The sequence below is a fragment of the Alteromonas sp. KUL106 genome, from assembly GCF_009811415.1.
Taxonomy (GTDB): domain Bacteria; phylum Pseudomonadota; class Gammaproteobacteria; order Enterobacterales; family Alteromonadaceae; genus Alteromonas.
In genome coordinates this window covers 1-102,628 of the sequence record NZ_BLIG01000009.1, presented here as the reverse complement: position 1 = coordinate 102,628, position 102,628 = coordinate 1, and the positions used below count along the sequence as shown (strand labels likewise).

Annotated in this window: 83 protein-coding genes; 48 read left to right on the top strand and 35 right to left on the bottom strand. The window is 46.0% G+C overall.

Translation table 11 applies throughout. From position 1 onward, the window contains the following. Nucleotides 1–38: 38 nt before the first annotated feature. Nucleotides 39–362 carry a hypothetical protein gene (locus GVO63_RS04415; protein WP_159578248.1) on the bottom strand — a complete coding sequence of 108 codons (324 nt, stop codon included), beginning with the start codon at nt 360–362 and terminating at the stop codon, nt 39–41. A 241-nt stretch (nt 363–603) separates the two neighbouring features. Here GVO63_RS04415 and GVO63_RS04410 point away from each other — a divergent pair, with 241 nt between their 5' ends. Beyond that, nucleotides 604–1,572 (top strand): integron integrase, encoded by a 969-nt coding sequence (locus tag GVO63_RS04410; protein WP_061094137.1) that lies wholly within the window; start codon nt 604–606, stop codon nt 1,570–1,572. Between the two features lie 81 nt (nt 1,573–1,653). On the opposite strand, the gene fadA is transcribed toward GVO63_RS04410, so the two are convergent. Continuing rightward, a complete protein-coding gene (fadA, locus tag GVO63_RS04405) occupies nt 1,654–2,817 on the bottom strand; it encodes an acetyl-CoA C-acyltransferase FadA (protein ID WP_159490138.1) in 1,164 nt (387 codons plus the stop codon). Nucleotides 2,818–2,835: 18 nt separating this feature from the next. Further along, on the bottom strand, nt 2,836–4,986 hold the full coding sequence (fadB, locus tag GVO63_RS04400) for a fatty acid oxidation complex subunit alpha FadB (protein WP_159578247.1): 2,151 nt from the start codon (nt 4,984–4,986) through the stop codon (nt 2,836–2,838). A 496-nt stretch (nt 4,987–5,482) separates the two neighbouring features. Between fadB and GVO63_RS04395 the strand changes: the two genes are divergently transcribed. From GVO63_RS04395 to GVO63_RS04385, 3 genes are all read left to right on the top strand, one after another. Further along, entirely contained in the window at nt 5,483–7,546 is a 2,064-nt protein-coding gene (locus tag GVO63_RS04395; protein WP_159578246.1) for a transglycosylase SLT domain-containing protein, read from the top strand. A 128-nt stretch (nt 7,547–7,674) separates the two neighbouring features. Beyond that, a complete protein-coding gene (gene pepQ, locus GVO63_RS04390) occupies nt 7,675–9,006 on the top strand; it encodes a Xaa-Pro dipeptidase (RefSeq protein WP_159490144.1) in 1,332 nt (443 codons plus the stop codon). A 298-nt stretch (nt 9,007–9,304) separates the two neighbouring features. Then, the gene (locus tag GVO63_RS04385) at nt 9,305–10,021 is read left to right on the top strand and encodes a ZIP family metal transporter (protein WP_159578245.1); all 717 of its coding nucleotides are present in this window, start codon (nt 9,305–9,307) and stop codon (nt 10,019–10,021) included. Between the two features lie 234 nt (nt 10,022–10,255). Here GVO63_RS04385 and ispB read toward each other — a convergent pair whose 3' ends face one another. Then, complete coding sequence (gene ispB, locus GVO63_RS04380; protein ID WP_159490148.1) at nt 10,256–11,230, bottom strand: octaprenyl diphosphate synthase; 975 nt, start codon at nt 11,228–11,230, stop codon at nt 10,256–10,258. A gap of 845 nt (nt 11,231–12,075) precedes the next feature. Here ispB and rplU point away from each other — a divergent pair. From rplU to folA, 4 genes are all read left to right on the top strand, one after another. Beyond that, the gene (gene rplU / locus GVO63_RS04375; RefSeq protein WP_131095114.1) at nt 12,076–12,387 is read left to right on the top strand and encodes a 50S ribosomal protein L21; all 312 of its coding nucleotides are present in this window, start codon (nt 12,076–12,078) and stop codon (nt 12,385–12,387) included. 15 nt (nt 12,388–12,402) lie between these two features. After that, nucleotides 12,403–12,660 carry a 50S ribosomal protein L27 gene (gene rpmA, locus GVO63_RS04370; protein ID WP_012517170.1) on the top strand — a complete coding sequence of 86 codons (258 nt, stop codon included), beginning with the start codon at nt 12,403–12,405 and terminating at the stop codon, nt 12,658–12,660. Nucleotides 12,661–12,909: 249 nt separating this feature from the next. After that, the gene (gene cgtA / locus GVO63_RS04365) at nt 12,910–14,076 is read left to right on the top strand and encodes an Obg family GTPase CgtA (protein ID WP_159490151.1); all 1,167 of its coding nucleotides are present in this window, start codon (nt 12,910–12,912) and stop codon (nt 14,074–14,076) included. Nucleotides 14,077–14,397: 321 nt separating this feature from the next. Further along, nucleotides 14,398–14,895 (top strand): type 3 dihydrofolate reductase, encoded by a 498-nt coding sequence (gene folA / locus GVO63_RS04360; RefSeq protein WP_159578253.1) that lies wholly within the window; start codon nt 14,398–14,400, stop codon nt 14,893–14,895. 118 nt (nt 14,896–15,013) lie between these two features. Here the strand turns inward: folA and rpoS are convergent, their stop codons facing one another. From rpoS to GVO63_RS04310, 10 genes are all read right to left on the bottom strand, one after another. After that, nucleotides 15,014–16,006 (bottom strand): RNA polymerase sigma factor RpoS, encoded by a 993-nt coding sequence (gene rpoS, locus GVO63_RS04355; protein ID WP_159490153.1) that lies wholly within the window; start codon nt 16,004–16,006, stop codon nt 15,014–15,016. A 72-nt stretch (nt 16,007–16,078) separates the two neighbouring features. Further along, entirely contained in the window at nt 16,079–16,948 is an 870-nt protein-coding gene (locus GVO63_RS04350) for a peptidoglycan DD-metalloendopeptidase family protein (protein ID WP_159578244.1), read from the bottom strand. 1 nt (nt 16,949) lies between these two features. Beyond that, nucleotides 16,950–17,528, bottom strand: a complete 579-nt coding sequence (locus GVO63_RS04345) for a YqaA family protein (RefSeq protein WP_159578243.1) — start codon at nt 17,526–17,528, stop codon at nt 16,950–16,952. Further along, entirely contained in the window at nt 17,525–18,160 is a 636-nt protein-coding gene (locus tag GVO63_RS04340) for a protein-L-isoaspartate(D-aspartate) O-methyltransferase (RefSeq protein WP_159490159.1), read from the bottom strand. The genes GVO63_RS04345 and GVO63_RS04340 overlap by 4 nt, the downstream gene beginning before the upstream one ends. Before the next feature lie 77 nt (nt 18,161–18,237). Further along, a complete protein-coding gene (gene truD, locus GVO63_RS04335; RefSeq protein WP_159578242.1) occupies nt 18,238–19,323 on the bottom strand; it encodes a tRNA pseudouridine(13) synthase TruD in 1,086 nt (361 codons plus the stop codon). Then, nucleotides 19,320–19,793, bottom strand: coding sequence for a 2-C-methyl-D-erythritol 2,4-cyclodiphosphate synthase (gene ispF / locus GVO63_RS04330; protein WP_159490163.1), 474 nt, complete (start codon nt 19,791–19,793; stop codon nt 19,320–19,322). Before ispF ends, truD begins: the two co-directional genes overlap by 4 nt. Beyond that, the gene (gene ispD / locus GVO63_RS04325; RefSeq protein WP_159578241.1) at nt 19,793–20,539 is read right to left on the bottom strand and encodes a 2-C-methyl-D-erythritol 4-phosphate cytidylyltransferase; all 747 of its coding nucleotides are present in this window, start codon (nt 20,537–20,539) and stop codon (nt 19,793–19,795) included. The genes ispF and ispD overlap by 1 nt, the downstream gene beginning before the upstream one ends. Nucleotides 20,540–20,544: 5 nt before the next feature. Continuing rightward, the gene (ftsB, locus tag GVO63_RS04320) at nt 20,545–20,835 is read right to left on the bottom strand and encodes a cell division protein FtsB (RefSeq protein WP_159490167.1); all 291 of its coding nucleotides are present in this window, start codon (nt 20,833–20,835) and stop codon (nt 20,545–20,547) included. Between the two features lie 97 nt (nt 20,836–20,932). Continuing rightward, nucleotides 20,933–22,648, bottom strand: coding sequence for a TIGR03545 family protein (locus GVO63_RS04315; RefSeq protein WP_159578240.1), 1,716 nt, complete (start codon nt 22,646–22,648; stop codon nt 20,933–20,935). A 508-nt stretch (nt 22,649–23,156) separates the two neighbouring features. Then, nucleotides 23,157–24,779 carry a methyl-accepting chemotaxis protein gene (locus tag GVO63_RS04310; protein ID WP_159490171.1) on the bottom strand — a complete coding sequence of 541 codons (1,623 nt, stop codon included), beginning with the start codon at nt 24,777–24,779 and terminating at the stop codon, nt 23,157–23,159. A gap of 445 nt (nt 24,780–25,224) precedes the next feature. Between GVO63_RS04310 and putA the strand changes: the two genes are divergently transcribed. Then, the gene (gene putA, locus GVO63_RS04305) at nt 25,225–29,022 is read left to right on the top strand and encodes a bifunctional proline dehydrogenase/L-glutamate gamma-semialdehyde dehydrogenase PutA (protein WP_159578239.1); all 3,798 of its coding nucleotides are present in this window, start codon (nt 25,225–25,227) and stop codon (nt 29,020–29,022) included. 79 nt (nt 29,023–29,101) lie between these two features. Here putA and GVO63_RS04300 read toward each other — a convergent pair whose 3' ends face one another. Further along, complete coding sequence (locus GVO63_RS04300) at nt 29,102–29,704, bottom strand: TIGR04211 family SH3 domain-containing protein (RefSeq protein ID WP_201284666.1); 603 nt, start codon at nt 29,702–29,704, stop codon at nt 29,102–29,104. Between the two features lie 173 nt (nt 29,705–29,877). On the opposite strand from GVO63_RS04300, the gene GVO63_RS04295 reads away from it, so the two are divergent. Together GVO63_RS04295 and GVO63_RS04290 are read left to right on the top strand one after the other, a co-directional pair. After that, the gene (locus tag GVO63_RS04295) at nt 29,878–31,383 is read left to right on the top strand and encodes an inorganic triphosphatase (protein WP_159490237.1); all 1,506 of its coding nucleotides are present in this window, start codon (nt 29,878–29,880) and stop codon (nt 31,381–31,383) included. Nucleotides 31,384–31,442: 59 nt separating this feature from the next. Beyond that, on the top strand, nt 31,443–32,522 hold the full coding sequence (locus tag GVO63_RS04290) for a DNA mismatch repair protein (protein ID WP_159490175.1): 1,080 nt from the start codon (nt 31,443–31,445) through the stop codon (nt 32,520–32,522). Nucleotides 32,523–32,543: 21 nt separating this feature from the next. Here GVO63_RS04290 and mutH read toward each other — a convergent pair whose 3' ends face one another. Then, on the bottom strand, nt 32,544–33,221 hold the full coding sequence (gene mutH / locus GVO63_RS04285; protein ID WP_159578238.1) for a DNA mismatch repair endonuclease MutH: 678 nt from the start codon (nt 33,219–33,221) through the stop codon (nt 32,544–32,546). Between the two features lie 113 nt (nt 33,222–33,334). Between mutH and rppH the strand changes: the two genes are divergently transcribed. From rppH to GVO63_RS04250, 7 genes are all read left to right on the top strand, one after another. After that, nucleotides 33,335–33,877, top strand: a complete 543-nt coding sequence (rppH, locus tag GVO63_RS04280; protein WP_159490239.1) for an RNA pyrophosphohydrolase — start codon at nt 33,335–33,337, stop codon at nt 33,875–33,877. A gap of 83 nt (nt 33,878–33,960) precedes the next feature. Beyond that, the gene (gene ptsP, locus GVO63_RS04275; RefSeq protein ID WP_159578252.1) at nt 33,961–36,252 is read left to right on the top strand and encodes a phosphoenolpyruvate--protein phosphotransferase; all 2,292 of its coding nucleotides are present in this window, start codon (nt 33,961–33,963) and stop codon (nt 36,250–36,252) included. A gap of 3 nt (nt 36,253–36,255) precedes the next feature. Then, a complete protein-coding gene (locus GVO63_RS04270) occupies nt 36,256–37,062 on the top strand; it encodes a sulfite exporter TauE/SafE family protein (RefSeq protein ID WP_159490179.1) in 807 nt (268 codons plus the stop codon). A 4-nt stretch (nt 37,063–37,066) separates the two neighbouring features. Beyond that, entirely contained in the window at nt 37,067–37,879 is an 813-nt protein-coding gene (gene lgt, locus GVO63_RS04265) for a prolipoprotein diacylglyceryl transferase (RefSeq protein ID WP_159490181.1), read from the top strand. 8 nt (nt 37,880–37,887) lie between these two features. Then, complete coding sequence (locus tag GVO63_RS04260; protein ID WP_159490183.1) at nt 37,888–38,721, top strand: thymidylate synthase; 834 nt, start codon at nt 37,888–37,890, stop codon at nt 38,719–38,721. A gap of 9 nt (nt 38,722–38,730) precedes the next feature. After that, the gene (locus GVO63_RS04255) at nt 38,731–39,798 is read left to right on the top strand and encodes a response regulator (RefSeq protein WP_159490185.1); all 1,068 of its coding nucleotides are present in this window, start codon (nt 38,731–38,733) and stop codon (nt 39,796–39,798) included. Next, on the top strand, nt 39,795–40,769 hold the full coding sequence (locus tag GVO63_RS04250) for a diguanylate cyclase (RefSeq protein WP_159490187.1): 975 nt from the start codon (nt 39,795–39,797) through the stop codon (nt 40,767–40,769). The genes GVO63_RS04255 and GVO63_RS04250 overlap by 4 nt, the downstream gene beginning before the upstream one ends. Nucleotides 40,770–40,824: 55 nt before the next feature. Here GVO63_RS04250 and GVO63_RS04245 read toward each other — a convergent pair whose 3' ends face one another. The 6 genes from GVO63_RS04245 to rapA form a co-directional block, all read right to left on the bottom strand. Further along, nucleotides 40,825–43,011, bottom strand: a complete 2,187-nt coding sequence (locus GVO63_RS04245; RefSeq protein WP_159578237.1) for a response regulator — start codon at nt 43,009–43,011, stop codon at nt 40,825–40,827. Nucleotides 43,012–43,098: 87 nt separating this feature from the next. Further along, nucleotides 43,099–44,445: an MFS transporter gene (locus tag GVO63_RS04240; RefSeq protein ID WP_159578236.1), complete on the bottom strand. Its 1,347-nt coding sequence runs from the start codon at nt 44,443–44,445 to the stop codon at nt 43,099–43,101. A 96-nt stretch (nt 44,446–44,541) separates the two neighbouring features. Then, nucleotides 44,542–44,865 (bottom strand): hypothetical protein, encoded by a 324-nt coding sequence (locus GVO63_RS04235; protein ID WP_159490193.1) that lies wholly within the window; start codon nt 44,863–44,865, stop codon nt 44,542–44,544. A 142-nt stretch (nt 44,866–45,007) separates the two neighbouring features. Then, complete coding sequence (locus tag GVO63_RS04230) at nt 45,008–45,886, bottom strand: DUF3530 family protein (RefSeq protein ID WP_159578235.1); 879 nt, start codon at nt 45,884–45,886, stop codon at nt 45,008–45,010. A gap of 151 nt (nt 45,887–46,037) precedes the next feature. Continuing rightward, nucleotides 46,038–46,763 (bottom strand): bifunctional tRNA pseudouridine(32) synthase/23S rRNA pseudouridine(746) synthase RluA, encoded by a 726-nt coding sequence (gene rluA, locus GVO63_RS04225; RefSeq protein ID WP_159578234.1) that lies wholly within the window; start codon nt 46,761–46,763, stop codon nt 46,038–46,040. 61 nt (nt 46,764–46,824) lie between these two features. Next, nucleotides 46,825–49,668 (bottom strand): RNA polymerase-associated protein RapA, encoded by a 2,844-nt coding sequence (rapA, locus tag GVO63_RS04220; protein ID WP_159578233.1) that lies wholly within the window; start codon nt 49,666–49,668, stop codon nt 46,825–46,827. 590 nt (nt 49,669–50,258) lie between these two features. Between rapA and GVO63_RS04215 the strand changes: the two genes are divergently transcribed. Beyond that, nucleotides 50,259–51,656 carry a PhoH family protein gene (locus GVO63_RS04215; protein WP_159490201.1) on the top strand — a complete coding sequence of 466 codons (1,398 nt, stop codon included), beginning with the start codon at nt 50,259–50,261 and terminating at the stop codon, nt 51,654–51,656. A 119-nt stretch (nt 51,657–51,775) separates the two neighbouring features. Here GVO63_RS04215 and GVO63_RS04210 read toward each other — a convergent pair whose 3' ends face one another. The 3 genes from GVO63_RS04210 to GVO63_RS04200 form a co-directional block, all read right to left on the bottom strand. Next, complete coding sequence (locus tag GVO63_RS04210) at nt 51,776–52,729, bottom strand: hypothetical protein (protein ID WP_236552055.1); 954 nt, start codon at nt 52,727–52,729, stop codon at nt 51,776–51,778. Between the two features lie 138 nt (nt 52,730–52,867). Beyond that, the gene (cysG, locus tag GVO63_RS04205; RefSeq protein ID WP_159578232.1) at nt 52,868–54,253 is read right to left on the bottom strand and encodes a siroheme synthase CysG; all 1,386 of its coding nucleotides are present in this window, start codon (nt 54,251–54,253) and stop codon (nt 52,868–52,870) included. Nucleotides 54,254–54,382: 129 nt separating this feature from the next. Beyond that, on the bottom strand, nt 54,383–56,218 hold the full coding sequence (locus tag GVO63_RS04200; protein WP_159578231.1) for a DEAD/DEAH box helicase: 1,836 nt from the start codon (nt 56,216–56,218) through the stop codon (nt 54,383–54,385). Nucleotides 56,219–56,522: 304 nt separating this feature from the next. Between GVO63_RS04200 and prsT the strand changes: the two genes are divergently transcribed. Next, complete coding sequence (gene prsT / locus GVO63_RS04195; protein WP_159578230.1) at nt 56,523–59,297, top strand: XrtA/PEP-CTERM system TPR-repeat protein PrsT; 2,775 nt, start codon at nt 56,523–56,525, stop codon at nt 59,295–59,297. A gap of 142 nt (nt 59,298–59,439) precedes the next feature. Here the strand turns inward: prsT and GVO63_RS04190 are convergent, their stop codons facing one another. Further along, the gene (locus tag GVO63_RS04190) at nt 59,440–60,297 is read right to left on the bottom strand and encodes an ion transporter (protein ID WP_159490209.1); all 858 of its coding nucleotides are present in this window, start codon (nt 60,295–60,297) and stop codon (nt 59,440–59,442) included. A gap of 206 nt (nt 60,298–60,503) precedes the next feature. Here GVO63_RS04190 and GVO63_RS19495 point away from each other — a divergent pair, with 206 nt between their 5' ends. Beyond that, on the top strand, nt 60,504–60,656 hold the full coding sequence (locus GVO63_RS19495; protein WP_201281875.1) for a hypothetical protein: 153 nt from the start codon (nt 60,504–60,506) through the stop codon (nt 60,654–60,656). A 104-nt stretch (nt 60,657–60,760) separates the two neighbouring features. Here GVO63_RS19495 and tolC read toward each other — a convergent pair whose 3' ends face one another. Next, on the bottom strand, nt 60,761–62,137 hold the full coding sequence (tolC, locus tag GVO63_RS04185; protein WP_159578229.1) for an outer membrane channel protein TolC: 1,377 nt from the start codon (nt 62,135–62,137) through the stop codon (nt 60,761–60,763). Nucleotides 62,138–62,434: 297 nt separating this feature from the next. Here tolC and nudF point away from each other — a divergent pair, with 297 nt between their 5' ends. The 5 genes from nudF (at nt 62,435) to parE (ending at nt 66,927) form a co-directional block, all read left to right on the top strand. Continuing rightward, nucleotides 62,435–63,061, top strand: a complete 627-nt coding sequence (gene nudF / locus GVO63_RS04180) for an ADP-ribose diphosphatase (RefSeq protein ID WP_159490213.1) — start codon at nt 62,435–62,437, stop codon at nt 63,059–63,061. 41 nt (nt 63,062–63,102) lie between these two features. Then, nucleotides 63,103–63,498: a DUF1249 domain-containing protein gene (locus GVO63_RS04175; protein ID WP_201281876.1), complete on the top strand. Its 396-nt coding sequence runs from the start codon at nt 63,103–63,105 to the stop codon at nt 63,496–63,498. Then, a complete protein-coding gene (locus GVO63_RS04170) occupies nt 63,495–64,322 on the top strand; it encodes a metallophosphoesterase (protein WP_159578228.1) in 828 nt (275 codons plus the stop codon). The genes GVO63_RS04175 and GVO63_RS04170 overlap by 4 nt, the downstream gene beginning before the upstream one ends. A gap of 9 nt (nt 64,323–64,331) precedes the next feature. Then, nucleotides 64,332–64,913: a YqiA/YcfP family alpha/beta fold hydrolase gene (locus GVO63_RS04165; RefSeq protein ID WP_159578227.1), complete on the top strand. Its 582-nt coding sequence runs from the start codon at nt 64,332–64,334 to the stop codon at nt 64,911–64,913. Between the two features lie 118 nt (nt 64,914–65,031). Continuing rightward, the gene (gene parE, locus GVO63_RS04160; RefSeq protein WP_159578226.1) at nt 65,032–66,927 is read left to right on the top strand and encodes a DNA topoisomerase IV subunit B; all 1,896 of its coding nucleotides are present in this window, start codon (nt 65,032–65,034) and stop codon (nt 66,925–66,927) included. 92 nt (nt 66,928–67,019) lie between these two features. Here the strand turns inward: parE and GVO63_RS04155 are convergent, their stop codons facing one another. After that, nucleotides 67,020–67,685, bottom strand: a complete 666-nt coding sequence (locus GVO63_RS04155; RefSeq protein ID WP_159578225.1) for a hypothetical protein — start codon at nt 67,683–67,685, stop codon at nt 67,020–67,022. 179 nt (nt 67,686–67,864) lie between these two features. On the opposite strand from GVO63_RS04155, the gene GVO63_RS04150 reads away from it, so the two are divergent. Next, nucleotides 67,865–68,566: an HAD family phosphatase gene (locus GVO63_RS04150; protein WP_159578224.1), complete on the top strand. Its 702-nt coding sequence runs from the start codon at nt 67,865–67,867 to the stop codon at nt 68,564–68,566. 137 nt (nt 68,567–68,703) lie between these two features. Next, nucleotides 68,704–69,999 carry a hypothetical protein gene (locus GVO63_RS04145; RefSeq protein WP_159578223.1) on the top strand — a complete coding sequence of 432 codons (1,296 nt, stop codon included), beginning with the start codon at nt 68,704–68,706 and terminating at the stop codon, nt 69,997–69,999. A 108-nt stretch (nt 70,000–70,107) separates the two neighbouring features. On the opposite strand, the gene GVO63_RS04140 is transcribed toward GVO63_RS04145, so the two are convergent. Then, complete coding sequence (locus GVO63_RS04140; RefSeq protein WP_159490247.1) at nt 70,108–70,440, bottom strand: hypothetical protein; 333 nt, start codon at nt 70,438–70,440, stop codon at nt 70,108–70,110. Between the two features lie 296 nt (nt 70,441–70,736). Here GVO63_RS04140 and GVO63_RS04135 point away from each other — a divergent pair, with 296 nt between their 5' ends. Next, complete coding sequence (locus GVO63_RS04135; protein WP_159490227.1) at nt 70,737–70,928, top strand: hypothetical protein; 192 nt, start codon at nt 70,737–70,739, stop codon at nt 70,926–70,928. A gap of 1 nt (nt 70,929) precedes the next feature. Here GVO63_RS04135 and epmB read toward each other — a convergent pair whose 3' ends face one another. Then, nucleotides 70,930–71,955: an EF-P beta-lysylation protein EpmB gene (gene epmB, locus GVO63_RS04130; protein WP_159578222.1), complete on the bottom strand. Its 1,026-nt coding sequence runs from the start codon at nt 71,953–71,955 to the stop codon at nt 70,930–70,932. A 36-nt stretch (nt 71,956–71,991) separates the two neighbouring features. On the opposite strand from epmB, the gene efp reads away from it, so the two are divergent. From efp to GVO63_RS04105, 5 genes are all read left to right on the top strand, one after another. Further along, nucleotides 71,992–72,561 carry an elongation factor P gene (efp, locus tag GVO63_RS04125; protein WP_159119582.1) on the top strand — a complete coding sequence of 190 codons (570 nt, stop codon included), beginning with the start codon at nt 71,992–71,994 and terminating at the stop codon, nt 72,559–72,561. Between the two features lie 107 nt (nt 72,562–72,668). Then, the gene (gene epmA, locus GVO63_RS04120; RefSeq protein WP_159490231.1) at nt 72,669–73,637 is read left to right on the top strand and encodes an elongation factor P--(R)-beta-lysine ligase; all 969 of its coding nucleotides are present in this window, start codon (nt 72,669–72,671) and stop codon (nt 73,635–73,637) included. Nucleotides 73,638–73,817: 180 nt separating this feature from the next. After that, the gene (locus GVO63_RS04115) at nt 73,818–76,310 is read left to right on the top strand and encodes a TonB-dependent receptor (protein ID WP_159578221.1); all 2,493 of its coding nucleotides are present in this window, start codon (nt 73,818–73,820) and stop codon (nt 76,308–76,310) included. A 186-nt stretch (nt 76,311–76,496) separates the two neighbouring features. Continuing rightward, on the top strand, nt 76,497–77,117 hold the full coding sequence (locus GVO63_RS04110) for a gamma-glutamylcyclotransferase (protein WP_159578220.1): 621 nt from the start codon (nt 76,497–76,499) through the stop codon (nt 77,115–77,117). 82 nt (nt 77,118–77,199) lie between these two features. Continuing rightward, nucleotides 77,200–77,718, top strand: coding sequence for a GNAT family N-acetyltransferase (locus tag GVO63_RS04105; protein WP_159578219.1), 519 nt, complete (start codon nt 77,200–77,202; stop codon nt 77,716–77,718). A 64-nt stretch (nt 77,719–77,782) separates the two neighbouring features. Here GVO63_RS04105 and GVO63_RS04100 read toward each other — a convergent pair whose 3' ends face one another. Together GVO63_RS04100 and GVO63_RS04095 are read right to left on the bottom strand one after the other, a co-directional pair. After that, a complete protein-coding gene (locus tag GVO63_RS04100) occupies nt 77,783–78,391 on the bottom strand; it encodes a peptidylprolyl isomerase (protein ID WP_159490253.1) in 609 nt (202 codons plus the stop codon). Nucleotides 78,392–78,439: 48 nt separating this feature from the next. Continuing rightward, entirely contained in the window at nt 78,440–79,672 is a 1,233-nt protein-coding gene (locus GVO63_RS04095; RefSeq protein WP_159578218.1) for a methyltransferase, read from the bottom strand. A 322-nt stretch (nt 79,673–79,994) separates the two neighbouring features. On the opposite strand from GVO63_RS04095, the gene GVO63_RS04090 reads away from it, so the two are divergent. From GVO63_RS04090 to GVO63_RS04070, 5 genes are all read left to right on the top strand, one after another. Continuing rightward, the gene (locus GVO63_RS04090; protein ID WP_159578217.1) at nt 79,995–80,636 is read left to right on the top strand and encodes an alpha-ketoglutarate-dependent dioxygenase AlkB; all 642 of its coding nucleotides are present in this window, start codon (nt 79,995–79,997) and stop codon (nt 80,634–80,636) included. A gap of 4 nt (nt 80,637–80,640) precedes the next feature. Beyond that, nucleotides 80,641–80,961, top strand: coding sequence for a BolA family transcriptional regulator (locus GVO63_RS04085; protein ID WP_159490259.1), 321 nt, complete (start codon nt 80,641–80,643; stop codon nt 80,959–80,961). 32 nt (nt 80,962–80,993) lie between these two features. Next, the gene (locus GVO63_RS04080) at nt 80,994–81,686 is read left to right on the top strand and encodes a phosphatase PAP2 family protein (protein WP_159578216.1); all 693 of its coding nucleotides are present in this window, start codon (nt 80,994–80,996) and stop codon (nt 81,684–81,686) included. Nucleotides 81,687–81,753: 67 nt separating this feature from the next. Then, nucleotides 81,754–82,419 (top strand): nucleotidyltransferase family protein, encoded by a 666-nt coding sequence (locus GVO63_RS04075; RefSeq protein WP_236552054.1) that lies wholly within the window; start codon nt 81,754–81,756, stop codon nt 82,417–82,419. A 173-nt stretch (nt 82,420–82,592) separates the two neighbouring features. After that, complete coding sequence (locus GVO63_RS04070; RefSeq protein WP_159490261.1) at nt 82,593–83,492, top strand: LysR family transcriptional regulator; 900 nt, start codon at nt 82,593–82,595, stop codon at nt 83,490–83,492. Nucleotides 83,493–83,514: 22 nt separating this feature from the next. Here the strand turns inward: GVO63_RS04070 and GVO63_RS04065 are convergent, their stop codons facing one another. Further along, nucleotides 83,515–84,486, bottom strand: coding sequence for an L-threonylcarbamoyladenylate synthase (locus GVO63_RS04065; RefSeq protein WP_159578215.1), 972 nt, complete (start codon nt 84,484–84,486; stop codon nt 83,515–83,517). Between the two features lie 256 nt (nt 84,487–84,742). Here GVO63_RS04065 and GVO63_RS04060 point away from each other — a divergent pair, with 256 nt between their 5' ends. Both GVO63_RS04060 and GVO63_RS04055 read left to right on the top strand, forming a co-directional pair. Then, nucleotides 84,743–86,359: an NADH-quinone oxidoreductase subunit L gene (locus GVO63_RS04060; protein ID WP_159578214.1), complete on the top strand. Its 1,617-nt coding sequence runs from the start codon at nt 84,743–84,745 to the stop codon at nt 86,357–86,359. Next, a complete protein-coding gene (locus tag GVO63_RS04055) occupies nt 86,359–88,770 on the top strand; it encodes a DUF2309 domain-containing protein (protein ID WP_159578213.1) in 2,412 nt (803 codons plus the stop codon). Before GVO63_RS04060 ends, GVO63_RS04055 begins: the two co-directional genes overlap by 1 nt. Before the next feature lie 50 nt (nt 88,771–88,820). On the opposite strand, the gene GVO63_RS04050 is transcribed toward GVO63_RS04055, so the two are convergent. Together GVO63_RS04050 and GVO63_RS04045 are read right to left on the bottom strand one after the other, a co-directional pair. Next, nucleotides 88,821–90,185 carry a nitrate regulatory protein gene (locus tag GVO63_RS04050; protein WP_159578249.1) on the bottom strand — a complete coding sequence of 455 codons (1,365 nt, stop codon included), beginning with the start codon at nt 90,183–90,185 and terminating at the stop codon, nt 88,821–88,823. A gap of 307 nt (nt 90,186–90,492) precedes the next feature. After that, nucleotides 90,493–90,780 carry a hypothetical protein gene (locus tag GVO63_RS04045; RefSeq protein WP_159490269.1) on the bottom strand — a complete coding sequence of 96 codons (288 nt, stop codon included), beginning with the start codon at nt 90,778–90,780 and terminating at the stop codon, nt 90,493–90,495. A gap of 437 nt (nt 90,781–91,217) precedes the next feature. On the opposite strand from GVO63_RS04045, the gene GVO63_RS04040 reads away from it, so the two are divergent. The 7 genes from GVO63_RS04040 (at nt 91,218) to GVO63_RS04010 (ending at nt 102,478) form a co-directional block, all read left to right on the top strand. Beyond that, entirely contained in the window at nt 91,218–92,783 is a 1,566-nt protein-coding gene (locus GVO63_RS04040; RefSeq protein ID WP_159490271.1) for a SulP family inorganic anion transporter, read from the top strand. A gap of 335 nt (nt 92,784–93,118) precedes the next feature. Next, nucleotides 93,119–95,668 carry a nitrite reductase large subunit NirB gene (gene nirB / locus GVO63_RS04035; RefSeq protein WP_159578212.1) on the top strand — a complete coding sequence of 850 codons (2,550 nt, stop codon included), beginning with the start codon at nt 93,119–93,121 and terminating at the stop codon, nt 95,666–95,668. A 37-nt stretch (nt 95,669–95,705) separates the two neighbouring features. After that, nucleotides 95,706–96,074 carry a nitrite reductase small subunit NirD gene (nirD, locus tag GVO63_RS04030; protein ID WP_159578211.1) on the top strand — a complete coding sequence of 123 codons (369 nt, stop codon included), beginning with the start codon at nt 95,706–95,708 and terminating at the stop codon, nt 96,072–96,074. 94 nt (nt 96,075–96,168) lie between these two features. Continuing rightward, nucleotides 96,169–99,036, top strand: coding sequence for a nitrate reductase (locus GVO63_RS04025; protein ID WP_236552052.1), 2,868 nt, complete (start codon nt 96,169–96,171; stop codon nt 99,034–99,036). 12 nt (nt 99,037–99,048) lie between these two features. Further along, nucleotides 99,049–100,020: a uroporphyrinogen-III C-methyltransferase gene (gene cobA, locus GVO63_RS04020; protein WP_159578209.1), complete on the top strand. Its 972-nt coding sequence runs from the start codon at nt 99,049–99,051 to the stop codon at nt 100,018–100,020. Further along, a complete protein-coding gene (locus GVO63_RS04015) occupies nt 100,004–100,993 on the top strand; it encodes a glycosyl transferase family protein (RefSeq protein ID WP_159578208.1) in 990 nt (329 codons plus the stop codon). The genes cobA and GVO63_RS04015 overlap by 17 nt, the downstream gene beginning before the upstream one ends. A gap of 168 nt (nt 100,994–101,161) precedes the next feature. Further along, complete coding sequence (locus GVO63_RS04010) at nt 101,162–102,478, top strand: methyl-accepting chemotaxis protein (protein ID WP_159578207.1); 1,317 nt, start codon at nt 101,162–101,164, stop codon at nt 102,476–102,478. Nucleotides 102,479–102,628 lie beyond the last annotated feature (150 nt).

The window sequence follows — 102,628 nt, the reverse complement described above, 5'->3', positions numbered from 1 at the left end:
TAGTGAGCGTGTTGATTGGCTTGTTAGCCACGCTTTGCTTACGAAGCACTTTTTTGAAACTTAAGCATAGCTTTAACGACATTAACAATTGGCAATATCGAGAAGAGAACAAAAATAGCTATGTACAGCATAAGGTTTAAATAAGCTAAATAAGCCAACACCCCAACTAAGATCTGTACAGCACCAGATAATAAAAAGCTATTGCCTACGTATTTGCAGAAAGCAGGTAAGTCGGCAATTTTAGAAAAGTCGATGCCGTTAAGTACATCCGCTTTTTGCTTAAAGGTAAGTAAACAGCCAATGATTAAATATATAAAGCCGCTAAAGCAGGATATTAAAAGAATTAGAAAACCGGTATCCATGGAAAATCCTTTTTAGTGGCTAACAATTTAGTGTAAGGAAAAAATCCTTTATGCAAGGTGGATAATTTCCATATATCACATTTATAGTTTTATCACTTTCGCACGTAAATACAATTTCATCAATAACCTACACTTAGTATGTGAAAATACTGTACTTAAGTACGGAATCTTTCCTTTTTATTTTACGGGCGAGTCAAAAACCGCAATTCTGTATTTATTTACAGTAACTAAAATCAAAAAAATGAAATCAATGTTCATGCAAATGGTGATAGAGCATATGCACAACCGTCGCTATGCGAAGCGTTCGATAGAACTCTATAGCAAATGGATCATTAGCTTTATCCGCTTCAACAATAATAGGCATCCATCTGAAATGGGAGACAAAGAAGTTGAGGTGTTTCTATCTCACTTAGTTAACGCTAAAAACGTGGCTCCGGCCACTCAGGCTAGCGCACTAAATGCACTGGCGTTCTTGTATCGCGATATATTGGAAAGGCCACTGTCATGCGAACTCAATTTTGTTGCCAGCCGAAGGCAAGCTAAGCTTCCAGTTGTATTAACGCAGGAAGAGGTCGTTTCTCTTTTTGAGCAAATTCCTGCCAACCTAAAGTTACCAATATCTTTATTGTACGGAAGTGGTTTGCGGCTAATGGAAGCGGTAAGGCTACGAGTTAAAGACATCGATTTTGACTACAACGCTATTCGCATTTGGGATGGGAAAGGCGGTAAGCATCGCATTGTAACGTTGGCTGCAGAATTAAAACCGGGTCTTACACGACAAATCGCTATGGTAGAAAACTTCTTGGCGGCTGATTTAGAAAATCCAAAATACGCAGGCGTTTATCTACCTCACCGATTACGTTTGAAATACAAAAACGCGCCCAGAGAGTTAGGCTGGCATTATTTATTTCCCTCTTCTCGATTATCTGTCGACCCTGAAAGCAAAAAAGTGCGACGGCATCATATTGATGAATCGAGTATACAAAAAGCAATACGAAACACGGCAAAAACTTGTGATATTAAAAAGAAAGTTACGCCTCACACGCTTCGCCACTCTTTTGCAACCCATTTACTGCAATCGGGCGCTGATATTAGAACGGTGCAAACACAGTTAGGTCATTCAGACGTAAAGACCACACAAATTTATACTCACGTGCTTCAGCAGGGTGCGCAGGGTGTGGTAAGTCCTTTATCTCGTGTTTTGAAGTAATCTGAAAAGTAATTAAAGCCAACAAAAAAGGGCCCGAAGGCCCTTTTCAAAATTTAGCTTTAAAAGCGCTTATTTAAACGCTTATACACGTTCAAATACAGTAGCAATACCTTGGCCTAAACCAATACACATTGTCGCTAAGCCTAGGCTTACGTCTTGTGATTCCATTAGGTTGATAAGCGTACCCGAGATACGTGAACCAGAACAACCTAGCGGGTGACCAAGTGCAATAGCGCCACCGTTAAGATTAATCTTAGTATCTAGGTGGTCCATCCAACCTAGTTGTTTAATGCATGATAGTGCCTGTGCCGCGAACGCTTCGTTAAACTCAGCAAGTTCAATATCGTCCATAGTAAGGCCAGCGCGCTTAAGGGCTTTCTGTGTTGCTGGCACTGGGCCATAACCCATAATTGCCGCATCACAACCAGCCACTGCCATTGAGCGAATTTTCGCGCGCGGTGTTAGGCCTAGCTCTTTCGCACGGTCTGCTGACATCAGTAGCATCGCTGACGCACCGTCAGACAGCGCAGAAGACGTACCCGCAGTCACCGTACCGTTTACTGGATCAAACACAGGGCGAAGGGCCGCCATGCTCTCTACGGTGCTTTCTGGGCGAACTACTTCATCGTAGTCAATTAGCTTTAATACGCCGTTTGCATCGTGACCTTCAACAGGCACAATCTCGTTAGCCCAGCGGCCTTCAAGGTGTGCTTTGTGCGCTAGCTGGTGCGAACGTGCGCCAAATGCGTCTTGTTGCTCACGAGTAATGCCATTTTGACGGCCAAGTAGCTCGGCAGTCATCCCCATCATACCCGACGCTTTCGCCGTGTACTTAGCAAGTCCAGGGTGGAAGTCGATGTTGTAGTTCATCGGTACGTGACCCATGTGCTCAACACCACCAATCATGTAAATGTCACCGCGGCCGCTCATGATGCCGCTTGTTGCATCGTGAAGGGCTTGCATTGATGAACCACATAAACGGTTTACCGTTACCGCGCCAGTTGTGCGTGGAATTTGTGTGAGTAGTTGCGCGTTACGTGCAACGTTGAAGCCTTGTTCTTTAGTTTGCTGAACACAGCCCCAAATGATGTCTTCAATTTCCGCTGGATTTACGCCAGGGTTACGCTCTAGTAGCGCGGTCATTAGTGCTGCAGATAGGTCTTCTGCACGCACATTTCTGAAAACACCGTTTTTTGAACGACCCATAGGGGTACGTACGCAATCGATTACGACCACTTCTTTCATTAGTTTTTCCTCCGGGTCTTATGCGAAATAGGATTTACCAGAAGCGGCCATTTCACGAACGCCGTCTGAGATCTGATAAATTGGACCAAGTTCAGCGTACTTGTCTGCCATAGCAACAAAGTTCGCCAAGCCAATGGTTTCAATCCAACGGAAAATACCACCGCGGAATGGAGGGAAACCTAAGCCGTAAAGTAGCGCCATATCTGCTTCAGCTGCGCTATCTACAATACCTTCTTCTAGGCAGCGAATTGCTTCGTTTGCCATAGGGATCATAAGGCGTGCAATAATGTCGTCAGCTTCAAAGTCTGTCTTCTCAGCTACGTGTGGCGCCATTAGTGCGTATGCTTCTTCTGCAGGTGTCTTAGACGGCTTACCGCGCTTATCAACACCGTAGTTGTAGAAACCTTTACCGTTCTTCTGACCTAAACGCTGCTCTTTGTAGAACAGTGTTACAGGGTCGTTGTCTAGGCGAGCCATACGCTCTGGAATACCCGCTGCCATTACGTCTGCTGCGTGATCGCCCGTGTCGATACCCACAACGTCCATCAGGTACGCAGGGCCCATTGGCCAGCCGAAGATTTTTTCCATTACTTTATCAACGGCAACAAAGTCTGCGCCGTCGATAAGTAGCTTACTGAAGCCCGCAAAGTATGGGAACAATACGCGGTTTACCAAGAACCCCGGGCAGTCGTTAACCACAATGGGGGTTTTGCCCATTTTAAGGGTAGCGGCTACTACTGCATTAATGGTTTCTTCTGACGTTTTTTCGCCACGAATAATTTCAACTAGCGGCATGCGGTGCACTGGGTTAAAGAAGTGCATACCACAGAAGCGCTCAGGCTTGTCTAGGCTTTCAGCTAGTTGGTTGATAGAAATCGTAGAAGTGTTTGACGTGATGATAGCGTCGTCAGCTACATTGTCTTCTACTTCTTTAAGCACAATACCTTTTACTTTCGGGTTTTCTACCACCGCTTCAATCACAAGGTCTGCATCTTTAAGTGTGCTGTACTCAAGAGTAGGCGTGATAGCGTTAAGTGTTTGCGCCATTTTAGTCGCATCAACTTTACCGCGCTGCATGCCTTTACCAAGAATTTTTGCTGCTTCTGAAAGGCCAAGGTCTAGTGCACCTTGGTTAATGTCTTTCATGATTACCGGTGTACCTTTCACAGCGCTTTGGTATGCAATACCGCCACCCATGATGCCTGCACCTAGTACAGCGTTCAGCTTAGATTGCTTAGTGGCAGCTTTCGCTTGCTTTTTACCTTTGCTCTTAACTAGCTGGTCGGCAAGGAAAATACCAATTTGTGCTTTCGCAGCGTCGGTTTTCGCAAGCGCTACAAAGCCTTCGTTTTCAAGCTTAAGTGCGCCGTCACGGTCAAGGCCCGCTGCTTTTTGAACAGTCTCAACCATTTTGTGTGGTGCTGGATAATGTTTGCCAGCTTGTGCAAATACCATCGCTTGGGCAGTTGAGAAGCTCATCATGGCTTCGTTTTTGTTTAGCTGTAGTGGGGCTTTTTTAACCGCACGACGTGCTTGCCAATCAAACTTGCCTTCTGCTGCGTCTTTCACCATTGAAAGTGCACCTTCAACTAGCGCTTCTGGTGCTACAACAGCATCTACTGCGCCTTCAGCAAGGGCTTTTGCGCCTTTTCTGTCGCGGCCAGTGGTCATCCACTCAAGGGCATTATCTGCACCAATTAGACGTGGCAGACGAACCGTACCACCAAAACCAGGCATAAGACCTAGTTTAACTTCTGGCAAACCAATTGAAGCCGTGGTGTCTGCAATACGCATGTCACACGCCAATGCCATTTCACAGCCGCCGCCTAGCGCAAAGCCGTTTACTGCAGCAATAGTCGGGAAAGGTAGGTCTTCAAAGCGGTCGAATACTTGTGACGTATTGGCAACCCAGTTTAGTACTTCTGCGTCGTCCATGGCGAATAGGCCAGTGAACTCTGTGATATCAGCGCCTACAATAAAAGCAGGTTTCGCGCTACGAACTACTAAGCCTTTTACGTCGCCTTTGGCAAGTAGGGCTTGGGTTGCTTCGTCAAGTTCGCTCACGGTTTGGCGGTCGAACTTGTTTACTGAACCTTCGGCGTCGAATACCAGCTCAGCAAAGCCGTCATCTAACAGGCTGACGGAAAGACTTTTGCCTGTGTATATCATTATCATCTCCTTCGGCATTGGCCAGGATGTTAGTGAACTAATCCAACTAATTTGTAGGGTCGTATGCATTCACTAACGCGTTAGGGTGGCTAGATTCTTTACAAAGCCACACAAAATTTCAACAAAAAATCAAACAAGCGTTTCAATTTGTCTAAGGTAGTGGTCCGATGACTTAAATTCAAGTGTAAATATCGAATTCAAGCTTCATTTCGGCATTGGTGGTTGTATAATGAGCGTTATTGGCACAAAGCGCCAATCCAGCAAAAGAATAATCTACAATCACGTCAACTATGTGTGTAAAGCATAGCTAACGACAGCTGGCACAACATCTTCTTTGGCAAGGAGCCAGACTGAACGTTTTCTCTTCGTTTATCAAAAAAACGTAGTGGGTCAGTCGCAATGCTGCTTTTTCAGCAACATTTTACAATCCGCTCGATTCGGCAAAGTTGCCAGCGCTTATAAGCGTTCGAGTGTAGAACAGGGTAGGAGTTCTATTGTGTCTGGTTTTTATTTTAGTTCGTTGTTAACTCTGCGCTCGCTGGCGAAAAACAAGAAGTTGTTTGCCACTGCTGTGGGGGCATTGTTTTTTTCGTTCTCTTCATTTATTTCTTTAAGCGCATGGGCGGGTCAGCCGCTAACGTTACCCAATGATATTTTCGAACAAGATCGCGCTCGTTACCTTGAAGTTGAAAATAAGCTCTTAACGTATTCAAAACGCAGCGTTCAGCATCTCGATAATGACATTTATGAACTAGCGCATTACCCGCTTTATCCTTACTTACTTAGGCTTAAGCTAGAACGCACGATGTCAATAAGAACAAAGCGCGAAGTAAGGCAGTTTTTAGAAGACTTTGACGGCCAGCCAGTAAGCTATGGTGTCCGTTACAAATGGCTTAACTATCTGGCTAAAAATCATTACCGCAGCACGTTTTTAGATAATTATCGGCCCGGTATGGGCGCAAGGCTGACCTGTATTGCCCTGAATTACCGTTTAAAAGAGGGTGAAAGCGAGAAAGACGTATTGCGTGAAGTCGACGCCCTATGGCTTCACGGGCAGTCCCAACCCGATGAATGCGACCCACTTTTTGCCAAATGGAAAAAGGCGGGCATGATGACACCAGAAATGGTGATAAAACGCATTGAAATTGCTGCGAAAGAAGATAATCGAAGCATTATTTCTTATCTAAAACGACAACTCCCCAACGATAAGCAATACCTTGCAGATGCGTGGCTTTCAGTAACCCGAGACGCCGCACGAGTGAATAAAACAGCGCTCTTCCCGTTTAAAAATGTATCGCATGAGGCTGAAGTCATTGTATGGGCGGTAGAAAAACTTGCGTGGCGAAACCCCGACCTAGCGGGCACAGTGTTCAACCGCTATAACGAGAAGAAATTATTTTCTAACGCGCAGCAGCATGAAATGCGACGAGCAATAGCGCTTAGCTATACGCTAGATCGCCTGCCACAAGCGCATCATTGGCTTGAACTTGCTGATGTAGAAGGGGCCAATGAAGATGTAAAGCTTTGGCATATCTCTCATCTGCTGCGTACGAAAAAATGGCAAGAAGTGGTTAATGTCATTGATAGTGCGCCAGCGAGTCTGCAGCAAGAGGAAAATTACCGCTATTGGAAAGCCCGTGCTCTGGAGGCTCTAGGGCAAACCATGCAGGCTACTGTACTTTATAAAGAGCTCGCTCAAGAACGTCATTACTATGGTTTTATGGCAAGTGCGCATATCGGTGAAATTCCGTCCCTTGCTCATACGCCAGCGCCAAGAGATACGGCGGCTATCGCCAGCGTGGCTAAAACGCCCGCTACTATGCGCGCCGTTGAGTTTTTCAGGTTAGACAGAACCACAGAAGCCCGCCGAGAGTGGTTTTATCTACTGTCTCATCTACCAGAGTCTAAAGTCACGGATGCGGGGGTTTTGGCTTATGAATGGGGCTTGTATGATCAGGCTATTACCAGTTTTGCGCGAAGCGGCTATTGGGATGATGTAGAGCGTCGATTCCCGCTGGCTTTTAACGATGTATTCAGTGAAAAATCGCAGGCCTACAGCATTTCGAAGTCGCTGGCGATGGCTATAGCACGCCGTGAAAGCTCGTTTAGAAGTGATGCTGTTTCTTCCGTAGGCGCAGCAGGACTGATGCAGCTAATGCCGGGAACAGCGCGATACGTTGCGAAGGAAAAAGTCAGTCGCAGTACGCTTTTTCAGGTCGACGAAAACGTAGAGTACGGCGTGCAATATCTTCGTTATTTGATGGACAAACTTAATAATAATCCTGTACTGGTTTCTGCTTCATATAATGCAGGCTGGCGCAAAGTGTTAGAGTGGCTACCGGCGAACGAATCATTGCCCGTGGATATTTGGATTGAGAATATTCCCTACAAAGAAACCCGCGCTTATGTAAAGGCAGTAATGGCATATCAGCATATTTACGACCAGCAGTTAGGTGGAAACGAGAATATCTTCCCTCAACTTACCCGCGATATGATCCCATCGGCAGACGCGGTAAGTACACATCCGGTAACAGGTACACTGCAGTTAGCGCCACGTTAGTGAATTCCGTTGGCGTGTGTAGACGCGCCTTAGCGTAAATGAGAGCGTATCGGTCTGAGGCAGCATGCATGTCATGCTGGCCTCGTGTTACACTCGCGGACCTAACGACTAAAAAGAAAAGAGGGGCTATGTCACAACATCAAGCAACCTACCAACAGCATATTGAAGAGCTTCAAGCTCGCACTCGCGAGGCATTACAGCGAGAAGGACTAGACGGATTAGTTATTCATTCAGGGCAGGGAAAACGCCTTTTTTTAGACGATAATCACTATCCATTTAAGGTGAACCCGCAATTCAAGGCATGGGTGCCCGTTATTGATAACCCTAACTGTTGGCTAGTGGTTAACGGTGTCGACAAACCTACGCTTATTTTCTACCGCCCAGAAGATTTCTGGCATAAAGTGCCGCCAGAACCCAATGACTTCTGGACTGACAGCTTCGAAATAAAGCTACTTCAGCAGGCCGATGCGGTTGAGAAGTTTCTACCTTATGACAAAAGCCGCTTTGCCTATGTAGGTGAATATATCGAAGTGGCGAAAGCGCTGGGCTTTGATAACGTAAACCCAGATCGCGTGTTGCACTATTTGCACTACCAACGTGCTTACAAAACCGACTATGAACTAGATTGCATGCGACAAGCCAATAAACTAGCGGTCGCTGGCCACAAGGCAGCTGAGCAAGCATTTCGTGAAGGCAAAAGTGAATTTGATATTAACCAAGCGTATGCCTCTGCATGTCGACAAGGCGATAATGACGTGCCTTACACCAGCATTGTGGCACTTAACGAGCATGCGTCAATTTTGCATTACATGCACTGTGATACCGTAGCACCTAAAGAGTCGCGCTCGTTTTTGATTGATGCGGGTGCGAATTATCATGGCTATGCGGCGGATATTACGCGTACTTACGCTCAACACTCTGTTCAAAATTCAGAAATGTTCCGCGACCTCATTCAAGCAGTAGATAAAGTTACACTGACGTTAGTCGATTCGTTAAAGCCAGGTGTGGCCTATACAGACATTCATTTGTTGGCGCATGATGGCATAGCGCAAATTCTTCATGACACCGGTATGGTAAATCTAACGCCACCAGAGATTGTTGAAACGGGGATTACTCGTACTTTCTTCCCGCACGGCATTGGTCATTTCTTGGGGTTACAGGTGCACGATGTCGGTGGGCTGGTCAATGATGACCGAGGCACGCCTAAGCCTGCTCCTGACGATCATCCATTCTTGCGCTGTACGCGGATGGTAGAAGCCCGTCAGGTGTTTACGATTGAACCTGGCCTTTATTTTATCGACAGCCTGTTACGAGACCTCAAGGCGACGCCTTCGTCTAAGTACATTAATTGGAATACCGTTGACGCATACAGGCCGTTTGGTGGAATTCGCATTGAAGACAATGTCATTGTTCATCGCGACAAAAATGAGAATATGACCCGAGATTTAGATTTAAATTAATCGGGCGATCCTTGGATGTAGTTAAGCGAAAATACAACTTTATCGCGATGTAAAAGAGCAGCTTAAAGCTGCTCTTTTTCGTTAAGCTCGATACACTTGATAACCGATAACCGATAACCGGAAGCGGGTATCGGTGACAACATCGTCAAATGAAAAGCTGAAAGGTGCAGCCCGTGCTGAACGGGTTCTTTCCCAAAAGTTGGTTGATGGTTATCGTAAATTTTGTTCTTTGTGTGAACCATTGATGTTGTGTGAAGTAACCAACAAGATAAAGTACAAACAGTAGAAAGGAGTCTGTATGCCTCAAGGCGACATAATAGGGTTAGTGATAATGGCAACCGTGGCGGGCCTTGCCATGCCTGCGGGCGCTATCTTTGCAACCTACCAAGGTATTCAACCTAAGTGGTTAGAAAAAGAGTTGCGCCACGGCATTCTTGCCCTGGGGGCAGGGGCACTCATATCCGCGGTGGGCCTTGTGCTCGTGCCTGAAGGCATAAAAGACGTATCGGTTTATACTGCCATATTATGCTTTGTAGGTGGTGCCCTGGCTTTTATGGCGCTTGATATTTACTTAGCGAAAAAGAAAACTGCGGGCAGCCAGTTAGCCGCCATGCTGAGCGATTTTGTGCCTGAGTCTATTGCCCTAGGTACTACAGCTGCATTAGGTGGAGGCACCATGTTGTTAGGCTTGCTAATTGCGGTGCAAAATTTACCTGAAGGGTTTAATGCGTATCGAGAAATGCTGCCTAAAAACAAACGTCGTAGTACCAAGCTCATAATGATTTTTGTGCTAATGGCACTACTGGGCCCCCTGTTTAGCTTGCTAGGGTTTTACTATCTGGCACAGTTTCCTGTCATCATGAGCGGTATTATGCTGTTTGCCGCTGGTGGTATTCTGTATTCGGTGTTTCAGGATATTGCGCCGCAAATCCGAATGGAGAACCACTGGCTTCCACCCCTTGGTGGTATTCTTGGTTTCTTAGTCGGCATGGTCGGCTTTATGCTCGAAGGGTAGGGGATTAACACTGCGCCAATATTCACTCTGCTCAATAGGCTAATTAACGCAAAAGCTATTTTACTAAAACCGCTCGTAAAGGCAGAAAGGAAAGGGCGGTAAAAAGAGGAAGCTGACTACTTTTGCTTTGTTCCCGCTATGAGTAAAACACACCGATTTCAAGTATCAGGGCTTTGACTAATAAAAAAGGCGTGTTGGTTACGCAACACGCCTTCTTATTAAACTTGTCAATCACTAACTTGTACGTTCAATGGAAATGTACGCCAGGGCAATGAGCGCCTCTTTGTACTCTGAGTCATCGATAATACTTAAACTTTCAATGGCCATTTGCACTTCTTTTTGCGCACATTCTCGCGTGTAATCTAACGCGCCAGTCTCTTCCATAATCCCCTGAATACGCGTTAAATGCGGAAGGCCGTTACTTTGTTCAATGGCTTCCTGAATAAGCGCTTTATCGTCGTCATTTTTAGCGTGCCACATAGCGTAGAGTAGTGGGAGCGTAGGCTTGCCTTCGGCTAAATCGTCGCCTGCATTTTTGCCCATTTCTTCGCTATCCGCCATATAATCAAGAATATCGTCAGCAAGTTGAAAGGCCGTACCTAGGTGCTTACCGTATTCTTGCATAGCCTGTTCAATATGCTCATTCTGGTCGGTGAGCACGGCCGCCAACTGCGTTGCAGCTTCAAACAAGCGGGCCGTTTTACCGTAGATAACATCGAAGTAACGTGCTTCTGTTGTGCTCGCGTCGTTACAGTTCATCAACTGCAATACTTCGCCTTCGGCAATCTGATTTGTCGCTTCCGACAGTATTTCCATTACGCGCATGCGTTTAAGGCTTACCATCATCTGGAAAGAGCGGGTATAAAGAAAATCACCAACAAGAACGGATGCTTGGTTCCCAAAAATGGCATTGGCCGTTTCACGTCCTCTTCGCATAGTCGACTCATCAACCACGTCGTCGTGCAAAAGAGTCGCGGTATGAATAAATTCAACTATCGCCGCGAGGGTATGGTGGTCGTTGTTTTCAATGCCCATTGCCCGCGCACTTAACACGGTAAGAAGTGGGCGCAAGCGTTTGCCGCCACTGTTTACAATGTAAAAACCAAGCTGATTGATAAGGGCAACATCAGAGTCGACTTGTTGTTGTATCAGCTGATTGACCGCCTGCATATCGTCATTAGACAGGGCGCGGATTTGATCTATATCCATAGGCATGGCAATAAATACTTACTCTTACGTCTTGGGCAATTGTTGCTGGCGATTGTACCTTAATCATCCGTACTATCCACCAAATTGTCTTAAAAAATGACGGCTTAACGCATTTATGTGTAATTCTTCAAATACGGTTTAACCTGATTCGAATTCAACGGGGGTAGTATTCTCTACTGAAACTCCTTTTTTATTCCGCCGTTTTCTTATGCATGGCAACAAAATCATGTGGCCACGTGTAGTTACCTGCAATTATAGGCACTCTTGCTAAATATTTCTTCCAAAGCGTTATTTTTTCACCTTTTAACAATGAAATTGATGCGCCTGCTGATAATGGAAATGGTCGATTAGATGGGGTGAATAAGCACGAATAAACGTGGATCGCAGCAAAAGAAGAGATAGCGTTGAAAAGATCTGTATAGGCGATCTCACAGGAAGTATCATAGCGTAGCTCAAAAGCTTGCCCACAGGTAAGCCTCGCAACAGACCTAACCAGGCTGTGCGCGTTTGATCATTCATCGATCGTAACGGGCGGGTGCGATCCCTTTTTGGTGGATCGTTACCAAAAACTTAAAGTCTTTGGTGAAAATAATCCTGAAATATAAGCCCATTTTCACTTCCCATTGTTTCTACTTTTTTACTGTTTCATGAAAAAAATTGCCATTTTTTAGTGCTTTTTGGGCATTTGAAGCTGCATCAAATAAGCAATTGGGGCATAATTCACCCATGTTGGAAAAATAATCTATTTTTCTGCGAATCGGGGTTGTGATTTACGGATGTTTCACGTACAATTCGCGCCCTGTTTTTTGAATTGAAGCGTCAGTGGACGCAGAGCGGAGTTAACTATGTACGCGGTTTTCCAAAGTGGCGGTAAACAACACCGTGTGGCCGAAGGCCAAACCGTTCGTCTTGAAAAAATCGAAGTAGCCCCAGGCGAAACGGTTGAATTTGACAAAGTTTTAATGGTAAGCAACGGTGACGACGTAAAAATCGGCACACCAATCGTTGCTGGTGGTAAGGTGACTGCTGAGGTTGTTACACACGGTCGTGGCGATAAAGTAAAAATCGTTAAGTTCCGTCGTCGTAAGCACCATCGTAAGCAAGCTGGTCACCGTCAGTGGTTCACAGAAGTGAAAATCACTGGTATCAACGCATAATAGGAGCACGAACACATGGCACACAAAAAAGCTGGTGGTAGTACCAAAAACGGTCGTGATTCAGAGAGTAAACGCCTAGGTGTTAAGCGCTTTGGTGGCGAATCTGTTCTTGCTGGTAACATCATTGTTCGTCAACGTGGTACTCGTTTCCACGCTGGTGACAACATGGGTATCGGCAAAGACCACACGTTGTTTGCACTAAAAGACGGTAAAGTTCAGTTCGACGTTAAAGGACCGAAGAACCGTAAATTTGTGAGCATCGTAGCTGAGTAAGCGCGAAAGCTTCTCGCCGAACAGGCTTAGAAAAACCCCGCGCTTGCGGGGTTTTTTGTTTTGAGGAACCTTGTCAGCTATTTAATGGCGATTCATTAAATACCTAATGAACTTGAAGTTAGACAAGGTATCACCTCTCGATTTTGAAAATACTAGATAGACACAAAAGCGCCTTTAGGCATTTTGGTGTAAACTTAGTACTCGCATTATTAAGTTAATAACCCACGGCTTAAAAGCCCGGAGTGATAAATGAAATTTGTAGATGAAGCTGAAATTCGCGTTGAAGCCGGCGACGGCGGCAACGGTACCATTGGCTTTAGAAGGGAAAAATACGTACCTAAAGGTGGCCCAGACGGTGGCGACGGTGGTGACGGCGGCAGTGTTTTTTTACAAGCCGATGAAAACCTGAATACATTGATTGATTATCGCTTTGAGCGCTTTCACCGCGCAGAACGCGGCCAGAACGGCCAAGGCGGCAACTGTATTGGTAAGAAAGGTAAAGACCTCACCGTGATGGTACCAGTTGGTACGCGCGCCACCGACAGCGACACCGGTGAAGTGCTAGGGGACTTAACTCGTCATGGCCAAAAGCTTAAAGTAGCCCAAGGTGGTTTTCACGGTTTAGGTAACGCGCGTTTTAAAAGCAGTACGAATCGTGCACCCCGTCAGAAAACCAACGGTACGCCAGGTGAAATCCGTAACCTGAAGTTAGAGCTTATGCTTCTGGCAGATGTGGGTCTACTTGGTATGCCAAACGCGGGTAAGTCAACCTTCATTCGCTCCGTGTCGGCAGCTAAGCCTAAAGTGGCTGACTATCCGTTTACCACCTTGGTGCCCAACCTTGGTGTTGTTCGTCAAGACTCACAGCGAAGCTTCGTGGTAGCCGATATCCCTGGTCTTATTGAGGGTGCTGCCGATGGTGCTGGCTTAGGTATACGCTTTTTGAAACACTTAGAGCGATGTCGCATCCTTCTTCATGTTGTAGATATTTTTCCTGTTGATGAAACAGATCCAGCGGAAAATGCTAAAGCCATTATTGAAGAGCTAGAAAAATATAGCCCTAAATTGGCGGAAAAGCCCCGTTGGCTGGTATTCAATAAAGTCGATTTGCTGCTTGAAGAAGAAGCGGAAGAGCGCTGCCAACAGGTTGTTGATGCACTAGATTGGAAAGGCCCTGTGTATCAGATCTCAGCGTTCCAAAAGATAAACCTAGATCCGCTTTGTAACGACGTGATGAACTTTATTGAAACTCTTCCGCCTGAAATGGAAGCGCAGGAAGAGAAAAAAGAAGTAGAATTTAAGTGGGATACATACCATAAGAACACTCTGGAAGCCCATGATGAGTTCGAAGACGACTTAGATGACGACGACTGGGACGAAGACGATTACGATGTCGAAGTTGAGTATCGTCGCTGAGAAACAGTCGCTGAGAACCAGTCGCTGAGAAACAGTTATTGGAAACTCAACATTGAGTATACGCTGTTTCTAAGGCATTGCTGAAAGGCTCTCAATATTTTTTGTGAAAGCACAACGTGAGTTGTGCTTTTTCGTTTTTAAGGGCAAAGGTAATGAAGCTAGGAAACTTGCCAGCGCCTTCTGAGTAGACAATTATCTATGCGGATTGGTTTGACTTAAGTAATAGAGGTGCATTGTGTTTAGTTTCTTGACGCTATGGTTGCTACAAATAATGTATTATACGAAGTAGAAACTTAAGGGGTTAAGATGATGAAAATAGCAATGATAGCCGCTATGGCGAAAAACCGAATAATTGGTGCAGATAACGATATGCCGTGGCATTTACCGGCCGATTTAAAGCACTTTAAAGCTGTAACTCTCGGGAAGGCTGTCATCATGGGGCGCAAAACTTACGAGTCTATTGGCAGAGCACTTCCCGGGAGGCCAAATATTGTTATTACTAGCAATAAAGACTACAGCTTATCTGACGCTACGGTTGTTGATTCGCCCGAGTCAGCTTTCGAAGTAGCAAAAGCGTTAAGCAATCAAAGTGATGAGATAATGATTATAGGGGGCGGCACTATTTATCAATCATTTTTAGAGAAAGCCGACACGCTATATCTTACCCATATCGACCTAGCCGTTGAAGGAGATACCCAGTTCCCAGATTACGAGGCAGCAGCAACTTGGACGGAAGTGTCGCGGGAATCACATAGTCCGGATGAAAAAAACGCGCATGCTTACACGTTTGTGACGCTTGTGAAAAATGAGAAAAAATGAAATAGCGCGAAAGGCGTGCTACGTCATTCCCTAAAATAAAAAATGCCAGTGTCGCGGTACTCAATTAAGGGCATCACGACACTGGCATCTTAGTCTTACTTTACAACGTGTACAGAAGCTACTTCATTTGGTCGAACAAGTTTTCCAATGAAAGACCTTGATGACCCAGCATATCGCGAAGACGACGAAGTGCTTCAACTTGAATTTGACGAACACGCTCACGTGTTAAGCCAATTTCTGCACCAACATCTTCAAGTGTTGAAGGTTCATATCCCATAAGACCAAAACGTCGCGCAAGAACTTCACGCTGTTTTGGGTTGAGTTCTTCAAGCCAGGTTACAATATTACTTTTGATGTCCGAGTCCTGTAAGCTCTCTTCAGGGCTGAACTCTCTTTCATCAGCAATAATGTCTAGCAATGCTTTATCGTTCTCTCCACCAATTGGTGTATCGACTGAAGTGATGCGTTCATTTAGGCGCAGCATCTTTGTAACGTCTTCAACAGGCTTATCCAGCGCTGCTGCAATTTCTTCTGCAGTTGGCTCATGGTCAAGTTGTTGAGAAAGTTCACGTGAGGCACGTAAATAAACATTTAACTCTTTAACGACATGAATTGGCAAACGGATTGTTCGTGTTTGATTCATGATGGCACGCTCTATGGTTTGGCGTATCCACCATGTTGCATACGTTGAAAAGCGAAAACCCCGTTCAGGATCGAACTTTTCAACTGCACGAATTAAACCCAAGTTCCCTTCTTCAATTAAATCGAGAAGTGCTAAACCACGGTTGTTATAACGGCGAGCAATCTTAACGACAAGGCGAAGGTTGCTTACTATCATTCGTTTGCGAGAGGCTTCACAGCCTTTCAGGGAGCGGCGCGCAAAATAAACTTCTTCTTCTGCGGTGAGCAGTGGTGAAAAACCAATCTCTCCTAGATAAAGCTGTGTGGCATCTAGGTTTTTAGGTTGGTCATCCTGACTAAAAATGGCTTCGTCATTTTCTAGGTCAGCGTCGTTGGTTAAGGTTTCGTCAGCCTTCATATCGGCTGGCATATCGATGACATCTAAGTCATCTTGCGGTTTTGATTCTAAGGCTTTGTTTGACTTACCCATGGTGAATCTCCTGCTACAAGGTTTACCTTATGACGTTTCTCCTTTGTCTTTTATTATTATTATTTATTTTTATTATTTTAATGTTGGCAGGTATTTCATCGGGTCTAATGATTTCCCTCTATACCTAACTTCAAAGTGAAGCCTTACCGAGTCTGTTCCGCTGTTTCCCATCGTTGCAATCTGCTGCCCCGCTGACACCCATTCTCGTTCTTTCACTAAAATAGTGTCATTGTAAGCGTAGGCACTTAGAAAGGTTTCGGTATGCTTTATAATAACTAGGTTACCGTAACCGCGAAGTGCATTGCCTGAGTAAACAACTTTTCCATCTGCTGCTGCTAAGACTTTACTGCCTCTAGCACCAGCGATATCAATACCTTTGTTACCTGACTCCGACTGACTAAAGGTATCGACAACCTTACCTTTTGCGGGCCATACCCACTTCGCTACCCTGTCTGGAAAGTTCGTCGGCGCTTGTTTTTTGACGCTTAGTGACGGATTGTTGACAGACTTAACGTTTTGTGGTTTAACATTTTTTTCACTTTTACGATACGCCTGTGATGCAGGGCGGTCAACCAAACTTTTGTCTACACGTGTTGTGGTCGGAGGTGTTGACTGATTGGTCTTGTGTTCCTTTGTTTTAGGGGGGGAGAGAGTATTACGAGTGGGTAGAAGCCTTAGAACTTGCCCTGGGTAAATAGTGTAAGGAGCTGATAAGTCGTTATATTTTGCAATATCTTGATAATCGTTCCCTGTGTACCAAGCCACAGCAAATAGGGTGTCTCCACGTTGCACTTTATAGGTTGGTTGAGTGTACTCCTCATTGCCATCAATAACTTGACTGTTTAAGAGAACAACGGGGGCAGGTGCTGTGCGGCCCGCACATCCTGCTAGCAATGCCCCGCTCAATAATCCCAACCCTAGATATAGCAGGTGCCTATGCATATCATCGCAATATCAAATAAGCTGCGATCGCAAGCGCAACGACAATCCAACCGAGCACTTCAACATACTGTCTTAGTTTTTGCTCCATGGCCGCGCCTCCCCAACGCATTAGCGCGGCGACTAGGAAAAAACGCGCCCCTCGGCCTATGGCCGATGCAAATACAAAGGGAAGAAACGCCATTTGCAAAAAACCAGCACTCACGGTAAAGATTTTATACGGAATGGGGGAAAAGCCTGCAAGAAAGACAACCCACACGCCGTAGTCTTTAAACCAATTCATGGCAGTATCGATTTTATGGGTATATCCCCAGCTCTCTATAAGGGGGGATAGCCATGCGTCAAAGGCAAAATAGCCTAGCCAGTAGCCTGCGATACCGCCTAATATAGATGCGATGGTCGTTATAAAGGCAAATTGCCAAGCCTTTTTAGGCTGGGATAACGCCATAGGTGCAAGCATAACATCAGGTGGAATAGGAAAGAAAACTGACTCTGAAAAGCTCAACCCACCTAAATACTTGGTTGCGTGACGATGTCTCGCCCAGCGTAATGCCATGTCATAACATGGCTCAAAAAGCTTCACATTAGCTCTCCTGCTACAAGAGGAACAAATCGAACCGATTCTATGGTCGATGTTTTCAGTTCCCCCTCAATCCTGTCGATACACAGTAACGATTGTTGCTCGTTACCTACGGGTATAATGAGCCGTCCACCTTCTTTCAACTGATCGCATAAATCTTGAGGAAGGGTTGCTGCAGCTGCTGTCACAATAATAGCGTCATAAGGCCCTTTCGATTCCCAGCCTTTCCAACCATCGCCGTGTTTCATTGCAATATTGTGAAGGTCGAGTTGATTCATTCGACGCTTCGCCTGAAACTGCAAAGACTTTATACGCTCAACACTGAATACTTTAGCAAAAAGCTGTGCGAGGATGGCCGTCTGATATCCGGAGCCTGTACCTATTTCCAATACCTTCTCTGGTTTATTTGGGCTATCAAGCAATAACTCTGTCATCTTCGCAACGATGTAAGGCTGCGAGATAGTTTGGCCTTGGCCTATCGGTAAAGCAGTATTTTGATAGGCCTTGTGTTTTAGCGCATCGGGGAGAAAGCTCTCCCGCGGCGTACCAGCAATGGCGTTTAACACTGCTTGTGAACGTATTCCCTCGTTATAAAGCAGTTGTGCTAACGCGTCTCCTTTTCTAGAAGCTCTCATGATGTTGCGTACTTTCCTTTATTTTTATTTACAGCTACGCGAGGTATGAATTATTGCGCGCCACGCTTACTCGTTATTTAAACCCTATTAATTGGGGACAAGGTTTCCACGCATTCCCTAAGGACTGAAGTTGCAAAACAGCCGCTAGGAAGCGCAAAGGAGATAGTAAATGTATCACCCTTACTCTGCCATTCAAGCTGCGAAGGCCAAATTTTTATCGCACGGCGCTCTTGCTCAACGCCGCATTGGCTTAAAAAGTCGATGACTTCGCTATTTTGCTCGGCAACGGAATGCTCAAGTTTCAGGGCGTCAGCTTGACTCACCAGTGAGCCTTTACCCCACAGCGGGGCCGAAGGACACACATCTTTAGCATCGAAACGGCGCTGGGCGTCTTGCTGTTCTTGTGAGCCCGCCGTTCCGTTGTTAATAAAGAAGCTGTTTGAACCGCTAAGCACTAAAACATCACCATGTGCCACGCTGTCAAACCATCCTTTTTCTAAACGCGCAGAAAGCATTTCGTTAAATAGCCAGCTACGCAGCGCAGAAAGTGCCATAGAGCGCTTATTACGATGTCTGATGGTTTCACCGTTTACCATGCGTTCGGCCATGACAAGATTACCACCTCGTTGCACTTCACCCATATCGTTTAAGCGCATAACACCGAAACGCTGCTCGCCATAGTAATTGGGGACCCCGTGCTTTTCAATTTCTTGCAGGCGCTCTTCAATCGCTTCCGGATGCAGTACCTGGCGCAACGTAATCGTAAAGTGGTTCCCTTTTAATTGCCCCGTGCGCAGCTTTTTGTTGTGGCGCATCTGCTTAAGCACTTTAACGCCTTCTAATTCAAAGTTGCTAAAGTCAAAATCGGGTTTGCCCGGCGCGTGAATACCGAACCACTGCTGAGTAACGGCATATTTGTCTTTGCGGCCGGCGTACGTTATTTGACGAAGAGGAAGATTGACGAAGCGAGCGAGTTGTTCAGCGACAAAAGCCGTATTCGTGTTTGTTTTTTCAATAAAAACAAATTGGTGCTCACCTTCGCCGCAGGGCATATAGCCCAAGTCTTCTACAACTTGAAAGTCGTCGGCTTGAAATTTAAAAATGCCTGTTGATACAGGTTTTGCGTAATAATACTGCCAATGATCAGTGTGTAGCGGCTTCATAGTTTTTCCAGTAGTACTACGGCATGAGCGGCGATACCTTCTTTGCGCCCTGTGTAGCCTAACTTTTCAGTAGTGGTGGCTTTAACATTAATATCGTCAAGATTTACGTTGCAATCTTGCGCGATTATTTCACGCATCGCACTTATATGTGGCGCCATTTTAGGGGCTTGAGCAACTATCGTCATATCTGCATTGCTAAGTTTGTAGCCTTTACCTTTAACAACACTAACGACATGGCGCAGCAGCACGCGACTGTCAGCACCGGCATATGCATCGTCAGTATCGGGGAAGTGTTTGCCAATATCACCTAACGCCGCTGCACCTAACATAGCATCACACAGGGCGTGCAGTAGAACGTCACCGTCTGAGTGCGCCACGAGGCCTTGCTCATAATCGATGCTCACTCCACCTATCATAATGGGGCCATCGCCACCAAACTTGTGTACATCAAAACCGTGTCCAATTCGCATTAAAAATGTGCCTTTTTACTTGTTGCGCTATTGTTTCTTTCTATAAAGCCATGTGCGCTAAATTTTTGCTTGAGATAAAATTCTGCCAGCGGGAGGTCTTCCGGATGCGTAATTTTTATATTGGCAGGACTGCCGTTTACCATGGCAACCTTGTGGCCCGCGAGCTCCATGGCTGACGCTTCGTCAGTAATATTTGCTCCGCGCGCCAGCCCTTTTATTAGCGCATCTTTTAGCAATACTGCAGGGAATAATTGCGGAGTGAGGGCGTGCCACAATCCTTCTCTGTCCTCAGTATGAGAAATCACGTTGCTGGAGGGTTTAACGCGCTTCATGGTATCTCTTACGGGGGTGGCTAGAATGCCCCCGGCAATGTCTTGACTGCCAATGAGTGCGATAAGGGCGGAAATGTCGCTACTTTCTACACAAGGCCTGGCAGCATCATGTACCAGTGCCCAGTCATTTTCATCAAGCGACATGATACCATTGAGTACGCTGTCAGCACGTTCCTTACCACCGTTGACTACCCGAATGGGTTTTTTCCGTAAATTATGGCTATCGAAGTAAGCGTCACCTTCGCTTATCGCAACCACAACATCGTCAATTTGCGGATGCGCGAGTAAGGCATCAATCGTGTGCTCAAGAATCGTTTTACCATTTAACGTGAGGTATTGTTTTGGGCGGTCAGCTTGCATTCTGCTGCCAACACCTGCTGCGGGGATGACCGCAACTACGCGGGGAGATGTCATTGTTTTCACTTCGAATCTGCGGGCAAAATACGGTAGAAGGTTTCTCCCTCTTTAATCAACCCTAGTTCATTACGCGCTCTTTCTTCGATAGCCTCTAAACCTATTTTTAAATCATTAATATCAGCTTTAAGTAAGGCGTTGCGCTGAGCAAGATTGGCGTTTTGAAGCGCTTGCGACTGAACTTCTTGTTTTCGGTTGAAATAATCGGGAATGCTGTTTTTTCCGAACCACAGCCTGTATTGCAGTAGACCTAACAGAACTATCAATACAATAGGAAGCCATTTACCTTGTAACACAGATTCACCTGACTATGTGGTTGAGCGAAAAAAACAGAGGCACTGCGCCTCTGCTATGTCGTATTATGCCGCGAAGCAGCGTCGAGTCAAAGGCGCTTTACTCACCTTGCCCTAGTTTCCCTTTTAATTTATCGAGCAATTTACTTTTTTGTTGCTCAACAACATTACTAAGCTGTGCCTGGAGAAGCTCTTGAAGGGCAGCGCTGTCGCCTTGAGCGGCACTAAGCATACTATTTACATCCACAAGCTCACCGGATAACAGCGATTGCTCGTTGCTTATCATGCTGTTGAGTTTATTGTTGAGTTCATCAAGTTTATCTTTTTGGCTCGCGGTAAGTTGAGAGAGTGCTGCTTTCGCAAGTTTGTTATCAAGGTCAGACTTAATATTGAAATCAGGGTTAGACAGTGTGCCATCAAGTAGCATCGTCATACTTAAACTAGTTAAGGTTTTTAGCGCTTGAGCTATAGCGCTCGTCATTTCACTGGTACCTGTTGCTTCCATAACAAGCTGTTCAAGATCAACCTCACCTGTGCCGGTAAGCATGTTGTCGGTAACCTTCATTGAACCATTGGTTTTCATCAGCGCTGATTTAAGCACAGCATTTAGCGCGTCATTGCCGCTAAAAGAAATATCAGACATATTCACGCCAGCAAGCTGCCAAACTTGGCTCGCATCAACCCCGTCGCTATCAATCCAAAATTCACCGCTTGAGGTAAACGACTTCAGTAAATCACCCGCCGCTTCAATAGTGAAGGTTGTGGGGTTACCAAACACTTCGTGAACGTTGGTAATATTATTCCATTTACTGGTAATAGACTCGTTTTGCCATAGTACTGATACATTTGCCTCTTTCACGAGAATGGAAGGGACTTCAGTTGGGGCTTCACTTTTTTCTTCACCCTGTATCAAAGGCATAACAATTTGCATGGCCGACATTAAATACTCAGTGTACTCGGCAGCTTTGTCCCCAAACACGAAATATGTCACTTGAGAGAGGGCTTCTTGATCGCCAGCAATAACTCCTTTGAGCAACGCGTAATCGTCTTGTGGCGCCTTCTTGAGCGCCTCAACGCTTTCGCTCAACGCTTTTTTAGCGTCGCTTGCCTTTTCAGTAAAATCGCTGATAAGCGCCCGATCTGCTTGCATTTCTTCTTTCAATTTTTCGAATGCTGACTTGGCTTGTACCAATGCTTGAGGATCTTTGTAGTTGGTTTCCCTTAGCTGAGCGACCTGCGCTTTATAATAGGCAATGCGTTCTTTATCGGGAAGTGATTCGTAGTCCTGCTTAAGGCCTTCACCATATGTTGCATAAGCAACTTTGGCGTTTTCAATAGCCGCTGTGGTTTTTAACGGGTTTCTGGCGAGTAGCTCATCTACTGTAGGGACGGCTTCTTTAGCTTTTGCTTTGATTTCATTGAACGACAACGCGCGCTCCGGCACACGATAAACTTCACCTTCAGAGGGGCGTTCGGTATCGAACTGTACCTTTAGCAAATTGAGGTTGTTTACAATAACTTGATCATTAAGTAGTGGCTTTAATTCCACATCTGCATTGGCCTCGCCCACAAAAACTTGGTTGTGAGAGGGTTTCGTCGGATTGGTTAAGGCAATACCTTTCAGTGTCACCGTTGTGGGAAAGAGAGAGTGGTCAAACGTATCAATATTGACTTCAGCGCCATAGGACTCGCCCAATTTTGACTCGAGAATCGATTTAATAATGGTATTGGCGAACAAAAAGTACACTAAAAAAAGCAGCGCAAAAAAACCAACGACCCACAATAAGATAGGCTTACCCTTTGAACCACTACTCATATTTCAACTCCTTGATATTAGAAATACTTGGCATTTAACGCTTTTGTACTTCATTTTTTTCATTGCCCTAGCGCTCACCGGTGAGCATATACAAAACGATCGACATTGCCGATCACCAGTGTAATGCAGACAGTCATAATCTTCCATACGAAGAATGTGTACAGGATGTTTAATATCAATCCGCGTAGATCATTGCCAGACCTTCCAGAAGGGCGAGGTTAACATGTCCGTACTCTTTGTTGTGTCACCTTGATGCAGAGCTTCTCTACCTGCGGTAACACGCCACGATGATAAATATCTTAAGTCTCGCTGAGTGGGTCATTATCTAGCGAAGCGGCGTAATGATGGACTTATGCGGAATTTGACATGCATAAGGAGGGGGTAGGGGCTTAATTACGACAGCGAGTGATATCGTATACAAAGGCTTGTGGTGTGACCAAGCCTTTGTCTTATAGATAATGGCCATATCATGGCCCGTCATTTTTAAAGTATAACGCCATGTACTCCGTTATAATTTAAAGCGGTTCGCAATATCCATGATGGATAAACAACTACTACGCAGTGCCTGACTGGCGGCTGCTAATTCATCTGCTGTACGCAGGCTAATATCAGCCGCGCCCGACAGAGCATTAATACGCATATTGGCTTCAGAGGCAGCTTCTGCTTGTTGTTCGGTTGCTCTCGCAATCTCACTACTCATATCTGCAATCTCTGTCATTAGTCGATCTGCTTCTTGCAAGTTTAAATTTGCCTGAATGGCATTATCAACCGTTTTTGTAGATGCGGTCTGGCTTACTTTCACGGCATCTACAGCACTCTTGGCGTTACTCTGTAGTTTCTCAATCATCGCCTGTATCTCATCGGTACTTTGGCCTGTGCGGCTTGCCAAGGTACGAACCTCATCAGCGACCACAGCGAAACCTCTTCCCTGTTCGCCGGCGCGCGCCGCCTCGATAGCAGCGTTTAATGCCAATAAGTTGGTTTGTTCAGCTATTCCCCTGATCACATCAAGGACCGCGCCTATACTCTCTGTTTGCGCTGCAAGCTCAGTAACTACACTACTTACACTTTCGATATCAGACGTCAAAGAACGAATATCTTTTACTGTGCTATCGACAACGGCTGCGCCTTGTTGCACGTTTGTTCTAGCACTACTGGTACTCTTTTCAGCAGAGTCGGCATTACTACTCACATCATTTATTTGTGTGGTCATTTCTTCCATCGCAGCAGCCACTTGAAGCATATTCTCATTTTGTGTTTGGGCTTGAGCGTTACTGCTCTGACTGGAAGACTCGACTAATTCCGCCTGTTGAGTGAGAGAATTGATGTTTTCACGAATACCCAACAAAGATTGACGCATTTTTTCAGTGTATTCATTGAAATAACGTGCTAATCGCGTAATTTCGTCCTGTCCTGATTCTGGGAGAGATCGCGTTAAATCGCCTTCACCCTGAGAAATATCTTTCATCCGTTCTGTGACTTCTTGAACGGGTTTTACAATACTGCCGCCAATCACATAAACGAGCAAAACAACTAACACAATGCTTACCATACAGAACACAATAATCACATTTCGCAAATGGGCATATTCTTCCTCGAGATTAGTGAGGTAGATACCCGACCCCACCGTCCAGCCCCAAGGTTTAAATTCTTTTACATAGGAAATTTTATCGGTGGGCGCTTCTTCGCCAGGAAGGGGCCATACATAGTCAACGAAACCGTCGCCTTGTGATTTAACTTTTTGCGCCATTTCAACGAAAAATGTTTTTCCGTTACCGTCCTTGAATGTGCGCAGGTCTTGGCCGTCAAGCGCCGGTTTTAAAGGGTGCATGACCATAAAAGGGGTTTGGTCTTGTATCCAAAAATAGTTGCTGCTGTCGTATCGAAGTGCTTTGACAGCCTCTAGCGCCTGTTGCTTGGCGGTTGCCTCTTCTACGTCGGTGCGCGCCGCGAAGCTACTGAGCATGGTATGAACCACCTCAACAAGATGCTGATTTTCATCATAAGACTTTTGTTTTAATGCTTCGTAGTGCCTGTTTAATACAAGGGCAGTAAGAAGTACAAATAACAGCGCGATAAGGGCAACGACCATGCCCAAGCGTTGAATTAAACTAAATTTTCTTAACCACATAAGGCAAAACCTATTTATTATTTTTTAGTTTTAACTAAGTGTAGACGGTTTCTGATTAAACGCCCTTTTATAAATCGCGTAAATATGTTCATGTCAAGTAATGTGCAAACGACAACGAAAAGTCGGAGATAGACAGTGCGAAAAAGAAAAATTAATGTGTGATGGACACTCCATTTAATGTCATCTAACTCGCTGGCTACGCAGCTTGACACACACTTCAAAAAACTTTGTGGGATAGGGCTTGGCAGGGCATTTTTGTGTGCTACCATCCGCGCAAATTTGGCTCGGTCGTGATCTTCATCCAAAAGTATAAAGTTAAAAGAATAACGACAGGTCAACGCAGGGTTTCGACTTTGCTTGTTTTTTAGCCGCTTCCATGTAACCGTGGGCAGTCTTACACGGCGGGAACGCTTTTTGTTACAGCTATTTCTATGAAAGGGTTGCAATGCTCATTAACGACACACTTCATACAACTTCACCCCTACGCCAGCGCATAAGAGACTACTATCGCATTAGTGAGTCGGTGGCTGTGGATCAAATCCTTCCTATTGCCGAGGTGAACCCGCGTGCACGCAGTCGTGCTTGGGAACGCGCTCGTAAGATGGTACTTCAAATTCGCCGAGAGCAAGAAGGACACGGTGGTGTAGACGCACTGCTAAATGAATACTCACTGTCTACCGCCGAAGGTGTGGTATTGATGTGTTTGGCCGAAGCATTACTTCGCGTTCCAGACAAAGCTACGCAAGATGAGCTTATTCGTGACAAACTCTCTCAAGGGCAGTGGACTCCCCACCTTGGTAATTCTGAGTCGTTATTCGTAAATGCGTCTGCATGGGGCTTATTGTTCACAGGAAATATGGTGAACTATGCCGACAAGCGTAAAAAAGAGCAATTTGGCTTATTGAAAAAAACCCTTGGCCGCTTGGGTGAGCCCGTTATTCGCCGAGCGATGAACATTGCCATGCGCGTTATGGGCCGCCAGTTCGTTATGGGCGAAACCATCGAAGATGCGGTAGACCGTGCAAAAGAGAAAGAAACCAAAGGGTATGTGTATTCTTACGACATGCTAGGTGAAGGCGCTCGCACCATGCGTGATGCTGAGCGTTATTACGACGCATACGTGAAAGCAATCAAAGTCATCGGTAAGGCGGCTAATGGCCGTGGTCCTAAGCGTTCACCGGGTATCTCGGTAAAACTTTCTGCTATTCATCCGCGTTTTGAATTCTCTCATCGCGAACGCGCAATGAAAGATATTCCGCCGCGCTTGAAAGCGCTATGTATGATGGCGAAAGAGTACGATATTGGTTTAACGGTAGACGCTGAAGAAGCAGACCGTCTTGAGCTTTCTTTAGACATTATTGAAGCCGTATTCCGCGATGAAGACTTAAACGGCTGGACGGGCTTTGGCTTGGCCGTTCAGGCATATCAGAAGCGTGCTATCCACGTTGTAGAGCATCTACGTCAATTGACGCTCGAAGTTGGCCGACCGCTCATGGTGCGATTGGTTAAAGGGGCGTACTGGGACACTGAAATTAAGCTAACTCAACAAGCGGGTCTTGAAGAGTTTCCTGTATTTACCCGCAAATCATCAACAGATGTGTCATACCACGCCTGTGCTAACCGTTTGCTTGAGTACCGCGACACTATTTATCCGCAGTTTGCTACTCACAATGCCTACACGGCATCGGTCATTGTTGAGCTTGCTGGTGACGACAAAGAAGGTTTTGAGTTCCAGTGTCTCCACGGTATGGGTGATACTCTTTACGACCAAGTAGTAACGCAGGATAAAATTCAGTGCCGTGTTTATGCGCCTGTAGGTGAACACGAAGACCTATTGGCTTATCTGGTACGTCGTCTTCTTGAAAATGGCGCGAACTCGTCGTTCGTAAACGCGATTGTAGATGATGAAAAACCGGTGGAGTCATTGCTTGAAGATCCGGTGGAAAAGACCCAACGCTTGAAAGTACGTTACAACAAGCTAATTAAAACGCCACGTGGGCTGTATGCGCCAGAGCGCGACAACTCGCGAGGTTTAGATCTTACCGACACCAATGCGGTAACGGCGCTTAAACACGAACTTGAACGCTGGCAGGATTACTACAAAGTAAAAGATGAAGTGCCAGAAGGCGCCACAGCCGTACTAAGCCCAACGAATCATAACGATGTGGTGGGTTATCACTATTACGCGACGCCTGATGAGATGCGCAAAGCGCTAGATGAGGCCGATGCTGGATTTGAAGCATGGTCAAAACGCGATGTAAGCGAGCGCGCTGAAATCCTTAATCGCACGGCAGACGCTCTTGAACGTCATATGGCTGAGCTTATTGCTATCTGTATGCGTGAAGCCGGTAAAGTAGCACAAGACAGTATTGACGAAGTGCGTGAAGCCGTTGATTTCTGCCGCTACTACGCTGCGCGTGCCGAAGAGCTTGCTGAAGATCAACGCTTACTTCCTCGTGGTGTTGTGCTGTGTATCAGTCCGTGGAACTTCCCGCTAGCCATCTTCTTAGGTCAAGTTGCTGCGGCACTGGTAACGGGTAACACTGTTATCGCGAAACCTGCTGAGCAAACCAGCATCATTGCGCAGCGTGCGGTAGATATCATGCACTCGGTAGGCTTACCAGAAGATGCACTAAAACTGATTGTATCGCCAGGCAAAGAAGTGGGGGAAACCCTTCTGCCAGACGAACGCATTAAAGCGGTCATGTTCACAGGTTCAACGCAAACCGGCACGTTAATTTCTCAAGTGCTCGCAGAGCGCGGTGGCGAACAGGTACCGCTAATTGCAGAAACGGGCGGCCAAAACTGTATGATCGTCGATTCAACGGCATTGCCAGAACAGGTGGTTGACGATGTTATCCACTCAGGTTTCCAAAGTGCCGGTCAGCGCTGTTCAGCACTTCGCGTATTGTTCGTGCAAGAAGAAATCGCTGATGATCTTATCGACATGTTAATTGGTGCGATGAAAGAGCTTACGGTTGGCGACCCAACGCAGCTTGCTACCGATGTTGGCCCAGTGATTGACGAGAAGGCGCTTAAGAGCCTAACCGACCATCAGAAAAATATGGAAGACAAGGCGACGCTGCTGTATCGCAACGAGATGCCAGCGGGCTTTGAAAACGGTACTTTCTTTGCGCCGACCTTGTATGAAATCAAGAATATCGATGTACTTGAGAAAGAAGTGTTCGGCCCCGTGGTGCACATTGTTCGGTTTAAATCGAAAGACATTGATAATGTGCTAGAGCAAATTAATGGCACAGGCTACGGCCTAACAATGGGTATTCACTCGCGTATTGAAGAGCGTGCTAACGAACTCGCAGCGAAAAGCCGCGCGGGTAACGTGTATATTAACCGCAACATGATTGGTGCCATTGTTGGCGTTCAGCCGTTCGGTGGACGTGGTTTGTCTGGCACAGGTCCAAAAGCCGGTGGTCCTCACTATCTGCCTCGTTTGATGATGGAGCGTGCTACACCAAAACCTTCACACATTGATGATGTCGACGGAACTGACAAGGCGTTAGTCGGTGATGAAAAAATTGCCGAGCGCGCGCATGTCATGATGGATAAGGCAAAAGCCGTGGAAGTACAGTGGCGTCACACGCCGTTGAATGACCGAATATCTATGGTGCGTCAGCTCTTAGCTAAGATAGCCAAAGTCGAGATCGTTGATGAACTTGCAGACGATTTAAATCGCACCTTAGCGACCGCTCGCCAGCAATTAATTAGCGTTGAACGTAAGCTTGCGAAGCCACAGGTTCTGCCCGGGCCAACAGGTGAGTCAAATAAACTTTACCTCGAGCCACGCGGGATCTTGGTATGTTTTGCTGACAAAGAAGTAACCTTTGAGTATTGGTTGTTGTCGGTTGTTACTGCGCTTTCAACCGGAAACCCGGTTGTATCGGTTGTTTCTGAAATATTCTACGAAGAAGCTGTAGAGATCCAGAATAAATTCGAGTCGACAGGTGCACCAAAAGGTCTGTTCCAAGTAGCGCGTCTTGCGCACTTAGATACTTTGTTGATGGATGAAGATCTGTCAGGGGTTGTCGTAGATTCAAGCACAGAGCGGACGGCTCGTATCTCGGCGATGCTATCATCGCGTAAAGGGGCTATCTTGCCGGTAATTACCGCCGAATATAACGATAATCTTATTCAACGTTTGATGACGGAAAAAACCATCAGTATCGATACAACGGCATCGGGAGGTAACACCTCGTTGATGACCCTTGTTGAAGATGATGAGTAACCCGTAATAATAAAATGGCCAGCTTATTGCTGGCCATTTTTTAGTAACCAATGTCAGGCGGGTTTAAAACACCGTGAGGCTACATCCATTCGCTGTTTCTGCGCTTGCGTTTTGGAAGGTAAGTTATCAATACGCCCAGCAAAATGCCGATGCCGGCGACCATGCCTCCACGGGTAAACCACGTCACCAATTCATCTTTACTCGCGCTTTCCACCTGCGCGGTTAGCCGGATAATCTGAGATGCTTGCTCGTCGTTAGTCGTGGTAAGCCTAGAAACCTGCTGACGGGCTTCACTGAGCTGCTGGCGAAGCTTGGCATTTTCTGACTGTGCAGACTGCAAACCACTTTGGCTCTCTGCAAGCTTTTCACTAATGATGGGTAGCTGCTCTGCTCGTGACATGGTGTTAGACACAAACTTACTTTCAACCCAGCCGCTGCGACCTTCGTTGTCAGTAATTTGCGTAAACTCAGCGTCGTTGTCTCTTGAAAGCACAGTGATTGGCGTTCCTGCTTCTATGGAACCTAGTATTCGATAGTTACGACCAGGTCCGGTATGCATAAAGATAAACAGGTCATCTCTGATATAGTGTGACGAAGACGCTTCTAAATCAGCGGTATCTTGTAGCGAAAATGCTTGAAAAGAGCACGCAATGAGGGCTGCTGCTAACCACTTTCGAATCATATGAAGTCCAATTTAAGAGTTTAAAACGTGAAGATGGTATTGGTTGACCGCCATAAAGGCAAGTTTGTTCCACTTTTGTCTATATTTACCAAGCGAGAAAACGTGCTGTAGCATTGCGAAAAGGGTGTGACAGAGGTAAGGTGTCAGCACAATAAGCTGTGCCTAGCGCAACCATGTCAGAAATAGAATTAAAATTTGTAACAGGTGACGATGCTCACCAAACGTTTACTCAACGGGTCCTTCCTCTTTTTGAAAAACACCGTATCCAAGTAAATTCACACCGTGAAATGCGCTTGGAAAATGACTACTACGATACCGATAAACTTGATTTTCAAAACAATAAAATGGGGTTTCGGGTTCGCGGTAATAATGGTGAGTACGAGCAAACCTTAAAAACAAACGGTGTAGTGAGTGGCGGTTTGCACAAGCGCATGGAGTACAACGTTGCTCTTGAGAACTCACGCCCTGATTTAGCCTTATTTGATACCGATGTGTGGCCGCAAGGCTGGGATATCGCCTCAAAGAACGGCAGTTTATCAAAACAGTTTAGTACTCACTTCACGCGCAATGCTTATGTGCTGACTGTCGATGATAGCGTTGTTGAGGTAGTGCTCGATTGTGGTGAGGCAATGACAGAAAAAGCCCACTCTCCCATTAACGAAATTGAGCTTGAGTTGATGTCTGGCAATATCAACACCCTCTTTACACTTGCTGCATTGATAAATGACAACATGCCGGTGAGGCTCAGCGACGTATCTAAGGCAGCGCAGGGATATCAATTACTTCATGGTTTCAATGCAAAGATACGCCATTTGCCTGAGTTTCTGCCGCTAGAGGAAAGCACCACCACAGAAGACGCGTTTTGTTATGCTGTGCAAACGGCATTGGCACATTGGCAGCATCATGAGCATATGTTTTGTGAAAGCGGCTCAATAAAAATGCTGGGAGAAGTGGTTAAGAGTGTCCGATTGTTACTGCAAAGCGTATCGCTCTACCTTCCCGTATTGCAATGTCCAGAATTGTTGGCGCTGCATAAAAAGCTTGTTACTCATGCCCAAAAATGGGGATGGCAGGATGATTTGCAGAGCCTTCGTTATTTGCTTTCTAAGAAAAGCATGTTCAGCAAAACATTGAGCAAACATCCTGCGGTGGTCAGTTATCTCCAGGGACGACAAGCGGGGCTTATGCATGCTCATGAACCGGAAAAGTTGTTTTTTGACAATGAGGCGACCGATATCAAGCTATTGGCTATAAGCCTTATCCAAAACAAGCCTTGGCAAAATGAGGCGACTGGCTATGACCACCCTGTACTTGAGCATGCAAAAGGCTGGTTGTCCCAAGGCTGGCAGACCGTTCAACAGAGTATGCCACTGAGTAAAACCATGGGGCCAGTCAATTACAGTGCCGTTGAGATTTTGCTCAGGCAGACATTATGGAGTGGTTTTCTCTTGGGTGACTTGTTTGTAGAAGAGCGAGGCAACTTTCGCGCTCCGTGGCTCGACTTGCTTACCGGCATAGATGAACTAAACGCACTCTTGATGCTCAAGCAGTCTATCGATGATGCAGAGGTCGACTCTCATAACGAAGTGCGTAGATGGACAGCTGAAAAACTCTCAACGTTAATTCGTGTTATGGAACGCACGCGTTCTGTGGCAATGCAGCGTGACATTTACTGGTAGCTGAGCTTTGTGGATAAATCTTCTGATAGCAGTATATTTCTCATGGATGGAGGGTGTTGATGACCTCAGCGATCTATAGTTATTTTCTCTATGCGTCACTTGGTGTTTATGCCGTTGGCCTCGCGCGATTATTTTTACAAAAAGAGGCATTAGGCAATACCCGTTGGCTGACCATTGCTTTTATCTGTTGGCCTTTATTTATGTTAGACGAGTGGTTGCGCCTAGGGGCTGCCACAGAGTTAGCTTTTCTTTATGGCCTGTCTGATGTATTCGCTGTTATTGCCATTACCTGTTGTTATCGGGCGATTAAACCCATGCTATTGGCGTTTCCTTCAGCGAGAAAGCGGTTGTGGTGGCCGGTGGTTATCACTGCGTTACTTCAAAGCACTGTACTTTTAATTCCCATAGAAGATAAACAGCAGTGGCTTTCATCCTCCCCTAGTGGGCAGCCACTACTTTTGTGGCCGGCCTATATCGCATCATTACTTACCGGTTTTAGTGTATTGCTAATTGGTATCTTAATCACAGAACACATTCAAATGTACCACAGGCATCTTCCAGAGCAGGCGGTGGATATTAAAAACTTAAAGATGCCAAGATTGGCTGGGGTAATGGGAAGTTTAGTTGGTGTTGCGTTCATGAGTATCTTGCTGGTTACCGCAGCGACATTTGGTTTTTTCCCTGTACCGTTTTGGGAAAGTTTTCATCATCTGATGTTGGGCAGTGCAATCTTGATTGTGTTGCTTTCGTTAACGTTTACACGACGCACCTCGCCCTCTCCCCTCGACTATGCGCGATTAGATGAAGGTAAGGCCACACCCTATGAGATCAGTAATGTGATCTCAAAGGCAGAGCGCTATACCATAGGTTCAAAAGCGTACAAGAAGCGTTTTCTAACCCTTACGGAGTTTTGTGCCGGTGCCGACATTGACCCAACATCATTAGCGCAAGCCTTACAGTTAACGGAGCGAAAAAACTTCAGACGTTTTATTTTTCACTATCGTCTTGAGTATGCAAAAAACGTATTGCTGCGCAGTGATGCCAAGCTGGAAGCGGTGGCAAAGCGTATTGGAGTAAACTCAGAGAAGTTTCTTAGTGATTATTTGGTAAAACACCTCGATTCGACGACATTAAAATAGCAATCTGAGTTACCACCGTCGCTAGCTGCTAAAGGCATCTAATAAAATTTGCTGGGTGAAGGTTTTACGCAAGTAAAAACCTCGCGGACGCGTTTTAATTCGCTGGCCGTCTTGTCCCAACGCATCTGTGAGTACTTTGCCGTTTGCAGCTTTAGGACGAATATGCAGTGCCACGCCCTGGCGAGAGGTGATCGACTCAACGTGCCCAGTGGCTATTTGTTCAACCAGTTCCTCCCAATCACTTCGTAAAATCGCATCCTCGTAATCGCTTGGTCGCCAATAAAAACCGCTAGCAACTCTTCTTTCTGCCAGTGGAATGGCCCTGTCTCCCTCAATCGGTAACCATAGTACTTGCTGCAGTTTGTTGCGCACGTTTGATGTTTCCCAAGTGATGCCTGGGGGCATGAGTAGTGGGGCAAAACAAACATAAGTGGTTTCTAAAGGAGAAAAGTTAGCGTCAATCGGGATCGTTTTCAGTTCAATTCCAAGTTCAGGGAAATCTTGCTGTGGCTTAGAGCCTGCACTCGCGCCCAACCATTTCTCAATAAGCATCCCTGGCCAGCCTTTATGACGCTGAAGGTTGGCTGGAATAGCCACATTTGCCATATCGGCTAATTCTCCCAATGACAACCCGGCAATAGCATGACAGCGTAATAATAGGCTTTCTGGTGACGTAGGTGGAGACGCTGGCGGTTGCATAAAAGTCGTTAATTTCCTGTTTGAGCGGCGAGGGCGAACATTAAAGCTATGATTGGAGCATAGTTTATGGAAGAATGAAAACATATAACAGTATAGTGTGCCCGGGAGTCTATGTGATAGATGCCGATGGATTCCGTGCGAATGTGGGCATAGTGATTTGCAACAAAATGGGTCAAATATTTTGGGCAAGACGTTATGGTCAACATTCATGGCAGTTCCCTCAAGGCGGAATTGATGAAGGGGAAACTGCCGAACAAGCTATGTATCGCGAGCTACACGAAGAGGTAGGACTGACACCGAAAGATGTCACTATTTTAAGTGTTACCCGCAACTGGCTGAGATACAAACTGCCAAAGCGATTAATTCGTCAAGGCAGCAACCCTGTTTGTATAGGGCAAAAACAAAAATGGTTCTTGTTGCAGCTTGATTGCAACGAGCGAGACGTTAATGTACTCAAAACAGGTCATCCAGAGTTTGATGACTGGAGGTGGGTAAGTTACTGGTATCCAATTAGAAACGTTGTATCGTTCAAGCGAGACGTATATAGACGAGTGATGAAAGAGTTCTCGCCTGTAGTGATGTCTGCGCAACATCGTCCACCGCAGCGCCAAAACGTTGCGCCACACAAGCGTGGAAAAAAGCGCAGGCGTGGGTAAAGATGCAAAATATAACGATGTGCGGGCGTAAGCCGCGAGTAGACAAGGAGTAACCGGTGAGCCCTCAAAGCCATCAAGGCGCAATGTTGACCACATTAAAACGTATTGTGCAGGAAATGAATCAAATTTCTGCACTTGATACGGCTTTGTTCCAGCTTGCCTCGCGTGTAAAGCAAACGCTAAACGTTGACTCATGCTCCATATATCTTGCTGATTACGACACCCAAGAGTTCATACTTAAAGCAACCGATGGCCTTCATCCCGATGCAGTGGAACAAGTGCGCATTGGCTTTTCTGAAGGTCTTATTGGCCTTGTTGGGCAGCGAGAAGAGCCGCTCAATATTGTCAATGCACATAGCCACCCTCGATTTAAGCATTACCCTGAAGTAAAAGAAGAAAAGTACAACGCCTTTTTAGGGACGCCAATCATTAATCAAAGGCGTGTGCTTGGGGTTATTACGCTTCAACAAGCCGAAATGAGACGCTTTAGCGAAGACGAAGAAGCATTCTTGGTTACCCTTGCCGCACAGTTGGCTTTGGAGATAACTAATGCCGATATTCGCGGCGCCCTGACTCTCTCAAACGCAAATGACCACACCGTTCGACAAAAAAACGTGCGGGGTATTGCTGGCTCTCCGGGCTTAGCCATTGGGAAAGGCGTTTCGCCTGACAAATCCATCAATCTAAAAAATTGGGTTTTGAAACGTACCGCGTCCCCGTTGGAACAAATTCAGCTCTATCGAAAAGGGGTAGAGGTAACGCGAGGCCATGTCGACGCTTTATCCAATGGGCTTGATGACGCAATTCCTGACGACGTTAAATCCATATTTCAGCTATATCATCACTTACTCGATGCAAATAGTTTAGGCAGGGAAGTTGAAGAAAAAATCCGTGAAGGTTGGGACGCGGCATCATCACTGAAAATGGTTATAGAGAGCTATGCCGCGCGTTTTCGTGCAATGGACGACCCTTACATGCAAGAGCGAGCCATTGACATTGTAGACCTATCAGACCGTATTTTAGCGAATATTTTATACGAAGCTAACGGTCAGAAAGTGACAGAGAAAGTCATCACCAAGGCAAGTATATTAGTGGCTGAAGAAGTGTCAGCGCCAATGCTCGCCGAGTTTCCCAGAGATAAGCTTAAGGGCATTATTTCTATTCGTGGCTCAAACAATTCTCACGCCGCCATCTTAGCAAGGGCGATGGGTGTGCCGGCCGTGATGGGCTGTCAAAATGTCACGCCGGCACTACTTGAAGACAAAGAAATCCTTCTCGATGGTTACTCTGGAGAAGTTATTGTCTCGCCCGAGCGCAATATTAAAACAGAGTTTATTCAGCTTATTGGAGAAGAGTCAGCCATCGCTGAAAAAATAGATGCGGAAGCCGACAAACCCTGTGAAAGCGTGGATGGCTGCAGAATGTCTTTGTACATCAACGCTGGTCTATCCGCTGAAGTCGAGTTAAACGCCGAGCAAATTGGCGCGGGTGTAGGTCTGTATCGAACTGAAATTCCCTTTATGCTTCGAGAGCGTTTCCCCTCTGAACAAGAGCAGGTGGAGCTCTATCGCCAAGTGCTAGAAGCCGCGCCGACACTACCCATTACGATGCGTACGTTAGACGTGGGAGGGGATAAGCCGTTACCCTATTTTCCAATTAACGAGGAAAACCCGTTTCTAGGCTGGCGTGGTATTCGTCTTACGTTGGACCATCCTGAAATTTTCTTGGTTCAAGTAAGAGCAATGCTGCGCGCGAGCGTGGGGCTGAGCAACTTACAAATTATGCTGCCGATGATTTCAACGGTGGCGGAAGTGCAAGAAGCGAAGCGCCTTATTAATCAGGCATTTTATGAAATATCTGATGAAATTGCAGAATCTGGACAAACGCTGAATAAACCTAAGTTAGGCATTATGCTAGAGGTGCCTTCTGTACTTTATCAGCTGCCTCAACTCGCTAAGCACGTCGACTTTTTCTCAGTGGGAAGCAACGACTTGACCCAGTATTTATTGGCCGTTGATAGAAACAACACACGAGTGGCTGGTCTTTACAATAGCTATCACCCGGCGGTATTAGGTGCGCTATATGATGTGGTGCAAAAAGCCAATCAAAGTCAGGTACCAGTGACTATTTGTGGCGAAATCGCCGGTGAGCCTGCTGGCGCGCTGCTGCTGATGGGAATGGGATATCGCCGATTAAGTATGAATGGCTTTAATTTACGAAAGATAAATTGGCTTATTCGAAAGGTGACGCTGGCTGAGTGTAAGCAGTTACTTTCGCTAGCGCTTACCTCAGTGAGTCAAGAAGAAGTGTTTGTGCATCTGAATCAATACCTTGAATCAAAGGGCCTTGGAGGCCTTATCCGAGCGGGCGCATAAGGCATGGAGCCACTTGTTGTTATTATCGTCAGCTGCCTAATTCTGGGTTCTATTGTTGGTATTCTCGCGGGTATGCTTGGGATTGGCGGTGGGCTCATTATTGTCCCTGCATTGTCTTATTTGCTGGTTCACTTTTTGAATATGACGACTGAAACGGTGATGCCCGTTGCTATTGCGACGTCGCTTTCAACGATTATTTTCACCGGCATGTCATCGGCATTTGCTCACTATAAGCTAGGTAATATACAACGAAAGGTCGTGTTGTATACGGGGATCGGGATTGCCGTGGGTGCGGTTGTCGGTGCGCAGGTAGCAAGTCATATTTCCGGTGAGCTCTTAAAAGATATCTTTGCCGTACTGGTTATTCTCATTGCACTGCAAATGATTTTCGGCAAACAGAAAGCCTCTGAAAACGAAGCGTCTAAAGGTACTTTAGCTTTTGTGGGTAGTGGCGCGGGGTTGCTCAGTGCATTAATGGGAATAGGTGGTGGCGCATTACTGGTTCCTGCGTTGGTGTGGTTTCGTGTTAATGTACGCGCAGCCATAGGTTGCGCAGCGTTTTGCGGTTTGATTATCGCAGTGTTCGGTACCGCCAGTTTTGTTATTGCTGGTTGGAATGCGATAGATGTGCCTGCGCATAGCGTGGGTTATGTTTATTTGCCTGCAACAGCGGGTATTGTTGCTACTTCAATGTTCACCGCGAATATTGGCGCTAAACTTGGACAGCGCGTAAACGTTCGCATATTAAAAGCGATGTTGGCATGCTTGCTGGTTCTCGTAAGTATTAGAATGATTTTAGGAATTGAATAACGTAATGGAACAGAGCAGTTATCTGGTATTTCCCAGTATCGACCCCGTTATCTTCAGTATGGGCCCTTTAAGCGTGCGTTGGTACGGCTTAATGTATTTAGTGGGGTTTATCGCCGCGTATTTGTTGGCACAAAAGCGCTTACCCCAAACGAAATGGAGCCGTGAGCAGCTAAGTGACTTGCTTTTTTGGAGCTTTGTCGGTGTTATTTTAGGCGGCCGTATTGGCTATGTGTTTTTTTACCAGTTTGGTATGTTCCTCGACGACCCGCTGTATCTGTTTAAAATTTGGGCGGGCGGGATGTCGTTCCACGGTGGCTTACTCGGCGTACTTGCGGCGTTAGTGTGGCGAGCGAAGTGCATGAACACAACATTCTTGCAGTTAGGTGATTTCGTCGCTCCACTGGTACCAATCGGGTTGGGTGCAGGGCGCATTGGAAACTTTCTAAATGCAGAACTTTGGGGGCGCAGTACCGATGTGCCTTGGGCGGTTATATTCCCCAATGCCGGTAATATGCCTCGCCATCCCTCGCAGCTTTATGAGTTTGCACTAGAAGGCGTATTACTCTTTATCATCCTTTGGCTTTATTCTGCTAAGAAGCGTCCGGTTGGAGCGGTAAGCGGCCTATTCCTACTTGGCTACGGAAGCTTTAGGTTTATTGTCGAGTACTTCAGGGAGCCCGATGCACATATTGGCTTATATCAAATGGGACTAAGTCAGGGGCAACTTCTTTGTTTACCTATGATAGCTTTAGGAATAGGATTAATAGTCCGTGCGTATATGCGCGGGAAAAACCATGTTGAACAGCAAAAAATATAAGAATAACGATGAAAGAATATCTCGCATTAATGCGCCATGTACGTGATACGGGTGTGAAAAAGGAAGATCGAACTGGTACTGGTACGCTAAGTGTATTTGGGTATCAGATGCGATTTAATCTCCAAGAGGGCTTCCCCTTGGTGACGACCAAAAAGTGCCACCTTAAGTCTATTATTCACGAGTTGCTTTGGTTTCTAAAAGGCGAGACTAATATCGCTTATTTAAAAGAGCATGGTGTAAAAATTTGGGATGAATGGGCGACTGATGACGGTGAACTCGGTCCTATTTATGGCCGTCAATGGCGCAGCTGGGATCGCGGCGATGGCACGTCAGTAGATCAAATAGCGGAAGTGGTCGAGCAAATCAAACACAATCCCGACTCTCGACGCCTTATTGTCAGCGGATGGAACCCGGCCGTATTACCAGACACCAGTTATTCTCCAAAAGAAAATGCGGCAATGGGTAAGCAAGCGCTTCCACCGTGCCACACACTTTTTCAGTTCTATGTGCTTGACGGTAAGCTAAGTTGTCAACTGTATCAGCGAAGTGGTGATATTTTCTTGGGCATACCGTTCAATATTGCAAGCTATGCACTGCTAACCATGATGATCGCGCAAGTGTGCGATTTAGAGCCAGGTGACTTCATTCATACGCTAGGTGATGCACATTTATATTTAAACCATCTAGAACAGGTAGAGTTGCAGCTTAGTAGAGAGCCGTTTGCGCGCCCTACAATGGAAATAAACCCTGAAGTAAAAGACATTTTTGGGTTTTCATTTGACGATTTTACGCTCAAAAACTATCAGTCACATCCCCATATTAAAGCGCCAGTCGCAGTTTAAGGCGTAACCATGAGTACTCCAATACTGATTTGCGACGACTCAGGCTTCGCAAGGCGACAAATGGCGCGCAGCCTCCCTGATGGTTGGGATGTAGATGTATCCTTTGCTGAGAATGGTGAACAGGCACTGACGCTGATCCGTGAAGGTAAAGGAGATGTGGTTTTTTTAGATCTCAATATGCCGGTTATGGATGGCTACCAGACAATGAAAGCCATCCGCACACACGATTTACCCTGTTTGGTTATTGTGGTGTCGGGTGACGTGCAGGCACAAGCACGAGAAAAAATGCTGGCGCTTGGCGCATTAGATTTCATTAGAAAGCCCATCGACAACGAAAAGCTTAGCCATATATTGTCATCCTACGGTATATACAGCGGTGAGAGTCATTCAACGGGTGCGCGTTTACACAAAGCGCAAAAAAATAATGCACTTGAAACCTCAGAAAATCAGACGACCAATGAAGACAAGTTAGACGCCTGTCGAGAAATGGTGAACATCGCCATGGGAAGGGCGGGCGAGAATTTAGCTGAGCTGCTTGGCGAGTTTATCAACTTACCTATTCCAAACCTCAACCTGATAGAAAGTAACGAACTTTCTATGGCAGTGGCTGAAATAAACCGTAACGAAAGCGTGTCGGCGGTATCTAAGGGGTTTATCGGCGAGGGAATAAGCGGTGAGGCGCTGGTGATTTTTAGTGACACCAATTCTCAAAATATCGTTGAGCTACTCAAATATCCGCCTTCAGCTTCGTCGGATAAACTCGCGTTAGAAGCGCTCATGGATGTATCTAATATTCTCATTGGTGCATGCTTAAACGGGCTGTCGGAACAATTAAACGTTGCATTTAGTCAAACTCACCCTGTGTTGCTTGGTCAGCATCAAGGTTTGTCAGCCTTGTTAAGCGAAAATGTACACCGCTGGGGAAAGCTTATGGCCATAGAGATAGGGTATGCCATTAAAGCGAAAGATATCTCGTTTGACTTACTGTTGCTTTTCCCCGGTGATGCCATAAATCATGTCTACAAACGTTTAATAAGTGATGAACTAGACGCTAACGTTGACAAGGAACGTCTATGAATGCAATAACCGACACGTCGTCGAAGGGGGCAGTGAGTACAGCCTCTCAGGTTCCCGTGGAACTGCTTGATTCTATCGAAGTGGGAATTGCGGTTCTCGACCGCAGCTTCACTGTGCAGGTTTGGAATAAGTTTTTAGAAAATCACAGCGCAAAAAAAGCACATTCGGTCATTGGCGGCAGTCTTTTTTCTCATTTCCCTGAAATTGATGAGACGTGGCTGAGAACGAAGATTGACCCGGTTTTCAATTTAAAAAGTCCCGTGTTTATTATATGGGAACAGCGTCCGTATTTATTTAAGTTTGGCTGCAATCGCCCCGTCACCTGCTCTGCAGAGTTTATGTACCAAAACGTGACCATTTTTCCGGTCGTAGAAAAGAACGGCCGAGTAGAACGTTTTTGTATGCTTGTATACGATGTGACCGAACAAGCGTTAGGTAAACTTGGTATGGAGCATTTGAACGAAGAATTAAAAACGGCAAGTCGAGTGGATGGGCTAACGGGTCTTTTTAATCGTCGTTACTGGCAAGAGCGCTTTGACGAAATTTATAAACTTTGCGTTCGCAGGGGAAAGCCGAGCACTGCCCTCATGCTCGATATTGACCATTTCAAACGTATCAATGATACCTATGGACACCAAGCGGGCGATAAGGTCATCCAAATGCTCGCAGCGTTAATCAAGCGATGTGTCAGGGAAACCGATTTGGCCGGGCGATATGGTGGAGAAGAGTTCGCTATCATATTGAATGATTCAACGTTAGAAGATGCAAAAGTTGTTGCTGAGCGAATTCGTCAACTGGCGCTGCGTTTAACCGTGGATCACGAGGGGGAGACGATAAGCTTTACGGTCAGTCTTGGGCTAGCGCAATTCTCTGAAGACTTCAACAGCGCGATGGCGTGGCTAGAGTGTTCAGACCAAGCGCTTTACAAGGCCAAAGAAAGCGGTCGGAACCAGTGTTGTGTTTATATTTAACACCCATCCGCATAGATAATTATCTGTGCGGACTGGTATCAACTCGCTTAGTGCGTTAAAGCGCTAAGCGAAGTGTATTTTTGAGCTCTTGAAAAGTGACCGGTTTCACAAGATGGTAGCGTATACCAGATTGTAAAGATGCTTCTTTATCGTCACGGCGTGCATTTGCTGTCAGCGCAATGATAGGCAGGTCAGGACTGGTTTCCCTAATTATTTTCGCCACCTCCAACCCGCTAATGTCCGGTAAATTAATATCAAGTAAAATACAGTCAAAAGCCGACTCATTGGCTCTGCTAATGGCGTCATCTCCTGAGTAGCTTACGGTGACGTCATGCCCCATGCACTGAAGCATGTACTCAACCATTTCAGCATTTATCGGTTCATCTTCTACCACCAATACCCGTGCCTTTCTCTCAAGCTCCGTTTTACCTTTGCTGTTTGTGGTCAAATGATACAGTGCATCGACAAACCTGTTTCTGTCGATAGGTTTTACGAAGCCTTGATAAACAGGCAGTTCACTCGTGGCAATAATATTCGCTATATCCGGTGTCGCTGAGAGTACGATAACAGGAGGAACACGCTCTCGATAAATGGCTCGCAAGGTTCTTACTAACTCAAGGCCATTCATACCAGGCATATACAGGTCGACAATAATTCCAGAGAATTGCAGTATTTCATCGTGGAGGTTTAATATGTCGGTGCCCGATGAAAAAGTACGTGCTGTAAAGCCTTCTGAAGTAATGATGGATTGCAAATGCAATCGTGATATCTCCAAGTCGTCGACGACCGCAAATTTCGCGTTAGAAGGCTTTAGCACCTCTGTCTGTTTAATGTCGATGGGGTTCAGTGGAATTAAGATTTTAAACTCTGAGCCTACACCTACCGTACTTGAGACCTCTATAGCGCCATTAAGTTTAGCAATGCATTTGCTGGCTATGGATAGTCCGATACCTGCGCCTGGGTAGCGTCGTACGCTTGCATGTTCGCCACGATAGAATCTTTCGAACATGTGCTTTTGTGTCTTGTCATCAATACCTATTCCCGTATCGCTGATAATCACGACCAAAAAAAGCGCTCGCTTTTTGACGAGGGTAGTGATGGTGACATCAATGAGTCCATTGGTCGTGAACTTTACCGCGTTATCAAGGATGTTGGTAACCACCTTGGAAATAGCAAGTGGGTCAGTCTTGACGTGCTGGGGAACACTGTGACTGCAGTGCATATTGAATTCGACTTTTTTGTCTTTTACTTGAACAGAGAAAGGGGATATGCATTCATCTAACAGGCTTATTAAATCGACTTTCGTTAAATTTACGTCGTCATCGGTTTCTGACGCTAGCACCTCAGTAAGGTTATTTGTCAGGTTAAGTAACCGATAGCTTGATTGCTCTGCCTGCTGTATTAAACGCGAGCGCTGTGCTTCCATGTTCGGGATCAGTTCTAGAGCACTTATAATTGCGCTTATCGGCGCGCGAAACTCGTGACTAATAAGTTGCAGAAAGGCCTTGTTTTGCGTCTCACTCTCTTTGTCTACTGGGGTAATTCTTAACTTTGAACGACTAAACTTATAGCCGCTGTTATGAGAAAGCTTTCTATAGATAAACCACGCCACTAGATACCATAATGATAGGGAGAGCACGCCCATAATAAAGGTACGCCATATGTCGCTGTAGGTCGTCTGCAATTGATGAAAATACGCGTTCTCGCGCGCTTGAATGAGTGTGAACAGTGGAAGTAAAGTCAGCGCTCTCGTATCGTAACGTTTTGCTATTTCCGCCGGGCTTTCTACCAGCGTGTGGACTAAGTCAAATACAGCGATAGCCATTTGCTCATCTGGCGCATCGTTCAAATCACGCGAGATTGCTAAAAAGCGGTCCTCATCGAGAACCTTGCCAGTCGCTATGATCCCTAACTCGTTTTCTAGAAACAGACGTAAGTTTTGGTGAGCAACGCTCAAAGTGAGTTTTAGCGTACTGAACGATGCCGAGGAGGACGTTGAGTCAGCAAGTTGGCGCAGGTTATAGTGTTTAATTTGCTGTTCAGCAGCAAGAATATCAGCTTCAAAGGTGTGCCCTTTTCTCAAGTTCGCTAATATATTCTCCTCTTTATCGAGCAATTCAATAAAAAAGATACAGGTTATCAACGCAATAAGTACCGCAACCAAGTTTACTTTTAATAAAGTAAACTTTCGCGCTCTTGCTGAAGACTTATCCTTAAAGCGATTTACCTTGCCTGCACTCAATATTCTTCCTTGGTAGCTGTTTCAATATCTGTGTCGATAAGATAAATGTAGATAACACTCGCTAACTTGCAAGGCGATAAGATTAAATTACCCTCTCTCAATCCGATGGATGTGATGACGAATAGTGTACAAAAAGCAGAGACTGGGTATTACCATGGCAGCAGTCAGGATAAAAAACAGGCTCCAGTCACCGTGTAGGCTGTCTACAACAACGCCGCTGCTAGAGGCGACTAGCGTTCTTCCTGCTACACTCAATGAGGCCATCAATGCATATTGAGTCGCGCTAAATGCTCTATTACATAAAAGCGATATGAAGGCGACCATAGCAACGGTGCTCCACGCGCCAGTAAAGCCGTCAACGATGACTGTTACAGCCAATAACGACGTAGAGGGGCCTGTTTGCGCGATAAGGGCAAACAGAAGATTTGATGCCGCCATTGCTACACCGGCCGTCATAAGTCCTCGGTAAATTCCATAGCGAATGTTCACCAAGCCACCTAGCAGTGAGAAGATAATTGTTACCCACCAATTAAGCAGCTTTGAGTAGGTGGCGATATCACTATTAGAGAAACCGATCTCCTTATAAAAAACGATGCTCATTCGACCGAGGAAGGCCTCGCCAATTTTGAATAGAAAGATGAACAATAGAAAAGAAGCCGCCAACTTAACGCCATTGCGACTAAAGAATTCCGAAAACGGTGTTAAGAGTGTCGTTCTCATCCAATAAATAAATGGAGAGCTCCCTGACGTAGACCGAGTGATGTTGTGAAGTAAGGCTTCTCTGTCAATGAAAGGCTCATCAGCAATGAGTGTTCCGCACATGAGTAGCGCCATAATTGCCGCTAAGAGTACATAGATATCAGGCCACGACCAAGCGGTTAAGTCGGCTAGAAAGAATGGAATAGCACCCAATCCACCATAGCCTGTCCACCAGCCTGCCGTAGCCACTGAAGAGCCTGCGGACAAGCCATCTTTATCGTCTTTGTCGATGCAATCAATACGGAATCCGTCAATAGCGATATCTTGCGTTGCAGACGCTATAGCGATGAGTAGGCCGATTAAAGCAACATAATATAAGTCGTAAGTTGCGGTAAGCTGAGACATGCAAAGACATAAAAAAACAATGCAGCACTGCATGGCGAAAATCCAACCTTTTCGCTGCCCTAAAATAGGTGGCCTTATTTTGTCGACAAGTGGTGACCATAAAAAGTTAAAGGAGTACGTGGCAAAAATGATGCCGAAGAGTCCGATGGCAGAACGGGATAGCCCCTCATCTTTTAGCCAGGCAGAAAGTACTGAGCCAATCATGATCCAGGGAAAGCCGCTTGAAATACCAAACAGGAAAATATTCAGGTAGCGCTTATCGTTAAAGGTCTTTAAAGCGGTGAGCAAAACTTCAGCCTTTGGGAGTAACTCAAAACCATATTGAGCCATGAACCTGAGCGTTTAGCAATAACACATTGAAGGTAATAATGTATGTGAAAGGGGAGACTGTGAGTGATGGGGGCAGAAAGACGAGATTGCAAACAGTTACGGACGAACACCAACACAGTCAAGAGGGCAGTGTCCTAAACCCTCCAAGAAATTGACACAGTTAGTAAGCTCGTCAACAAGAAAGCGGTCTTGCTTAAGCTTATCTTCATTCCAATAATGCACTTGATGCAGTAAGTGCCAGAAAACACGTTCCTTTTGAGTGTAGGGCTGGGTTAACGTAAATTCAATTTGACCCCACTCCTCCATGCTATCCCAAAAAAATAGCTCGAGTTCCTCTATTGGGAGCCCTTCCTGCCAAAATGCCCTCAAATAGAAACACAGCTGTTTCGCCTTGTTATCTACAAACTCTTGAACATTCACAAGTAACTCAACCGCCTTATTTTGTTGTTGTAAAGTATAGTCTAAATCGTAGTTTTCACTTGCTAAGCGAATTGATAATTTGCGTTAGCAATCTAGGTGACTGTTTTGATTATTATTTTAGACTAGGCTTATGGCGAGGGAATTACCAGCCCAAATGGCGTGTCCAGCCTATCGTGCTATTTGCAACTAGCTGAATTTGTGGGTTTTTCTGAATCCTCTTTATACTAAAGGCTAAAGAGTTACTGGGGATTGTGATTTGTCTGTAGTGTATTTTTAATTCGTTTTTTGCTCGAATTTTTCTCTTTAATGTTGTGTTGGCTTCCCATTCATTGAACTCGCTGAGGGCTAAATCTAAGACCGGAAAGTCCGCTTTTGCCATGGTTTCTATGAGCAAATTATTCGTGGCATCTTCAGGCCAAAATGGTGATATAGCAACGAAAGTGTCAGGGTGCAAAGCAGGCTGTAGTTCTGTTGCAGATAAATAAGTGGCAGCGAGCATACCTTGTGCAATGACCATGCGGTAGCCTGGACGGTTTTGTAGAAAATTATTTAATGCATTGAGTTGTAGCGTCAATGCAGCCGTGGCGGAGTCGAAGTCAAGGTATTGTGTAAGCTGATTGCTTCTAGGATGTATGGTTTGTTTAGTTTGATTTTCTTGTGCCGCATCGCCTTCTGATGCACTTACGCCTTCTTCCACCGATGAAATGGGATCGATAGGTAAATTTACTGGGCTAATGACCACATGCCACCCTTTCTCTGAAAGCAGATCGGCAAGGCTGTTGCCTTGCGAGAGCGTGAGGCTTGATGGGAAAGGCTCGGTAAGAATAATCGCAGTGCCAAGAGATAAAGGGGTTTTAGCTTCTACCTGAATGAGAGGAGCTTCAGCTTCTCCGATCATTAACAGCGTAGTCTCGCCTGGTAGATAAGCATTGCTCACGTCAGTGAAGAAATCGCTGTGCGCTATCGTAGGGAATAGCGATACCATGGCTAAAACAAAGATGGTGATGCGATGCCTGTTCATAAAAGAGTGCTTTGCCTTTTCATTCTGCTAACCATAATGCCTTCAGTAATGAGTAAATGACCTACTGAAATCATACAAGGCTATCGGCAAAACGACGAAAAACTAAAGCTAAAGTTTAGGTTGGCCTTTTGGCGTTTCTCAAGTAGCGAAACTATTGATTGGTATGAGATTCCGCTGAAAGTGAGCGTGGTCTGTACTGGCTAAAGGGGATAGGGGTTTGAAAATATTGCCACTGACCCGTTGAAGGATGGCAAAAACTCAAACTTTCTGCGTGAAGCTGAAGGCGAGTTGCCATGGAGAGAGCTTCATCATGAGCATACAATCTGTCGCCTAAAATGGGGTGGCCTAAAGCAAGCATGTGTACGCGCAGCTGATGAGAGCGACCAGTGATAGGGTAAAGGGCCACCAAAGAATAGGGGAACCCTTTTTCATCCGTCTTACGCTCGACAACCTCATAGTGAGTCAGTGCTTTTTTGCCGCGCTCGAGGTCAACCATCTGCTTTGGCCTGTTTGGCCAGTCGCAAATAAGGGGAAGATTAACCTCGCCGCTGTCTTGTTCGACATGCCCATGTACCCGTGCAAAGTACCGCTTCTTAGTTTGCCGCAGCTCAAACTGTTTTGAAATATGACGATGGCTAGCTTTGTTAAGCGCCAGCACCAAAATCCCCGATGTTGCCATGTCTAATCGATGCACTACCGTGGCGGTGGGGTACACTCGGTTCACCCGGCTAATCAGCGAGTCGCGGTGTTCTAATGCTTTGCCCGGAACGCTCAATAGCCCGCTAGGTTTATGCGCAACCACCATGTCCTTATCTTGATACAAAATATCAAGATAAGGCGTCATCGGTGGGTTATAAACAAAACTTGGGTTTGCCATTATTTGCTCGTTATTTTAATTGTCGCTCAAGCATCGAGTGCTTACATTACTCATGCGTGCTTTACGGGTTATTGACCACAATACGCAACGCGTCTAACTCTACATCTGCATCTTGAATCACTTTATCAAGCGCACTCATTTGCTTCTCAATAAATTCAATTTCGCTGTCACGTACCGCAGGATTGCGCTTTTGAAGATCGCGCAAGCGCTGTATCTCTTCATTGAGCGTTTTATGCATGTTATTTAATGCGTCATGTTGTTTTTTATTTGCTTGCTGGTGGGCGAGCTTACGCGTCTTTTCAATGGCTAGTTCAAGGGGCTGTTGCAAGGCTTTTAAAAGCTGAGCTGAAATTTTGCGTCCTATTTTACGCTTAACGTCGAAGCTTAAATCTGACGGGTTACCCTGCGCATCTAAACAAACACGCACTGGCGTTTGTGGTAAGAAACGGCCAAGCTGTAATGCTTTCGGTGCTTGTGCCTGAAGCACGAACAAGGCTTCTATCCAGTAAGCCCCTTTGGGAAGAGACGGTTCGGCAATAAAGCCCATACTGCTTTTGCCATGCACGTCGGTGAGTACGACGTCAATGGCGGTATGAACGAGTGGATGGTCCCAGCTTAAGAATTGAACGTTCTCTAACGTGGTAGCAACTCGGCGCTTATAGGTGACGGTCATACCTTCTGGATCTAGGCCCGGTAACTGGCTTACCATCGACTCAGTTGGCATAAGAATAAAGCAGTCATTACCTTTTTCATCTTGTTGAACACCAATAGCATCGAACACGCGCCCCATAAAACGTGAGAGTTCTTGCTCAGTATCTAGTGCAATGATGTCTTCCAGCAGTTGCTCTACACGTCCTTCGCCAGATGCATTTAACTCCAGAAGACGATCCCTTCCGGCTTCAAGCTGTGCCACCAGTTGGCTATTAAGCGTCACACTCATGTTCACAAGCTCGTCACGTGCGCTCACATCGTCAGGGTGTAAGCACGCGCCGATCAACAATGGCTTAACATCGTCAAATACGCCCGAGCCGGTAGGGCAGGTTTTCTCGAAGGCATTAAGCCCTTCGTGATACCAATCTAGTAATACGTGCTGCGCGGTTTTCGCTAAATACGGCACATGTATTTGTACGGTTTGGGTCTGGCCAATTCGGTCAAGACGACCAATACGCTGTTCAAGCAGGTCTGGCGTAATAGGCAAGTCGAACAATACCAAGTGGTGAGCAAACTGGAAATTGCGACCCTCACTACCAATTTCACTACACAGTAGAATTTGTGCGCCGTCCTCTTCGTCGGCAAAGTAATGGGCTGCTTTATCGCGTTCAACTATGCTCATGCCCTCGTGGAATACGCTGTGGCGAATACCGGTTTGCGTGCGAATAACCTCACCTAGCTCTTGTGCCGTCCGGGCGCTTGCGCAAATAAGAAGAATCTTTTCTGGCTTAACGCTTTGCATGAAATCAAGCAGCCACGCAACACGAGGGTCGTGTTTAGTCCAGCTGTTCACCACGCTTGCCATACGCTCAGGATACAGTGAATAGGTTAAATCGCCGCCGCTAACCGCATCTGAATAAACCTCAGGTAAAGCCAGCTCGTATGCGTGTAACTTACGCTCGGGAAATCCTTCGATATTGGCACGACGATTTCTAAATAACATGCGCCCTGTACCGTGACAGTCAATTAATTGGTGCAGCAACGCATGGCGATTTTCTGATGAGCTTAAATCACCCGCGTGCTCCATGACGTCAGGCGCAAAGTCGGCTAGTTTATTGCGCTGCTTATCATCGGGCTCAGCATCTGAGAGCAGTGGCGCAACGGCATCGGCGAGTTGGCTGTATTTTGACTCTTCTTCTAAGAAGGCGTCGTAGCTGTGAAAACGTGCGGGGTCTAATAAGCGCAAACGAGCAAAGTGACTTTCGTGGCCAAGTTGGTCTGGGGTAGCGGTGAGCAGTAATACGCCAGGTGTTTGATTGGCAAGTGCTTCAACGCACAGGTATTCAGCAGATGGCGCTTCACTTGACCATGCAAGGTGATGGGCTTCATCGACGACCATTAAATCCCAACCTGCTGCCTGAATTTGCTGCTGGCGCTTTTCATTCGAGCTTAGGAAGTCGATACTGCAAAGTACTAGCTGGTCGTTTTCAAACGGGTTGATTTCGTCAGTATCATTAGCCTCACTTTCTTCTATAGCTTCGCATCGACTTTCATCGTATATGGCAAAAGGGAGGTTCACACGACGAAGCATTTCTACTAACCATTGGTGCACGAGTGAATCAGGAACTAGTATAAGCACCCGACTTGCACGCCCAGTTTTGAGCTGCTGGTGGATAATCAGTGCCGCCTCAATTGTTTTCCCCAGCCCCACTTCGTCAGCCAGTAACACCCGCGGTGCGTGTCTACCGCCGACCTCTGAAGCAATGTGAAGCTGGTGAGGAATAAGCGAAATACGTGCGCCGGCAAGACCGATAGTGCTGGAACGCAGATAGTCATACTGATGATCAAGTGCACGCTCGCGCAAGTCGAACCATTTTGGGTTGTCTAATTGCTGACTAAACAATCGCTTTTCAGGTTGGTTTAAGCGGATGTGGCTGTCTAGCATAGTTTCAGGTAATCGCGCTTGCGCTTTCGTATCTTCGCGAAGCCCGTGATAAATGAATAATCCCTGATTTTCTTCTTTTTCGGTAATGGTCATTTCCCAGCCGTCTTGGCTTTTTACCGTTTCGCCAATTTCAAAGATAAGTCGCGTAAGCGGGGCATCTTGCTTCGTGTATTTCCTCGCGTCGCCTGTGGCTGGATATAACACTTCGACTGAACGAAAATCGCTACCGATCACGACACCTAACCCCAGCTCTATTTCTGTATTGCTTAACCAGCGCTGACCAACTAAAAATTGACTATCTGAACTCATAAATTACCAACCTGTTTTTCGGGGGGCGGTATTGTACGCATTGCGTTGTGATAAGTCATTAATACTAGCTCATTTGATTTACGGTTGCAGGTTGGGCGGGGGAATTGGGTACTGATGCCACTACGCCAACAAGAAGACTAGCGCTACAGATCTTCACCACTTCAACAAGAACACCTTAGCCTATTTGGGCACTAAAAAGGCAGGTAAAACTGCGCTAACTGAAGCTAAAGTGTGAGCATTTGTTACGAACCAAGTATGCCAGTTTCTTCTTTAATGCAGAATTGGAGCGCTGTGTCGTCTCATATAACGTGATAGGACTGTTCTTCGCTTCTTACTTACTCTAGCGAAAAATAAAAAAGAAAAAACAGTGCTAAATCTCAAAAACTGGATTATGGTGGAATTAAGGGGTCGTTCATTTAATTGACGAACCTTGGAGGCAGAAAATGTAGTACTGCTTCTCAGTCGACGCGAGTAGGGGAAGAAGTCCTGTTTCGAGCGGCATTCTCCTACAACCGTAACTGTAGCTTGTTAGTGCGCGCGTTCATAAATGAACACGGTACATGACCTAGCTTTATTTACTGGAGTAAAGGATGCCAAGAAAGAATTCTACTGATACAAAGATTTACGTCCTCGATACCAATATTCTGCTGCACGAACCTCACGCTTTTCTCTCTTTTAAAGAACATGATGTCGTAATTCCAATGACCGTATTGGAAGAGCTCGACTATATCAAAGACAGCAAAAAAGACGTAGCGCGTGATGCACGGGTATCCATTCGGGCAATGGAGGATTTACTTCACGACGCAACGCCAGAAGATATGCTTGCCGGTGTATCAATGGAAGGCTTGGGCGCGGGTCAAACGGCACCAACAGGTAGCCTATCTATCTTTGCCGACCTCAACATGGTTGAGGCCCAGCAGGTGTTCACCAGCAATGAGAACGACAACCGCATTATTAACGTAGCGCTTCACTTGCAAAAGACGTTCGCGCCGCAAAAAGTGGTGTTGGTTACCAAAGACTTAAACATGCGCCTTAAGGCAAAAGGGGCTGGCCTTGCTCATGTTGAAGACTATCGAACCGATCAGCTTATTACCGACATTAAGTATCTATCCAGGGGCTTTCATACGTTTGAAGGTGATTTTTGGGATAGCGTGAAAAGTGTGGATAGCCGCAGTGAAGGGCGCGACACCATACACACCATTTCCAAATCCATGCTTCCAGAGGCATATGTGAACGAGTTTTTGCTTGATGAAACTAAACAGTTTGCAGGCCTGGTAGAAGATATCACCGATGATCATTTGGAGGTTTTAGATTTAGGTTACGAACGTTTGATGGGGCGTCATGCCTGGGGGATTACACCTAAAAATATCGGGCAAGCTATGGCGCTTCACGCATTACTTGACCCCCATATCGATATGGTCATTCTTACAGGACCTGCCGGTAGCGGTAAAACACTGCTTGCATTGGCGGCTGCGCTTGAAATGGTCGTTGAACGCAATATGTACGACAAGATTATCGTGACACGGAGTACGCCGGAAATTGCAGAGTCTATTGGTTTCTTACCGGGCACGGAGGAAGAAAAAATGTTGCCTTGGTTGGCGGCAATTACCGATTCGCTTGAAGTGCTTCACAAGCACGACGAAAACACGAAAGGCTCTATGAATTACATCATGGAAAAAGCCAACATTCAGTACAAGTCGGTGAACTTTATGCGAGGGCGAAGCATTCAAAATGCCATTGTGATTTTAGATGAATCTCAAAACCTAACTGCGTCCCAGCTTAAAACCATCATTACCCGATGTGGAGAAGGTACCAAGCTTATTGTGGGGGGGAACCTGGCGCAGATCGACAGTAATTATCTCAGTGCCGTGACGTCGGGGCTTACCTACTTGGTCGAGAAGTTTAAAGATTTCTCCGGTAGTGCCACCATTAACCTTGATGGGGTGGTAAGAAGTCGCCTTGCGAGTTTTGCAGAAGAAAATTTGTAAGTTTATCTCTGCTTCTAGCTCTCCTTACGAAAGCGCTACGCTCCCGTGGCGCTTTTTCGTCTATTCACGAGATAAGAAGTGTGTCGCGAGTGCTTATACATTCAAGACAGACAGCCGACTCACTCCATAATTTCTACTTGATAGCGACCGGTGACAATATGGCGCTCCGTGTCTTCAGATACTTGACCAAAAGGAATAAGTGCTGGCCCGGTAGGGTCATATAAAACGAAAGTGTCGCCATCATGTTCAATGGTTCTGTCATTCACCATGGGGGTGAGCGCTATGCCAAGTAATGCATGGTTAGGTAGGAAGACCATTATCATTTTGGTTGAAGGTAAAAACGCCCTTACCATAGACGACGCGAGTACGGCTTTGCTATCACAATCGCCAAGGTTTTGCATGAGGACACTTACGGGGGGCGCATACCCTGAACCATTACTCACCACCCTATCTTCTAACGTGTCATAGGGAATGCTTTGTATCCAGCCGAGAAGCAATGAAAAGTAAGCTCTTGAATCTGAGTCTGATTCTAATTTTTCGTAGAACGCTTGCGATGCGGCTACCAGAGGTTTCACTGATTCGGCTGCGTATCTTACATGGTCAGGTTTTATGGCCTGCTGATTGAAGAGGGTAGTAAAGCGGGTAAAATAATGGGTTTGTAAATATTTATCATATTCTTTCTGCTGAACGGTTTTCAGGTTTTGAAGAATTGCCTCGACCTGCTCTTCGTTTGAGCCCTTTACTTCTATATCAATAGACTCGCGTTTAGGAATGATTTTTACGCGCGCATCCTTAGGGTTTATTTTCCTCGCTTCTTCCATAAGTGCGACGCTGACATAGCGCTGAGCTATTTTAGGTTTGTAGTTTGCTTGTTGAGTAGGGGCTTCGTTTAACGCATCTTTGGTTAATTCGAAAGCAATAGACTGAAGAACATTGTCACCATCAAGCCATTCGTAGCTCAACGCAACGCCCATATCGGTGTGTGTTTTTGTGAATTTGAGCTGTTCACCTTGTGATAAACACGAAACAAGAAGCCCAGCTACTATCAAGCAGGACCTAACCATTAAACCCATTTTAGCAGTGCTTAAAAAAGAGAGTGTAAAGTTATAAACCACCGGAGGTACGCCTACTCGTTCTAACGAAGATACTATTGAGTATGCGCACCTGAATGCAAAAAACAAGGCGATAGAAGCGGCGAATCGCCAGACTTCCTATTCCTGATACCAATTGAGTTCGTTGTGAAGGCTGACCACGCTACCCACGATAATCAGCGTCGGGGGCTGAAGTTGGGCTTCCTCCTGTTTGGCAACAATAGTATCGAGCGTACCTGTTAGCACTCGCTGATTATCAGTTGTCGCAGATTGCACAAGCGCTATGGGGGTACTGGCATCTAAACCGTGTTCTATCATCTTTTCACAAATAATGGGTAGGCCGGTGAGACCCATGTAGAACACTGCGGTTTGATTTCTTTGTGCTAATGCAGACCAGTTAAGGTCGATAGTACCATTTTTGAGGTGCCCGGTAGCAAACACCACGGACTGGGCGTGATCTCTGTGGGTGAGGGGAATACCCGCATAGCTAGATGCGCCGCTTGCTGCGGTAATCCCTGGCACCACTTGAAATTCAATGCCGTGTTTAATGAGAGTCTGAATTTCTTCTCCACCACGACCAAAAATAAACGGGTCGCCGCCCTTTAGACGCACGACGCGATTGCCCTTTTTGGCCTCGTCAACCATCAGTTGGTTGATGTCGTCCTGTGGCAGTGTATGATTGCTCTTCGCTTTGCCCACATAGATTTTCTCAGCATCACGTCGCACAAGTTCAAGAATTTGGGGTGAAACCAAGCGGTCGTAAACCACGACATCGGCTTTTTGCATTAAGCGCAGTGCACGAAATGTGAGTAGATCCGGGTCTCCGGGACCTGCACCTACGAGATAGACTTGACCTTCTACTTTTTTGTCTTCAGCTGCTGCCTGAAGCGCTAACTCAAAGGCGTCGTCGGCTTTTTGATCTTGGCCTTTTTCTACCATTTCAGCGATATCACCGTCGAGAACATCTTCCCAAAAATAACGCCGTGCAGTAACGCCATTAAGGGTTTGCTTCACTTTATCGCGAAATTTTTCTGAAAACGCGCCGAGACGACTTAAATTGGCCGGCAGTACGGTTTCTAATTTTTGACGCAGGTATCGCAGTAATACAGGGGCAACACCGCCGCTGCTCATCGCAATGACAATAGGCGAGCGGTCAACAATTGAAGGGGTAATGAACTGACATAGTGGCGTGTTGTCTACCACATTGACCAATACTTTGTGGGTACGAGCGAGGTCGTGAATGTGCTGATTAACGTCAGGCTTATCGGTTGCGATAAAAACCATGTCCTTACCAGTAAGGTCATTATTTTCAAATTCGCGCTCGATAAGGCTTACTTTCTCGTTCTGTGCGAGCAGTTTAACTGTATCGCAAACCCAAGGTGCAATTACCGTAATCGTGGCTGGCGTCTTCATAATGAGCTCCAGCTTACGGGCTGCAACTTCGCCTGCTCCAACAATAAGAACATTGAGTTTTCTTGCGTCTAGGAATAACGGAAAGTAATCCATAAAGGTTTTATTAGCTTCACATACAAAAAAAGAACTGACACTATTTTGCGCCAATTCTTTTTATTTAGAAAACAACGAAATTAGCCTTTATATTTCGATTGGTTATATAAAGGCTACATGTGTTGCTATTTAGTTCTTACGCTTACGGCTTTCACGGTTGCCGCGCTCTTCACGATTACCGCGGTTTGGGCGGTCATCACGGTTCTCGCGAGGAGGACGGTCGCCACGAGGGGCACGTTCGCCGCGTCCTTCCCGCTTAGGTGGAGGCGTATCAGACCACTCGCGAATATTTAAACGCTGACCAGCTACTCGTGTACCTGAAAGGGTATCACGTGTCTCTTTAGGCATGCCTTCTGGAAGGTCGACGGTACTGAAGTTATCATAAATCTCAATAGCACCGATGTGCTTAGAGTTGATATTCGCTTCGTTCGCAATCGCGCCAACAATATTCCCCGGCTTCGCACCGTGAACATGGCCTACTTCGATGCGGAAGCGCTGCATACCTTCTTCTGGCTTGCGGTTTCCGCGTGGCACCTTCGGCTTTCTCTCACGACCATCACGACCATCACGACCATCACGACCATCACGGCTGTTTCTCTCGCGGCTATCGCGAGGAGGTTTGCTGTTGATGTCTGGACGATCCGTTTCTTTAAGGAGTAAAGGTTCATCGCCCTGCGCAATCTTAAGTAACGCGGCCATTAACACTTCAGGCGACGCTTCGTTTTCTGCTTTAATCATTTCAACGATTGGCATTAACGACTCGATGCCATCGTCCTGCGTTGCCTCGGCAACTGATTGCTTAAAGCGACTGAGGCGTGTTTCGTTAATTTCGCTAATTGAAGGAATTGGCATTGCTTCAATAGGCTGCTTAGTCGTTTTCTCAATAGAGAATAGCAAGCGCTTTTCACGGTGCGAAATGAACAAGATGGCGTCACCTTGACGTCCAGCACGACCGGTACGGCCGATACGGTGTACGTAAGATTCACTATCATACGGAATATCATAGTTAATCACGTGACTTACACGTTCAACGTCTAGTCCGCGGGCAACAACATCAGTAGCAACAAGAATGTCAATTTGACCTTGTTTAAGCTTCTCAACCGTGCGCTCTCGAGCCGCTTGTGGTATATCACCGTTTAACGGCTCGACATCGTAACCACGGGCCGACAGTTTGTCTGCCAACTCAACCGTAGCGGTTTTCGTACGCACGAAGATAATCATACCGTCGAATACTTCGACTTCCATGATACGGGTTAACGCTTCAAGTTTGTGATGAGGCGCGATTTGACAGTATCGCTGGCGAATCGTGCTTGCCGTGCTTACCTTAGACGCAATTTTTACGTGCTTAGGGTCTTTCAAGTAGCGCTGGGTAATTTTCTTGATTGGGCCAGGCATGGTTGCTGAGAACAGCGCCGTCTGGCGTTCTTCTGGTGCATGGCTCAGAATAAGCTCTACGTCATCAATAAAGCCCATACGAAGCATTTCATCCGCTTCGTCAAGTACAAGATACTTAAGTTCGCTTAAGTCTAATGTCTTGCGCTTAATATGGTCGATAATACGTCCTGGTGTACCAACAACCACTTGCACGCCGCGTTTAAGCTGACGAATTTGGTTGTCGTACGACTGACCGCCGTATACGGGAAGTACTTTAATTTTCTGACTAAAGCTCGCATAAACCTGAAACGCCTCTGCAACCTGAATAGCTAGTTCACGAGTTGGGGCTAATACCAGTAATTGCGGCTTACGTTGCTCAGGATCGATATTTGCCAACATGGGCAGGGCAAACGCAGCGGTTTTTCCTGTCCCTGTCTGTGCCTGACCGAGTAAATCGTGACCTTGAAGAAGAAGAGGGATACTCTCTGCTTGTATAGGTGACGGTTTCTCGTAGCCAACTTTTTCGAGGGCTTGTAAGATAGGTTCTGGTAAATTGAGGTCTTTAAATGTCATGTCGACAGTTGTTGTCATTAAGGGTCCTGGTGCATTAAGTAAGGAGGGTGCGGCATACGATTAAACCAATTTTAGCGGTTTATTATCGCAAGACGCTATACAGCGATGAACTGGCCATTCAGGCGAGTTTAAGAAGCGTATTTTTAGCGTATTTCGCGATATGCTTGCCAGCAGTGTTGCAAAAACCCATATTATATTCGAATAATGGACAGGTTGCCACGAAATTGCACAAATTAGATGAAATAATAAGCAGTGTGATGGCGCTTTTTACAATAGTGCAGCGGTGTGACAATAAAAATCAGAGGAAGGGCAAGGAATTACGATGACAAAGCAGAGAACAAATAAATTAATTAAACGCACAACGTTGGCTGTCATGCTGACCAGTGCACTTTTGTCAGGCTGTAGTGAAAAGACTATGGAAAGTCATTTAGCTGACGCTAGAAATTTCGCCTCGCAACAGCAACTTGACGCAGCTATTGTGGAGTACAAAAACGCAATTCAAAAAGGCTCCGATGCCGCCGAGCCGCGTTTTGAACTAGGTAAACTGTATTTACAGCAAAATAATTTCGCTGCGGCAGAAAAAGAACTCAATAAAGCAATGGAGTTGGGGCACCCTGTGAGCCAGGTTATTCCTCTTCTTTCTCTAGCCTATCAACAGTCGGGAGCAGAAAACGCCCTTGCTGAGGTGGATTACCGTGCGCAAGGCATGACAGCAGTAGAGTCCGCGGAAGTCGGTTTTTATAAGCTACAGGCAATGATGCAGTTGGGCAAAACGGAAGAAGCACGCGCTTTACTGGACGACCTCTCTACGTTAGATACAAGTTCGGTATATAAAGGGCTTATAGATAGTTATGTATTCGTTTTAGACAATGACATGGAAGGTGCGCTAGCGGCGACAGAAGCCCTTCGCGAACAAGCGCCAACAAATAAAGATGTACTGCAGCAGCTTGCAAAAATCTATCTACAAAAAGGCGAGTCTGAAAAAGCCGCAGAGGTTTACGGCGTTTACGTCAGCCAATTTCCAGATGACGTGACCAGTAAGTTTGCCTACGCCGCTCTATTAATTGAGATAAGAGACTTAGCAAAGGCGGAGCCCATTGTTAATAACTTACTAACCCTTAACGAAAACCATCCTTTGTTGAACACCTTCAAGGGCATTATCGAGTCGGCTAATCAGAATTATGCGAAAGCATTAGCGCATTTAGACATTGCCGTGCAAAACGGCAAGAGCGATCAAGTTGTTCGTCTTGTGGCAGGTTTCAGTGCCTATCAAATTCAAGATTTTGAGGCTGCTCAGCGTCACCTAACTATGGTGGCATCTAGTCTGCCTGACAATCACCCCGGCCTTCGTATGCTTGCAGACAGCATGCTTCAACTTGGTGAAAATGACGAAGCGCTCGAAGTTTTAGCTCGGGTAGAAGGCGAACAGGGAATTGACGCTGCATTATTCTCAAAGGCCAGCTATCAGTTGCTTAAAGACGGTAATGTGGTGGGCGCAAAGCAAATGGTAGAAAAGTCTGAGGCAGTCAGTACTACTGCAGAGGATTTATCTCGTCTTGGTGTACTTCAATTGTCGCTCAATGATATTGACGGTTTGGTAAACCTTGAAGAAGCGGTCGAGAAAGCACCAGAGTCGGTGACTTCACAAGCAACACTACTACGTGCTTATGTAGCAACTAATCAGCTTGATAAAGCGAAGGCTGCCGCGAAAGAGTGGCACGAACAATCGCCGGAAACCGCGGCTCCGCTCATCTATCTTGGCAATATTGCAACGGCAGAAGGCGCTTATCAAGACGCTGCGCAGTATTTCGATAAGGCTAGCGGGCTAAGTGACGCGGGTAACGAGGTGACGTACTCCAGAGCAAAACTGCTGGTGGCTGAGGGTAAAAAAGACAATGCCATCGCGTTTATTCGCGCATTTGTTGATAAGAACCCAGCGGATGTGCAGGGGTTGGCGCTGTGGTTTGCATTGGCCGCAGAAAAAGGCAATGGTGAAGACGTTATCGCACATACCCAAAAGCAACTTAGCAATAAGAAAAATGACCTTAATTTAAGGCTATTGCTAGCGAGGATGTACTCGATAAATGGTCAGCTTGATAAAACGGTGTCGTTGTTAGCCGATGTGCAAGGTGATGAGGCGTCGCCACAGACTTTTTGGAATTTGAAAGGCCAAACGCTCATAGCCACTAATAACGTGAAAGAAGCGACGGCATTTTTCGACCGCTGGTTATCATTTTATCCGCAAGACAAAAATGCTGTACTTGGCAAGCTATTGATTGTTGATTCACAAAAGCAGTTCAAGCAGGGCTTAGCGCTTACTGATAAGGTGCTGGCAAAACGTCCTGACGCTCAGTTAACCCTGTTGAAAGCGTATTTCCATAGCCGTTTGGGGCAGGCAAAACCCGCGTGGGATATTATTAACAGTGCCGCTGAAGACGTAAAAGCATTGCCATTTGTAAGAGGCATAATTGCACGCTTACATCTTATCGAAAAAGCGCCAGAGCAGGCGGTAGACCATGCTAAAGTGGCCTATGACGCCACATCTAATTCAGACAACGCGTTACTTTTAGTGGCTGCATTAGAGATGTCTGGTAAAAAAGAACAAGCATTTAGCTTTCTAGAAAAGCATGTCGATACGCACAATAATGATGTGCAAAGCGCAATGTTGTTGGCTGAGCGCCAAATTCGCTCCGATAGAAATGCGGCAATTAACACCTATGAAAACGTGCTGACCAAAACTCCAGACAACTTTGTTGTGTTAAATAACTTGGCATATTTGGCGTTTGAAGACGGTGAACTGAAACGCGCTGAGGAACTTGCGAAAAAAGCCGTGTCGCTTCAACGTGAGAACGCAGATGCTGTAGATACACTGGCGCAAATTTACATTGCGAAGGGGGATAAAGACGCGGCATTAGCCCTCTATGAACAGATTTCTGCAGCACCAATTGCCAGTGATGAGGTGTATCTAAACCACGTCTCCTTGTTACTTGAATTAGATAAAGAGGCATTAGCAAAGCGTCGTTTAGCAAGCCGAGAGTTTTCGTCAGATGCAGCAAAGCAAAGAGCGGAAAATCTTAAGCAGCAATATGGCATTTAAGGGGAGCAAAGAAGTAAAAAGGATCGTGCTTATTCTTGAGCTCTCCGACTTTTAGTTAAACAAAGGCCACGCATGTGGCCTTTGTTTTTTTAGTATCACGCATCCTAATACCAATTCGCATAGACTCTCGCTGAGTGGGTAATTATCTGTGCGGACTGGTATTGCAAGCCTTTGCCTGTTGCGCGGACAGCTGTGCTTTTAGTTCGCGCAACTCCTTCATCACATCGTGTAGTGTAGGTTCTACATGTCCTTGCGCTATTTGCTCTTCTAACAAGGCGGCCTCTTTCTCAGCCCGTGCTTTTTCATTTTCTCTTTCCATGACATTGACCACAATTCCAATGACCATGTTCAAAAAAGCAAACGCAGTAAAAAAGATAAAAGTCAGGTAGAAAATCCAACTCAATGGATACACTTCTTGAGTTTCGTACATGACATCTGTCCAATCTTCGAATGTCATGATCCTAAAGAGTGTGAGCATGGAAATGGTGATATCACCCCAAAGTACGGGATTGATGTTCTCAAACAACGTGCTGCCCACGGCGGCATAGATATAAAAGATAATAAACATTAATAGCATCACGTAGGCTAATTGAGGCAGGGCTTTGACCAGTGAGACTAATAAGATCCTAAGTTCAGGAATGATTGAAATCATACGTAGTACACGGAACACGCGGACTAGCCGTGCTATCAATGCAAGTTCCGTATCGTCTGCAGGAATCAAGCTAATAACGACTATCAGGGTGTCAAACCAGTTCCAAAAGCTCTTGAAAAAGTAGCGCTTACGTTTCTCTGCCAAGAAACGAATAGTGAGTTCAGTGAGAAAGAAGGCACTGATGAACCAATCTAAAAACAGGGTGACTGACGCCATTGTAGAGGGGAGTTCATAGGTTTTAGCACCTACGAGCAGCGCGGAGATAACAATCACGCTGATGACAAAGGCTTCGAACCATTTATTGGCGCGGATCCGTTCAAATTTATTCTGAAGTTCAGAGGCTTGCATTTTTAATTATCACTCAAGGGAAAAACACTATACCAACAGGCTTGCTGTAAGCCCTATTGGCGTTATACTAAAGTTGTGGTTTATATCATGGCTGTTGCTGATTCATAGATTTAAGGGCGCAACACGCGATTTAAAACTGATACTTGTGCAAAAAACTCAAAAAATTGAGACCGTACACACTTAGGCAAAAAATAAAGGGCATAATCATGGATGATGAATTACGTTTGTTGCAAGCAAAATTACACGCGGTGTCTATGCGTTTATCTACCCTCGTTTTAAACAAAAGCAATGCGCAAGCACTATGCGATGATTGCCGCGAACTGCTGGTCGCGTTAAAAAGGTTTTCCTCACAGAAGTAGTTCGTTTTTTCTCATCATTTAAGACGCTAGGAAGCAAAAAAAAGGGCAGCATTTCGCTACCCTCTCAATTCATCCTAAAACTAACAGCCGTACGATGTCGTAAATTAGCTGTTTGTGTCAGTCGTTTGTACTGGCTTAAGGCCGCGATTAATCATCGCCACATCTTCACCTGTCAATGTTCCTGCTGCTTGCTTCAGCGTAATTACCGACTGAATAAAGTCGTAGCGTGCGCCAGCAAGATTGCGACGAGCATCAAATAAGTTACGCGTGCTATCTAGCACGTCAACAATAGTACGCGTGCCCACATCGAACCCTGCTTCTGTGGCTTTAAGTGCACTATCAGCTGAAACCACAGATTGTTCTAAAGCGCGGATGGTTGAAATAGACGCCTTCACGTTATTGAACGAGCTGCGAACAGATTGTACTGTTTGACGATAGGTTTGCTCGGTAGCTTGGCTCGCTGCAACATAGTTGAATTTTGCCTGATCGGTTTGCGATGAAACGCGAGAGCCCTGATAGATAGGCACGTTTAACGATATATTGACTGATTGGCTATCAAGGTAAGGTGTTTCAAACTGTAAGACTGGGTTTGAAATATCGTCTTTGCTTCTCGATGCGTTAGCCGTCAAACCCAGGGTTGGTAGGTGACCCGAGCGTGCAATTGCAATATCTTCTTTCGCGATATCCATAGCAAGCCTATCAACTAAGAGCGCTAGGTTCTTATCTTGCGCGGTTTCTAACCACTCATCTACGGTCGCTGGAACAGGCATACTTGCAGCAAAATTCTCTGTGTTAAGCCCATATAAATTGTCGTGATATTTGCCTGTGATCACGCGAAGCGCTTCCAATGCAAACTCAAGCTGGTTTTTAGCTTGGATTTCCTGCGCTACCGTACTGTCATAGTTCGCTTGTGCTTCGTGTACATCAGTGATGGCGGTCAAGCCGACCTCAAAACGCTGGCGAGTCTGTTCAAGCTGTCGCTCAATAGCGCGTTTCTCTGAGCCTACGAATTCAACGTTGTCACGAGCACGCAATACGTCAAAGTAAGCAGTAACGGTACGTACAATCACGTCTTGCATGCTAGCAGCAAGTTGTGCGTCACTTTGCTCGGCCACCTTTTCAGCGCGGTCTAGTCCTAGCCAGTTTGCGTGATCGTACAATGACATTTGTAGCTGCAAACCATAGTCAACCGTATCCACATCTGTTTCGAAAACTACTATCTGAAGGTCGTCGGCGTTAGCACCAAGCGTTTGTGCGCGCTCAGCAGTCGAAGTTGTATAGCCTACCGAGCCAGATATCTGTGGTAGAAGGTTTGCGCGGCTAATACTAATTCCTTCAAACGCAGCATCACGTTGCGCTTTCGCTTGGTTTACCAATGGATCGTTTGCCAGCGCTTGCTGATATACCCGCATTAGGTCATCGGCCATAGCACCAGTTGTCATCGATACTCCGATAACCAGCGACAGAAGTGTTCGTTTCATGCTTACGTCTTCCTGTTGTGTTCAAGTTGCGTCGTCGTTTATTCATCAAGACGACTAATTAAAACCAAGTGTATGAAAATTCAACCACAAACCGAAAGTACAAACTCGTAACAGTATTCGATTAACTGTAACAGAATATGTGATCTACCCAGGCGATTATTATAGTAATAGACGACTTGTAATATGAGTTTTCTGTTATTCGAACACACCTAAATATTGCATTTGTAACGCGTATACATGGTTGGTGTGTAAATGTACTATGTATGATAAATCTATTTGAACCATAAGTGTCAGCAAATGAGCAAGGAATTCCTTTCATTTACCTCAAATGACGTTGAAATTACCGACATTAAGCCAGTGTATCGTGGTTTTTTCACCATGAATCAATATCAATTTAAACACAAGTGCTTCAATGGAGAATGGAGCGATACCGTTACTCGCGAAATATTTGAGCGCGGTCATGCGGTAGGGGTGTTGCCTTACGACCCTATTCTCCAAGAGTTCGTACTTATCGAGCAGGTAAGAATTGGGGCATTAGCCACATCTTCAAGTCCTTGGCTAATAGAAATTATTGCGGGAATGATCGATGAGGGAGAAACGCCTGAGAATGTGTGTCATAGAGAGTCAATGGAAGAGGCCGGCATTGAACTTGAAAACCTCACCAAAGCGTTAAGCTATTTATCGAGCCCTGGCGGCACGACGGAAAGATTACATATTTTTATAGCGAAAACCGATGCGGCTAAAGCGCACGGTATCCATGGCCTTGATACGGAATCTGAAGATATCAAGGTGCATCGCATAAAAGAGAATACAGCGCTTGAATGGTTAGAAAATGGCTATATAGACAACGCAGCAGCGGTAATTGCGCTACAATGGTTCTTTATGCACAAAACTCAACTTCTGGAGCAGTGGCAGACATCGTGACTCAACGTAACCAGCGAAAATATGTACCTCATCTTCCGTCTATGCAGGCGCTCTGCGAACTGAACTATTCTCATGTTCTAAGGATTTTGCCGGACTGCGATACGGAAGATTTAAGCTATGAGTTTTCGGTAGGGGTTGGGTTATCTTACGAGATTCGTATTTTAGATTCCGCACGTTACACCAGTACATTAAGCATAAAGCAAACGACGAAGGATATGCCCTCTTATCTTACGCCTGCTATGACAGTGCGCCTTTATCACGACGCGCGGATGGCCGAGGTTATAAACAGTCAGAATACTGGTGCGCTTGCGCCCTCTTATGACTATCCCAATTTGAAAATGCGTCAGCGTAACGAAAAGCACATGGTCAATATTTTCTTGGCAGAGTGGCTAAATTTTTGTTTGCAGCATGCCCCAAATATCACTTCTGAAGCGTGATTACTCTTGTACAGTTAAGTGATTGTCACTTACTAAAAGACAAAAACAAAACAGGTTACGCAGGTATTGCACCTTATCATTCGCTCGAGAGCGTGCTTAATCATGCCGTATATCCGTTTACTGAAGGCAGTATAGACAGTACTGAAGGCGCCACGCAAAGTACACTTCATGCGCGTCACAAAGCCATCATGCTCGTCACCGGTGATATAAGCGGTGACAATTCTTTAGAGAGCTATCAGCATTTCACAACATTAATGGAACGCTATGTCGCAGACACGAAGGTAGAGTGGTTTGTGCTGGCCGGTAATCACGATAATAACCCTCATTTCGACAGGGTGTTGGGCAAGCGGCACCTTAAAAGTGGTAAGCCGATTCGCTTTCAGGGCTGGCATATACACGGTGTAGATACTCGCTCATCAAAGGATATTCACACCGCAGCAGGAGAGATAAATGATGAAGATGTACATGCCCTTGAACAAGCAATTGCACAATTCCCAAACGAAAAACACGTAATCGCACTGCATCACCACGTTCTGCCGTCGAATAGTTGGATGGATAAGCATGAACTAACGGGTGCACAAAAAATAGTCGGGTTAACAGAGAAATATTCACAAATTAAGATATTAATTCACGGTCATGTACATTCGCCGCTGCGTCAGAGTATAAGTAGAAATGATACGCCCTCTTATGGCAGCCCCTCTACATGTTGGCAGTGGAAGATGCAGGCCGAGTTTGGTATATGCAACGAAGCACCTGGCTATCAGGTAGTCGAGCTACATGAACATGGTGCAGTGAACGTAACGGTTAAACGGGTCGAAAAATAAGAGACAACAATGCAGCATATTTTGTACCTTCACGGATTTTTAAGTTCCCCGCAGTCAATGAAAGCAACAGCAACAAAAGCGTATTTTGAGAAGCACCACTCAGACGTGACTTTACATATTCCGGCGCTTTCTAATTTTCCCAGTAAGGTAGAAAACCAGCTTCTTGCACTCATTGAAAGCACCCCCGCGCTTTTAGAAAATGGGCTTAAACTTATTGGAAGCTCCATGGGCGGCTACTTATCTACGTTTCTGATAGAAAAGTTTGGTGGCAAAGCGGTGTTGGTCAATCCAGCGGTCCGTCCTTATGAACTGCTGCAAAGCTTTATAGGTGAGCACGAAAACCCTTACAGCAAGGCAAGGTTCGAGATTGTTGCAAGTGATATGGACGTCATTAAAGCACTGGAAGCTGACTCACTAAATGCGCCTGAGTGCTACAAAGTTTTACTTCAGACAGGTGATGAAACCCTGGATTACCGACTTGCTGAAGAAAAGTATGCACAAAGTCATCTCGTCATTGAAGAAGGCGGCGATCATAGCTTCGTAGGCTACGAGAATCACTTACCTTCTATTGCCCAGTTTTTGCTAAAATAAGCGCATTGCCAGGTTCACCGAGCCCTGCTAACATCAAACTTACACAGTGCAGTACTGTGCTTAACACCAGTGCTGCTTACATCCCTTTTCGTCGCTGGCTGAAATAATAACCATAACTATGTCAAATCAATACAATTCAGATGCTATCGAGGTTTTAAACGGCCTTGACCCCGTTAAGCGCCGCCCTGGTATGTATACCGACACGACCCGACCAAACCATTTGGGTCAGGAAGTGATCGATAACAGTGTGGATGAAGCACTCGCCGGGCATGCGTCTAACATTAAAGTTATTTTGCATGAAGACCAATCCTTAGAAGTGGTTGATGATGGTCGCGGAATGCCTGTGGATATTCACCCTGAGGAGGGGATCTCTGGAGTAGAGCTTATTCTTTGTAAGCTTCACGCAGGCGGAAAATTTTCAAACAAAAATTATGCGTTCTCTGGTGGTTTACACGGCGTAGGTATCTCAGTGGTCAATGCCCTTTCAACCCGCGTTGAAGTGACCGTTCGACGGGACAGCAATGTTTATCAAATTGCATTTGAAAACGGCGATAAAGTGGAAGATTTGCAGATTATCGATACCTGTGGAAAGCGCAATACAGGAACTCGGGTTCACTTTTGGCCTGATCCTCAGTACTTCGACTCTGCCAAGTTCTCGGTAAGCCGGTTAATTCATAATTTACGTGCGAAAGCGGTGCTCAGTCCTGGTCTTCGCATTCGTTTCGAGAACAAAATTTCTAAAGAAAGCCAAGAGTGGTATTACGAAGACGGCTTGAAAGACTATCTGTACCAAGCAGTCGAAGAGTTTGAAACGCTACCGTCTGATACGCCCTTTGTTGGTTCGTTCAGCGGCAATACCGAGGCGGCTGATTGGGCGGTCTTGTGGTTGCCTGAGGGCGGTGATTTGGTAACAGAAAGCTATGTAAACCTTATTCCCACTGCCCAAGGCGGTACACACGTTAACGGCCTGCGCCAAGGACTGTTGGAGTCTATGCGCGAGTTCTGTGAGTTCAGAAACCTTATGCCTCGTGGCGTTAAACTATCGCCAGACGATATTTGGGATCGTTGCGCCTACATTCTGTCCACTAAAATGCAGGACCCGCAGTTCGCCGGGCAAACCAAAGAGCGGTTGTCATCACGTCAAGCCAGTGCGTTTGTTTCGGGGGTGGTAAAGGATGCCTTCAGCCTATGGTTAAATCAGCACACTGAGATTGCAGAAGCACTTGCGGAAATGTGTATTAACAATGCACAGCGCCGATTGCGTCAAACCAAAAAAGTCGCTCGTAAAAAAGTGACGCAAGGCCCAGCTCTGCCAGGCAAACTTACCGACTGCTCTTCACAAGATATCTCTTACTCCGAACTGTTTTTAGTGGAAGGGGACTCGGCTGGGGGCTCGGCTAAGCAGGCTCGAGACAGAGAATTTCAGGCAATTATGCCGCTGCGCGGAAAAATATTGAACAGCTGGGAAGTTGATTCTTCTCAGGTGCTTGCTTCACAAGAAATTCACGACATTTCAGTGGCATTGGGCATTGACCCCGATTCAACAGATTTATCAGGCTTGCGCTACGGCAAAATTTGTATTCTCGCTGATGCTGACTCAGATGGGCTACATATTGCAACCTTGCTTTGCGCGTTGTTTGTCCGCCATTTCAGAACCTTAGTCGATGCCGGGCACGTGTATGTAGCTATGCCGCCGCTGTTCCGGATAGATGTGGGCAAAGAGGTGTATTACGCGCTAGATGAAGGTGAAAAACAGGGCATCTTGGATCGTATAGAAGCTGAAAATAAGCGCGGTAAAGTGAACGTTCAGCGTTTTAAAGGCTTGGGCGAGATGAACCCGTTACAGCTTCGTGAAACGACAATGGATCCTAACACGCGCCGTCTCGTTCAGCTTACCATTGAAGATGCAGAAGAAATGATGGAGTTGATGGATATGCTGCTTGCCAAGAAGCGTTCTGGTGACCGAAAGATTTGGCTGGAAAGCAAAGGAAATATGGCAGAAGTGGTACTATAGCGCGCCCTTTGTATGCTTGTTTAAAGTAGCGTGTCGTGGAGACGCTGTTCAAAAACGTGCCTTGCCGGACACAAGAGTTAAACGCCGAGAAACTACTCTGATATAGAGAGTTCTCGGCGTTTTAGTTTGTGCATCTGCAGCAAAATACTTCCCCGCATGATCACGCTAGTACCGTTTAAGATAAGTAGCGGCCAGCTTTGGCTCAGTGGCATTGTTAGACCAAACAATAAAGTGCTAACGTCTTTTATAAGAATGTTCCTGAAAAGCGAAAAAGACAGCGAACCTACTTTTTGTCGACGCCGCAGGACCATCCACTGGTGCAATGAGCCCTGAAACAAAATAACGGTGACGGCCAGCATCAAGGTATTCGCGCCTAACTGGGCTACGAGTGGAAACGGACGAAATGCGATTGAGAGCGTGCCGCCAATGAGTGCAAACAATGCGACTGCTGTGATGACCGCTGAAATGTTAGTGCGCCTGTGTTGCCATATTTTCCAAATGATAATAAGCGTAAGGATGAGTGCACCAAAACGCGTCCACACTAAATAATGATTGAATGGCTCTACCGAGATGCCAAACAGAAAAATAGAAAAAAAGGCGAAATAGCTAGAGCCAAATTGATTCAGGGAAAGACTGTGATTAGCGTCATCATCTAACACGACTTGGCTTTTTGCCATGGCACTTATTTGTGACCATAGCCCTAACCACGTAAGCAAAAATAGTGCAGCGCTGACAAAGCCTAAGACGTGGTAAAGCACGTTGATAGCTCCACTTTAAAATATAGATACGATTGAACTGACACTAGTGTACCACACCACAATGAAGGTGGGTTTGGAACACGTTAAAGCGTGGCGGTTTCTCTACTGGCCCGGTATCTGCATTGCGTTTAAGAGTGTGTAATACCAGCCCGCATAGATAATTAGCAAGGAGGATTGTTTTGGCATTGTATTCAGGTTCTTCATCTTCACATCATTTAGCCGTGACTGACGACACCACAACGCTTTTGTTCGATCACGACGGTACGATCATTGACTCAGAAAGCGTGCATTACGAATTGTGGGTAGCCATTTTAAATAACTACAACGTCAAACTTAGCGAGGACTTTTACTGCAAGGTCATGGCAGGCATACCCGTCAAGCAAAATGCGATTGATTTGGTGGAGCACTTTAAATTAGACGTCGCACCTGACGTGCTAGCTGAAAAGAAGCATACAAGCATCAGTGCATATTTGGATAAACAGGCATTTCCCCTGATGCCCTATGCCAAAGAAGCGATCGTGGCGTGCTTTGAAAAAGGCTACACTCTTGGAGTGGTGACAGGAGGAAGCAAAAAGTCTGTTGAAAAGACGTTGTCGCAGTATGACTTGGGTAACTATATATCCTGCGTAGTTGCGGTAGAAGATGTTGTAAGAAGTAAACCTGCTCCCGACTGTTATGAACGCGCCATGGTTCAATTAAACAAAACCCCTCACGAGTGTGTCGCCATTGAAGATACGCAAACCGGTATGACGGCCGCGCTTGCTGCGGGTCTTGCCTGTGTGGCGATCCCAACGGCTTTATCACAGCATCATGACTTCACGCGCGCGACGGTGCAGTACTCCAGCTTACATGAATGGGTTGGCATTGAATTAGGCGTATGAGAGTAACGGGCACTGAGAGCAATGACTTGTCAGGCCGCTTATGAGACGTCCTAGTGGCAGGCACGGATAAAACGTAGTATAACCAGTGCCCTAAGCAGGGCTTGTCTAAATTATTACACGGGTAAAGCAGCAGTATCATGATTTTGCGTAGCGTAAAATGGCTAGTTATAACACTGGTTTTTCTTATTCTCGTGCTCATTGCGGGCGCTGTGACGGTTGCTATTATGGCGGTTCAAAAGACGCCCTTGGTCGCGTCAACGGCGACTACGCAACTTGATGGTGCTGATAGTGTAAATGAACTACTTGGGCAACTGCAGCGGGCGTTTTCTCGGCGCGAGGAAGGCCATCAAGTCACGCTCACTGAAACCCAAGTCGAGAGTCTGGTAGGTGTTTTACAGCGTGCGTTGCCCGACTTTAAAGGGGTGGTAAATATTAGCCCTATTGGCGGGACCGTAAACATAACGTATAGCATTAAAGACACGGGGTATTTCGTGAATGCTTCTGCGTTAGTGCTACCGGGGAACAGTTTGCGCATTGAACAAGTACAACTGGGCGATTTAACCATTCCGGGTCGCTACCTGCTTTGGTTCCTAGAGCGCACCGTTAATTCTTACACTCAATCCGAAATTGCAACTATTGCGCTATCCCGTGTTGAAAGAGTAACTATGCGACAAGGCGAACTTACCTTGGATGTAGGGCGGCTCGACGCGCTGTTAACCGAATTAAACGTTGTAGCATCTAACATGTCAGTAAACGAGGAAACGGAACTTCAGAGGCTGTCAGCGTATTACCTTCGTTATCTTTCGGGAAGAGAAATTGCGCTTTCGACCAAACCTGTTTCATTGATTGAATACTTACGTGAAGGGATGGCAAGAGCGCGAGAGCAAAGTGATACACCGCAAGCGGCGGTATTGCATAATAAAGCGGTCATTTTAGCACTTGCTGTTTACGTTGGGCATCATCGTGTTGGCGCGCTGGTGGGTGATATTCAACCCGACGCTGATAAAGCGTTAAAGCCGCGAAGAGGAGCAGTACTCCACAACCGAAATGACTTAGCCCGCCACTTTATTATTTCAGCCGCACTAGAACTTCTCTCCGAACAAGGTATGTCTTTGGCGATTGGAGAATTCAAAGAACTTATGGATAGGGGAAACGGAGGGTCTGGATATAGTTTTGTGGATTTGGCTGCAGATATGTCAGGTAATAGGTTTGCACAAGTAGCCACTCAGCTCAGTACTTCCATTAATGTGCAAAATGCGATGGCGCGTATTCAAAATGAATTAGAAATAATTCCTGCCATAGAGGGGTTGCCCGAAGGGCTAAGTAAGCAAGCTTTCGTTGAACAGTACGAAAGAGTAGACAGCCCAGCTTATCTTAAAGAGGTGGAAGAAATAAAGCGCAGAATCGAGCTGCTGCCACTGTATCAACAGTAGTCAAATAACGTCATTAAGCCGGTGGAGAATGTAAAAAGACCCCACGTTACGGTTTAACTTTTGGGGTCACTTCAAAGAGCGGGCTTTGGTGAATTGAAGCCAGTTCCCTTAGTTTTTCGAAAGCGATTGCTGAAACTGAGCGATGGTGACAAGGGCAAGCTCTATCTTCTTCACCAAGGGTACTAATGCCTGCTTTGCCTCCTCGTCACTCAAGTCTCTGATAGATTGCCAGTCACTGGCAATTTCTTGGACGTAAGGACCGAAGCGTTTGGCTGAAGTTATAAAACCGCTGTCGTCAGCGAATACTGCTGCAAACTTGCCTTTCTGATCGCGCTGCAAACCATCTAAAATTTGGTCGGCATCAACGGCTTTTCGGTGCAGTGTTTGAAGCGTTTCTTGAAGTTGTTGATGGACAGCTTGCATCTCTTGGCTTTGTTGCATGGTTACGCCTTTTGTTTCTGTGTGTCTAAAATGTACAGTGTCATGCACGTTAACGGTAGCTGAATACTACTTGTGGTCTAAGTTAGCGGCACGCCGAATGCACAACGGTAAATAATGGTTAAAGTTTAATCTTTCAAGGCCGATAACCCAAAGAGTGTTGTTGTGTGCGCAGCGTTAATGGATAAACCTTAAGTAAGGTTTACTCACTTAACAGTTTGCGAAATACTCAACATGCCGTAAGGGTGGGCAATTTTGCCCATTTTTTTACTTTGCTACAAGCAACAAAGGAAAATGGTATGGATCTACAAGGTGCTAGTGCCTCTGGAGCGTCCGGTGCGTCACTTGAGTTGGCCTCTCTTAAGTTGGCTAAAAGTCAGCAAGAGCAAGAGGGTAAAGCGTCGCTTCAGCTGCTGGAATCAGCCGCTGACGTACCAAAATCGTCATCTTCAAACCCCGCGTTAGGCGCCAACATTGATACCTTCGCGTAAGTTAGGGATGCAACCTTAAGTCGATAGGCGTTTTGCCGGGTTGACCGCCAATTTCTCGAACGAGTTTTGGTACTAAAAAGCCCGGCAGGCGCTTTATCGCTTCTTCCATAATGATTCGGGCATCGTCATCGCTTACATAAAAGTGGCTCGCGCCCTGCACTTTATCCAAAACGTGCAGATAATAAGGCAGTACTCCAGCCTCAAACAGCCTTTCACTTAACGTACTAATCGCTTCGCCAGAGTCGTTCACGCCTTTTAACAAGACTGATTGATTAAGCAAGGTCACCCCTTTCTCTCGCAATGCGTTTAAACGTGCCTTCAACGCTTCTGAGATTTCATTGGCGTGATTTGCATGCAGCACTAGCACTTTTTGCAGGGGTAATGCGGTAAACCATGCAATAAAATCATGACTTATTCTCTCTGGCAGCACTACCGGCAATCGACTGTGAATACGTAGGCGCTTTATGTGGGGAATCGCGGCAATTTCGTTGGCTAGCCAGGACAAATGATCGTCTTTTGCCATCAGTGGATCGCCACCAGAAAAAATGACTTCGTTGATATTGTTATTGCTGAGAAGATAGTCAAGCACATCACGCCATTGTTGCTTGCTCACAGCATTGTCGGCGTAAGGGAAATGGCGACGGAAACAGTAGCGGCAGTTTACCGCGCATCCGGTGCGTACCATTAAAAGCACACGAGAATCGTATTTATGCAAAATACCTTTGCCGGCTGTTTCGTGCTCCTCAAGGGGGTCTTCGCTGTATCCCGGAGAGGTAAGGAATTCGTCGCTAAGCGGCATCACTTGCAAAAACAGCGGGTCGTTAGGGTTTCCTTTTTCCATCAGTTCTACAAAATATCGTGGAACACGCATAGGAAAAAGCCGGCGGGCTTTTATGTGTTGGGCATATTTTTCTTGGTCTAAACCTAAGTGTTGCAACAGCTTTGCAGGATCGGTAAAGCTACTTGCTAATTCTTTTTGCCAGTTATGCTCTACAGAAATCGGTTTTTTAGGTATTATTTGTTCCACGAAACTTTTTGTACCTTATGTTTAGACAGAGGAATTATGGCTTATTACAGCACTAACGAGTTCAAAGGCGGCCTGAAAATCATGCTGGACGGCGAACCTTGCAACATTTTAGAAAACGAATACGTAAAGCCGGGCAAGGGCCAAGCGTTTAACCGCGTAAAAATCCGCAAGCTCATTTCAGGTAAAGTTTTAGAAAAAACTTTCCGCTCAGGTGAATCAGTAGAAGGCGCTGACGTAATGGATACAGAGCTTGCCTACTTGTACACCGACGGCGAATTCTACCACTTTATGAATAACGATACATTCGAACAAATCGCTGCAGACGAAAAAGCAGTGGGCGAAAATAAAAAGTGGTTAGTAGAAAACGACGTTTGCACCATTACTTTATGGAATGGTTCACCTATCACAGTTACCCCACCCAACTTTGTGGAGCTGGAAATCACCGAGACCGATCCGGGCCTTAAAGGCGATACGGCGGGCACTGGCGGTAAGCCGGCAACACTAACTACCGGTGCGGTGGTGCGGGTTCCGTTGTTCGTGCAAACCGGTGAAGTTATCCGTGTAGACACGCGCTCTGGCGAATACGTGTCACGTGCACAAAAATAATAGCGAAAACTGAAGCGCAATTAGCGCATGCTGTTTAAGTGTAAAAGCCGGTGCCTTCGCGTACCGGTTTTTTGTTTTTGGTTTTTCTTTTTTTCAGGGTTCATGAAATGCAATTTTGGCAGCCGACGACCACTCATCAGGCCCGCATCGCCCGTGCAGCTCTACTGCGAACTATTCGAGAATTTTTTTACACGAGAAATGTGCTTGAAGTCGACACTCCCTTACTGTCAAAGGGCACAGTGACCGACGAGCACCTTGAAGCATTTGATACGTGTTTTAATTATGATCAGTCAGGCAAGCCAACCAAGCTGTATCTTCAAACGTCGCCTGAATATGCCATGAAGCGCTTACTGTGCGCCGACAGTGGTTCTATATATCAAATATGTAAAGCCTTTCGTCACGAAAGTGAGGGACGTTGGCATAATCCAGAGTTCACCATGCTGGAATGGTACAGAGTGGGTTTTGATCACGTCGCGCTAATGGATGAAGTTGACGCGCTTTTGCAAGAAACATTGGGCACAGAACCGTCCGATAAAATGTCTTATCAACAAGCCTTTCAAACGTATTTAAACATTGATCCGTTGTGCGCGAACGATGAGGAATTGCTCGAGGCCATGGAACAGCAAGGAATAGATATTCACGAGCCAGAAACCTTGAGTTTCGACAGTAAGTTACAGCTTCTGTTTAGCTATATTATCGAGCCTCAAATTGGCAGCAATACGCCGTGTTTTATCTATGACTTCCCCGCCACTCAGGCAGCACTTGCAAGGCTGAATTCAGATGATCCTCGCGTTGCAGAACGTTTTGAAGTGTATTTCAAGGGGGCGGAGCTTGCTAATGGTTTTAATGAATTGAATGCTGCGAACGAACAGCGCAAGCGTTTTGAAAATGATAACGAAAAACGACGTGCCAGTGGTCTTTCCTCCAAGCCGATAGATGAAAACTTTTTAAACGCACTAGAAGCAGGTTTACCTTTATGTTCGGGGGTGGCTCTAGGGGTGGATAGACTGCTTATGTTAAAGACAGAGGCGAAACATATTAGCGACGTTATTAATTTCCCCGTCAGTCGAGCTTGAGCGTAATAAATCATAAGAACGACAATGATAATCGCGAAGATAAGGGGGAGGGTCACTCAACATTAAAATGCGGTAAATTTACGGTAAGAGAAGACTGACAGTGGTTGACATACCGTTCTCCATCCTTGAAAATGTTATAACATCACTAAATAATGTTATAACATCCTCAGAGGAATACTCATGATAATGCGTTCGCTGCTAAGTTTGTCCATAGCAGGGCTTTTAGGTTCGCCTGTGTATGCGAATACAGTAACCGGAAAAGTAACCGATACTGCTGGCCAACCCGTCGCAGGTGCCGAAGTAAAAATAGAAGGAAGCCGGCGCGTTGCTTACACCGATGAAAATGGTGTATACCGCTTTGACGACGTGAAGCAACCCCATATTCATCTGCACGTATATTCTTCTAATTACATTCACGGAGACAACGATTTAGGCGATGTGACATCAGATCAGAATGTCGATTTCGTTCTTAAGCCAGCCTCAATCGAAAATATTGTGGTTACCGCAAATGCGTTGCAGTCTTCTGTGCTTGAATCTGTAACGCCGGTAACGGTAATCGGTGCTGAAAAACTACGTAAAATTGAAGCGCCAACGCTGGGTGAAACGCTTAAAAATGCGCCAGGCGTGCACAGTACTTACTTTGGACCGGTCTCAAGCAGCCCAGTTATTCGCGGTAACGATGGCCCTCGTGTAAAAATCGTTCAAAATGGGTTGGATGTGTCTGACGTATCCCGCGTTGGGCCTGACCACAACGTTGCTGCAACCCTCTCAAGTGCAACGCAAGTTGAAATACTCCGCGGCCCAGCAACCCTGCAGTACGGCAGCGGTGCGATTGGTGGTGTAGTGAACGTTGTCGATAAGCGTATTCCTCAATATCAGGTTGACGGTGTTGAAGGCGAAGCGGAGACGAGCTACAGCACAGTAAATGAGGGCTCTTACACCCGCGCAGATGTAACCGGTGGTAGTGGTAACATTGTATGGCATGTCGATGGTTTTTATCGCGATACTGATAACGCTGATATCCCAGGGTTTGCATCTATTGAGCCCGATGAAGATGAGCCAAATGGTGTGCTAGAAAGCAGTGCAATGGAAACCCGTAACATTGTTGCAGGTCTCTCTTATGTAGCAGAAGAAGGTTACTTCGGTTTTGCCGTTGAGAAACTCGACAATGAATACGGTGTGCCTGGTCATAGTCATGCCCACGGTGAAGAGGAACATCATGATGAAGATGAGCTTGATAGCGATCATGAAGGCGAAGATCACGAAGAGCACGAAGACCATGGTGAAGAAGGTGTGCTGCTTGATGTCGATATGACCCGTTATCAGGCTGCGGGTGAATGGCATTCACCCATTCGAGGCTTAACAAACCTGAAGTTTGCTGCGGCATACACAGATTATGAGCACGCTGAAATCGAAGACGGCGAGCCGGGCACAGTGTTTACTAATAAATCTAGCGACATACGTTTATCTGCTTATCACGAAGAGGTGAACGGTTGGCACGGTGTATTTGGCTTACAGTTCAATCACAGTGATTATGATGCTGTGGGAGAAGAGGCGTTTACACCAGCCAATACCACATCAAGCTATGCCCTTTATATTGTTGAGCAAAAAAATGTGGGTGATGTGACGTTCGAGCTTGGTGGCCGTTTAGAACGAACAACCTTAGACGCTGATGCCAGTGAAGTAGAGCTTGAAGTACTGCATAGCGATCATGAAGGTGAAGAGCACGATGAAGAGCACGAAGACGAAGTACATGAGGAACATGCTGTCGCCTTTAACTTTCCTGACTACGACTTCACCAGTTTGTCACTTTCAGCAGGCGCTAACTGGGAATACCAGGAAGGTCATTCACTTGCGGTTACGCTCTCACGCAGCGAACGTGCGCCTAGTCAGCAGGAACTTTTCTCTGCGGGACAACATTTAGCGACGCAAAGCTACGAAGTAGGCTTGGTGTTCGATATGGATGAAGAAGGTCACATAGAAGAGAATCTTAAAAGTGTTGATGAAGAAGTTAGCACCAACTTAGATATCACTTTCCGTAAATTTACCGGTAATTGGGGCTACAGCGCATCTTTCTTCTATAACCAAGCAGACAACTATATCTTCCAGACTAGCACAGGCTTAATTGCGCTTAGTGAGCACGAAGAACATGGCGAACATGAAGAAGAAGGAATAGAGAGCGAGCACGAAGAGCATGGACATGATGAACACGGCGATGAAGAAGGCTTGCCAATCTATTATTTCCAGCAAGCTGACGCTGACATCTGGGGCTTTGAAGCAGAAACTTACGTTGATTTAACAGACACGCTGCGCTTAACCGTATTTGGTGACTATATTCGCGCTGAAATAGAAGATGACAATTTGCCGCGCACACCGCCTCTGCGTTTTGGTGGTGAACTAAGTTACCAAAACGATGGCCTAAGTGCTGATGTGGGTTTTACATGGTATGACGACCAAAATGAGGTGGCATCTTTCGAGACCACAACTGACGGTTACACTCTGATAAATGCGAGCGTGCAATATGAGTTTGGCGCGCAAGGTATTGACTGGGTGCTGTTTGCGCGCGGTGAAAACCTTACCGATGAGGAGGCCCGTGTTCATACATCTTTCTTAAAAGACCAAGCACCGCTTCCAGGTAGAAACTTGACGATGGGTGTGCGAGCGTTGTTTTAATACAGCAGAGCAATGCCTAAACGCAAAAGTAAACAAAGGCGGTGTTCAACACCGCCTTTTCGTTTTATACCTGCGGTAACACGGCGCGATGACGAACATTTTAACTCTCGCTGAGTGGGTAATTATCTATGCGGACTGGTGTTACACTAAAGCATGGATAAAAACTGCCGGAAAGTAGGGGGAACGATGAAAGAATTGGCTCAGTGGCTAAACCAGCAAACCGAAAAGCACATGGTGTTAGGTTATGGAAGCTTGTTAAGCAAAAGCAGCAGAGAACGCTATTCCAATATTTTCACCGAAGGTGTGCCCGTCACGGTTGCAGGCTTTGAAAGGGCATGGGTCACCCGTAGTGTGCAGGAGCGACAGACTTATGTGGGTGCCTTAGCTAATTTTCAAAGTAAATTAAATGCACAGCTCATTCCCACCTCAATAAATCCAGCCCTACAAGAAAGAGAAAAAGACTACCGGTTTGTAGAAGTGAGCCCAAACCACCTAGACTTTCATCTGCATGCAGAAAGCGACAACACGTCGCTTGAGCAGCTTTTATCTCAATTTACCTTTTGGATATGTGAAACCCTAGCCTGTGAGCCCGCTAATGAAGCATTCCCCGTTCATCAAACCTATATTGATACGTGTATAGCAGGATGTATAGAGCATGGTGGGGAGCAAGAGGCAGCGCGTTTTATCGCTCAAACCTCGCTTTGGGAGCATCCAAGAGTAAACGATAGAGCCAAACCACAATACCCCAGACCCGCCGTGGTAAGCAGCGAAATTGCCGCGAAAATAGACAAGCTGCTAGCGAAGTGATAGCGCCTGAGCTATTTTTTACACGGGCTTGAAACCTAAAAGTACGTGAAGCAACACTCAAATTATTGACAGCAGGATCAGTGTGAATACAGACCTTTCAGCATTTACCACCGATAGAATTACACTTCGGCCTCTTACCTTTGATGACCAGCACTGGATATTGGCGCTGCAGCAAGATGCACTTTGGCTAAAATATATTGGGAGCAAAAACGTTAATACGCTAGAAGACGCGTGTGACTACATAGCGAAAACGAATGCTCAGCGCAAAGAGTGGAGATATGGACTGTTGGCGGTAGAACTTAGCGAGACAGGGCAACCCTTGGGGGTTTGTGGTTTATTTAATCGTTTCTCTTTTGAATGCCCCGATCTCGGCTTTGCTATGCTCCCCCATGCGAGGAGAAGTGGTCTATGCTTTGAAGCTTGCCAATGTGTTATTAACTGGTCAGCATCTCAAGGCTATCGCTTTTTAACAGCGATGACTCACCCTGAAAACACTGCGTCGCAAAATCTTTTACTGCGCTTGGGGTTTAAAAAACAGGGCCTTTACTTTGATAAAGCTTTTCCCGGTCAACATTTGTTTAGGCTGGAACTAAAGCCATAGAAACAGATTTTCTATGGCTGCTCGTTGTTAAGAACGTTTGTTTCGTAGGAACATGGTGCAAATGTTAAAAAGGCGGTAACACCGTCATTTTTTTAATAATGATTGGCTCAATCGGTACGTTATTCGCGTTCAAGCGAATGGAGTATTCAGTTTCTACTTCCGACATGGCATCGACAATGTCTTCGCCTTCTACAATCACGCCAAAAACCGCGTAGCCCCAGTCTCTTCCCGGGTTCAAGCTGCTGTTGTCATTCACATTAAAGAAGAATTGGCGGTTGGCCGTATGTGGATCGCTTTGTCTTGCCATTGCGATAGTGTGCAGGTCGTTGGTTAAACCATTACCCGATTCATTAAAGATATCGGGGAAGTTTGATTTACCGTTGAAGTCGGCCGTATATCCACCACCTTGCACAACGAAGCCAGGCACGATGCGGTGAAAAATGGTGTCTTCATAGGCGCGCTTATCTACGTAGCGAAGAAAGTTATTCACGGTAATAGGCGCACGTCTTCTGTCTAATTCAACCACGATATCACCCATCGTGGTTTCTATTTTAACGCGAGGATAGTAATTGTCAGGCTGAACCTGAGAACCATCGTCTTTTTTCGCCATAGCCGCTGAGCTGCTGCCTATTAGCATAGCGACGGTCAGTAGTGGTAAAAGTATTTTTTTCATAAAAATGCCTTTAAATGTGTTCCTTGTTTTGCGCATTTTCCTGAGCGCTTAACGTTTAGCAGTGCCTAAGATAACGAACTTTTTGTCACTCGCAAGTACCTTAGCGCCACCAAACAGCTTTTTAAGCTTAATGTGGTAGTCGAGATGTCGGTTGCCGACCACAACTAAGTGACCGCTTCTCATGAGCAAGTCACGAGAGTCAGTGAACATTTGCCATGCGATGTGATCGGTGATTGCGTTTTGCTGGTGAAATGGTGGGTTACACAGAATTTTGGTAACAGCAGGCTTATTATTTCTATTGAGCAATGTTTCTAAACAATTGCTTGCAACAAACTCGCACTGCTCGATGCTATCTGGGAAATTGTTGAGCACATTAAGTCTGGCACTTTCTAACGCCATATAGGATTCATCCACAAATATCACCTTGGCATCTGGGGCAAGAGAAAGCGCATTTACTCCTAAAATACCGTTGCCGCAGCCTAAATCCACCACTACGTCATTGGCACTTACTGTCATGTTCTCAAGCATTATTCGCGCGCCAATATCCAGTGACTGGCGAGCAAAGGTATTGGCTAGGTTGTCTATGGTGAGTGTAGTGCCGGTGGTGCTTTTACACTGCCACCGCGTTGGATAAGGTGAGTCAACGAGTTTTAGAGACTCACGAGGTGTAGCGAAAATAAGCCGAGATTTCTTTTTGGCAAGAGAAGTGGTTGTTGGGCCAATATAGCGTTCAAAAAGGTTAAGTACAGATTTTGTGATGGCTTTTACTTTTCCTGTCGCCACAATACGTGTGTTCGGCGTAACATATTTCTGTAAATCAATAAGCTGCTGTTCAAGAAGCGCTAGGGCGCGAGGTACCTTTAGCACAACAAGGCGTGGTGCTTTTTCTGGCTTAAACGTTAAGCTTTGCACACTGGTTAATGTTTGTAGCGGCGCAGTATGCGGTTCACTTGTATTATCAGCGACAGGTGCGTTCAGTAACTGGTTGGCTTTTAAGTTTTCACACAGCGATCGCAAAGATATGTAGGAATCAGATACCCAATAGGGTGCTAAGTGAGCGAACCAACAGCCTAACGCACCGAAGTCATCGTTAAAGATCATCATAGAGCCATCATTTTCGCTGCTGCCAATAGAAAGCGATTCTTCACTTAACAAGGTCTCAATGTGCTCAATGAGGAGTTCATCAGCGCTATCCCATGCTTGAAGGCTAACGTGCTGGTGCTTTTCAGGGTAGCGGATCAGCGAGAATTGTCGGTCGGCAAAAATAAAGTCTGTATTCATTGAAGTCTGTTTTTGGGGAAAGGCTCAAAACATTCGCTATTAAGTGAATGCGCATAGTATTTATCTTCTCGCGATATATCTTACCATATCAGGCACGTGGCTCTAGCCAATTATCTATGCGGACTGGTATTACACCATAATGTTGAGTATTGAGGGGATATTGCTTTTAAGGATGAATTTACTAACGGGTAGAACAATCCACATTGGCAAAGCATGCGTAAATAGTGTGTCATCAAGCACTCTTCGCAAGTGCTTGAAGCACGCTAACGGTTGTGTACCCAAAGCCATAATTAACATTTAACGGAAGTCACATACTTTACTCATGCAATTTTCTCTTTTCGAGACTCAAAAAGATAATCGCTCGTCTTATCAACTTCCTTTGTCAGAGGGCGATGTGACTTATTTTCCTAACGCATTATCAAACAATGACGCAGATACTTTTTTTGAGAAGTTACAGGCTGAATTGCCTTGGCGTCAGGATTCGATTCGGCTGTTTGGAAAACCGGTAAAAATTCCTCGCCTTCAAAGCTGGCATGGCGATGAAGCGTGTACCTATACCTATTCAAATTTGACGATGTCGCCGAACCCGTGGACTAAGAGTTTGTTAGAGATTAAGGCCTGTTGTGAGGCGATATGTGCATCAGAGCACAAAACACAGTTTAACAGCGTCCTCGCAAACTGGTATCGAGACGGTCAAGACAGTATGAGTTTTCACTCAGATGATGAACCTGAACTAGGTGTAAACCCAGTGATTGCATCAGTCACATTAGGGGAAGCAAGGCCCTTTGTTTTTAAACACAAGGAAACCAAAGAGAAATGTACACAGGTGCTTGAACACGGAAGTGTATTGATCATGGCTGGGACGACACAAAGTCATTACGTACATGGTATTGCGAAGACGGCAAAGCCTATCGGTGGTAGAATCAACCTTACATTCCGACATCTTATTCAGCGAGTAAAGTAGGCCCATGCAAGTTAAAGTATTTCTGGAAACCACCATTGAATCTGCACTTAGTCCAAGTTATCTCGAGGTCGTAGATGAAAGCTATATGCACAATGTGCCAGAGGGGGCGCAAAGCCATTTCAAAGTTACGGTAGTGAGCGATGCTTTTGAAGGCAAGCGTTTGATAGCAAGGCACCGGGAAATTAATGGCCTTGCGGCCGAAGCGCTGCAGGGGCCTGTGCATGCACTGGCTCTGCATACTTACACACCTTCAGAATGGGAAGCGCGGGGCGGACAGTCGCAGGCATCACCGAATTGCTTAGGTGGCAGTAAACACGATAAATAACGCCTTAAATTGTCCTAAATGGAATGAGAACTATGACAAGCAGTGAAACGAATAAACATGGCGCAATCGCCGCCTATTTAGGTATCTTTAAAACACCCTCCATTCAAGTTTTGCTACTTGGCACTGGATTCTTGTTAACGATGCTGTTTGTTCACATGGGCGTGCTCACCGCGTTTGACAATACTTTATTCAACACCATCAGTCAGATGGGTAATGTTTCGGGTTGGGAAAAAGATGCTTTGCGCGACGTTACAGCGTTAGGTAGCAATACGTCGCTTATTTTCTTAACCGTGTCAGTTGCGGGCGCACTATCAATAGCGGGCGAAAAGAAAAAGGCACTCACTTTTTTGATTGCCGTCGCAGCAGGGGTTATCACCACATTTCTTCTTAAAGCGGGAATCGACAGACCGAGGCCGCCATTACCTATGCAGGACGTGAGTGTTTACACGCAAAGCTTTCCCTCGGCACACGCTGCGCTATCTACGCTGGTTTACTTTTACATCGCTTACTTACTGACTTATTTTACGCAAAATGCGTCAGTACGGCTGTGGATATACGGCGCAGCGACATTGCTTGTATTCTGCATTGGTCTGAGTCGTGTTTTATTGGGCGTGCATTGGCCTAGCGATATCATCGCGGGGTGGTTTGCCGGTGGCAGTATGGCCGCATTTTGCTTCTATATTATTAAGTGGAAACGCAAGCTGCGCATCAAAAATGAAGGTTGAAAGCGTGTGCAAAAGGAGCTGCGCTAGCTGCACGGAAGTCTTACCTTATGAACATAGGAATAAATAGGTGTTAAAAGACGTGCACGCCTCGTTAGATGAATTTGAGTCGATACTTGTTGAACGCCTTCGCAACATTATCAAACGCGACCCCTTTAAAATGCGCTGCCTTCGCGCTCTACAAATGCTTGACTTGCCACAAGGGTATATCGGTGCTGGGTTTGTTCGAAATGCCATTTGGGATGAATTGCATGAGAAGAGCACACCTACGCCACTTAATGATATCGATGTTATTTACTTTAGTTCTGATACTCGACGGCCACCAACTGTCGTAGCTCAACACGCAAATGAATCGCTGCCTAAAACCGCTGCTCAGTCAAAACGAATATCTGCTGAAAAAGCACTGGAGCAGAAGATTGAGTGTGAACTCGCCCGTCTTGTGCCAGACGTCAGTTGGCAAGTAAAAAACCAAGCGCGAATGCATGTCGCCCATAATCATGCGCCCTATAAAAGTTGTTACGAATCGATTTCATATTGGATAGAACGCGAGACATGTGTGGCGGTTAAACTTACCGCAAATGATGGTATAGACATACTGGCACCATTTGGCTTAGTCGCAAACTTCGCAGGTACAATAAGCATTAACCCAAAATACCCCAGGCCCGATGTATTTAATGAGCGAGTTGCGTCGAAAAGCTGGCTAAACACTTGGCCTCAATTGAAAATAGTGAAGTAGCGCGTAAATGCGTGTGCAAAATACATAAAGTCAACGCAAGCCACGCCATTAACGCGTTTACTGTATAAGAGAAAGGCTGCAGCCCGTTGATTTATGGCGTATTATTAGCCCCATAAACGTTTCATTTGTTAGTTGCGCATTGTAATTTCGCTCAAGTTATTAGGGTTTTGTACATGGCTAGGATGAACTATCACCACCTCTATTATTTCTGGCGTGTAGCAAATACAGGAAACCTCACTCAGGTGGCCAACGAGATTCATTTGTCGCAGTCCGCGATTTCAGCGCAACTGAAACAATTTCAAGAAAATATGGGGGTAGCGCTGCTTTCCAGAGAGGGAAGGAAGTTAGTGCTTACCCCAAAAGGGAAGCAGGTTTTAGAATACGCAGATGAAATATTTTCAAAAGGAGAAGAGCTAGAAAACTTAATAAACAAAGGCATGCCAGCACAGTCTAGTCATGTGGCTATTGGTGTACTTTCTAACTTATCCAGGAACTTTGTAGAAAGTTTTACGCTGCCCTTAATCAACGACAAATTTACGACTTTTTCATTACAAACAGCCGGCTTGAGCAATTTACTCGACGGTCTATCCAGCTTTCGCTTCGATATTATCCTTACTAACCACAACGTAGAACTCGGCCAGCAAAAGGGCATTTGGCACAGTGAATTAGTCTCTCGTCAAGCTATCGAAATAATCGGCCCATCAAAGCCCCGAAAGGCAAGAAAATTCCCTCAAAGCTATGCTGATGCGTCGTGGGTGCTTCCCTCGCAAAACAGTGAGATACGTTCCGCCTTTAGCATTGCGTGTGCTCGGGCACAGTATACGCCCAACGTAAAAGCTGAAACGAACGATATGGCAATGCTTCGGCTTCTCGCTAGAGACAGTGGCGCGTATTCTGTTATGCCGTCTGTCGTCGTGCGAGACGAAGTTGCTAATGGTCTCCTTTATGTTCAGCAGAGTTTGCCAGATGCGTACGAGCATTTTTACGCAGTAACATTGGCTAAAAAGAAAGTGACACCTCAGGTTCAGAGACTAATTAATAACGCCAAAAGCGACATTATGGTTATGACGTAGGTGAGCCGCCACTACCTGCCGACTACTTAGCCACGACTCTGCCTATTCTATTGTTTATCGCTAACCACGCTTTATCATAAGGCGTCTCTTCTAAATATATACAGCGTAAATTTTGCTTGTCTAATTGATAAAGCGACGCGTAAAAATGGGCACTGTATTGAGCGGGATCCCTAGCTAGTTGAATAATGTTGCGGCATTCACCCTTTATGCTTTCTGAGAGAGCGGTGTAAGAAATAACTCCCTCATCATTATGAAGCAACATTTGAGAAAGCGCCTCTGTTGATAGAAGGTATACGGGGGTGTTTGGCTGATAGTGCTGTTTTGCACTACCGGGCACGGTCACGCCTAAGCTGTCGGCGTATTTGACTGGTCTTGCCAGCGCCTGCTCAATCATTAAATCATCAATAGGCCCAGGGCGCACGATAGTCGGCACGGGGGCTGTAACATCTATAATCGTCGACTCTATACCCACGTCCGATTGACCGCCGTCTACAACTGCAGCAATGCGTCCATCCAGTGACCTCAAAACATGCTCAGCGCAGGTGGGGCTTATAAATTTATACTTGTTTGCAGAGGGCGCCGCTAAGCCAGTGTTGGCAGCACGAATAAGTGTTATAAAGTTTTCACTAGAAGGAACTCGAAGCACAATGGTATCGTGACCGCCGGTCACTTTATCTGAAACCCAACGCTTTTTTTTCAATAATATAGATAAGGGGCCGGGCCAAAAAGCGTCTGCTAACTGGTATGCAATATCCGGTATGTCTCTGGCCCAATGGGAAATGTCATCAACGCTCGCGATGTGCACGATTAATGGGTTGTTAGCGGGTCTACCTTTGGCTTTGAACACGTTTTCAATTGCATGTTCGTTGGTTGCATCGGCGGCTAAACCGTAGACCGTCTCTGTTTTTACAGCGATACATTCACCTTGCGTTATCAGCCCAACAGCAGTTGCGATGTCTTGTGGAAAGCGTAGCACAGGGGTTTTGTAATTCATGAAGTTCCCAACTGGTTTTTTCTACGGTGATCATGCCGTGCGCTGAAAATTAATTAAAATTGATTATTTAAATATTAATCATAACTTTATTAGAACTATAAAGTTAACAACTTAACTATAGGTCAGCAAAATATGGGACCCGCTGCAAAACGCACTTTTAACAAATAAGTAAAAAAGAACGAATCTGGTTTTATTATATATTTTTTATAAGTATATAAGCGTGCTTTACTCATCCGCAGAAAAAAAGGAGGGTTGCATGTCATCTCAAACGAGTTCATTTTTACTCATTTTACTACCGCTATTTTGGACTATCATGTCGTGGTTTAGCGGCCCAAAAAACACAATGTTTTCCAAGTTACACGTTGAGCGAGTGGCTATTTGGGGCTCCATAGCATTGTTTTTACTCTCGCTGTTGGTAGGGCTCTTAGCGCCAGTCTCATCGAGCCTCGACACAATGATGGTGACACTTTCTCCGATGAAATCTGCGGTTATATTAACGGTAGTTACCATCGGTGTTATTTTGATGCGATTTTCTAGAAACTATTTCGTTGGTGAAGCGTGTTACCCCCAGTTTTTAAAATGGATGCAGTTAACCTTAGCATCGGTTGTAGTAACAATACTGGCTAATCACTTTGTTATTTTTTGGCTAGGATGGCTGTCAGTTAGTCTTTCTCTGCACAAATTATTACTTTTATATCCACAGAGATCACGAGCGGTTGTGGCGGCTCACAAGAAGTTCATACTTGCCAGAGCATCAGAGTTGCTGATGGCTGGCGCGTTTATTCTTTTATATAGCGCATTCGACACCCTATATATCAACGATATATTCACACTGTTGAGTAATGCCGCTGCAGATGATACAAACGGCTCAGTCGCTTCTATCCTCAGTGCCCAGCAAACCTCTTATTCACTATATGCTGCATGTCTTATCTCACTTGCCGCATTGATTAAGTGTGCTCAGCTACCTGCACACGGATGGCTGATTAACATTGTGGAAGCACCAACTCCCGTCAGTGCGCTGCTTCACGCAGGTGTGATTAATTTAGGGGGATATCTACTATTAGCCTTCGCACCGCTCATCTCATTATATTCTGAAGCACAATGGATATTAGGAATTGCAGCAGGCCTTAGCGTATTTTTCAGTGCACTAGCAATGACAACCCGCGTCACCGTGAAGGTCCGCCTCGCATGGTCAACGTCATCACAAATGGGACTTATGCTTATAGAGTGTGCACTTGGACTTTATGCGCTTGCGTTAATTCACCTCGTCGCTCATTCATTTTATAAGGCATACGCGTTCTTAAACTCAGGTTCAGCGGTTTATGAAGCCCTTGAACATGATATCAGTGCTCAGCGCACGCCTACGTTTGCCGATTGGCTCAATGCTCTGTTCATTACTTCTCTAATAGTGCTAGCAAGTTTCTCACTCACCGAATATCAGGGCCCAGCAAGTCCTTGGGTTCTCGTTACCCTGGCATTTACTGCTTACATCGCTATGCGAACCGCGACGTCTGATCAAACCCAACTTTATATTCTTGTGGGGATTTCCATTGCTTTGGTTACTCTCTATAGCTACGTGAAAGCCTTTGTTGCTGAAACCATTCTTTATCATTACCCGAAGCCAACCGGCATGTTTTCACCCGTCGATATTTGGGTGGTGAGTATTGTTGCTGCACTTTTTATTATCCATTTAGCCATGCTTTCCTACGGACACAAAAGGTTGGTTCAACAATTCAAGCAGTTGCTCTTCGCTGGTCTTTACCTCGACGAGTGGTTCACCAAAATTACCCTTAAGATTGCACCCGTTACACTAAGGCAAAGCAAAGAAAAGCATCAAAAATCAGCGTCGATCACACAAATAGGGAGCAAGTAATGTCAATCGTATCTCTTAATACTTCGAGTCTTGATGAAAAGCGTATTCATAGAGCGGCAGAAGAAGCATGTGGCGGTGTCGCGCCGAATTTTCCTCTTGATAAACTGATAGCGGTGAACCCCTTTTGGAAGCTTATCGACAAGCCTTTCCAAGATGTCTCAGCAAGGGTTCACGCACTTACTGGGATCACGGCATTGATGCCTGCGTCTTATTGGTTGGATCTCTATAAAGAAGGGGCTATTTCAGACAAGGCAATAGCGCATAGTTTGGCGCAATACGATGTTGGTATAGACAAAGATGCCTTTATTACCTCGTTGGGCAATGAACGCGCCAGTGTGACGTTACCTTTGCTGACAAAGCACTTCGATGCTTATCGCGGTAGTCATGAAATGACATGGGAAGAAGAATGTATATTTCAGATAAGCCAGTTCTGCGCTGCCTATTTTCAGCACGAATCTCCATTAGTGCAAATTGAGGGCAATACTCCTGCAAATACGCTATATAAAAGCTGGCTGAACGGTCTTAAACACGATAATGGCATTAGTGTATTGATGAATACGAAAAGCCTGAAGAAGATATTTAGTTCACTGCCAAGCGACGTCGATACCTTGCTAAAAGAAGCAACAGATGAGCTCAACATTCCTTCACAGTTTGCCAAAGATTATTTCTATGCGCTGATCATGAATCTTAACGGCTGGTCTTCTTATATTGCATATAGAACGTGGCTAAAAGAGTGCAACGAACTGCAGGGACTGTTAGCTATTCGCTTAGCGTGGGAGCTCATCGTTTATCGCTATTATCGGGAATGTGATGCCGAGAAAGCACAACAGGTTCATGTGCGTTTTGGCTACCTCGTAAAGCAATTGGCCTCCCGCATAGAACGATATAAAGATGAAGAGCGTGGGCTTTGGGTGATGATGTATGCCTACGAATATGAGCAACAGCAGCGTCTTCAATCTAAACTTGTTTCTGCGTCACCGGCAAAGCAACTTGCGCCAGATATTCAAGCAATATTCTGTATAGATGTGCGCTCAGAGGTAATACGCCGAACGCTAGAATTAAAAAGCCCATCCATTAAAACAATGGGGTTTGCGGGCTTTTTCGGCATGCCCATTTCTTATGCACCATCACACACAGATGCCGAAAGGCCGCAGTTACCGGGATTACTCTCACCGCAGCTTAGCGTGCATGAGAAAAATGCAGTCGCCCATAGAGCAGAGGTGACGCAACACCGAGCCATGTGGCATAAATGGAGTAAGTCGCCCCTTGGCAGTTTCTCAATGGTGGAATCAGCTGGCTGGTGGTACGTCTTCAAGTTGTTGAAGAATACGCTGCTTCCATCAAGCAAAGAAAATCCTATTAACGCCTTAAGTCACCACTGCGAGTGGGAAATCAGCAACAAAGATGGCCCGATTAGCCTTGAGGATAAAGTCGCCCTAGCGGCTGGTGCGCTTAAAATGATGGGAATAACCACATTCGCACCAACGGTTTTACTTGTTGGGCATGGAAGTAAATCAAGAAATAATTTGCATGCGGCTGGCCTTGACTGTGGAGCGTGTGGAGGCCAATCCGGCGAGGTGAATGTTCGGGTTCTCGCTCAGTTACTCAACGACAGCGAAGTGCGTAAATCACTGATTAAAATGGGTCATAAAATTGCCGGCAATACGCGATTTATTCCCGCTTTACACAATACCACGACTGACGACATCGAGTGTTTCGACAGCGCAGTGCCTGAAAAAGTGAAAAACTTACTGATTGATGCGAAACACCAAGCGCAAAAAGAACGCGCAAAACACTACAGCAAGAATCTGCCGTTTGAGTCTGATAAAAAGCGTAACCAACGCTTTCAACACAGAGCGAGCGACTGGTCACAGGTACAGCCTGAATGGGGACTCGCTGGTAACTCATCTTTTATCATTGGGCCTAGGGCCAGGACACGGGGTGTTGATCTTGAAGGAAAAACCTTTCTTCATGACTATGCGTGGCAAACAGACCATGATTCATCGATATTAGAAACCTTAATGACGGCACCGATGATTGTGACAAATTGGATCAATAGCCAGTACAACGCGTCTGTAGCAGACAACACTAAACTGGGCAGCGGCAATAAAGTACTGCATAACGCATTACACAATAATATCGGAGTTTTCGAGGGCAACTCTGGTGACTTGCGTATTGGTTTATCAAAGCAATCTCTTCACAACGGTCAGCGGTGGGTTCACCAGCCTGAACGCTTAAGTGTCTACATTGTGGCACCAAATACCAAAATTCTGAGCATTGTGGACAAGCACAAGATGCTGCAGGACCTTATCAATAATGACTACCTGTATCTGTTCAGCTGGGAACACCCTGCTGTCATAGAGCGCTTATACCGAGGGAAATGGTACAAGTCGCACGGCCTGAGTATGTAGAAACGTATTGTGTGTAGGAGTAGTGACACGGATGTCTTTTTTCCTATTGTCTAACTTTTTCGAGGCCCATTTGCTAAGGAGCGTTGTGCGCTTTTAGCGGCAATATTCACTATCTTTGCAGCAATGACCGCGATGGTTGTGTTTTCGCTCATGGCTTGTTTTTGCAGTCGGCGATACGCGGTATTTTCGCTTAGCCCAAATTGCTCCATTAAGACCAGCTTTGCTCGGCTTATCAGTTTCTGATCTTGAATTGCTCGCTTAGCTTCTTCGAGCTCTCGTCCCATGTCTTCTATGTGTTGGGCTTGTGAACGCAGTAAATCATAAAAAGAGCGGTGTGCAGATAACGTTTTTGTCTGCTCGCTGAGTGAAAGTGTTTTATTTTCGTCTTCTTTCGTGTCTTCCGCTAAGCCCGGCATGCTTGGGTCGAACAATAAGGTAAGCGGTGAGCCATCAGTAGCATGCTCATCATTGAAGCGCGTAAGGAGTTGTTGGTGGTTCGCCATTTCATTTTTTGCATCGGCTACTTTAGTGTTGGCCTGCTGTGTCAGGGCTTCGGTGAGCGCAACCTCGATAGTCTGCATTGCATCAATACGACGTGTTGCCACATCAAACCAAACTTCGGATATTTCACCGGCAATGGGGCTGCCGTCACTAAGTTGTGCAATCATATTTCTAAGCTGCGTGATATCAATTGTCGCAGGGCTCTTGTTTAACGTATCGAGTGCGTCTTTGTGCGGTTTACAGCTGAACTCACTAAAAATACTGAAGTGGTGGTCTTGGGCCTGTTGAAGTGCTGTAAGCTTTTCGCACAGGCGCGCATCAAAATGGGTTTCTGCAAAACCTATTGCGCCCCACGCGCGTTCTTGCCCCGCATACTCTTTAGCCTGCATAAAATTAAATAGGGCAACCAGTAAGCGGGTAATTGTCGGGTCGCTCGCGATATCCGCAGCTTCAAAAATAACAGTAAGTAAACTAGCCACCAAACGGCTGTAAGCGCGCGTAGATTCAAGCGGTGTTAGCTGCTGTTTGCTCACTTGCTCTCTCAAGCGAGGCAAATAGTCTGTAGCCTGCATAGCGAGTGTAATACTGCTCAGCAAACGCGGGTTACCTGTGATGATCTCATCAGTCAGATACAAAGCTTTTAAATGGCTTTTCAGCATAGATTCCGCTTGTTCGCTGGCAGTAACATATTGCATTCGCTCTTTGCCATAGCGCTCGCCTTTTGAAGCAAGAAAGATATTGCTAGCGCCACGCTCTTTTTGTAGTTCATGAATGAGTTCGCGAACCGCAATGACGATACGACAATTGCTAGAAAGCTGCTCAAGCACGGTGATTTCAGCGTGCTTAGCCGCTAACAAAAAACGCTTAGTCGCGTCGCTACAAAGTGCAATGGTCGGTTCAGGTTCATGAAGCATATTAAGGCCTGCTGCTTGTTGGTACACACGTTTCGCTTTTATTTCGAGGGACACGTTTTTATGCGAATTGATATTATTCAACTTAAGCAGCAAGCAACACTTATGCCCTGTTTATTAGAATTAATGAAGATGAACGCCAGAGTGGACAAAAACACGCTGAATGCGGACATCTAGCGGCATGAGGTGTGGCTGGAACGTTTACTTAAGGTCATTTTATAAGGGGTAAGAGAAGGTGAAAGACGTCGGGAAGGAAGAGGCTGCGCCAAAATGGTGCAGCCTCACGAAATATGTGGTTTTGCTTGCCAAACTAGTTTCTGACTACGCGAAGAAACCAACCTACAAATAGTGAAATTAAGAAACCGAAGAAGGCAATCATTGTGGTGATGGTTAGCATTTGCCCTGAAAAGTCAGCATTCTCGCCAGTGTGCTCGCTAACCAACATTCCTGATGCTTTAAAAATGAACAATGCAGCGACACAAAAGAGCAAAATAACGGCGGTCGACATAATAGTGGCTTTCCAATAAGCCTTCGGCGACATCCAATGAATAGCGCCTGCCACTAGCACGCACAAAATAGTCAGAATATAAGGTACCACTTTAACTCCTCGTAGAATAAGACTTGTGCCTTATTGCGACGTCTCATCATAGCTCCGTATTAAAAATCGAAACACATTGAACGACGCGGTTAATAAAAACCATTATACGATGCCATGTACAATGCAATTTGTCAGCATTCGCTATTAATTTAAGCCCTGAGGTCGCGCACGAAAAATTGACAAGCTCACGGTATTGGGAAAGGGGCAAAGCACGTTGCGCTTATCACGTCAGTGCCAACGAGAAAGTGCCAGGACCTGGTTTTCTTTTATGTACATCAAAGATCAACACGCCCTAGTAACAATCTATTAAAAGATTTTAAGCGACAATGGTGATAGAATCGCCGAAAAATTCTCCTACCTGCTCGTTGGTGTTCTGCTGTAAAGCCGTTTACGCCGCGGTAGGTTATTGTGTTTAACATCTTAGCTTCTGAGAGAACATGTTCGATTTAATTACCAGTAAAGACAGCAACGTTAAGAACGACGTGCTATCAGGTATTACCGTGGCGCTCGCCTTGGTCCCTGAAGCCGTTGCTTTTGCATTTGTAGCCGGCGTAGAACCAATGATTGGTCTTTATGCAGCGTTTATGATGGGCCTAATCACGTCTGCGATTGGCGGTCGCCCGGGAATGATTTCTGGTGCTACGGGGGCCATGGCTGTGGTTATGGTGGCATTGGTTGCCCAGCATGGCGTGCAGTATCTATTTGCCGCAGTTATTTTGGCCGGTTTGCTGCAAATTATGTGCGGAATATTCAAGCTCGGGAAGTTTATCCGACTGGTGCCATACCCAGTCATGCTTGGCTTTGTGAATGGTTTGGCAATTGTCATTTTCTTAGCTCAGCTGGGTCAGTTCAAAGTCACTAACGCAGCCGGTGAGTTACAGTGGATGGAAGGTACACTACTATACTGGATGCTAGGACTGGTAGCGTTAACTATGGCCATCATTTATTTGTTACCTAAGTTAACCAAAGCCGTACCCGCGTCGCTTGTGGCCATTGTCACGGTCACCTTGCTAGTACACGGACTTGATTTAGAGGCTCGTACCGTTATCGATTTCGTTCGCGACCTGCTTCCTGCTGAGCAGCGTGACACCGCCACATTAGCGGGTGAGCTTCCTAGTTTTGCTATTCCTATGGTTCCGTTCACCTGGGAAACCTTCATGATAATCCTGCCTACCTCAGTTATTCTTTGCTTAGTCGGTCTTATCGAGTCACTTCTTACCCTTTCATTAATTGATGAAATGACGGATACCCGCGGGCGCGGAAACAAAGAGTGTGTGGGTCAAGGCGTTGCAAATACTGTCAACGGTTTCTTTGGCGGCATGGGCGGTTGCGCTATGATTGGCCAAAGTATGATTAATATTAACTCTGGTGGCCGTGGCCGCTTGTCTGGTATCACTGCAGCGGTTGTATTATTAGGCTTTATTCTATTTGCCGCCCCCCTTATCGAAATGATCCCGCTTGCTGCCCTTGTTGGCGTTATGTTCGTGGTGGTTATTGCTACATTTGAGTGGGCGTCATTCAGAATTGTTCGTGGCGTTAATAAAGAAGATGCGTTCGTACTTTTCCTGGTAACCGGCGTGACGGTTATTGCCGACCTGGCTATTGCGGTGGTTGTCGGTGTTATTGTTTCAGCCCTTGTATTTGCATGGAAACACGCCCGTCATATCGAAGCCAGGTCACACATCGATAACGATGGCTGGAAAGTTTATGAGCTAGACGGCCCATTGTTTTTTGGCTCGGTATCTCATTTCAAAGACTTATTTGATATTGCTAACGACCCAGAAGACGTGGTGATCGACTTTAAAGACTCTCGCATTTGGGATTCATCAGGCATCGATGCGTTAGATACCCTTGCTGACAAATACGAAGAGCAGGGTAAAAAGCTACACATTCGTCATATCAGTGATGAGTGTCGCTCACTGCTTCGTAAGGCTGACAAATTTGTTGAAATTAACGTGGTTGAAGACCCTCGCTACCGCGTAGCGACGGATAAACTGGCTTAAAACATGTAATACCAGTCCGCATAGATCATTGCCCCTACGATGCACCAAGTAAACACAGTCATGCGTTTGTTTGGTGCATACGGCGTATTTGAGTTAACCCTTTTTTTCAGTAAGTTAAATAAAAACATAGGGTTACGTTTTTGGCACTTAACTTGGATAGTCATAAGCGTAAAGTGTGTTTTGGTGATTTGTGTCAATCGCTGAAAATAGTGTGATTTATAACACTCCGTAAAAATGTGTTAGCCAACCTAAACCATTGGCAAAATAGGCAACGAAGCCCGCATCAACGAAAGTTGACGCGGGCTTTTTTTTGTCCCGAAAAAAAGAGGAATACCATGACTTCATTGGACTCAAAAACGCAAATTGTCGTCGTAGGCAACGGCATGGTGGGCCATCATTTTGTCGAACAGCTCCACCAAAGCGACGCCAATGTAGAAATAACCGTCTTATGCGGCGAGTCTCGTCTTGCGTACGACCGCGTTTATCTGTCATCTTTTTTTAGCGGTGCAAGTGCAGATGACTTAGCGCTCACTACACCCGCTCAGTACGCAGAGTGGGGTGTACACGTATTCACCAACGCCTTGGTTACCGATATAGACCGTGACAATAATAAAGTCACGACTTCAGAAGGGCAGGTGTTTAGCTACGATAAACTTGTGCTAGCCACCGGTTCTTATCCTTTTGTACCGCCTATTCCCGGGAACGAGCAAGAGCACTGCTTAGTGTATCGCACCATTGACGATCTGCTCGCTATTGAAGCATCAGCAGCGGTGAGCAAAGTAGGTGTGGTCGTCGGTGGCGGTCTTTTGGGCTTAGAAGCAGCAAATGCTTTAAAACAAGCCGGTCTCGACACGCACGTGGTTGAGTTTGCGCCGCAGCTTATGGCAGTGCAGCTAGACCAAGCGGGAGGCACCGTACTTAAAGACAAAATCGAAGCATTAGGCGTTAAGGTACATACCCAAAAGGCAACCCAAGCTATCGAGGCCGGTGATACCTGCCGCTATAAAATGGTGTTTGCTGACGGCACAGCACTAGAAACTGACATGATTCTTTTTTCTGCTGGTATTCGACCTTCCGACCAGCTCGGCAGAAAGTCAGCGCTAACACTGGGTGAGCGCGGCGGTATTGTCATTGATAACCACTGCGTGACATCTGACCCAAACATTTACGCTGTGGGTGAATGTGCGCTGTGGGACAACAAAATTTTTGGCCTGGTAGCACCTGGCTATACCATGGCGCGCACGGCAGTAAGTCATATAACCGGCGGCGACGCCGAGTTCGCTGGCGCAGATATGAGTACCAAACTCAAGCTAATGGGCGTGGAGGTGGGCTCAATTGGTGATGCCCATGAACGTACAGACGGTGCGCTTAGCTACACCTACTTAAATCAGCCTGAAGGCGTGTATAAAAAGCTGGTGGTAGATAGCGAGCAAAAGCACGTACTGGGTGCTGTGCTTGTTGGCGATACTAGCGACTACGATACGCTTTTACAGTATGCGCTCAATAAAATCGAACTACCTGAACATCCAGAAAGCCTCATTCTTCCATCTTCAGATGCAGCACCGGCCCTTGGTGCCGATGCACTGCCAAATACCGCGTCTATTTGTTCGTGCCTAAACGTAACAAAAGGCGACATTGTTACAGCCATTGAAGGCGGATGCTGCAGCGTAGCCGATGTAAAAGGTGCAACGAAAGCCAGCACTGGATGCGGTGGATGTGCCGCCCTGCTAAAAAATGTGGTGGATAACGAGCTTGAAAAACGCGGTGTGGCAGTATCAAAAGCTATTTGTGAGCATTTTGACTATACCCGACAAGAACTTTTTCACATCGTTAAGGTAAACGGCATTCGCACGTTTGATGACCTGCTAGCGCAGCATGGTGAAGGTTTAGGTTGTGAAATTTGTAAGCCCGCAGTCGGCTCAATTTTAGCCTCGGTGTATAACGACTATATTCTGAAAGCGTCGCACTTACCGCTGCAAGACACCAACGATATTTACCTTGGTAACATGCAAAAAGACGGGACCTACTCTGTGGTACCGCGCGTGCCGGGGGGAGAAATTACGCCAGATAAATTGATTCTTCTTGGCGAAGTCGCAAAAGAATACAACCTGTACACCAAAATCACTGGCGGTCAGCGCATTGATTTATTTGGCGCGCGCGTAGAGCACTTACCCGATATCTGGGAAAAACTCGTTGCTGGCGGATTTGAAACCGGTCATGCCTACGCGAAGGCGCTGCGCACAGTAAAATCCTGTGTGGGAAGCACCTGGTGCCGCTATGGGGTACAGGACTCTGTGGGCACGGCCATTGACTTAGAGAATCGTTACAAAGGCTTACGAGCGCCGCACAAAATAAAATTTGCCGTGTCAGGCTGCACCCGCGAGTGTGCAGAGGCCCAAAGCAAAGACATTGGTGTTATTGCTACCGAGCAAGGTTGGAATCTGTATGTTTGCGGAAACGGCGGCATGAAGCCACGGCATGCGGACCTGTTTGCCACGGATCTAGACACCAAAACCCTCATTAAATACATCGACCGCGTGCTGATGTTCTACGTGAAAACGGCTGACCGCCTGCAGCGAACCTCGGTGTGGATGGACAACTTGGAAGGTGGCTTAGCTTATCTACAAGATGTGGTCATTAATGATGCGCTTGGCATTAATGCTGAACTAGAAGCACAAATGGATACCGTGGTTGAAGCGTATCAGTGCGAATGGAAGACCACCATTGAAAACCCCGAGTCGCGCAAGCGTTTCCGTCAATTTGTAAATAGTAATGCTAGCGACACCAATATTCAGTTCGTTTCAGAGCGAGGTCAGGTTCGTCCAGCTACTGAAGCTGAAAAAGTAGTAGGGAAAGAGCAGTTTATTCCCGTCTCTGTGGTGTAGCTAGCGGCTATATCAATCGTGTCAGGAGAAATACATTATGACAGCTGTACAAAACAGATTAACGCCAGAGCAGGCAGTGCAGTGGCACTACGTTTGTAAGACGAGCGACTTGGTGACAAACAGCGGGGTTTGCGCCCTTGTTGAGTCACAGCAAGTGGCAATTTTCAGTTTAAAGATAAACGGCGAAACCCAGATTTTCGCCATTAGCAACTATGACCCCATCGGCAAGGCAAATGTGCTGTATCGTGGGCTTTTGGGGTCGATAGGCGGTGCGCCTGTCGTCGCATCGCCTTTGTACAAAGAGCATTACTTTTTAGAAACCGGGCTATGTAAAGAACACGATGATGTGTCAGTGACGACATACCCGGTGAAACTAGAGGGCAGCAATGTTTTTGTTGGCGCCTGAGAGCGTTGCGCTTACTTGAAAGTCTGAAACGGACTAAGCCATTGGGCAAAAACACTTCACAGGCTGCGAAATCGAAAAAGGTAATGAAATGAATATGGCTACACGACAACCCGACATAATGTCTGAGCAATTAAGACAAACAACATGCCCATATTGCGGCGTAGGGTGTGGTGTAGATATCAGTTGCAACGTAAGTAAGCGTGCCGTAACCCTGGACACTGTGAAAGGCACGCCAGAGCATCCCGCCAACTATGGAAGATTGTGTGTTAAAGGAACAAACCTGCTTGAAACGAACGACATAAATGGACGTTTACTTCACCCAACCATGGCAGGTCAATCGGTGGACTGGGACACGGCCACAGATAAGATTGCGGAAAAGATCACCTCTACCATTGCGCAGTATGGCGCGGATGCCGTTGCTTTTTATGTATCAGGCCAGCTTCTCACCGAAGACTACTACATTGCCAATAAGCTGATGAAAGGTTACATCGGCAGTGCCAATATCGATACCAATTCACGCCTGTGTATGTCATCAGCCGTTGCCGCTTACAAGCGCGCGTTCGGCGAAGACGTGGTACCTTGCGATTATACTGATCTGGAATGTACAGACTTACTGGTGATCACTGGCAGCAATACGGCGTGGGCACACCCAGTGCTTTTTCAACGCATTCAGCGAGCAAAGCTGAAGAACCCGAACATGAAGGTCATCGTAGTCGACCCGCGTAAAACCGAAACCTGTACCATTGCTGATTTCCATCTGCCTCTAAAGCCAGGTAGCGATGTGGCACTATTTAATGGTTTGCTCAGCTACGCATCGCAAAGGGGGCGAATAGACAGATCTGCCGTTGAGACCTATGCCGAGGGACTTGATGAAACGCTCAATAGTGCAAATGCCCTAACATTAGATGACGTTGCTAAAGCATGCGACTTGGACATAAGCAGCATTAAGGCCTTCTTTGATGCCTTCTGCGAAGCCTCTCGCGCATTGACTTTTTATTCTATGGGCGTGAACCAGTCTTCTGCTGGTGTGGACAAAGCCCAAGCCATTATCAACTGTCATTTAGCCATGGACCTTATTGCCAAAGACGGTTGTGGCCCGTTTTCAATCACAGGCCAGCCCAATGCTATGGGTGGCCGTGAAGTAGGCGGCTTAGCAAATATGCTCGCGGCTCATATGGACCTTGAAAACCCTGAGCATATCAGCGCTGTTAAAACCTATTGGAATGCCCCTGTTATGCCCAAAGGGCAGGGGCTTAAAGCTGTTGATTTGTTTAATGCAATTGAGAGTGGAAAGGTAAAATTCGTTTGGATAATGGGGACGAACCCCGTTGTCAGTATGCCAAATCGCGGTCAAGTTGAACGCGCACTTTCTAAATGTGACATGGTGGTGGTGTCTGATATTGTTGAATCTAACGATACGCTTAACTACGCCCACATTGCTCTACCTGCCACGGGTTGGTCTGAAAAAGACGGCACGGTGACGAACTCAGAGCGCCGTATTTCACGTCAGCGTGGCATTCTGCCACCGCCTGGGAATGCAAAACACGATTGGCAAATACTATGCGAAGTGGCGGGTAAAATGGGCTTTGGCAAGGCATTTAATTTTACCCATCCGTCACAAATATTCTGCGAATACGCTGGGCTAACCGGCTATCAAAATAACGGGAAACGACAATTAGATCTGTCAGCATTACAAGCGTTAAGTGAAGCTCAGTACAATGGGCTATCGCCATTGCAGTGGCCTTTTCAAAACGTAAATAATGGTGTGAATACACCCACGCCCAATGGTGACTTAATGCCTAAGCTTATCAGCAAACGCCCCTTTGCAGACAAGCAATTTTCGACGCCCAGCGGCAAAGCTAAACTTATCCCGGTAACTTACAAAGCGCCATTGCAGATTACATCAGACGCTTATCCTTTTGTTGCAAACAGCGGTCGAGCGCGAGACCAGTGGCATACCATGACACGCACGGGTAAAGCGGCAAAGTTACTGGCTCATATGCCAAGCGCATACGTGCATATCAACCCGAGCGACACTGCTAAATTAGGGGTTGAAAGTGGAGATCTTGTTTCTCTTTCAAGTGCGGTATGTAAAGACGCCCCTGTTATCTACCCGGTTAGAACGGATACAGATATGCGCAAAGGGGAAGTGTTCATTCCCATCCATTGGTCGGCGCAATGGGGGTCTCATAGCAAGCTAGGCGCACTTTACGCCAGCGCAGTAGACCCTATTTCCGGTCAGCCTGAGCTAAAACACGCTGCGGTGGCCATCGCGCCGGTTCATTTCGCTACGTATGGCAAGCTCTTTATTTCATCGGTTTTACAATCGACAGACAGTTCTGAGATCCGCCCCTTTGATGACGACGCGCTAAAGCATGTGTGTGATTACTGGAATAAAATTCCGCTTGAGCGCACAGACGCCTCTGCAGATGTAAGTCGGTCGAATGCCGCACTATCAGTATTGAATGTTGCTTCGAACAGAGGCCGTCGAGATTTTACACAGAGTTTGATACCACTGCTGCCGCAAAATGCGGTGTTAGTGCAGTTTCATCACCATACATACTCGGTATGCCTCGCTCTTATGGATAACATACTCTGCTTCGCTGCGTTTCTGGGCGATGAGCCAGAAAAAGCGACAATAGCACAGGCTGCCGCCTGCACAGAGAACACGTGGTCAGTGCCTAACTCTTGGCTTGCTAGCCTCTTAAATACGCCCATTTCACTTGATACTCAGCGCAACTTATTACGAGGCCAAGTCGATGACGTATTTTTAAATGGTGATGTCGTTTGCAGCTGCTTCGAAGTGCGTGAAAAAACGATTACAGATGCCATCACCGCAGGTTGTTCGACGGTCGCCAGCCTAGGTGAGCAGTTAAAATGCGGTACCAACTGCGGCTCGTGTAAGCCCGCCTTGTCTCAGTTTATAGACAAGTATTTAGTCATAGAAACCCAATCTGTTTAGGAGCGTTAAATTATGTCAATTGCATCTAGTTGGTCGTTACCGTTTTTGCGCACCTTATTCAAACAGCGCACACCTTCTCTTAATCTGTTAACTCGCGATGCGATTTCCACCACGACAACACGCCAGCATCCCGCTAATTCTAAAACTTCGGCAAAGCATTCATACCTAGACAAGTGGTTGAAGTCAGAAAAAAGACAAAGCGAATATCATAAACAAGGACAGGTGTTCATCGTCGGTGCTGGTCCAGGCGATGCCGAGTTACTCACCTTAAAAGCACTTCGTCTGCTGCAACAAGCCGATGTGGTGCTTTTCGATGCGTTAGTCAGTGAAGATATTCTTGCGCTTATTCCCTCTAAAGTGGTCAAAGAATACGTAGGAAAACGCTGTAAAAAGCATAGCTTTACCCAAGATGAAATTTGCAGGCGGGTGGTTGAGTTGGCAAGCAATGGTCATACGGTTGTGCGGTTAAAAGGTGGCGATCCGGCCCTATTTGCAAGAACTTGTGAAGAAACTGATGCGCTAACAAAAGCCGACATTCCTTTTGCCATTGTGCCCGGTATTACTGCTGCGTCAGGTGTATCCGCCTATACAGGAATTCCTTTAACTGACAGACGCTGTGCTCAGTCAGTGAGTTTTATGACCGCACATTTTAAAGACGCAGAGCTATGGCCTGAAATGGCATCGATGGCGGAAAATGTTATAAATCAAACCATGGTGGTCTACATGGGGCTAAGCCGGCTTGAAGGGCTCTGCAAAGGTTTGTTACAGCACAAGGTGCCAGGCACGTGGCCGGTAGCGGCTATCGAAAACGCCACGTCTTCGCAACAGCGCGTCATTACTGGTGTGCTGGAGGATATTCATCGCAAAGTTAAGGCTGCAAATTTAACGGGGCCCACGTTACTTATATTTGGAAAGGTGGTAGAGTCTCGTCAACAGGTTAACACTCTTCTACTACATTCATCCGAGCATGCAGCAACCATTTAGCGACTACATTAAAATTATCGGCAAGGGCCAAAAAGGCGGGCGGAGCCTAACCCGTGATGAAGCTTATCACGCTATGAAAATGGTATTGGCTAACGAAGTGACAGGTGACCAACGGGGTGCTTTTCTCATGTTACTGCGCACCCGTGAAGAAACGCCAGAAGAAGTTATTGGCTTTGTCGATGCTTGCAGAGAGTTGATAGAGCCAGAGGTAAAAACACTTACCCCCACGTTAGATATTGGCTGTTATGCAGGCAAACGCCGTCAATTGCCTTGGTATTTACTCGCGGTAGCGGTACTGGCCAAAAACGGCTATTCCGTTATGCTCCACGGTGCTCATGAACCGGGTTCGGGGCGCCTTTATGCAAGTATAGCGCTACCCACGTTGGGTCTGGCTGAGGTGGACAGCATTGCTGACGCAAAACTGCAGTTGGCAGAAAAGGGCGTTACCTACCTTGATTTGTCTTATTTACTTCCTGCTCTTGATACGATCATTAAACTTCGCGAGGTTTTCGGCTTACGTTCATGCGCAAATACTCTCGCAAGGTTGCTGAACCCTGCTGCAGCGCAATACGGTGTGCAGGGTGTTTATCATATGCACCTTGACCATAAACACTATCGGGTTAACGAAAATTATCCTTCGATAGACGCGCTCTGCTTTCGGGGGGATGGTGGCGACCCTGAAGTAAATGGTGAACGAGAAACTGAGCTTTTCATTACCCGAAATGGCGAGACAAAAACAATGATAATGCCGGTGGTTGCCGATAAGTGGGCCCTTAAAGATAAGGACATGAACGTGAGTGACATGCTCGATGTGTGGGCTGGTAGGACAAATAGCCTTTACGGTGAACAAGCAATCCTGAGTACGCTCGCCAGCTATTTGGTGCTCTTACAACGCTGTGATGTTGCCGACGCATTGCGCCAAGCAAGGCAGCTCTGGTCTCTGCGTGATGTTACGCGCAAGCCCTTTGCGTAAACGTATTGGCTGATTCAACGTACGTGGGTGAATCTTGCAAAGCATATCTTTTGTTTAATTAATTTTTTCTAAAACCTCTGCTATCTTTTACTCATTCCTTCTCAAATAAACATCGTGTTCCACACATCAATGGTACATGGCTAAGGTTTGGCGTCTCAGGAGCGCAGAATGTTTTTTAAGAACAAAGAATTAGTTGCAGAAAATCAAAGATTACAGAAAGAGTTGTCAGCCTATAAAACGGTTCAAGAAGAATTGCGGGAAGAAATGCTCTTCATTGAGCTAGATTCAAGTGGTCGAATTCGTGGTTTAAACGATTTGTGCGAGCAAGCAATGGGGTATCGTGCTGTTGATATCGAAGGAAAAACATTAGGTGACCTAATGCCGGCGACATCAAAAAACAAAGGCGATGTACAGAACATGCTAGGAGCGATAAAAACCCATCGTCATTGGCATGGCGCCATGAATTTTTTAAACGCGAAAGGCGAAGTAATGTGGGTGAGGGGAATTTTACAACCCGTTGACGATGCGTTTGGAAACGTGAGTTACATAGCGTTTTATATGGCAGAGCAGACGCGAAACATCACCGAGAGTAAAGAGCAAAGGGACATGATAGCTGCGCTCCATCGCTCATCAGCCGTTATCGAGTTTAAACTCGACGGCACTATTATAAAGGCCAACGAAAACTTTCTTAAAGGAATGGGATATTCACACGATCAAATTGTAGGTCGACACCACCGCATTTTTTGTACGCAAGAGGAAGCAAACTCAGACCAATATAAACAATTTTGGCGCGACTTATCACAAGGTAAGCTAGAGTCAGGTCGTTTTAAGCGAATAGATAGTCGGGGTAACGATGTGTGGCTTGAGGCTTCCTATAATCCCATTCGCAATGAAGACGGCGACCTATACAAAGTGGTGAAATTTGCCACTGTAATTACGGAACAAATGGAAAGAGAATTTGCTATTTCTGAAGCGGCTAACGTGGCTTACACCATATCGCAAAATACCGGTGAACAAGCTCATAAAGGGAGCGAAGTGCTTAATGCTACTGTGAAAGCAATGAATGAGCTTACAACGCAAATGGGGAACGCAAGCGAGGGAATTAAAGATCTTGATGAGCAGTCTCAAAAAGTCGCTGATTTGGTCAAGAGTATCAGTGGAATTGCAGATCAAACCAATCTTCTTGCCCTAAATGCCGCTATTGAAGCTGCTCGCGCGGGCGACCAGGGCCGAGGGTTCGCTGTCGTCGCCGATGAAGTAAGGCAGTTGGCTTCACGGACAAGCAGTGCAACGGAAGAAATAGTCAACGTAGTGATGGAAAATAGAAAACTCACAGAAAACGCCGTTCAGCTAATTGAAGCTGGACAAGACAAAGCACGCGAAGCATTAGAGTATTCAACACAATCTGGGCATGCCATGGGAGAGATTCAAAGCGGCGCAAACGAGGTCGTTAATGCCATCGGCCAGTTCACTAAGCGCTTATAGAATAAAGCGCATGTTAAACTCGCCCTTCGGGAAGGTCTGGCGTGCTTCCTAGCTCCATTCTGGGAACTTGAAGGGGAACTGCCATTCCTGCATTCCCACGCTTCGCTAGGAAACTTGCCAGCGCCTTCTGAGTGGGCAATTATCTATACG

Bases quoted from the DNA above. Each gene is read 5' to 3' on its own strand.
- GVO63_RS04415 (WP_159578248.1), bottom strand. From the start codon at position 362: ATGGATACCGGTTTTCTAATTCTTTTAATATCCTGCTTTAGCGGCTTT.
- GVO63_RS04410 (WP_061094137.1), top strand. From the start codon at position 604: ATGAAATCAATGTTCATGCAAATGGTGATAGAGCATATGCACAACCGT.
- fadA (WP_159490138.1), bottom strand. From the start codon at position 2,817: ATGAAAGAAGTGGTCGTAATCGATTGCGTACGTACCCCTATGGGTCGT.
- fadB (WP_159578247.1), bottom strand. From the start codon at position 4,986: ATGATATACACAGGCAAAAGTCTTTCCGTCAGCCTGTTAGATGACGGC.
- pepQ (WP_159490144.1), top strand. From the start codon at position 7,675: ATGTCACAACATCAAGCAACCTACCAACAGCATATTGAAGAGCTTCAA.
- GVO63_RS04385 (WP_159578245.1), top strand. From the start codon at position 9,305: ATGCCTCAAGGCGACATAATAGGGTTAGTGATAATGGCAACCGTGGCG.
- ispB (WP_159490148.1), bottom strand. From the start codon at position 11,230: ATGGATATAGATCAAATCCGCGCCCTGTCTAATGACGATATGCAGGCG.
- rplU (WP_131095114.1), top strand. From the start codon at position 12,076: ATGTACGCGGTTTTCCAAAGTGGCGGTAAACAACACCGTGTGGCCGAA.
- rpmA (WP_012517170.1), top strand. From the start codon at position 12,403: ATGGCACACAAAAAAGCTGGTGGTAGTACCAAAAACGGTCGTGATTCA.
- cgtA (WP_159490151.1), top strand. From the start codon at position 12,910: ATGAAATTTGTAGATGAAGCTGAAATTCGCGTTGAAGCCGGCGACGGC.
- folA (WP_159578253.1), top strand. From the start codon at position 14,398: ATGATAGCCGCTATGGCGAAAAACCGAATAATTGGTGCAGATAACGAT.
- rpoS (WP_159490153.1), bottom strand. From the start codon at position 16,006: ATGGGTAAGTCAAACAAAGCCTTAGAATCAAAACCGCAAGATGACTTA.
- GVO63_RS04350 (WP_159578244.1), bottom strand. From the start codon at position 16,948: ATGCATAGGCACCTGCTATATCTAGGGTTGGGATTATTGAGCGGGGCA.
- GVO63_RS04340 (WP_159490159.1), bottom strand. From the start codon at position 18,160: ATGAGAGCTTCTAGAAAAGGAGACGCGTTAGCACAACTGCTTTATAAC.
- truD (WP_159578242.1), bottom strand. From the start codon at position 19,323: ATGAAGCCGCTACACACTGATCATTGGCAGTATTATTACGCAAAACCT.
- ispF (WP_159490163.1), bottom strand. From the start codon at position 19,793: ATGCGAATTGGACACGGTTTTGATGTACACAAGTTTGGTGGCGATGGC.
- ispD (WP_159578241.1), bottom strand. From the start codon at position 20,539: ATGACATCTCCCCGCGTAGTTGCGGTCATCCCCGCAGCAGGTGTTGGC.
- GVO63_RS04315 (WP_159578240.1), bottom strand. From the start codon at position 22,648: ATGAGTAGTGGTTCAAAGGGTAAGCCTATCTTATTGTGGGTCGTTGGT.
- GVO63_RS04310 (WP_159490171.1), bottom strand. From the start codon at position 24,779: ATGTGGTTAAGAAAATTTAGTTTAATTCAACGCTTGGGCATGGTCGTT.
- putA (WP_159578239.1), top strand. From the start codon at position 25,225: ATGCTCATTAACGACACACTTCATACAACTTCACCCCTACGCCAGCGC.
- GVO63_RS04300 (WP_201284666.1), bottom strand. From the start codon at position 29,704: ATGATTCGAAAGTGGTTAGCAGCAGCCCTCATTGCGTGCTCTTTTCAA.
- GVO63_RS04295 (WP_159490237.1), top strand. From the start codon at position 29,878: ATGTCAGAAATAGAATTAAAATTTGTAACAGGTGACGATGCTCACCAA.
- GVO63_RS04290 (WP_159490175.1), top strand. From the start codon at position 31,443: ATGACCTCAGCGATCTATAGTTATTTTCTCTATGCGTCACTTGGTGTT.
- mutH (WP_159578238.1), bottom strand. From the start codon at position 33,221: ATGCAACCGCCAGCGTCTCCACCTACGTCACCAGAAAGCCTATTATTA.
- ptsP (WP_159578252.1), top strand. From the start codon at position 33,961: ATGTTGACCACATTAAAACGTATTGTGCAGGAAATGAATCAAATTTCT.
- GVO63_RS04270 (WP_159490179.1), top strand. From the start codon at position 36,256: ATGGAGCCACTTGTTGTTATTATCGTCAGCTGCCTAATTCTGGGTTCT.
- lgt (WP_159490181.1), top strand. From the start codon at position 37,067: ATGGAACAGAGCAGTTATCTGGTATTTCCCAGTATCGACCCCGTTATC.
- GVO63_RS04260 (WP_159490183.1), top strand. From the start codon at position 37,888: ATGAAAGAATATCTCGCATTAATGCGCCATGTACGTGATACGGGTGTG.
- GVO63_RS04255 (WP_159490185.1), top strand. From the start codon at position 38,731: ATGAGTACTCCAATACTGATTTGCGACGACTCAGGCTTCGCAAGGCGA.
- GVO63_RS04250 (WP_159490187.1), top strand. From the start codon at position 39,795: ATGAATGCAATAACCGACACGTCGTCGAAGGGGGCAGTGAGTACAGCC.
- GVO63_RS04240 (WP_159578236.1), bottom strand. From the start codon at position 44,445: ATGGCTCAATATGGTTTTGAGTTACTCCCAAAGGCTGAAGTTTTGCTC.
- GVO63_RS04230 (WP_159578235.1), bottom strand. From the start codon at position 45,886: ATGAACAGGCATCGCATCACCATCTTTGTTTTAGCCATGGTATCGCTA.
- rluA (WP_159578234.1), bottom strand. From the start codon at position 46,763: ATGGCAAACCCAAGTTTTGTTTATAACCCACCGATGACGCCTTATCTT.
- rapA (WP_159578233.1), bottom strand. From the start codon at position 49,668: ATGAGTTCAGATAGTCAATTTTTAGTTGGTCAGCGCTGGTTAAGCAAT.
- GVO63_RS04215 (WP_159490201.1), top strand. From the start codon at position 50,259: ATGCCAAGAAAGAATTCTACTGATACAAAGATTTACGTCCTCGATACC.
- GVO63_RS04210 (WP_236552055.1), bottom strand. From the start codon at position 52,729: ATGGGTTTAATGGTTAGGTCCTGCTTGATAGTAGCTGGGCTTCTTGTT.
- cysG (WP_159578232.1), bottom strand. From the start codon at position 54,253: ATGGATTACTTTCCGTTATTCCTAGACGCAAGAAAACTCAATGTTCTT.
- GVO63_RS04200 (WP_159578231.1), bottom strand. From the start codon at position 56,218: ATGACAACAACTGTCGACATGACATTTAAAGACCTCAATTTACCAGAA.
- prsT (WP_159578230.1), top strand. From the start codon at position 56,523: ATGACAAAGCAGAGAACAAATAAATTAATTAAACGCACAACGTTGGCT.
- GVO63_RS04190 (WP_159490209.1), bottom strand. From the start codon at position 60,297: ATGCAAGCCTCTGAACTTCAGAATAAATTTGAACGGATCCGCGCCAAT.
- GVO63_RS19495 (WP_201281875.1), top strand. From the start codon at position 60,504: ATGGATGATGAATTACGTTTGTTGCAAGCAAAATTACACGCGGTGTCT.
- tolC (WP_159578229.1), bottom strand. From the start codon at position 62,137: ATGAAACGAACACTTCTGTCGCTGGTTATCGGAGTATCGATGACAACT.
- nudF (WP_159490213.1), top strand. From the start codon at position 62,435: ATGAGCAAGGAATTCCTTTCATTTACCTCAAATGACGTTGAAATTACC.
- GVO63_RS04175 (WP_201281876.1), top strand. From the start codon at position 63,103: ATGCAGGCGCTCTGCGAACTGAACTATTCTCATGTTCTAAGGATTTTG.
- GVO63_RS04165 (WP_159578227.1), top strand. From the start codon at position 64,332: ATGCAGCATATTTTGTACCTTCACGGATTTTTAAGTTCCCCGCAGTCA.
- parE (WP_159578226.1), top strand. From the start codon at position 65,032: ATGTCAAATCAATACAATTCAGATGCTATCGAGGTTTTAAACGGCCTT.
- GVO63_RS04145 (WP_159578223.1), top strand. From the start codon at position 68,704: ATGATTTTGCGTAGCGTAAAATGGCTAGTTATAACACTGGTTTTTCTT.
- GVO63_RS04140 (WP_159490247.1), bottom strand. From the start codon at position 70,440: ATGCAACAAAGCCAAGAGATGCAAGCTGTCCATCAACAACTTCAAGAA.
- GVO63_RS04135 (WP_159490227.1), top strand. From the start codon at position 70,737: ATGGATCTACAAGGTGCTAGTGCCTCTGGAGCGTCCGGTGCGTCACTT.
- efp (WP_159119582.1), top strand. From the start codon at position 71,992: ATGGCTTATTACAGCACTAACGAGTTCAAAGGCGGCCTGAAAATCATG.
- epmA (WP_159490231.1), top strand. From the start codon at position 72,669: ATGCAATTTTGGCAGCCGACGACCACTCATCAGGCCCGCATCGCCCGT.
- GVO63_RS04115 (WP_159578221.1), top strand. From the start codon at position 73,818: ATGATAATGCGTTCGCTGCTAAGTTTGTCCATAGCAGGGCTTTTAGGT.
- GVO63_RS04110 (WP_159578220.1), top strand. From the start codon at position 76,497: ATGAAAGAATTGGCTCAGTGGCTAAACCAGCAAACCGAAAAGCACATG.
- GVO63_RS04100 (WP_159490253.1), bottom strand. From the start codon at position 78,391: ATGAAAAAAATACTTTTACCACTACTGACCGTCGCTATGCTAATAGGC.
- GVO63_RS04095 (WP_159578218.1), bottom strand. From the start codon at position 79,672: ATGAATACAGACTTTATTTTTGCCGACCGACAATTCTCGCTGATCCGC.
- GVO63_RS04090 (WP_159578217.1), top strand. From the start codon at position 79,995: ATGCAATTTTCTCTTTTCGAGACTCAAAAAGATAATCGCTCGTCTTAT.
- GVO63_RS04085 (WP_159490259.1), top strand. From the start codon at position 80,641: ATGCAAGTTAAAGTATTTCTGGAAACCACCATTGAATCTGCACTTAGT.
- GVO63_RS04080 (WP_159578216.1), top strand. From the start codon at position 80,994: ATGACAAGCAGTGAAACGAATAAACATGGCGCAATCGCCGCCTATTTA.
- GVO63_RS04070 (WP_159490261.1), top strand. From the start codon at position 82,593: ATGGCTAGGATGAACTATCACCACCTCTATTATTTCTGGCGTGTAGCA.
- GVO63_RS04065 (WP_159578215.1), bottom strand. From the start codon at position 84,486: ATGAATTACAAAACCCCTGTGCTACGCTTTCCACAAGACATCGCAACT.
- GVO63_RS04060 (WP_159578214.1), top strand. From the start codon at position 84,743: ATGTCATCTCAAACGAGTTCATTTTTACTCATTTTACTACCGCTATTT.
- GVO63_RS04055 (WP_159578213.1), top strand. From the start codon at position 86,359: ATGTCAATCGTATCTCTTAATACTTCGAGTCTTGATGAAAAGCGTATT.
- GVO63_RS04050 (WP_159578249.1), bottom strand. From the start codon at position 90,185: ATGCTTCATGAACCTGAACCGACCATTGCACTTTGTAGCGACGCGACT.
- GVO63_RS04040 (WP_159490271.1), top strand. From the start codon at position 91,218: ATGTTCGATTTAATTACCAGTAAAGACAGCAACGTTAAGAACGACGTG.
- nirB (WP_159578212.1), top strand. From the start codon at position 93,119: ATGACTTCATTGGACTCAAAAACGCAAATTGTCGTCGTAGGCAACGGC.
- nirD (WP_159578211.1), top strand. From the start codon at position 95,706: ATGACAGCTGTACAAAACAGATTAACGCCAGAGCAGGCAGTGCAGTGG.
- GVO63_RS04025 (WP_236552052.1), top strand. From the start codon at position 96,169: ATGGCTACACGACAACCCGACATAATGTCTGAGCAATTAAGACAAACA.
- cobA (WP_159578209.1), top strand. From the start codon at position 99,049: ATGTCAATTGCATCTAGTTGGTCGTTACCGTTTTTGCGCACCTTATTC.
- GVO63_RS04015 (WP_159578208.1), top strand. From the start codon at position 100,004: ATGCAGCAACCATTTAGCGACTACATTAAAATTATCGGCAAGGGCCAA.
- GVO63_RS04010 (WP_159578207.1), top strand. From the start codon at position 101,162: ATGTTTTTTAAGAACAAAGAATTAGTTGCAGAAAATCAAAGATTACAG.